Raw genomic sequence first — 109,574 nt, 5'->3', positions numbered from 1 at the left:
GGTGTTGGTGTCCACCTGGAACGGCAGCCGCAACGCCTCGATCAGCGCCATGTCGACCGGGCCGAAGGCGTCCATGATCTGGGTCGGCGTCGCCTTCCCGGTCAGCACGGCCGTGCGCAGGTCGGCCAGCTTGCGTACGGCGTCGAGGGCGGCGGCGACCCGGTCCGGGAGGCGGTCGGCCCGCAGGTCGGCGACCCGGTCGTCGACTGCGGTCGACTTCCGGATCAGCTCGGTGCGGGTCACCCGGCCGAGCAGCAGGCCGACCGAGAGCAGCCGTTCCTGCTGGAGGTCCTGGACGAGGCTGCCGATCCGGCTGGCGACCCGGACGGTGGCGGCGATGTCGCCGGCCCGCTGGGCGGCGGCCACCCGGTCGAGCACCACCGGCACGGCCAGCCCGACCATGCTGAGCAGCGGAATGATCACCAGCAGGGCGAGCTTGCCCCGGATCCGGAGCCTACCGAGCAGCATCGAAGGGCCCCCACCGCTCGGGTTCGCCGGGCCGGCCCGATCCGACCGGTTGGAGTTGACGGGGCTCGGCCGGCGGCTGCCACGCCGGCAGCGCGCCCGAGTCGTCGCGCGCCCGCCGCTCGTCGGCCGCGCGCCAGCGGGCCCGCAGGTACGCGCCGATCAGCACCCCGATCAGGACGACGACCAGCAGGCCGGCGAGCGCGGCGGCGGCGACGGCCAGCAGGCGGTCCCGGTCGAGCCGGTCGATCCGCTCCTTCAGCAGGGCGTCGAGCTGGTCCAGGATGACCGGCTGGAGCTGCTTGGCGGCGGCCTGCGCGTTGAGCCGGGCGGCGGCCACCTGGGCGGGGTCGGTCGGTCCGCTGCCCGCCTTGCCGGTCGGCGCGGAGAGCGCGGCGAGCGCCTCGACGGAGCGCTGGTAGGTGTCGAGCGGGGTGAGCACGTTCGCGCCGAGGTCGGTGCTCTCCGAGTTGTCCACCGCGGCCCGCAGGTCGGCGACCAGGTCGGTCGCCGGTGCGAGGGCGGCCACCCGGAGGGCGGCCAGTTCGGCGAGGGTCTGCGGCCGTTCGGCGGCCGGGCGCTGCGCGGCCAGGGCGGTCAGGTCGGCGAGCCGGCCCGCCGCGACCATCGCCTCGGGCAGGTCGCGGCCGATGCCGTCCTGGAGGAAGAAGGAGTCGGACTGCGGGTCGCGGATCAGCCCGGAGCTGTCCCGGATTTTGCGGTGCAGGTCGAGCAGCAGGTCGGTGACCTCCCCGTACGCGGCGAAGGCGGCGGTGGGGTCGGTGAGCCCCCGGTCGGGCAGCGCCTCCAGCTTGGCGCGCAGCCCGGACCAGCGTTCGTGGCTGCGCAGCTCGTCCCCGACCGCGCTGTCGACGCTGGTCGCCTGCTCGACCGCGGCGGTCAGCGCGTCCCGGGAGACCGGCCGGCCGGTGACCGCGGCGGTCTGGGCGTCCACCAGCGCGTCGGTGACCGGGCCGAGGGCGCGCAGGTACTGCACGCCGAGCCGTTCCCGGGTCGCCAGGTCGCGGTCGTCCCCGGTCAGCCGGTGCGTCTGGGCGAAGAGCAGCCCCACCGGGGCCAGCAGGGCCGCCACGAGCAGCAGGGGCAGGACGCGGCCCGGTACGGAGGGCCGTCGACGGACCCGCGGCGCGGGGACTGTCATGGTCTGTCTCCTCCGGCGACGGCGGGGGACTCCTCCGGTGGCGGGGGTCGCCGACGCAGTCCCGTACACCGGACCGGAAAACTAGTCGACCGGCGCGGGGGTGTGACTGCCATCGTTGAGTCAGCTTGGCGTCACTTCGAGCGATGTCACGGTTCGTTGACCTTGCGGCCACAGAGCGTCCCGCGAGTCATGCATCATGGACGCATCGGAGGCGGTTTATGCGACTACATGTGAATTGACGCGATCCGAATTCATCTCGCTGGGATTCTCTGGACGTTGCGCGGTCGATCGGACTCGCCAGGCCGATCGGACCAACCGGACGGACGTACGGCGGATCTCAGGCAACGCTCAGGATCCGGCCCGTACCGTGTGCCGCATGAGATCACCGCTGTCGGCCGCGCGGGTCCGGCGTGCCCTGGCCACCCGCCGCCGCCGGGTCGTGGCCGCGTCGGTGGTGGTCGTCCTGGCGGCGGCCGCCGTGGTCTGGGCGGCCCGGCCGGAGCGGCCCGCCTTCCGGACCGAGTCGGCGATGGTGACCGTCCGCTCCGGACCGGCCGGCGACCAGCCGGTCGACCTGGACACCACGCTCTACCTGCCGGAGGACGCCTCCGCCGACCGGAAGGTCCCGGCGGTACTGCTCGCGCACGGCTTCGGCGGCACCAAGGACTCCGTCCGCTCGGACGCGGAGGACCTGGTCGAGCGCGGGTACGCGGTGCTCACCTGGACCGCGCGGGGCTTCGGCCGCAGCGGCGGCGAGATCCACCTGGACAGCCCCGACCACGAGGTGCGGGACGCGCAGCGCCTGCTCGACCGGCTCGCGGCCCGGCCCGACATCCGGACCGACGCCGCCGGCGACCCCCGGGTCGGCGTGGTCGGCGGCTCGTACGGCGGTGGCCTGGCGCTGCTGCTCGCCGCCCAGGACCGCCGGGTCGACGCGATTGTCCCGATGATCACCTGGAACGACCTCTCCCGCGCCTTCCTGCCGGAGAGCACCGGCAGGGCGCCCACCGAGGGTGTGTTCAAGAAGGGCTGGGCCGGCATCTTCTTCGGTGGCGGCGGCTCCGCCGGCTCGGGGCCGGCCGGCATCTCCGGCACCACCGCCGCCCAGCCGCAGGGGGCGCCGGCGTCGGCCGGCGCGCCCAGCCCGCAGCCTGGCGCGGGCCCCGGCACCGGTTCCGGGCGCGCCCCGGCCGGCGCCGCCGACCCGTCCTGCGGCCGGTTCGCCGCCGACGTCTGCGCCGCGTACCTGCGGATCGCCACCACCGGCCGGGCCGACGCCGGGGCGGTGGACCTGCTGCGCCGCTCCTCCCCGGCCGGCGTGCTCGACCGGATCAAGGCGCCCACCCTGCTGGTGCAGGGGGAGGCGGACACCCTCTTCCCGCTGGCCGAGGCGGACGCCAACGCGCGGGGTATCGCCGCCGCCGGCACCCCGGTGCGGGTCGCCTGGTTCACCGGCGGCCACGACGGCGGCGCGGGGCCGACCAGCGACTCCGACCGGGTGAAGTTCCTGACCGCGCAGTGGCTCGACCACTACGTCAAGGGAACGGGCGCGACGCCGGGCGACGGCTTCACCTTCTCCCGGATCGCCGGCTTCGACGCGCTGGACCGGGGCCTGGTCGCCACCGGCTACCGCACCGCCGACTACCCGGGCGTGACCGGGGACGCCCGCCGGGAGGTCGAGATCGGCGGCCCGACCCAGCAGGTCGCCAACCCGCCCAACGGCAATCCGGCGGCGATCTCCGCGGTGCCGTTCGCCGGGGCGCTGGGCTCTCTGCTGAACGGGGTGGCCGGCGACATCCCCGGCCAGCACGCCCGGTTCGAGTCCGCGCCGCTCGCCGAGGCGGTGGACGTGGTCGGCTCGCCGACGGTCCGGATCCGGGCCGCGTCGCCGACCGGCGAGGCGGTGCTCTTCGTCAAGCTCTACGACGTCGACCCGAACGGCGCCACCACGCTCCCCGACGGCCTGGTCGCCCCGGTCCGCCTCACCGGCCTGCCCAGGACCGTCGACGCGGCCCAGCCGGTCACGGTCACGCTGCCGGCGATCGTCCGCCGGGTCGAGGCCGGGCACCGGCTGCGGGTCGTCGTGGCCACCTCCGACCAGGCGTACACCACGCCGCCCGAGCCGACCGTCTACACGGTCGCCGCCGGCGGCGGCGCGCTGAGCCTGCCGACCGTCGACGGCGAGCCGATCCCCACCACCGCCGCCGTCTGGCGCTGGGTCCTGGTCGGGCTGCTCGCCGCGATCGCGGTCGGGCTCGTCGTGGTCGTCCTGGTCGCCCGCCGCCGGCACCGCCGCCAGGACAGCTCCGTCCACCCGGAGTACGCGGGCATCCCGCTCGCCGTCCGCCAGCTCCGCAAGGAGTACGCGGACGGTTTCGTCGCCGTCTCCAACGTGGACTTCGAGGTGCACCCCGGCCAGGTGGTCGGCCTGCTCGGCCCGAACGGCGCCGGCAAGACCACCACCCTGCGGGTGCTGATGGGGCTGACCCAGCCGACGGCGGGGGAGATCTACGTCTTCGGGCACCGGCTGGTACCCGGGTCGCCGGTGCTCTCCCGGATCGGCGCGCTGGTCGAGGGGCCGGGCTTCCTGCCGCACCTGTCCGGCCTGGACAACCTGAAGGCGTACTGGCGGGCGACCGGGCGGCCCTGGGACGACGCGCATTTCGACGAGGCGCTGGAGATCGCCGGCCTCGGCTCCTCGGTGCACCGGCGGACGAAGAACTACAGCCACGGCATGCGGCAGCGGCTGGCCATCGCGCAGGCCATGCTCGGCCTGCCGGAGCTGCTGGTGCTCGACGAGCCGACGGACGGGCTCGACCCGCCGCAGATCGCCGAGATGCGCCGGGTGCTCCAGCGGTACGCCACCGACGGCCGGGCGGTGCTGGTCTCCAGCCACCTGCTGGCCGAGGTGGAGCAGACCTGCACCCACGCGGTGGTGGTGAACAAGGGCCGGATCGTGGCGTCGGGCCCGGTCGAGGAGATCGTCGGCGACTCGCCGAGCGTGCTCTTCGAGGTGACCGACCCGGACGCCGCCCGGACGGTGCTGGACCGGCTGCACGGGGTACGGGTGCTGCCCGACGGCGACGGCGGGCTGGTGGTGGACACCAACGGCACCGCGCGCAGCGAGGTGGTGGCCGAGCTGGTCCGGGCCGGCATCGGGGTGGACCGGGTGGTGCCCCGGCGCCGCCTGGAGGACGCGTTCCTCGCCCTGGTCGGCGAGAACTCTCGGGGAAGCGGTGACCGGTGATGGCAGGCTCTTCGGTCGGGTCGCGGGACGCGGCCGGCGCGGTCGGTCCGGGCGGGGCGGCGGTCGGCTACCGGCCGTCGGCGACCCTGCCGTTCGCGGCGGAGTTCCGTCGGCAGGCGTCGCGGCGGCGTACCCAGCTGGCGCTCGGGTTCATGGTGCTGCTGCCGCTGATCATCCTGGTCGCGTTCCAGTTCGACTCCGGTGGCGACGAGGACAACGGGCGCAACGAGTTCGCCAGCCTGGTCGACCTGGCCACCTCGGGCGGGCTCAACTTCACCCTCTTCTCGATCTTCGTGTCGGCGTCGTTCCTGCTGGTCGTGGTGGTGGCGCTGTTCTGCGGGGACACGGTGGCCAGCGAGGCGAGCTGGGGCAGTCTGCGCTACCTGCTGGCCATCCCGGTGCCCCGGGCCCGGCTGCTCACGGTGAAGCTGCTGGTCGCGCTCGCGTACTCCGGTCTGGCCCTGCTGCTGCTCGCGGGCACCGCGCTGCTCGCCGGCACCCTCCGGTACGGCTGGTCGCCGCTGCGCAGCCAGGTCTCCGCCGAGCTGGCGCCCGGCGAGGGGCTGCTGCGGCTGCTGGCGGTGCTGGGCTACCTGGCGGTCGTCCTGCTGGTGGTGGGCGGGCTGGCGTTCCTGCTGTCGGTGACCACGGACGCCGCGCTCGGCGCGGTCGGCGGCGCGGTGCTGCTCTGGATCCTCTCCAGCATCCTGGACCAGATCACCGCGCTCGGCGGCCTGCGCGCCTTCCTGCCGACCCACTACAGCAGCGCCTGGCTGGGGCTGCTCTCCACGCCGGTGCAGACCGACGACGTGGTCCGGGGCGCGATCTCGGCGGTCGGCTACGCCACGCTCTTCTGGGGGCTGGCCTTCTGGCGCTTCACCCGCAAGGACGTCACGAGCTGAGTGTGATCAACGTCAGATAGCCGATGTGGCGATGTCCGGGTCGACCGGACACCGCCACATCGGCGGGATGCCCCAGTTGCTCGCCTCCGGGGGAAGTCAGGAGCGGGTGGGGGTGGTGAGGACCGCGTCGAGCAGGCCGGGGTAGCGGCGGTCCAGCTCGTCGCGGCGCAGCCGGACGTACCGGCTGGTGCCGGCGACCCGGGTCCGGGTCAGGCCGGCCTCGCGCAGCACCTTCAGGTGGTGGCTGCGGGTCGCCTTGGACACGCCGAACTCGAAGGTGCCGCAGGCGTACTCGCCGCCCTCGGCGAGGGCGCGCACGATCTGCAGCCGTACGTCGTCGGCCAGCGCCGCGAGCACGGCGGTGACCGGTACGTCGCGCAGTTCGGGTTCGTGCAGCTCCATGTGACCAGTGTAACCGTTGTTCGACATTCATCGAACAAGCTCCTACAGTCGGTGCCGTTGGTTCGACGATACTCGAACATAGGAGCTCTGATGCGCTCTCGTCACGCCGCCTTCCCGCTCTTCGCGGTGCTCAGCTGGGGTGTCATGTTCCCCGTCCTGGCCAGCGCCCTGACCCGGGTCGACGCGCTGAACCTCACCACCGCCCGGTACGTCCTCGCGACCGCGATCCTGCTCGCCCTGCTGCTGGCCCGGGAGGGCCTGGCCGCCCTGCGTGCCGGCGGCCGGCCCGTCGAGGTGGTGGCGCTCGGCGTGCTCGGCTTCGCCGGGTTCAACGTGCTGACCAACCTGGCGCTCGGGCACGCCGCCCCGCAGCAGATCGCCCTCTTCGCCGCCACCACCCCGCTGGTCACCCAGCTGGTCCGCTGGGTCCGGGACGGCGTCCGCCCCCGTCCGGTGCTGCTCGGGTTCTCGCTGCTCGCCCTCGTCGGCGTCGGTCTGGTGATCACCCGGGGCCGGCTCGACGGGCTGGGCCAGTTCGGTGCCGGCGGGCTGCTGATGATCGGCGCAGTGCTCGGCTGGGCCGTCTACACCCACGGCGCGAGCCGGTTCACCGGCTGGTCCCCGCTGCGCTACACCACGCTCACCGCGGTCGCCGGCACGGCCGCGATGCTCGCCGCCAGCCTCGCCGCCGACCTCGCCGGCTGGCAGCACCTGCCGGCCGCCGCCGACCTCGTCGCGGTCGCCCCGCAACTGGCGTACGCCGTGATCGTCGCCGCCGTCCTCGCGGTGCTCGCCTGGAACACCGGGGTGCAGCGGCTCGGCGCGGCCGACGCCGCTCTCTTCATGAACCTGGTCCCGGTGACCACCTTCGTGGTGCAGACCGTCCGGGGCTACCGGCCCGGCGCGGTGGAGCTGGTCGGCGCGGCCCTGACCATCGCCGCCCTGGTCGCGGCCAACCTGGTCACCCGCTCCCGCGCCGCCACCACCCGCGCCGCGGCGCCCGTCCCGGTGGCGGTCACCGACCGGCCGGCGGTGGTCGACCCGATCGCCGTGGTGGCGCGGTGAGGTGAGCGGAGCTTGGCGCTGGTGAGCGGCGCTGGCTCACAGCGTGGGAACCCCGCTCGGCAGCCGCGCGGTAAGTGCATAGACTCGGCGGCACAACTGCATACCTCATCCAGAGGGGCTGAGGGATACGGCCCGACGACGCCCCGGCAACCACCCGCGTGCTCGACGACGAGCGAGGAGCGGGCAGGTGCCAATTCCGTCCCCGCCGCAGGGTGCGATGCGGGGAAAGATGAGAGGAATTCCTCGACATGACGTCGACGCTTCCCGCCGCCCCCGGCATCGACACCACCCTCAGCCCGGCCCGCGCCCTGGTCTGCCGCGCCTGTTCCGCGCGCTACCCGCTGGCCGCCCAGCACGCCTGCTACGAGTGTTTCGGCCCGCTGGAGGTCGACTACGACGCCGCCGCGCTCGCCACCGTCACGCGGGAGCAGATCGAGGCCGGCCCGAAGAACCTCTGGCGGTACGCAGCCCTGCTCCCCGCCGGCCAGGACCCGGCCACCCGGGTGACCGTGGACCCGGGGCTCACGCCGCTGGTCGCCGCCCCGCACCTCGCCGCCGAGCTGGGCATCACCGCCCCGCTCTGGGTGAAGGACGACAGCGCGAACCCCACCCACTCGTTCAAGGACCGGGTGGTCTCGGTGGCGCTGACGGCCGCCCGGGCGCTCGGCTTCACCCGGTACGCCTGCGCCTCGACCGGCAACCTGGCCAACTCGGTCGCCGCGCACGCGGCCCGGGCCGGCGCGCCGTCGGTGGTCTTCATCCCCAGTGACCTGGAGCAGGGCAAGGTCGTCACCACCGCCGTCTACGGCGGCGACCTGGTCGCCATCGACGGCTCGTACGACGACGTGAACCGGCTCTGCGGGGAGCTGGTGGAGACCGACGAGTTCGAGGACACCGCGTTCGTCAACGTCAACGTCCGGCCGTACTACGCGGAGGGGTCGAAGACCCTCGGGTACGAGGTGGCCGAGCAGCTCGGCTGGCGGATCCCGGCGCAGGTGGTCATCCCGATGGCGAGCGGCGAGCTGCTCACCAAGATCGACAAGGCGTTCTCGGAGCTGGTCGAGATCGGCCTGGTCGAGGCGCCGGCCGGCGGCTGGAAGGTCTTCGGCGCGCAGTCGGCCGGCTGCAACCCGATCGCCACCGCGCTGCACGCCGACAGCGACACCATCACCCCGGTCAAGCCGACCGGCATCGCCAAGTCGCTGAACATCGGCGACCCGGCCGCCGGCCTCTACGCCCTCGAAGCCGTCCGCCGCACCGACGGCTGGATGGAGTACGCCGACGACGACGAGATCCGCGCCGGCATCCGGCTGCTCGCCCGCACCACCGGCGTCTTCGCCGAGACCGCCGGCGGTGTCACCGTCGCCGTGCTCCGCAAGCTGGTGGAGTCCGGCCGGCTCGACCCCACGGCGGAGACGGTCGTCTTCAACACCGGCGAGGGCCTGAAGACCATCGACGCGGTCGCCCCCGAGGTCGGCCCCACCCATCGCATCAAGCCGTCCCTCCGCGCCGCCCGCGACGCCGGCCTCCTCTCCTGACCCACCCGCCGCCCGCCCCGGGCCGGTGGACCTGGGGCTGGCCGGGTGGGGGACGGGCGGATCGCCCGGACGGGGGATCGGGCGGATCCGCCGGGTAACTGGCTTTTCGCTGTGAGTGTGGAAAACCCGCCGCTAAGGACTTGACGGGCAGGATTCGGACGGCGCAAGATGCTCCGTGCGGGAGGGCGTTTCGCCGGAGACTTTTAGTTCTTTCGACCCAGCGCCGATGGCGTTGTGCGATCGTCCCTCCCGACCAACTTCGCGATCGGGGCCAGCGTTAATTCGCTGGCCCCGATCGCTGTTCCTGGCGCACCCTCGCGGGTATGGGCATCACGATCGCGCCGTTCGACGCCGCCGACGAGGCCGCGATCGACGAGGCGTACCGGGTCGGCGCGGCGGCCAACGAGGCCGACCTGCCGGACTTCCCGCCGCTCTGCCGGCAGCGCTTCGACGCCGCCGTCCGGCATCCGATGCCGGGCAACGCGCCACGCTGGGCGCTGGCCCGGCTCGACGGCGTGCCGGCCGGCTACCTGGGGCTGGACCTGCCGCAGCTCGACAACACCGACAACTCGACCGTCGACCTGGTGGTGCATCCGGCGTACCGGCGCCGGGGCGTCGGGCGGGCGCTGCACGAGCACTGCCTGCGGCTGCTGCGCGAGCACGGCCGCAAGCGGGTGATGGGGATGGCGGTCTCGGCGCTGCCCGGGGGAATTGCCCGACCGGAGGCGGGCGGCGCGTTCGCCGCCGCGCTGGGCGCCCGCCCGGTGCTCGCCGAGGTGCGCCGTCGGCTGGCGACCGACCGGCTCGACCATGCCGCGCTCGACGCCCTGGCCGCCGAGGCCCGGGCGCACGCCACCGGCTACCGCACCGTCCGCTGGCAGGGCGACACCCCGGAGGAGTACGCCGCCGACGTGGCCTACCTCGACGGCCGGCTGATGACCGACGCGCCCCTCGGCGATCTGGAGTGGGAGCCGGAGCAGGTCGACGTGGCGCGGCTGCGGGGCACCGAACGGGCGCTGGACGCCCGGGGCCGCCGCCGCTACCACCACGCGGCGGTGCACGAGGCGACCGGCCGGGTGGTCGCCTGGACCCTGATCGACCGCGGTCCGAGCGACGACTGGCACGCGTTCCAGCAGATCACCATCGTCGACCCGGCGCACCGGGGGCACCGGCTGGGCCTGCTCGCCAAGGTGGAGAACCTGCGCTGGGTGCTCGACCACGAGCCGACGCTGCGGGTGATCGACACCTGGAACGCCGCCGAGAACCGGCACATGATCACCATCAACGAGCAGCTCGGCTTCCGCCCGGTCGACGCCTGGACGGACTGGCAGCTGACGATCTGACTTGTGACACGGCCCTACTGATCGCGGGGCTTTCTGTTGCATGATGGCGGGCATGACGGAGACCCCGCACCCCCTGTACGACAGGCACGCCGACACCCTCAACCGCGCGCTGACCGCGATCACGGAGCGCGGGTACTGGTCCGCCTACCCCGAGTCGCCCAGCCCCCGGGTGTACGGCGAGACCGCCGCCGCCGACGGCAAGGCCGCCTTCGACGCGTACCTGAACGGCGACTTCCCCCTCGACCAGCCCGGTGACGGCCAGACCGTCGCCACCGAGGCGAGCCCGTTCGGCCTGGAGCTGAACGTCCGCTACCCGCACGCGGCGGCCGACCAGCTCGTGGGCGCCGCCACGGTCGCGCTGCCGGCCTGGCGCGACGCCGGCCCGCAGGCCCGGGCGGGAGTCTGCCTGGAGATCCTGGACCGGCTGCACAAGCACATCTTCGAGCTGGCCAACGCGGTGCAGTTCACCAGCGGCCAGGCCTTCGTGATGGCCTTCCAGGCCGGCGGCGCGCACGCGCTGGACCGGGCGCTGGAGGCGGTCGCCTACGCGTACGCCGAGATGACCCGCCACCCGGGGACAGCCGGCTGGGAGAAGGCCGCCGGCAAGGGCGACCCGCTGCGGATGACCAAGACCTTCCACGTGGTGCCGCGGGGCGTGGCGCTGGTGATCGGCTGCAACACCTTCCCGACCTGGAACTCGTACCCGGGGCTCTTCGCCTCGCTGGTCACCGGCAACCCGGTGGTCGTGAAGCCGCACCCGCGCGCCGTCCTGCCGCTCGCCGTCACGGTGAAGTACGCCCGCGAGGTGCTCGCCGAGGCCGGCTTCGACCCGAACCTGGTGCTGCTCGCCCCCGAGGCGCCGGGCGAGAAGCTCGCCTCCACGCTCGCCCTGCACCCGGGCGTGAAGATCGTCGACTTCACCGGCTCCACCGAGTACGGCGACTGGCTGGAGGCGAACGCCCGGCAGGCCGCCGTCTACACCGAGAAGGCCGGCCTGAACACGGTGGTGATCGACTCCACCGACGACTTCGCCGGGCTGTGCCGCAACCTGGGCTTCACGCTGACCCTGTACAGCGGCCAGATGTGCACCACCTCGCAGAACCTGCTGATCCCCCGGAACGGCATCGAGACCGACCAGGGGCACAAGAGCTTCGACGAGGTGGCGGCGGGCATCGCCGCGACGGTCGGCAAGCTCACCGCCGACCCGGCCCGCGGCGTCGAGTTGACCGGCGCGATCGTCAACGACGGCGTGCTGGAGCGCCTCGACGAGGTCACCAAGGTCGGCGAGCCGGTGCTGGAGTCGCGTACCGTCGAGCACCCGTCCTTCCCCGGCGCGGTGGTCCGGACGCCGACCATCGTCAAGCTGGCCGCCGACGACACCGCGACCTACTCGCGGGAGTGGTTCGGGCCGATCTCGTTCGCCATCGCCACCGACTCCACCGAGCACAGCCTGGAGATCCTCCGCGGCACGGTGGGGGAGAAGGGCGCGCTGACCGCGGCGGTCTACTCGACCGACGAGGCGGTGCTGGACGCGGCCGAGGCGGCGGCGATCGACGCCGGCGTGCACCTGTCCTGCAACCTGACCGGCGGCGTCTTCGTCAACCAGTCGGCGGCGTTCTCGGACTTCCACGGCAGCGGCGCCAACCCGGCCGCCAACGCCGCGCTGACCGACGGCGCGTACGTGGCGAACCGGTTCCGCATCGTGCAGAGCCGCCGGCACGCCTGACCGGTGGTACGGCCCGTCCCCGGCCGGGGGCGGGCCCGTCCGCTCAGGCGGGGCGGCGCATCTGGAGTTCGCGCAGCGTCGGGATCTTCGGGTGCGGCACCCGCACGCCCGTGTCCACGAAACCCAGCCGCTGGTACGCCCGGTAGGCGCGGTCGTTGCCAACCACCACCTCCAGCATCAGCTCGGGCCGGCCGCACGCCCGCGACCAGTCCGCCACCGCGTCGACCAGTTCGGCGAGCAGCCCGCTGCCCCGCCAGGGCGGGGTGAGGTAGACGGCGTAGATCACGGTGAGGCCGGGCTCCTCCGGGGCGACGGTGCCGCCGGCGTGGCCGACGAACCGGCCACCGGGGTCGGCGACGAACTGGGCCGTCGCGGTGCCGTGCGCCACGGCGGCGACCCGGGCCGCGTAGTCGGCGTGCGGGCGGGCGGCGGCCTCCGCCACGGTCTCCAGGAAGGCCAGCGGCGCGTCGGCGAGCATCTCCAGCCGCAGCGCCCGCATCCGGGCGGCGTCCTCCGGGCGGACCCGGCGGACGGTGGCCGTCCGGGTGGCTGTCGTGGTCGGCGCGCTCGTCATGTCGCATGCATACCGGAGGGACGACCGTCCATGTCGCGCCGGGTCCGATCCTGCCCGGAATATGCCCGATTTGTGGTCGTGCGCGGTCGTCACTCCTCGTGTAGCGTGCGATTTCGGTCACCGATTCAGCGGCCGTCGCCGATCGCCGAAACGGTGGTCCGGGCGCGGCCTCGGCCGGCGTCCGGGCTTGTGGAACGCCGCGCAGAGTGAGGAAGTGCACCGTGGCACAGGGCACCGTGAAGTGGTTCAACTCCGAAAAGGGCTACGGATTCATCGCCGTCGACGGCGGGCAGGACGTCTTCGTCCACTTCTCCGCGATCGAGATGGACGGCTACAAGGCGCTGGACGACGGCCAGCGGGTCGAGTTCGAGATCGCCCAGGGTCAGAAGGGCCCGCAGGCCGAGCGGGTCCGCGTCATCGCCTGACCCGTCGCCGCCCGTCGGGCGGCTTTTCCACTCCGATCAGGGGCAGCGGTGCGGGCGCGCACCGGGGAAGATCATGAGCCGTTCCAGCCATCGCCGCTGAGGAGGGTTCATGTCCGACCAGCCCCCGTCGGGTCCCGTCGAGCCGGTCACCCCGGCGTCGCCCGGTGACCCGGGTTCCGCCGCGCCGGGCGGTCCCGGGCAGCCCGGAATGCCGGACCCGGCAGGCCCGGCCGGGCCGCCCCAGGGGTGGGTCCGGCCGACCCCGGGCGACCCCGTGTCCACCGGCCCGTACGCCCCCGGTCCCTACGGCCCTGGTCCCTACGCGGCCGGCCCGTACGCGGCCGGTCCCTACGCCCCTGGTCCCTACGCGGCCGGCCCGTACGCCGCCGGCCCCTACGCCCCTGGTCCCTACGCCGCCGGGCCGTACCCGGGCGGCCAGCCGTACGGCTGGTATCCCGCGGACCCGGGCTGGGATCCGAACGACCCGCTGGTCACCCCGCCGCATGCCGGCATCGGCGGCTGGTTCTCCCGCTGCGCGGGGGCGGTGCGGCGCGGCTCGCGCCTGCTGCTGCCGATCATGCTGCTCACCCAGGCGCTGCCGGCCGCGGCAACCTCGGTGCTCTCCCTCGCCCTCGCGCCCTCGGGCGAGGTCGGCACCGCCGCCGACGGCGCCCCGGTCCTGCCCGACGGCTACCTCCCGGACGTCCTGACCTTCTACGCCGCGTTGCTGGTCGCCGCCCTGGTTCTCGGCCCGTTGCAGAGCCTCGGCTGGGCCGCGGGGGCCTGGGTGGTCACCCGGCAGGCGGCCGGTGAGCCGGTCGGCCTCGGCACGGCGTTCCGGTTCGGGCTGCGCCGGATGCTCGGCCTCTGGGGCTGGACGCTGCTCTCCTCGCTGCTGATCGGGGTCGGCATGTGCTTCTGCCTGCTGCCGGGGCTCTACCTGGCCTTCGCGTTCGCCCTGATCGGCCCGGTCTACCTCTTCGAGCGGCAGAATCCGATCGGCCGCTCCTTCCGGATCTTCCACCAGCGGTTCGGCATGGTGCTGGGCCGGGTCGCGCTGGTCGCCGCGGTGCTGCTCGTCGGCGCCCTGGTCGGCCTGATGCTGCAGGCGGTCGGCCAGCTGCCGTTCGGCACGCACCCGATGGACGCCCCGGCCACGGCGGCGGGCGCGGTCGGGGTCGCCCTGGTGGCCGCCGTGCTGCTCGTCCCGGTTCAGGTGGCCCAGCTCGTCGGGCTCCTCGCCACGTACGCCGAGCAGCGCGCCCATGAGGGCCCGGTGAACGCCGCCCGACTCGCGGCGGAACTCGGCTGAGCGGGGCCATCGTGCTTGCACTCGGCAAGGGAGAGTGCTAAACAAGTCATTGGCACTCGCATACCGTGAGTGCCAATGGTCGGGGCGGTAGGGCCACGGCCACGCCGGCGTCTCGATGGCGCCGGAGTGGCACATGGCCGGTCGTCGCGGGCTGTCCGGCCCGACCGAGGAGACGTCGTCGTCGCCAGGTGGCGACGTCCCAAGGTGCGTACACCAGGCGGCCCATCCGGGGCACACACTCGGGTGGCCCGTGAGTGTCCAGGAGGACAACGCCGTATGGCCAAGATGATCGCGTTCGACGAAGAGGCGCGCCGCGGCCTCGAGCGGGGCATGAACCAGCTCGCCGACGCCGTGAAGGTGACGCTCGGCCCCAAGGGCCGCAACGTCGTGCTCGAGAAGAAGTGGGGTGCCCCCACCATCACCAACGATGGTGTGAGCATCGCCAAGGAGATCGAGCTCGAGGACCCGTACGAGAAGATCGGCGCCGAGCTGGTCAAGGAGGTCGCCAAGAAGACCGACGACGTGGCCGGTGACGGCACGACGACGGCGACCGTCCTGGCCCAGGCCCTGGTTCGCGAGGGCCTGCGCAACGTGGCCGCCGGTGCCAACCCGATGGCCCTGAAGCGGGGCATCGAGGCCGCCGTGGCCAGCGTCTCGGAGGAGCTGTCCAAGCTCGCCAAGGACGTCGAGACCAAGGAGCAGATCGCCTCCACCGCCTCCATCTCCGCCGGTGACAGCACCGTCGGTGAGATCATCGCCGAGGCGATGGACAAGGTCGGCAAGGAAGGCGTCATCACCGTCGAGGAGAGCAACACCTTCGGCCTGGAGCTTGAGCTCACCGAGGGCATGCGCTTCGACAAGGGCTACATCTCCGCGTACTTCATGACCGACCCGGAGCGTATGGAGGCCGTCTTCGACGACCCGTACCTCCTGATCGTCAACAGCAAGATCTCGTCGGTGAAGGACCTGCTCCCGATCCTGGAGAAGGTCATGCAGTCGGGCAAGCCGCTGCTGATCATCTCCGAGGACATCGAGGGCGAGGCCCTGGCCACCCTGGTGGTCAACAAGGTCCGCGGCACCTTCAAGTCGGTCGCCGTCAAGGCGCCGGGCTTCGGTGACCGCCGCAAGGCCATGCTGGCCGACATCGCCATCCTCACCGGTGGCCAGGTCATCAGCGAGGAGGTCGGCCTCAAGCTGGACGCCGTCGGCCTCGACATGCTGGGCCGCGCCCGCAAGGTCGTGGTGACCAAGGACGAGACCACCATCGTCGACGGCGCCGGTGACGCCGAGCAGATCCAGGGTCGGGTCAACCAGATCCGCGCCGAGATCGAGAAGAGCGACTCCGACTACGACCGGGAGAAGCTGCAGGAGCGCCTGGCCAAGCTGGCCGGCGGTGTTGCGGTGATCAAGGTCGGCGCGGCCACCGAGGTCGAGCTCAAGGAGCGCAAGCACCGCATCGAGGACGCCGTCCGCAACGCGAAGGCCGCCGTCGAGGAGGGCATCGTCCCGGGTGGTGGCGTCGCGCTGGTCCAGGCCGGCAAGACCGCCTTCGACAAGCTGGACCTGACCGGCGACGAGGCGACCGGCGCGCAGATCGTCAAGATCGCGCTGGACGCCCCGCTGCGGCAGATCGCCGTCAACGCCGGCCTCGAGGGTGGCGTGGTCGTCGAGCACGTCCGCAACATCGAGCCGGGTCACGGCCTGAACGCCGCCAACGGCGAGTACGTCGACCTGCTGGCCGCGGGCATCATCGACCCGGCCAAGGTGACCCGCTCGGCGCTGCAGAACGCCGCGTCGATCGCGGCGCTCTTCCTCACCACCGAGGCCGTCGTGGCGGACAAGCCGGAGAAGACCCCGGCCGCCCCGGCTGGTCCGGGTGGCGGGGAGATGGACTTCTGAGTCCAGTTCCACCGAACGCCGAAAGGGGGCGGGCCGCGTCAGCGGTCCGCCCCCTTTCCGTCCGTCACGTCGGCAGTGGTCGCTGGTTGCGTCGTTTGTGCTTCCGGTCGTACGGCGGCCGGATCCGGATCGGTTCGTCGACCGGTTGCCGGGCCTCCTCGGCCGCAGGTGCGTCGGCGCCGGCCATCTCCGCCAGCTGCTCGGCGTCGCCGTAGTCGAGCCGGTCGAACGGCAGTTGCCCGGGAAGTTCACCGACCGGTGGCCAGCTCGCGGGCTGGTCGTCGATCCCTTCGTTATCCGTGGTCATGGCTGCCTCCTCTACGGGCAACCGTAGGGCGCGGTCGATGACCGGGGCGGGCGAATGGCATTATTGGCGTCTATATCCTTTTCGCCCCTTTAATTATCCGACCGGGTGCCCGCCGATCGCCTTCCGGTACAGAAAGAAGACCCGCTCGATCCGGGCGCCGGCGCTGCCCGAATAGAACGGCACCGGCCCCACCCAGCCGATCTGCGCCGCACCGATCCCCGCCACCGCCTGGTCCCGCAGGCAGCGGCGGAGCAGCACCCCGCCGATACCGGAGCCCTCCGCCGCCGGGGCCGTCCCCATCGGCCCGAACCAGCTCGGCCGCGACGAGCCGTACGCGGCGAAGCCGAGGATCTCGCCGTCCCGCTCCGCCAGGTGCGCCCCGGCGTCCGGCCGCCCCACCGAGCCGGCCAGCTCGCCGTCCCACGTCCCGCCGAAGGTGGCGCGGGCGAAGGCGGCCAGCGCGGCCAGGTCCGCCGGCTCGGCCCGGCGTACCGTGACGCCCTGACCGGCCAGCCGGCGTTCGGCGGCCTCCGTCGAGCGCAGCGCCGGTGAGCCGTCCGACAGGTCCGCGGTCATGTTCCACGCCGTCCTGTCCTGCCGGTAACCGAGCCGGAGCGCGGCGCAGACCGCCGGGGTGTAGCGCACGTCGATGCCCGGCCAGGCGTAGTGCGGCGGATTGCCGGCCAGCAGCAGCTCGGCCGCGCCCAGCCCGGCGAGCCGCCGTTCCGCCTCGGCCAGCAGGGCCCGCCCGACACCCCGGCGGCGCTCCCCGGGCGCCACCGCCACCAGGTCGACGTGCCCGAGCCGCGGGTCCCGCTGCGAGGTCGACCCGACCAGCACCCCGACCAGCTCCGGCCCGCGAACCGCGCCGATCAGCAGCACCGGGCGGTCGGCCGCCGCCCGGGTGGTCAGGGTGTCCAGGATGGCCGGCGCCTCGGCGGCGTCCTCGGGCAGGTCGAGCGCCCGCCGGCAGAGGTCGACGACGGCGGGCAGGCGGTCCGGGTCCAGCTCGATGATCTCCGCGTCCATGGTCGCCGACCCTAGGTCATCCGGCGGCCCGGCGGCACCGCCGAATCGGCTCGGGCCCGCCCGGCCGCCCCGCTCACCCGGCGCGGGCCGCCCGGACGGCGGCGTACGCGTCGACCAGGCCGGCGCCGACCAGGTCCGCGTCGCCGCCGCAGCGGTCGGCGGCCGGGGGGACGGTGGCCGGGGTGGCGGTGTCCCGGAGGATCCGCCGGGTCCGGGTCAGGTCGCCGGCCAGCGCCGGGTTCGCCGACCACATCAACGCCACCACCCCGGCCACCTGCGGGGTCGCCATCGAGGTGCCGGCCAGGGTCGCGTAACCCCCACCGGGGTACGCGGAGAGAACGTCCGCGCCGGGAGCGACCAGGTCCGGTTTGGCCGCCCCGCCGGCCGCCGGCCCCCGGCTGGAGAAGCGGGTGAGCTGCCGCGCCCGGTCCACCGCACCGACGGTCAGCACGTCCGGGTACGGCCCCGGCGGGTCGGCCACCGAACCGCAGTACGGGCCGGTGTTGCCGGCCGCCGCGACCACCAGGATGCCCGCCGCGGCCAGCGCGGCGGTGGCCGGCCGGAGCGCCGCCGCGTCGCAGCCCTCGATCGGCGGGCAGCCCCACGAGTTGGTCAGCACGTCCGGCGCCCGGCCCGGCCGCCCGTCGGTGAACGGATCCCCGCCGTACGGGAACGGCGCCAGCATGAACTGGAGGCAGTCCAGGTAACGCGCCGGGCTGCCCAGATTGCGGTCCAGGTTGACGCAGCCCACCCAGGCGGCGCCGGGGGCGACGCCGATCCCGTCCCGCCCCACCGCGCTGCCCGCCGTGTGGGTGCCGTGTCCGGCCTGGTCGTTCGGGGTACGGGTGTGCGCCCACGGGTCGTACCAGGAGTCGTCGCCGCCGCGGAAGCCGGCGGCCAGCGCCGGATGCCGACCGTCGACGCCGGAGTCGGAGGCGCCGACCACGACGCCCGAGCCGGTCACACCCAGCTCGGACCAGACCCGGTCGGCGCCGATCAGCGAGATGTTCCAGGCCGGTCCGGCCGGCGCGGGCAGCCGGCCCCGGGCGGGCCGGGCCGCCGCCGGCAGCGGCCGCAGCCGCTGGCTGACCAGCACCCGGGCCACCTCGGGCCGCCCGGAGAGCCAGGCCCGGACCTCCGGCCCGCCGTCCGTCTCGATGGCGTTGACCAGGTAGTACGGGGTCGGGTGCAGGCGCAGCCGGGTCAGCTCCCGGCGCAGCTCCGCCTGGGTCCGGTCGGCCGTGGCCACCAACCGCCGGTAGACCTCGGCGGCTCGGACGTCCCGGCCGGCCCGGCCGGGCGCCCCGCTCGGGATGCCGCTCAGGTCGGCCTGTTCGCGGAGCACCACCAGCAGCCGGTCGCCGTACAGGCCGGGCTGCCCGGGGACCACGTGGACCACCGCGACCGCGGCGAGCAGGGCCGCGGCGGCCACCCCGGCCACCCGGCCGCGGGGCGTGCCGGCGCGCGGCCGGGCCAGCAGGACGCCGTACCCGACGGCGAGCAGCACCGCGACGGCGAACGCGGCGCCGGTCGCGACCGCGACCCAGAACGGCACGTCGCGGGTGGTCGCGAGGAGCACCGTGAGCTCCTCCGGGTCGGCGAGGGCCAGCGGGCCCAGCACGCCGAGCCCGACCAGCCAACGCACCGGGGCGCGGCCGAGCGGCCGGCCCGCGCGGGCGGCCACCGCGTGCAGCGCGGCCAGCACGAAGCCGAGCGGAGGCAGCAGGAACAGGGTGGGCAACTGCGCGCCGGACTGCCCGGACCCGGCCGCGACCAGCGCCAGGACGACCCCGGCGACCAGGCCGCCGACCAGCACCAGCCGGGCCGGCCGGGGCGGCGCGCCCACCGTGAACCGTGCCCAGAACGCCGCGTCGAGCAGCACCCCGGCGAGGGCGCCGAGCGCGGCGGCGGCGAGCCCGGCGAGCAGCGTCTCCAACAGGCCACCCAGCGCCCCCAGCCACGCCCAGGGCAGCAGCAGCGCCGCCCCGGCCGCCACCGCCAGCGGGGTGACGCCGCCCGCGGACGCGCCCGCGCCGCTGGCCGCCGCCGTGGCCCGGCGATGGTCGGGCAGCCGACCGAGAAGGGCCGCCAGCAGGGCGGCGGTGGCGGCCAGGGCGGCCAGGTACGCCTCCTGGTGCACCGGCGGCAGGGCCCGCAGCAGGGTCAGCGCGCCCAGCGCCAGCGCCCCGGCCAGCCAGACCCGGCCGGTGGCCCGCACCACCGGGGCGCGGGGGAGCAGGGCCAGCGCCAGCGTGGGCGCGCCGGCCAGCAGCACCGTGCCGAGGGCGACCAGGGGCCAGGTCGGCACCGCCCGGTCCAGGCCGGCGACCAGCACCGCCTGGTCGACGGCCCAGCCGGCCACCTGCCCGAGCACCGTCACCAGCGCGATCCAGCCGCCGACCAGCACCGCCGCCACCACCGGCCACGGGCCCGGCCGGTCCGGAGCGGGGGCCGGCGGCGGCACGGGCCGACCGGGGGGCGGCCAGGGACCGATCTCCATGCCGATCACCGTACGGTGCGGCCCGCGCATGCCGCGGGACCGCCGGGACGGTTACCGTGGACGGGTGCGCGACCCCAACGTGTCCCGATCCGCGGCCGGCCAGCTCTCCATCGCCCGCCGCGCCGACGACCTGCGCCGGCTCCGCGCCGAGCGGTTCGACGTGCTGGTCATCGGCGGCGGGGTGACCGGCGCGGGCGCCGCGCTCGACGCCGCCTCCCGCGGCCTCAAGGTGGCCCTGGTGGAGGCCCGCGACTACGCCGCCGGCACCTCCAGCCGGTCCAGCAAGCTCATCCACGGCGGCCTGCGCTACCTGGAGCAGCTCGAGTTCCACCTGGTCCACGAGGCGCTGACCGAGCGGGGGCTGCTCGCCACCCGGCTCGCGCCGCACCTGGTGCGCCCGGTGCCGTTCCTGGTCCCGCTCCCCGCCGGGCGGGGGCTGCGCGACCTGCCCGGGCGGCTCTTCCGGCGTTCCTACTATGGGGCCGGGGTGGCCGCGTACGACGCGTTCGCCGGCGTCTTCGGCGGCGGGCGCGGCATGCCGCTGCACCGGCACCTGACCCGCGAGGGCGCCCGTCGGATCTTCCCCAGCCTCCGCGCCGACGCCCTGGCCGGGGCGATCCGCTACTACGACGGGCAGGTCGACGACGCCCGGCTGGTGGTGACCCTGGCGCGGACCGCGGCCAGCCTCGGCGCGACCGTGGTGACCAGCGCGCGGGCGGTCGGCCTGATCCGCCAGGCCCGCGAGGTCACCGGGGTCCGGGTCCGCGACCTCGAGGCGCCCGCCGGCTCACCGGACGCCGAGTTCGAGGTACGCGCCCGCACGGTCATCGCCGCCACCGGCGTGTGGAGCGACGACATGTCCCGGATGCTCAACGACGTCGGGCTGCGCCCCGGGGTGCGGGTCCGGGCCTCCAAGGGCGTGCACCTGGTGGTGCCCCGCTCGGCGATCACCGGCGAGACCGGGCTGATCCTGCGCACCGCCACCAGCGTGCTCTTCGTCATCCCGTGGGGTGGCCACTGGATCATCGGCACCACGGACACCGACTGGCGGCTGGACCGGTCCCACCCGGCGGCCACCGCCAAGGACATCGACTACCTGCTGGAACAGGTCAACGCGGTGCTCGACCGGCCGTTGACCACCGCCGACATCGAGGGCGTGTACGCCGGGCTGCGCCCGCTGCTGGCCGGCGAGGCGGACTCCACCTCCAAGCTCTCCCGCGAGCACGCGGTGGTGGAGCCGATGCTGGGGCTGCTGCTGGTCGCCGGTGGCAAGTACACGACGTACCGGGTGATGGCCTCGGACGTGGTCGACCGGGCGGTCCACCGGCTGGGCTGGACCCGACCGTCCCGCACCGCCGACCTGCCGCTGCTCGGCGCCGACGGGTACGCGGCGACGTGGCGGGACCGGGCCGACCTGGCCCGCCGGCACGGGGTCCCGGTGGGAGTGGTCGAACACCTGCTGGAGCGGTACGGCACGCTCAGCCGCGACCTGCTCGCCCTGATCGACGCGGACCCGTTGCAGGGCTCCCCGCTCGCCGGCGCCCCGGAGTACCTGGCCGCCGAGGTCACGTACGCGGCCCGGGCCGAGGGGGCGCTGCACCTGGAGGACGTGCTGACCCGGCGTACCCGGATCTCCTTCGAGACCAGCCACCGCGGCCTGGACTCGGCGGAGCACGCCGCGGAGCTGATGGGCGCGGTGCTCGGCTGGGACGAGGCGACCCGGGCCCGCGAGGTGGCGCACTACCGGGCGCGGGTGGAGGCGGAGCGCCAGTCGCAGCTGATGGCGGACGACGTGGCGGCGGACGCGGCCCGGCTCGGCGCTCCCGACGTCCGGGGGTTCGCGGCGGACCGGGGTGTCGACGGCGACGTCGTTGAACTTCCCTCGTCCCCCCGGTAGCCGATCCGCCGGGCACCGGTAGGCGATCAGCGCACGGCCGGTCGGCGGGTACCGGCGCAACCTACGGTGGGGTAGGTTGCCGTGCGTGCTTCGCCCTTCATGGTCGCGTGTCGTCGTATTTTCGGTCGGCTTTCTGCTGGCGGTCGCCCTGACCGGTTGCTCGGTCTTCGACCGGGCCGAGGGGTCCACGACGCCGCAGCGCGGAGGCACACCCGCGGGCGAGGGGGCGTCGGCCCCCACCGGGCCACGCCGGGTCTCGCTGGTGCAGAAGCTCGGCGCGGACGGCCCGGTCCGGTCCCTGGACGTCGAGCCGAACGGCAGGTGGGCCTGTCGGGACTGCGCCGGCGACGGGGTGAACTCGACCGGCGAGCTCGCCCCGGACCAGGTGCAGCGGTTGCAGCAGATGCTGGCCGACCCGGGCCTGGCGAAGGAGACCGACGAGGCCCGCCAGTACAAGGGGGCCTGCATCGACGCGCTGACCTCCACCCTGCTCATCCCGTCGGACCTGACCATCACCTCGCAGGACTGCCCGGGTGAGGAGCGGCCACCGGTCGCCGGCGAGATCCTGCTGCTGCTCACCCAGGCGACGCCGGCCGAGGTCCGCGGCTGACCGCGCCCCGGATCGGTCGAAACCGGGCCGTCCACCCGGTCCGGCGGGGTGGGCCGGGTCAGAGCACCTTGCCGGGGTTGAAGAGGCCCGCCGGGTCCAGCGCGGCCTTGATCGCCTGGTGCACCCGGATCCCGACCGGGCCGATCTCCCGGGCCAGCCAGTCCCGCTTGAGCAGCCCCACGCCGTGCTCCCCGGTGCAGGTGCCGCCGAGCTCCAGGCCCAGCCGCATGATCTCGTCGAAGGCCCGCCGGCCGCGCTCGACGCTGGCCGGGTCGGCCCGGTCGACCACGATGTTCGGGTGCATGTTGCCGTCGCCGGCGTGCCCGACCACGCCGATCGGCACGGCGCACTCGGTGGCGATCCGGGCCACCCCGTCCAGCAGCGCCGCGAGCGCGCCGCGCGGCACCGCCACGTCGTCGATCACCAGCCCGCCGTTGCCGCCGGGGAAGGCGTCCGCGGCGAACTTCTCCATCGCCGGGTGAGCCAGCCGGCGGGCCTGGAGCAGGGCCGCCGCCTCCACCGCGTCGGTGGCCGTCCACACCTCGTCGGCGCCGGCCGCCTCGCACACCTCGGCGATCCGGGCCAGGTCCGCGGCGGCCCGGGACCCGGTGTCCACGGCGGCCAGCAGCAGCGCCTGCGCGTCGGTGCGCAACCCCATCGGTCGGTACGCCTCGATGGCCGTCAGGTGGGTCCGGTCCAGCAGCTCCAGCAGGCTCGGGCTCAGCCCCCGCTCGGCGATCCCGGCGACCGCCGTCCCGGCGGCCGCGGTCGAGCCGAAGACCGCGACCAGGGTCAACGACTCCGCCGGGGCGGGCCGCAGCGAGACGGTGATCTCGGTGATCACCCCGAGGGTGCCCTCGGAGCCGACGAAGAGCCGGGTCAGGTCGTACCCGGCGACCCCCTTGGCGGTACGCCGGCCGGTGCGCAGCACCTCGCCGGAGGCGAGCACCACGGTCAGGCCGAGCACGTACTCGGTGGTCACCCCGTACTTCACGCAGCACATGCCGCCCGCGTTGGTGGCGACGTTGCCGCCGATGGTGGAGGACTCCCAGGAGCCGGGGTCGGGCGGGTACCAGAGGCCGTGCCCGCGTACCGCCCCGGCCAGCGCCGCGTTGACCACGCCGGGCTGCACCACGGCGATCCGGCTCACCGGGTCGATCTCCAGGATCCGGTCCATCGCGACGGTGCTGAGCACCACCGCGCCGTCGACGGCGTTCGCCGCGCCGGCCAGCCCGGTCCGGGCCCCCTGCGGCACCACCGGTACGCCGTGCCGGGCGGCCGCCCGGACCACCGCCACCACCTGCTCGGTGTCCCGTGGCCGGGTGACCACCAGCGGCGTGCCGGCGGCGCAGAGGTCGGCCTCGTCCCGCTCGTGCATCCGGAGCAGGTCCGGGTCGGTCAGGACGGCGGCGTCGCCGAGCGCGGCCCGCAGGTCGTCGAGGAGGGGGGTACCGGCCATGCCGGGAAGGCTAGGTCGGCCGAAGCTGATCATCAACCGGCCCGGCGCGGCGGGCTAGATTTGCCGCCATGCTCTACCTGGACCGGCCGACCGTGCCGTGGCGCGGCCGGCTCTGGTCGCACCTGATCAGCGACGTCTCCTACGCCGAGCTGCACGCCTTCGCCGAGGCGCTCGGCGCGCCCCGCCGCGGCTTCGACCGGGACCACTACGACATCCCCGCCGAGCGCTTCCCCATGGCGGTCTGGCTCGGCGCCCACGTCGTCCCCAGCCGCGACCTGGTCCGCCTCCTCCGCGACGCCGGCCTCCGCCGCCCCAAACACCTCACCCGCCCCCGCCCACCCCACCCCTTGCGCGATCTTGCACTTCGGGCCCCGGATCTGGGCTGATCCGTCCGTTTCGCCCGGGCGCCAACCGCAAGATCGCCGGGGTGGGGGCGGGGTGGGGGTCAGGGGCGGAGGGTGGTCAGTTCGCGGGTGAGGTTGGTGCGGGCGGGGGTCTCCCAACGGGCGCGGGGGGTGGGGAGGCGGTAGAGGGCGGGGAGGGCCAGGAGGGACTCCAGGATCCTCGCGCGGGCGGCGCGGAAGTCCGGGTCGGGGACGTGGGCGTACTCGCGGCGGACGGCGGCGGCATAGCGGTCGTACACCGGTGGTGGGCTGGCCAGGACCGCCAGGTCGGCGTCGCAGAGCAGGGCCCCGTCCGGGTCGTCGCCGGCCACCGCGTGCCCGGCGGTGAGCAGCACCAGCCGGCGGACCTCGGCCACCGCCTCGGCCGGCAGCCCGGCGTCGGCGAGCAGCGCGCCCGCGAGGGCCGCGCTGGCCCGTTCGTTGGCGTCGCCGCCGGCCCGCGGGTCGTAGACCGCGTCGTGGCACCAGGCGGCCAGCCGGACCAGGTCGGGACGACGGGCGGCGGCCGCGTGGCCGTCGACCACGTCGAGCACCGCGGTCAGGTGGTCCAGGGTGTGGTAGTGCCGGTGCGGCTCCCGCCAGCCGGCCAGCAGCCGCTCCCCGGCCTGCTCCACCCCGGCCGGATCGGTCGCCCCGGCGCCCCGGGCGGCGTCCCGCCACCGCTCGATCAGCTCTCCCACCCGGTGCAGTCTGCCCCACAGCGAGGATTCACCGGGTGTGACGCGGGTAGTCCCCGCCATGGCCGTGGCCCGGGACCGACGACCGTCGTTCGTGCGTCGCACCTCCTTTAAGAACGGGATGGTGGACGTCGACGCGGCGCGGATCGCCGAGGCGATGGACCAGCTGCGCCACCGGGGGAAGGCCACCCTGCACGACCGGCTGCACCGGGTCCGGATGGCATTGGGCCTGGCCGTCCAGGCCGGGCTGGCCGCCGCGCTGGCCTGGATCATCTCCCACCAGTTCCTGGGCAACCCGCAGCCGGTCTTCGCGCCGATCTCGGCGGTGGGCACGCTGGCCGCGTCGGTGGGCCAGCGGCTGCGCCGGACCGTGGAGCTGATCATCGGGGTGGCGGTCGGCGTGGCCCTCGGCGACTTCCTGATCTATCTGCTCGGCGCCGGCGGTTGGCAGCTGGGGCTGGTGGTGACGGCCGCGATCCTGCTTACCATCTTCTTCGGCGCGAGCGTGGCCGTCGTGATCCAGGCGGCCGCCACCGCGGTGCTGATCGTGACGCTCAGCCCGTCCACCCAGAACCTGGAGATACCGCGCTTCGTCGACGCGTTCATCGGCGGTGGCATCGCGCTGGTGGTGACCGCGATCCTGCTGCCGCTCAACCCGCTCCGGGTGATCAACCGGGCCGCCCGGCCGGCGCTGGACCTGCTCGCCGGGCAGCTCGACGTCACCGCGGAGGCGTTGCGCAACCGGGATCGGCAGAGCGTCCAGCGCGCCCTGGACCGGCTCCGGGAGAACAAGGATGAGCTGGCGACGTTCACCGAGGCGATCGAGGGGGCGAAGGAGACCGCCACGCTCTCCCCGGTCCGCTGGCACCGGCGCGACGAGCTGACCCACTACGCCGAGGCGGCGGACCCGATCGACCGGGCGATGCGCAACAGCGGCACCCTGATCCGCCGCTCCGTCACCATGATCGAGGACGAGGAGCCGATCCCGGAGCCGATGCCGGACGCCGTCGCCCACCTGGCCGAGTCGGTCCGCATGCTCCGGCACGAGTTCGCCGTCGGCGAGGAGCCGGAGAAGGCCCGCGAGTGCTCGCTGCGCGCGGTGAGCGAGGCCGGCCGGGCGTACACGCAGGGGGTGGGCTTCTCCGGCAGCGTGGTGATCGCCCAGGTGCGTACCACCGCCAGCGACCTGATGGTCGCCTCCGGCATCGAGCAGGACGAGGCGAACCGGCTCGTCCGGCAGTCGTTCGGCGGCGAGAAGGAACAGCCGCCGGCCGGCCAGCCCGAGGAGGGCGCCGCGCCGAAGCCGCCGACGGCGCCCCCGCTCGGGTGATCCCGCTCAGCCCAGCGCGGCCAGGGCGGCGACCAGCCGGTCCACCTCCGCCACGGTGCTGCCGAGGCCGATGCTGGCCCGCAGCGCGGTGGGCGGCAGGTCCCGCCGGCCGCTGCGCGCGGCCGCCTCGGCGAGCAGCCGTCGGGCCAGCGGGTGGGCGCAGAAGAGCCCGTCCCGGACGCCGATCTGGTGCGCGGTGGCCAGGTGGGCGGCGACCTCGGCGGAGTCCCGCCCGGCCACCACGAAGGAGACGATGCCCACCCGGGGCGCGTCGGGTGCGAAGGTGCGCAGCTCCACGACGTGCGGCAGGGCGGCGAGCCCGGTCCGCAGCCGGGCCAGCAGCCGCTGCTCCCGGGCGTGCAGCGCCTCCCGGTCGGCCCCGGCGAGCGCGGCGCAGACCGCGGCGAGGGCGACCGCGCCGAGCAGGTTGGGGGTGCCGGCCTCGTGCCGGGCCGGGCCGGTGGTCCACCGCACGTCGTGGGTGGCCGCGCCGACGTGACCGGTGGCGCCGCCACCGGCCAGGTACGGCGGGGCGGCGTCCAGCCAGTCCGACCGCCCGACGAGCACCCCGGCGCCGAACGGCGCGTACAGCTTGTGGCCGGAGAGCGCCAGGTAGTCCACGTCCAGCGCGGCCAGGTCGACCGGCGCGTGCGGGGCGAGCTGGGCGGCGTCCACCAGGATCCGGGCCGAGTGCCGGTGGGCGACCCGGGCCAGCTCGGCCACCGGCCAACGCTCACCGGTCACGTTGCTCGCTGCGGTCACCGCCACCAACACCGGTGGGCCGGGCCGGGCCGCGCCGGCCACCGTCGCTCCCGACCGGGGGGCCGGCTCGCTCCCCGTGCCCACCCGGCGCAGCTCGCCGAGGGCGGCGTCCAGCGCCCGGACCGCCCCGGCGGGGCTCTCCGGCACCGGCAGCCGGACCGAGCCGCGCGGCCAGGGCAGCAGGTTGGCGTGGTGCTCCCCGGCGAAGGTGACCACGGTGGTGCCGGCGGGCAGCGCCCGGGCCAGCAGGTTGACCGCGTCGGTGGTGTTCCGGGTGAAGATCACGTGGTCGTCGGCGCGGGCGCCGAGGAAGTCGCCGACCGTCTGCCGGGCCCGCTCGTAGGCCAGCGTGCAGCGTCGCGACAGCGCGCCGGCGCCGCGGTGCACGCTCGCGTACCAGGGGAGCAGCTCGGCCACCGCGTCGGCCGCGGCCCGCGCGCACGGGGCGCTGGCCGCGTAATCGAGGTTGATCTGCCCCGGTACGCCGAGCACGCCGAGCGGGTCGGCGGTGGCCGGCCGGTCCGGCAGCGCCGGCAGCGCGGGCAGTGCGGGGACGAGGGTGACGGTCATGCCGGAACCTCCGGGGTCCAGGGACCCCGGGGTGTGGGCACCGGGACGGGGTCCGCGCTTGCCCAGCACGCCGTTCGGGCTGGGCCCGGTCATCACCCGGGGCACCCCACCGCGAACTCGACGAGGGTTGCCGGCCAGCAAGCCGGGGCTTCACGCTGGCGCTCGTGACCTGCCCGGCAGCATAGCGGCCGGAATGCGGCCGGACCAGAGGGGCGCGGGTGACTACGCTGACCGCATGGCCGACACCCCGCCCGGCGGACCCCCGCCGCCGATCGCGCCCGCCGCCCCGCCCTCGGCGACCCCCCGGATGCCGCTGCGGCGGCTCGGCTGGGGGCGGCTCCTGGTCCTCGCCGGGGTCGTTCTGCTGATCGCCGCCGGGGCGGTCTTCATGGTCTTCACCCTCGGCGAGAGCCTGGGCGCCCAGGCGCTGCTGGTCGGCGTGATCGCGGCGGTCCTGCCGGTGCCGGTGCTGGTCTCCTGCTTCCTCTGGCTGGACCGCTACGAACCGGAGCCGCTGAAGTACCTGATCTTCTGCTTCGCCTGGGGCGCGTTCGTCTCCACCGCCATCTCCCTGCTGGTCAACGAGACGTTCGCCGGGCTGTTCAAGCACTGGGGGCTGCCCACGGCGCTCACCGCCGTGCTGGTCGCCCCGTTCATCGAGGAGCTGACCAAGGCGCTCGGACCGATCCTGTTGCTGGTCTTCCGGCGCCGGGAGTGGTCCGGGGTCACCGACGGCCTGGTCTACTGCGGGCTCTCCGCAATCGGCTTCGCCATGGTGGAGAACATCCTCTACCTGGGCGGCTACGGCTACCGCACCGGCGTCGAGGAGTACGGTCCGGCGACCGGCGCCCGCCAGGTGATCGCCATCTTCATCGTCCGGATCCTGATCTTCGGCTTCGCCCACCCGCTCTTCACCTCGATGACCGGGGTGGGGCTGGGCATCGCCGCGCGGACCGCCGACCGGCGGGTCCGGGTGCTCGCCCCGATCGCCGGCCTGCTGCTGGCGATGATGCTGCACGGCACCTGGAACCTGCTGCCCTCGCTGGCCGCGGCGACCGGCCAGCCGCTGATCGCCCTGTACGGCTACATCGGCGTGATGGTGCCGATCTTCTTCGGCATGGTGGGGCTGGCGATCTGGCTGCGGGCCTGGGAGGGGCGGCTCACCGAGCGGACCCTGCCGGACTACGTACGGGCCGGCTGGCTCACCCCGCCCGAGGTGGCGGCGCTGGGCAGCCTGGGTCGGCGGCACGCGGCCCGCACCTGGGCCCGCCGGATCGCCGGCGACGGCGGGGTGAAGGCGATGCGCGGCTACCAGTTCGCGGCGACCCGGCTGGCGCTGCTGCGCGACGGGATGCGCCGGGGGCTGGACCGCAAGCCGGCCGAGCGGGACCGGACGGCCCGGGAGGAACGGGAGCTGCTGGAGGCGATCGCGGCGTACCGGTCGTTCTTCGTGGGGCGGGACCCGCAGGCGCCGGTGGGGGTCTGGGACGGTCAGCGCTACCACCTGCGCTTCCCGGACGGGTCGCAGCGGGCGGTGCCGGCCCCGGACGAGCCGGTGGTGCCGATCCCGGTGGTGCTGGCCCCGCCGCCGCCCCCGGCCTATCCGGCCGCCTACGGCCCGCCCGGCTGGTACGGCCCCCGACCTGCCGCGCCCTGGCCCCCGGGAACCTGATCGGCCGTCCGGCTGGTCCGGCGCCGAGCTGACCTGCCGCGCCCTGGCCCCCGGGAACCTGATCGGCCGTCCGGCTGGTCCGGCGCCGAGCTGACCTGCCGCGCCCTGGCCCCCGGGAACCTGATCGGCCGTCCGGCTGGTCCGGCGCCGAGCTGACCTGCCGCGCCCTGGCCCCCGGGAACCTGATCGGCCGTCCGGCTGGTCCGGCGCCGAGCTGACCTGCCGCGCCCTGGCCCCCGGGAACCTGATCGGCCGTCCGGCTGGTCCGGCGCCGAGCTGACCTGCCGCGCCCTGGCCCCCGGGAACCTGATCGGCCGTCCGGCTGGTCCGGCGCCGAGCTGACCTGCCGCGCCCTGGCCCCCGGGAACCTGATCGGCCGTCCGGCTGGTCCGGCGCCGAGCTGACCTGCCGCGCCCTGGCCCCCGGGAACCTGATCGGCCGTCCGGCTGGTCCGGCGCCGAGCTGACCTGCCGCGCCCTGGCCCCCGGGAACCTGATCGGCCGTCCGGCTGGTCCGGCGCCGAGCTGACCTGCCGCGCCCTGGCCCCCGGGAACCTGATCGGCCGTCCGGCTGGTCCGGCGCCGAGCTGACCTGCCGCGCCCTGGCCCCCGGGAACCTGATCGGCCGTCCGGCTGGTCCGGCGCCGAGCTGACCTGCCGCGCCCTGGCCCCCGGCGCCTGACCCGCTTCCGGCCGCCGGTGGTGGCGGCGCGGGTCAGGTCATCAGGCCGGTCATGAAGTCGCCGAGGCCCTGGAAGATGGCCATCAGCGCCGCCCCGATCCCCTTGAACATCTGTGCCGCGCCGTCCGGCCGGAACGCCATGAAGTAGATCAGGAAGGCGACGAAGCCCCAGAACAGCAGCTTCTTCAGGAATACCGGCATCGTCCCTCCCCAGGGCGCTGGAGGTGCCTGGCTTCCCGTCGGGAAGCAAGGCAAACGACGCCCGGGGTGGGGGAGGGGCTACAGGTAGAGGCCGGTCGAGCCGGTGGGCTCGTGCTCCACCCGTTCGGCGGCGACGGCGTGCACGTCGCGCTCGCGGAGCAGGACGTATCCGCGACCGTGCAGCTCGACCTCGGACCGTTCGTCGGGGTCGAAGAGCACCCGGTCGCCGGCGACGATCGAGCGCACGTGCGGACCCACCCCCACCGCGGTGGCCCAGGCCAGGCGCTTGCCCACGGCGGCGGTGGCCGGGATGACGATGCCGGCGGTGGAGCGGCGCTCGCCCTCGGCGCCCTCCATGCGCACCAGCAGGCGGTCGTGCAGCAGGCGGATCGGCAGGCCGGAGTCGAGGTTCTGGTCGGCGGTCACGCGAAGACGCTACCGCGTGCGCCGTGGCCGGTAGTGCGGTGGTTGAGCGGAGTCGAGCGGGGGCAATGTGTGGCGGAACCGCCCCAAGGTTGGTCGGACGGACGTATCCTGTCCCCCCCTGTGTCGTGGGCGGACCAGCTTTGCGGGAGGTGCGCTTGAGCCGCTTCGAGCGGGTACGTGGACGGCTCCGTCACGCGTACGAGTCGGGACGCGAGTCGGTGCGCTCGGGCCGTACCCAGCCGGCGGACGAGCCCGACGATCCGGGCGTGGCCTCGCCGGCCTCGCCGGGTCCGGTGGCGCCGGCCTCGGCGACGGTGGTGGGCGCGGAACCGCCGGCCGCGCTGCACAACTCCACCTCCAGCCGGGACGACGCCGACGTGCCGCACGCGCTGCGGATCGGGGCCGCCTGGTCGTGGCGCCTGATCGTGATCGGGGTCGTCGCCTGGGCGCTGCTCCGGATCGTCGGCACCATCCGGATCGTGATCATCCCGCTGGCGGTGGCGCTGCTGCTGTCGGCGCTGCTCGCCCCGGCGGTCGGCTGGCTGCTGAAGGCCCGCTTCCCCCGGTCGCTGGCGACCGGGGTGGTGCTCGTCGGCGGGCTGGCCGCGGTGGTCGGCACGCTGACCCTGGTGGTGAACGAGTTCATCCAGGGCGTGCCGGAGCTGAGCGAGAAGTCGTCGGAGGGCGTGCGGCAGATCCAGAACTGGCTCAAGACCGGGCCGCTGCACCTCTCCGACGGCCAGCTCAACCGGTACATCGACGAGGCGCAGGGCTGGGTCAACGGCAACACCTCGAAGGTCACCAGCGGTGCCCTCTCCACCGCCGCCACCCTCGCCGAGGTGCTCACCGGCACCGTCCTGGTGCTCTTCGCCACCTTCTTCTTCCTGCGGGACGGCAGCCGGATCTGGCGGTTCCTGGTCCGGCTGCTGCCGGTCGGCGCGCGCTGGAAGGTCGACGACGCCGGCCGGGCATCCTGGGCGACGCTGGGCGCCTACGTCCGGGCCACGGTGCTGGTCGCCTTCATCGACGCGGTCGGCATCGGCATTTTCCTGGTCGCCTTCGACATCCCGTTCGCCTTCCCGCTGGCCGCGCTGGTCTTCCTGGGGGCGTTCATCCCGATCGTCGGCGCCGCGCTCTCCGGCATCGTGGCGGTGTTGGTGGCGCTGGTCGACAGCGGGCCGATCAAGGCGCTGATCATCCTCGGGGTGGTGATCGGCGTGCAGCAGGTCGAGGGGCACGTGCTCCAGCCCTTGATCATGGGACGCGCGGTGGCCATCCACCCGCTCGCCGTGATCATCGGGATCGCCGCCGGCGTCGTCCTCGCCGGGATCACCGGGGCGCTGGTCGCGGTGCCGCTGATCGCGGTGCTCAACACGGCCGTCCGCCGGCTCGCCGCCCGGACCGTGCCGGACACCCCGCCGGACGCGGTGGTGGTCGCCTCCCAGGCCCCCTGAGTTGTTCGGAACGTTCCGTCAGCTCTTCCCGAGCCGTTCCAGGGCGCCCCGGGCCACGTCCGGCCGCGTGGTGTACCAGAACGGCGGCAGCGAACGCCGCAGGAACGGGCCGTAGCCGCGGGCGGCCTCCAGCCGGGAGTCGAGCACCGCGACGACGCCCCGGTCCCCGGTGGCCCGGATCAGCCGCCCCACGCCCTGGGCCAGCCGGACCGCCGCGATCGGCACGCTGACCGCGGCGAAGCCGGACCCGCCGCTGGCGTCCACCGCCGCGGCCCGGGCCGCCGCGAGCGGCTCGTCCGGGCGCGGGAAGGGCAGCCGGTCGATCACCACGAGCTGGCAGGCGTCGCCTGGCACGTCCACCCCCTGCCAGAGCGACATCACCCCGAACAGGCAGCTCGACCGCTCCTGCCGGAACCGGCGGACCAGCAGCGGCAGCGCCTCCTCGCCCTGGAGCAGCACCGGCAGGTCGGTCCGCGCGCGGAGCAGCTCCGCGGCCTGTTGCGCGGCCCGTCGTGAGGAGAAGAGCCCGAGGGTACGCCCACCGAGCGCCCCGACCAGCGCCAGCAGCTCCTCGCCGGCCGCCTCGGGCAGCCCGGAGACGCTGGGGCGGGGCAGGTGCGCGGCGACGTAGAGGATGCCCTGCCGCGCGTAGTCGAACGGCGAGCCGACGTCGAGCGAGCGCCAGCCCGGCCCCTCGGTGGCCGGCACGGTGCCGGTGGCGGCGCGGCTGCCGGGTGCCGCGGCGACCGGCGCGGGCACGGCGGCGTCCCCGCGCGCCGTGCTGGCGGCGAGGGCGGCGGCGGCCGGGGTCGGCGGGGCGGGCGGCGGCGCGTCGAGCCCGAGCGCCCGGGCCACCGTGTCGAACCGGCCGCCCAGCGCGAGGGTCGCCGAGGTGGCGACCACCGTGCGCTCGTCGTACAGGTGGGTGGCGAGGGTGCCGGCGACCGAGAGCGGGGCGACCACCAGGGCCCGGCGGCTGCCGTTGTCGGGCTTCTCCACCCAGGCCACGTCGTGGTCCGCCTCCTCCAGCAGTCGCTGGGCGGTGGTGGAGAGCTCGTCCAGCACCGCCTTCGCCTGCTGCTTCCGGACCGGGTCCGGGTCATCGGCCTTGACCTCGCCGATCGCCTCCAGCGCCGCCCGGGTCGCCGCGTCGAGCAGCGTGCACGCCTCGCGCAGCGGCCCCGGCAGCCCGGCGGTCAGCCGCCCGGCGGGCACCTCGGCCAGCCCGATGGCGAGGGCGTCACCGGCCTCGGTGAGCCGCTCGGCGACGTCGGGCCGGAGCAGCGGTCGGGCCCGCCGGGCCGACCGGTCGATCAGCTCCGGCACCAGCTCGGCCTGGGCGGCCGAGGAGACCCGGTCGGCCAGCTCGTGCGCCTCGTCGACGATGAGCAGCTTGTGCGGCGGCACGATGTGCCGGCCGGCGAGCATGTCGACGGCGAGCAGGCTGTGGTTGGTGACCACGATGTCCGCCTCCCGGGCCCGGGCCCGGGACGCCTCGGCGAAGCACTCCTGGCCGAACGGGCAGCGGCTAGCGCCGACGCACTCCCGGGCCGGCATCGACACCAGCCGCCAGGCCTGGTCGTCGACGCCCGGGTCCAGCTCGTCCCGGTCGCCGGTCGCGGTCTCCTCGGCCCAGTCGCGCAGCCGCTGGATCTGCTTGCCGAGCCGGCCCGCCTCGCCCAGCCACTTCGTCCCGCCGCCGGGGCGGGCCGCAGGGGCGTCGAAGAGGGTGTCCTCCGGCTCGTCCTCGGTGGAATTGTCCAGCCGGGCCAGGCAGAGGTAGTGGTGCCGCCCCTTGAGCACGGCGAAGGTGGGCCGCCGGCGGAGCAGCGGCTCCACCGCGTCGGCGAGCCGGGGCAGGTCGTGGTCGACCAGCTGGGACTGCAACGCCAGGGTGGCGGTGGAGACCACCACCGGGCCGTCCACGGTCAGCGCCGGGGCGAGGTAGGCCAGCGACTTGCCGGTGCCGGTGCCGGCCTGGACGAGCAGGTGCTCGCCGGAGGTGATGCTCCGCTCGATCGCCTCGGCCATCTGCTGCTGGCCCGGGCGGGTGGCCCCGCCGGGCACCGCGCCGACCGCCGCGGCGAGCAGGTCGTCCCCGCTCGGCCGGGTGCCCCGACCCTTCCGGGACGCGGCGGGACCGGTGGCGGTGCGGGGCGGAGTCACCGTGCGACGGTACCCGCCGCCGCCGACACCGGGCGCGCCCATCCGCCGCGTGGCGTCGTCGCCGTACGCGTTCGCGCGGGTCGCGTCCGGTTACCTGCCGATCGCGTCGCGTGGCCGGAATCGGTTAGGGTGCCACTCATGCCGAGCGACGTGGTCCGCGTGATCTACCGCAAGTACGACGGCAGCGCCCACCGCGACTACCCGGCCCGCCGGCTCGCCGAGGACGACCTCGGTGTCTGGCTCGGCGTGCCGGCCGGCACCGAGTCGGTCTACCACGGTCGGCCCTCGGTCGAGCAGATCCCCTTCGTCCTGCTGGTGCCGCACCACGGCTGGTGGACCGGCATGTTCAACCCGCCGCCGCGGACCAGCGAGGTCTACTGCGACATCGCCACGCCGGCCCGCTGGGAGGGCGACGACACGGTCCACCTGATCGACCTCGACCTGGACGTGGTGCGCCGCCGGGCGACCGGCCTGGTGGAGCTGCGCGACGAGGACGAGTTCGCCGAGCACCGGGAGCGTTTCGGCTACCCCGACGACGTGGTCGCCGAGGCGGAGTCGGCGGCCCGCTGGCTCTTCGGTGCGCTCGCGGACGGCACCGAGCCGTTCGCCACGTCGTACCGGAAGTGGCTGGCCCTGGTGGTCTGAGCCGCGCTCACCAGCGCGGCGGCCAGGCGTCGTCCGGGCCGAACGGCGGCAGCTCCGGGAGCTTCTCCGGGTTGAGCTGGTTGAAGACGCCGGTGATCCGCCCCTCGTGCACCGCGTACGCCATGACCAGGCGCAGCGTGCGGCCGTCCCGGTAGACGGTCTCCATCTGCCAGCCGAGGGCGCCGTCGACCAGCACCGGCCGGGCCAGCAGCGGGCCGGCGAACCGGCCGGCCTGGCCGAAGAGGCCGAGGATGAAGCGGGCCACCGCCTCGGCGCCCACCACCGGCCGGCGGGCCGCCGGGAAGTGCCCGCCGCTGTCGCCGACCATGACCACGTCCGGGGCGAGCACCTCGACCAGCCGGTCCAGCTCGCCGGACTCCACCGCCGTGGCGAACGCGGCGAGCACCCGTTGCTGCTCGGCCAGGTCGGCGGTGTGCCGGGGGACGTCCGGGCCGGTGACCGCGCGGCGGGCCCGGGAGGCGAGCTGCCGGGCGGCGGCGGGAGTGGTGCGGAGCACCTCGGCGATGGTGGCGAACGGCACCGCGAAGACGTCGTGCAGGACGAAGGCCACCCGCTGCTCCGGCGCGAGCCGCTCCAGCACCACCAGCAGCGCGGTGCCGAGCTGGTCGGTGCGGACCGCCCGCTCGGCCGGGTCCGGGGCGAAGCCGTCCGTGGCCGGTACGGCGGTCACCACGGGTTCGGGCAGCCACTGGCCGGGATAGGTCTCCCTGCGGACCCGGGCCGAGCGGAGCACGTCCAGGCAGATCCGCGAGCAGGTGGTGGTCAGCCAGGCCCTCAGCTCCCGGATCTGCGCCCGGGCCGCCGGGTCGGCGAGCGCGCCCGCGTAGCGCAGCCAGGTCTCCTGCACCGCGTCCTCGGCCTCGCTCCGGCTGCCCAGCATCCGGTGGGCCACCGCCGTCAGGTGCCCCCGCTCCGCCTCGAACTCCGCCGCAAGATCTCCCACCACGACATCCCTCCCCACTGACACATTCTCCCCTTCCCCGGCACGTCCCACCGCCCCCAAACGTGACGACCGAGGGCGGTCAGGGAGTTGTGCCTCTCATAGCAGACGCAGAAAGGGTGAAACGGGCATGGTCGGGGGGCGGGAGGGGCGTCGGGAGGCGGGGGTGGGTGGCGTGGGTGAGGATCGGGGGATGAGTGGAGTCGATGGGGTCGGGGCCGTGCCGCCACACGGCGGGACGATGCGGGAGCTGCTGCGGGTGAACCCGGACGGCGGGGCGGTGGACCTGCGGGCGGTCGACCCGCGGTCGACGCCGGGGCTGCCGGGGGCGGCGGGGAGCGGGAAGCGGCGCAAGGAGTGGGCCCGCGAGCAGGTCGAGCTGCTCGGCGTCGACCTGGGCCGGCAGCAGGAGATGCTGTACGCCGCCGCGCAGGCCGCGGCCGGCCCGGAGGCGCCGACCAGTGCTCCGACGGCGGCCGACGCCCAGCTGGACGGCGGTCGGCCGCGCCGCGTGCTGCTGGTGCTCCAGGCGATGGACTGCGGCGGCAAGGACGGCACCATCAAGCGGGTGGCCGGCGCGATGAACCCGCTCGGCCTGCACATCCGCTCGTTCGGGCCGCCCACCGAGGAGGAGCTGCGGCACGACTTCCTGTGGCGGATCCGCCGGGCCCTGCCGCCGCCCGGCTACGTCGGCATCTTCAACCGCTCCCACTACGAGGACGTGCTGATCGCCCGGGTCGGCGAGCTGGTCGACGAGCCCACCTGGCGCGCCCGGTACGACCAGATCAACGCCTTCGAGCGGGAGCTGGTCGACGGCGGGGTGACCCTGGTCAAGGTGATGCTGCACATCTCGTACGCGGAGCAGGGCGAACGGCTGATGGAACGGCTGACCGATCCGCAGAAGTATTGGAAGTACAACCCGAGCGATCTCGACTCGCGGGCCCGCTGGGACGACTACCAGGCCGCGTACGCCGAGGCCCTGGCCCGCTGCGACGCGGACGCCGCGCCGTGGTTCGTGGTGCCGGCGGACCGCAAGTGGTACCGGGACTGGGCGGTCGCCCACCTGCTCCGGGAGACGTTCGAGGGACTTGATCTGGGGTATCCGGCTGCCGGTTTCGACGTGGAGCGGGAACGCCAGCGGTTGCGGAGCGGGGACGAGATGCTGAAGGTGAACGGCGGGTGAACGAACGGTGAATCGGGCCTGACCAGGGGTGGGCCGGCTAATGCCGGGTTCCGCGGGGTACCTAGCATGCCCAGAGCAGACGCCCTCCGGGGCGGCGGCCACCCTTCCACCGACACGACGAGGTCCGTGCTGTGAAGTTTTCCTTCCGTCCCACCGAGGGCGCCTTCTACGAGCTCTTCACCAGGGCCGCGCAGAACCTGGTGCGGGGTACCGAACTGCTGAACGAGCTGGGCCTGCCCGACGTCGACATCCAGTCCGTCAGCGAGCGGCTCACCGAGGTCGAGCACGACAGCGACCAGATCACCCACGAGCTGTACAAGAAGATCAACTCTACCTTCATCACCCCGTTCGACCGGGAGGACATCTACCGTCTGGGCTCGCTGCTCGACGACGTGATGGACCACCTGGAGGCGGTCGGCAACCTGCTCTACCTGTACGGCCTGACCAAGCTTCCCTCGCTGCCGCGCGAGCTGCACGAGCTGGTGAACGTCCTCGACCAGCAGGCCAAGCTGACCGCCGAGGCGATGCCCCGGCTGAAGTCGATGAAGGACCTCGAGGAGTACTGGATCGAGTGCAACCGCCTCGAGAACGACGGCGACCAGGCGTACCGGATGCTGCTGGTCCGGCTCTTCTCCGGCGAGTACGACGCCCTCACCGTGCTGAAGATGAAGGAGGTCGCCGACGAGCTGGAGGCCGCCTGCGACGCCTTCGAGCACGTGGCGAACACCGTCGAGACCATCACGGTCAAGGAGTCCTGATCCTGTGAGTCCCGAACTCATCGCCGTGCTGGCGGTGATCGCGGTGGCCCTGGCGTTCGACTACACCAACGGCTTCCACGACGCCGCCAACGCGATCGCGACCAGCGTCTCCACCCGGGCGCTGACCCCCCGGATCGCCCTGCTGCTGGCCGCGGTCGGCAACTTCGTCGGCGCGCACTTCGGCGCCGGCGTGGCCAAGACCGTCGGCGACGGCCTGGTCACCCTGCCCACCGGGGTGGCCAGCCTGGGGGTGGTCTTCGCCGGGGTGCTCGGCGCCATCGCCTGGAACCTGATCACCTGGTACTTCGGCCTGCCCTCGTCCTCCTCGCACGCCCTCTTCGGCGGCCTGGTCGGGGCGACCCTGCTGGCCACCGGAGGGGTGGTGCAGTGGGCCAACATCGGCGAGAAGGTCCTCCTGCCGATGGTGCTCTCGCCGCTCGTCGGCCTGACCCTGGGCTACCTGCTGATGCTGGCCATCCTCTGGCTGTTCCGGAAGGGGCAGCCGGGCAAGCTGAACCGGGGCTTCCGCTGGGCGCAGACCGTCTCGGCGGCGGCCATGTCGATCGGCCACGGCATGCAGGACGCCGCCAAGACCATGGGCATCGTGGTCCTGGCCCTCTACACCGGTGGCTTCCAGGAGGACAAGACCCACATCCCCGGCTGGGTCTTCTGGACCTCGGCGACCATGCTGGCGCTGGGCACGTACGCCGGTGGTTGGCGGATCATCCGGACCCTGGGCCGCAAGATCATCGACCTGGGTCCCCCGGAGGGCTTTGCCGCCGAGACGGTGGCCAGCGCGGTGCTCTTCTTCAACGCCCTGGTGCTGAAGGCGCCGATCTCCACTACCCACACGATCACCTCGGCGATCATGGGTGTGGGCGCGACCAAGCGCATCTCCGCGGTCCGCTGGAACGTCGCCGGCAACATCGTGATCGCCTGGATCATCACGTTCCCGGCCGCCGCGGCGATCGCCTGCCTCAGCTACCTGGTGGTCCGGCCGCTCTTCTGACACCGACCGTTCGTTCGAGGGGCCTCCTGCCACGGCAGGGGGCCCCTCAGGCGTAGTCGACCCCGATGCGCTCCCGGATCCCGTCCAGCAGCGCCATCATCTCCAGCGTGACGGCGTGCGGGACCAGCGGGCTCTCGATCAGCCCGGCGGCCACGCAGCGCTGCACCTCGCCGGCCTCGTGCTGGTAGCCGCCGCCGGTCAGGTCGGCGGGGACGGTCTCCGGTTCGGCCCCGAGCCGGTGCAGCACCGCCGAGCCGGGCCGGTAGAACGGCTCGGGCAGGTCGATCCGGCCGGCGGTGCCGGTGATCGAGGCGGTGATCGCGGTCGCGCCGACCATCCCGCAGCTCAGCGTGGCGACCGCGCCCGAGTCCCAGCCGAGGACGACGCCGGTGTTCTCGTCCACACCCTCCGGGCTGAGCTTCGCCCAGGCCTGCACGTGCTGCGGCACGCCGAGCAGCAGGTGGGCCAGGCTCAGCGGGTAGACGCCGAGGTCGAGCAGCGCCCCACCGCCCAGCGTCCGGGCCCGCATCCGATGCTCGGGCGGGAACGGCCCGGCCGCCCCGAAGTCCGCCCGCACGCTGGTCACCTCGCCGATCGCCCCGTCCGCGATCAGCTCCAGCACGCGGAGGATGAGGGGGTTGGTCCGCATCCACATGGCCTCCATCAGGAAGACCCCGCGGGCCCGGGCGGTCTCCACCAGCTCGGTGGTGGTGGCCAGGTCGAGGGTGCAGGGCTTCTCCACCAGCACCGCCCGGCCGGCGGCGAGGCAGGTCATGGCCGCCTCGTGGTGGGCGGCGTGCGGCGTGGCCACGTAGATCACGTCCAGGTCCGGGTCCGCGGCCAGCTCCGTCCAGGAGCCGTACGCCCGGGGGGCGCCGTGCCGGGCGGCGAAGAGCTCGGCGCTCGCCGGCGTACGCGAGCCGACCGCGACCAGCTCGGCCCCCGGCACCAGCCGCAGGTCCTCGGCGAAGCGGCCGGCGATGTGTCCGGTGGCCAGGATTCCCCAACGCGTCATGCCGGCACGCTATCCCGGACCACCCGGCCGCCGGGAGGATGATCCACCCGCCGGGAACTAGGCTCGCGGGATGACGATCGACGGCTTCGCCGCACCCCCCGCCCTGGTGGAGCACGCCCGCCGGTTCCATGCCGAGGGCGGCACCCCGGCGGCACCCCGGGTCGCGGCCACCGTGCTGCTGCTCCGCCCCGCCGGCGCCGACTTCGAGGTGTACGTCATCCGCCGGGTCGCCGCGATGACCTTCGGCGGGATGTACGCCTTCCCCGGCGGCGGCGTGGACCGCTCCGACTCGCAGGCCCACCTGGACTGGGCCGGCCCGGAGCCGGCCGAGTGGGCCACCCGCCTCGGCCAGGCGCCGGACGCCGCCCAGGCGGTGGTCTGCGCCGCCGCCCGGGAGGTCTTCGAGGAGGCCGGGGTGCTGCTGGCCGGCCCGGCCGCCGCGACGGTGGTGGGCGACGTCAGCGGGGACGACTGGGAGGCCGCCCGGCAGGACCTGGAGGGGCGCCGGGTGGGCTTCGCCGACCTGCTCGCCGGGCGGCGGCTGACGCTCCGGTCCGACCTGCTGCTGCCGTGGAGCCGGTGGATCACGCCGGAGTTCGAGCCGCGCCGCTTCGACACGTACTTCTTCGTGGCCCTGCTGCCCGAGGGGCAGCGGACCCGGGACGTCTCCGGCGAGGCCGACCACACAATGTGGATCCGGCCCGCGGACGCCCTGGCCCGCGCGGAGGCGGGTGAGCTGACCATGCTGCCCCCCACGCTGGTCAGCCTGGCCCAGGTGGCCGCGGCCGGCGACCTGGCCGGCGTGGCCCGCGCGGCGGCCACCCGCGACGCCGCCACCCCGGTCACCCCCCGCCTCGACCTCCCCGAGCACGGCGAACCCCGCTTCCTCCTCTCCTGATCCCGGCCCCCGGGGACACGCCGAGGGGCGCCGGTCAGTGCGACCGACGCCCCTCGCGGACCGGGAACCAGCGGCTCAGCCGAAGCGGCCGGTGATGTAGTCCTCGGTCTTCTTCACGCTCGGGTTGCTGAAGATCTTCTGGGTGTTGTCGTACTCGATCAGCCGGCCCGGGTCGCCGGTCTTCTCGATCGAGAAGAAGGCGGTCCGATCCGACACCCGGGCGGCCTGCTGCATGTTGTGGGTGACGATGACGATGGTGAACTTGTCCTTGAGCTGGAACATCAGGTCCTCGATGGCCAGCGTCGAGATCGGGTCCAGCGCCGAGCAGGGCTCGTCCATCAGCACCACCTGCGGCTCGACCGCGATGGTGCGGGCGATGCAGAGCCGCTGCTGCTGACCGCCGGAGAGGCCGGCGCCCGGCTTGCCGAGCCGGTCCTTGACCTCGTCCCAGAGGTTCGCCGAGCGGAGCGCCCTCTCGGCCGCCTCCTCCAGGATCGACTTCCGGCGGACGCCGTTGAGCCGCAGGCCGGCCACCACGTTCTCGAAGATGCTCATGGTGGGGAACGGGTTCGGCCGCTGGAAGACCATGCCGATCATCCGGCGGACCGCGGTGACGTCCACGTCCCGGTCGTAGATGTCCTGGTTGTCAATGGTCAGGCTGCCCTCGACCCGGGCACCGGGGAGCACCTCGTGCATCCGGTTGATGGACCGCAGGAAGGTGGACTTGCCGCAGCCGGAGGGGCCGATCAGGGCCGTCACCGTCTTCGGCTCGACGGTCAGGTTGATGTTCTCGATCGCCTTGAAGGCGCCGTAGTACGCGCTGACGTTGTTGGCTTCGATGCGCTTGGCCATGGTGGCGGTACCTCCGGGGTTCATCGGCCGAGCCGGTTGCGACGGGCCAGCAACTTCGCCGCGATGGTCAGGACGAGTACGAGGGCGACCAGGGTCAGCGCCGCGGTCCACGCCCGTGCCGGCGAGTACTTCGAGGCCTCGCCGGCCTGCTGGTAGACGAAGAGAGCCAGCGACGACTGGTTGTTCTCGAACGGGTTGAAGTTGATCGCCGCGCCGCCGCCGGCGACGAGCAGCACCGGGGCGGTCTCACCGGCGGCCCGCGCGATGGCGAGCATGATGCCGGTGACAATGCCCGGCAGCGCGGTCGGCAAAACAACCCGCAGGATGGTCTTCCACTTCGGCACGCCGAGGGCGTACGCGCCCTCCCGCAGCGGCGCCGGGACGAGGCGGAGCATCTCCTCGGTGGAGCGCACCACGGTCGGGAGCATCAGCACGCTCAGGGCCAACGCCGCGGCGAAGCCGGAGAATCCCGGCCGCCCGTCGTTGAACCACGGCGAGACGATCAGCACCCAGAACGCCAGCACGAAGAGGCCGGTGACGATCGACGGGATGCCGGTCATCACGTCGACGAAGAACCGGATGGCGAAGGCGAACCTGCCCCGGCCGTACTCGACGATGTAGATCGCGCAGAGCACCCCGAGCGGGACGGTGATCAGAGTCGCGATCCCGACCTGCTCCAGCGTGCCGATGATGGCGTGGTAGGCGCCGCCGTTCGCGTCCCGGGCCCCGATGTTGTTCATCGAGCTGTTGAAGAAGTTCCCGTCGAGCCGTTCGACGCCCTTGCTGACCAGGGTCCAGACCACCGAGGCCAGCGGCAGCACCGCCAGCACGAAGGCCGAGTGGATCAGCGCGCTCCAGGTGCGGTTGCGGGCCGCCCGGCGCCCCTCGACCGCGTTCGCGGCGGTGAAGAGCCCGGCCAGGTAGCAGAGCGCGCCGAGGACCACCACCAGGACGGGGCCGCCGATGCCGAGGCCGTAGACGACCCCGGCGGCGACCAGCAGGGCCGCGACGGCGATGGCGGGCGCGGCGTACCTCGGCAGCCGCTTGGCCCGCAGCGTGGCCGGCTGCGCCGGCGGCCGCGGGCGGTGGTTCGTGACAGTCGTTGTCATGCGGCCGACTCCGTGAACTCGCGGCGGCGGTAGATGATCGCCCGGGCGGTGATGTTGACGATCAGCGTGATCGCGAAGAGCACCAGGCCGGAGGCGATCAGTGCGCCCCGGCCGGTGTCGTTCGCCTCGGCGAACCGGTTCGCGATGTTCGCGGCGATGGTGTTGCCGCCGCTCTGCAGGACGTTGAACGAGATGGCGTAGGTGGAGCCGAGGGTCAGCGCCAGCGCGATGGTCTCGCCGAGCGCGCGGCCCAGGCCGAGCATCACCGCGGCGATGATGCCCGGACGCCCGTACGGCAGCACGGCGGTGCGCAGCATCTCCCACCGGGTGGCGCCCAGCGCGAGGGCGGCCTCCTCGTTGGCGGTCGGGGTCTGCAGGAACACCTCGCGGGAGAGCGAGGTGATGATCGGCAGCACCATGATTGCCAGCACCAGGGAGCCGAGCAGGATCGAGTTCCCGTACGGGCCGTCGCCGAAGATCGGGATCCAGCCGAAGTACCGGTTCAGCCAGGCCGACAGGTCCGTGACCGGGCCGACGAGGTAGTCCCGGCCCCAGAGGCCGAAGACCACGCTGGGCACGGCGGCCAGCAGGTCGATCACGAAGCCGAGGCCGGTGCCGATCCGCCGCGGGGCGTAGTGCGTGAGGTAGAGGGCGATGCCCAGCGCCACCGGCACCGCGATGAGCAGCGCCAGCAGCGCGGTGAGCACGGTGCCGAAGGCGAGCGCGCCGATGCCGAACTTGGGCGGGTTGTCGTTCGGGAACCAGCCCTCGAAGGTCCAGAAGTCCTCGCTGTTCGCCTGCAGGGCCGGCACGGCCTTGGCGATCAGGAAGACCGCGATCGCCGCGATGATGACCAGCACGGCGGCGCCGGCGGCCAGGGTGAGGCCGCGAAAGGCCCGTTCGGCGCCGAAGGCCCGGGCCTTGGGCAGGCCACCGCCGCCGCCCAGTCCGTTCCCGATCGGGTTACGAGGGTTGCCTGAGGTCTCGGCCACACGCGCCGAGGCACCGGCGGGCCACTCGTGACCGGAGGTCACGCGGGTCCCGCCGGTGCCGGCGTGCGCCGAGCGGTGAGGGGTTTCACCCATCTGCTCGCTCGCTTCGAATTGAGGAGTTGGTGTTGCTATTCGACGGTCAGGAGAGGTTCTTGACCGCGGCCTCGACCTTGGTGCGGACCGAGTCCGGCAGCGGGGCGTAGCCCAGCTCGACCAGGTCGGCCTGGCCCTCGGCGCTGGCGGCGTGGGTCAGCAGGCCCTTGACCAGCGGCAGCTTGTCGGCCGCGAGGCCCTTGCTGCAGACGATCTCGTAGGTCGCCAGGACGATCGGGTACGCCCCGGCCTGCTTGGTGTTGTAGTCGATCGACATCTTCAGGTCGTCGCCCTGGCCCTCGATCTTGGCCCCGGCGATGGTCTTGCCGGCCGACTCGGCGGTGAGCTCGGCCCACTCGCCGGCGCCGTTCTGGACCTTGGCCTTCTTCAGGCCGGCGTTCTCGGCGTACGACCACTCGACGTAGCTGATGGTGCCGTCGGTGCCCTTGACCTTGCTGGCCACGCCGTCGGACTTGGCGGCGCCCACGCCACCCGGGGCCTTCCACGCCTTGGCGTTGCCGAGGGTCCAGTCCGCCTCGGCGGTCTTGGAGAGGTACTTGGTGAAGTTGTCGGTGGTGCCCGACTCGTCGGAGCGGTGCACCGCCTGGATCGCGGTGGCCGGCAGCTTGGCGTCCGGGTTGTCGGCCTTGATGGCCGCGTCGTCCCACTTGGTCACCTTGCCGGCGAAGATCTTCGCCAGGGTGGCCGGCTTGAGCTGGAGGTTGTCCACTCCGCTGACGTTGTAGACCACGGCCACCGGGCCGATGACCATCGGCAGGTTGAGGGCCTGGCCGCCCGCGCACTTGGCGTCGGCCTGCGGCTGCTCCTCCGGCTTGAGGGCCGAGTCGGAGCCGGCGAAGTCGGCGGTGCCGGCGATGAAGGCCTGGATGCCGGCGCCGGAGCCGGTGGGCTCGTAGTTGATCGTGGTGCCGGCGCACTTCTGCTGGTACGCCTTGATCCACTCGGCCATCGCGTTCTTCTGCGCGGAGGAGCCCTGCGCGTTCAGCGTGCCCTTGCCGCAGTCGACCGCGGCGGCGGAGCCGGAGGCGGAGGTGCCGGTCGGCTCGTTGTTGTCCGAGCCGCAAGCGCTGAGACCGAGCACCGCAGTGAGAGCGAGGCAGGCAATGGCGCCGTGCCGCTGGAGCTTCACCTGAGGGGTTTCCCTTCACGTCTTTGGTCAGTCGCCCGGACGAAGCCGGGTGCCGGCGCTGACCGGCTGACCTGAAAGTTAGAAGTGCCAGGTGGACGGTTCGCCGGTCGGAAGTGAACGGAAGATGAACAGGTGCGTCCGACAGGGTGGCCCTGAGCTGAGGAGGGGTTGTCCGTTTCGTGAACTCGCGGCCCGCTATCGCTATTAAGGCGATTTATCAGGACAGCCGTTATCTCGCCGAGTCCACCCCGTGACACCGCCGTGACCGATCTTCGGGGCGCGGAGTCGCCCGACCGGTCCCGCGGGGGTCAGCCGAGCTGGTAGTTGACGTGGCCGGACCAGCGGGCGAAGCCGAGCCGCTCGTAGAGCGCCATCGCCCCCGCGTTCGACTCGTCCACGTAGAGCATCACCTGGTCCAGGCCCCGCTGGTCCCGCAGGTACGCCAGCCCGGCGGTGGTCAGCGCCTTGCCGAGGCCACCGCCGTGCGCGGCCGGGTCGACCCCGAGCACGTAGACCTCGCCGATCCGGGCGGACCCGGGACGCTCGTGCACCTTGGTCCAGTGGAAGCCGAGCAGCTGGCCGGTGGCGGACTGCACGGCGAGCAGGAAGCCGGCCGGGTCGAACCACGGCTCGGCGAGGCGTACCCGCAGGTCGGCCAGGGCCCAGCGACCCTGCTCCGGGTGCGCGGCGAAGGCCAGTTTGTTGAGCGCCAGCCAGGCCTCGTCGTCCCTGCCCGGCTGGAAGGCGCGCAGCTCGACCCCGTCCGGCAGGCGCACCTCGGGCAGCGCGGCGGTGAGCGGCCGGCGCAGCTGCCAGAGCACCCGGGCGCGGGTGAAGCCCAGGTCGACCGCGAGCGCGGCGGCGGACGGGTGGTCGCCGTGCGCCCAGGCGCGCAGCGGCCCGGCCGCCGCGGCCAGCACGCCCCGGGCCAGTGCCCGGCCGGTGCCGCGCCGCCGGTACGTCGGGTGCACCACCAGTTCCACCCCGATGCCGGCGGTGGCGTCGGTGATGTCCAGGTGGGCGTAGCCGGTGAGCGTCGCGTCGGCGGCCCGGGCGGTCAGGTGCACCGCGGGCGCCTCCGGGTCGCGCAGCCGCAGCAGCACGTGCTCGTCGAGCGGGTCCGCGCCGTCGGCGTCCCCGGCCGTGCGGGCCAGCGCCAGCACCTCGGCCACCTCGACCGGCGCCAGCCGGTCGGCGCGGGCGACACGGTCGGCGGTCGGCTCGGTGCTGCTCATCCCGTCACCGTAGCGGCCCGCGCGCGGCCGCTCACGCCGGACGCGGGGACCGGCGGCGCGACTCCCGTCACGTCGTGCCGGTGGGCAGCGCCTCCAACTGGAACCGGGCCATCAGCTCCGGCAGGAGGTACCGCAGGGCCGTGACGGTGCCGGCGCGGTCCCCGCCGGCGTCGTGCATCAGCACGATCGAGCCGGGCCCGGTCTGGGTCATCACCGCGGCGGTGATCCTCCCGGCACCGGGCGCCATCCAGTCGGACGGGTCGACCGCCCAGTGCAGCGGCGCCATGCCCAGCTCCTCGCAGACCGACACCACCGGGTACGTCCAGGCCCCGCCGGGCTGCCGGAAGTACTCGATCCGCGCGCCCGGCGCCGCGGCCCGGATCGCCTCGTTGGTGCTGAGCAGGTCGGCCCGGATCGCGGCCGGCGACCGGGTGCCGAGGGAGATGTCGTGGTTCCAGGAGTGGTTGCAGAGGGTGTGGCCCGCGGCCACGACCTCCCGGATCAGCTCCGGGTGGCTCGCCGCGTTCTCGCCCACCACGCAGAAGGTGGCCTTGACGCCGTACTCCTGCAGGAGCGCGAGAACCTGGGGCGTGTACCGCGGGTCCGGTCCGTCGTCGAAGGTGAGCGCCACCCGGGCGGAGCCGGTGGAGACCAGGCTGCCGAAGGGCCCCTCGCCGCCGTCGGCCTGGTGCGGCCGGACCTCCGGGGTGGGGCTGGTCCCGGTCGGCTCCGGGGAGTCGGTCGGGACCGGCGGCTGGTCGGAGTAGTGCGGCTGGTTGACGCTCGCCGTCACGCCGGTGCCGTGTCGCGGCTGGTCGGGGACGAGGCTGCGGCCCAGCGCGTACGCCGAGCCGAGCAGCGCGGCCGCCACCAGGGTCACGATGCCGGTGGCGCGTAGCGTCCCCGGCATCAGAAGCCCCGACCGTTCTGATCGCGGCACGGACCTGTCGTCGCCCCCGTGGTCACCGCACGCACCGTCGCCCCCCTTGTCCGTTTGACCCGGCAGCCAGAGTAGGGCCGGTGAAGCGGGCAAAAAGGGCGGAAGTGAAACAGACCCCTAAACGGGTGTAATGGTCGAACGGCCGGTCAGACCGATAGCGGAGCGGGCTCCGACTCGGGCAGCGAACGGGACGGCGGCACGACGAACTTGTAGCCGACCTGGCGCACGGTGCCGATCATCGACTCGTACTCCGAGCCGAGCTTGGCCCGTAGCCGCCGGACGTGCACGTCGACCGTGCGGGTGCCGCCGAAGTAGTCGTAGCCCCAGACCTCGCGGAGCAGCTGGTCCCGGGTGAACACCCGGCCCGGGTGCTGGGCCAGGAACTTCAGCAGCTCGAACTCCTTGTACGTGAGGTCGAGCGGGCGGCCCTTGAGCTTCGCCGCGTAGGTGTCGGGGTCGATGGTCAGCTCGCCGGCCCGGATCGAGCCGCCGGCCCCGGCCGTCGCGTTGCTGAGCCGGCCGACCGCGAGCCGCAGCCGGGCCTCCACCTCGGCCGGGCCGGCCCCGGCCAGGATGACGTCGTCCACGCCCCAGTCGGCGTTGAGCGCGATCAGGCCCGCCTCGGTGACCACCGCGACCAGCGGCACGCCGAGCCCGGTGGCGTGCAGCATCCGGCAGGTGGCCCGGGCCTCGCTCAGCTCGGAGCGGGCGTCCACCAGGACCGCGTCCGGGCTGGGGCCGCTGACCAGCGTGCGGACGTCGCGGGGCGCGGTGCGGACCGAGTGCGGCAGCAGGTCGAGTGCCGGCAGCACCGCCGATGGCTCACCTGCGCGCGCGGTCACCAGCAGCAGGAGCTCCACACGATCACCTCCGTCCCGGCGGTCCTTCGACCGCGCGCGACCAGCGGCACGCCCAACCGGGGTGGCGCTGAGAACTTGCGTGGGTCCCGGCGTCGCTGACGGGCGGGTAACGGCTTGAGCGTAACCGATCGCCCGGGCTTCCCCTCCGCGCCCTTTCCTCTTTGTCTGATTTGCCCCTGATCGCAGCTCAGGTTTTAACGTTGCTGAAACCGTGACCTCCGCCGGGGCGGCCTGGTCTGGCACGATCGGGGCGTGTTTCCCTCCACCTCGCCAGAGACCGGCCGCGACCCCTGGTCCGGCAACGCCCGTCCGGGGCCGGCCGACCCCTCCCGTGGCTACCCGCCGGGCCCACGTACCGGCCCGGCCAACGACGGCGGGGAGCGGCGCGAGCGGGGCGGGCCCCGCCGGCTCCGCAAGAGCGGCCCGGCCCGGCGGCCCGACGACGAGCCCGCCGACGACGCCCCCGAGGAGGAGGTGGAGCCGGTCGCGGTGCGCCGATCGCTCGCGCTCACCGTCGCCGGGTTCGCCGCGCTGCTCGGCGTGGGCCTGGTGCTCGGCGCGCAGACCTCCGGGCCCGGGCACCGGCTGCCGTTCGCGTTCATCATCTTCGGCGTCCAACTGCTCTTCGTGCTCGCCTGGACGATGGCCATGCGGCCGCCCGCGCTGCTGCTGGTCGCCCTGGTCAGCGCCGGTGTCGCCGCGGCGGCCGACGCCGCCGCCGTGCAGTCGGAGATCGCCGGCCTGGCCCCCCTCGGGTACGCGGCGGTCGGCGGCTTCGTCCTCGGCGTGCTCGGCCAGCTCGTCCGCCGGGTCGACCGGGTCCGGGTGACCGACTCGCTAGGCAGCACACTGTTCATCGTGGTCGGCGTGGTCGCTTTCGGGACCCTGATCGTGCTGAGCCGGATCCCGGCCGGCACCCAGGCGATCACCATCTGCCTGACGGCGACGGGGGCCGCGCTCACCGTGGCCCGGTTGACCGACGCGGTGGCGCCGTGGCCGCGGCTCGCCCCCCAGGTGCCCCGGGGCGCGGCCGGCGTGGTCGTCGGCGCGATGATCGGCACCCTGGTCAGCGCGGTGCTCGGCAGCTACCTGGTCGGCTTCACCCCGACCAGCGCCGCCCTGATCGGCCTGGTCACCGCGGCCACCGCCGTGCTGGCCGACCTCGCCGTCGGGTACGCCGAGGCGGGCCGGCTGATGGCCGGCGAGCCGCCGACCATGTGGGTGGCCCGGCACATGCAGGGCCCGCTCGGCGGCTTCGCGCTGGCCGCGCCCGCCGCGTACGCCATGTGCGTCCTCTTCCTCTGAGCGGCGGTTGAGGAATCCACCCATCGGGTACTAGCGGTGCGCCGCAGGGCGGCGACCGGCAGCGAGCACAGGAGGCGGCGTGGCAGAGGCCCAGACGGCATACGAGGAACAGCCCCGGCGACGCGGCCGGAAGGCGCTGATCGGGCTCGTCGTCCTGCTGCTGGTCCTGGCCGGGCTGCTGGTCGTCGCCGACCGGGTGGCCGCCGGCGTCGCCGAGCGGGCCATCGCCGACCAGGTGCGGCAGGAGGTCGCCAAGCAGGACGCGCAGTCCGCGGCCCCGCAGGTCCAGGTCGGCGGCTTCCCGTTCCTGACCCAGGTGCTGGCCGGGAAGTACGAGCACATCTCGATCGTGCTGAAGGACGTGCAGGGCCCGGTGCGGGGCGACACGGTCAGTGTGCCGCGACTCGACGTGGACGCCCGCAACGTGCGGGCCTCGCTGGACACCATCCGTTCCGGCCAGGGCGACGTGGTCGCCGAGCGCGTCGACGGCCGGGGCACCATCACCTACGACAGCCTGGCCAAGCTGCTCGACCGGCCCGGCCTCACCCTCGGGGAGCAGGGCGGCAAGCTGGCCGTCACCGCCCCGGTGGACATCCTCGGCGTCAAGCTCACGGTCGTCGGCACCGCCGACGTGACCGTCAAGGGCAACAAGGTGGCGCTGCGCTTCAATGACCTGAACGCCGAAGGGCTGCCGAACCTGCCGCTGGCCCGGACGCTGCTGGCCAACTACGCCAAGGGCATCTCGGTGGACGTGCCCCTGCCCGAGCTGCCGTTCCAGCTCAACGTCCGCACGGTGGAACCGAAGCCGGAGGGGCTGACCGTGACCGCCGACGCGCGGAACGTACCGATCAATTCGGCCGGCTGACCGGCCACCCCGCTCCCTGCTTCCGCCCCCGACACCTCCGGTCGGGGGCGGCGGTGTCTCCCGGCCGGAAGCGGTGTCCCGGATGCTGGTCGGTCCGGTGGCGACCCAAGGGACGACTGGTAGGCTCCGTGCTCATGGGGACGCTCCTCACCAAACGGCGCGCGGTCGACCTGTGCCGCGTGGCCACCTGCCTGTGTCGCCCCGTCATCTGACGGCGGGGCTGTCCTCGGCCGCCTAGCGGCCACCGGCACGCAGGGTCCACGTACCCTCCGGTGCTCCCCTGATCGCCCGGCAGCGGCGCCGTCGCACGAACCCGTGATCCCGTTCCTAGCTCTGGGTCCCGCGCGTGGTGCGACAATCATCGACTTCGATCTCCGCGCGCTGGCTCACCATCCATCCTCACCAGGGAGTGATCTGATGAGTCGCGACACCGCACTCGTCTCGGCCGAATGGGCCGAGAAGAACATCGACGCCCCGGGCGTCGTCTTCGTCGAGGTCGACGAGGACACCTCGGCCTACGACACCGGCCACATCGCCGGCGCGATCAAGCTCGACTGGCGCACCGACCTTCAGGACCCGGTCCGCCGGGACTTCCTCAACAAGACCCAGTTCGAGGCGCTGCTCTCCGAGCGCGGCATCGGCAACGACGAGACCGTGATCCTGTACGGCGGCAACAACAACTGGTTCGCCGCGTACGCGTACTGGTACTTCAAGCTCTACGGCCACCGCGAGGTGAAGCTGCTCGACGGCGGCCGCAAGAAGTGGGAGCTGGACGCCCGCCCGCTGGCCACCGACAAGGTCGAGCGGCCGGCGACGCAGTACGTCGCGCAGGAGCCGGACACCTCGATCCGCGCCTTCCGCGACGAGGTGGTCGACGCCATCGGCACCAAGAACCTGGTCGACGTGCGCAGCCCCGACGAGTACGCCGGCCGGCTGCTCGCCCCCGCCCACCTGCCGCAGGAGCAGGCCCAGCGGGCCGGCCACGTGCCCACCGCGATCAGCGTCCCGTGGTCCAAGGCGGCCAACGAGGACGGCACCTTCAAGTCCGACGACGAGCTGCGCAGGATCTACGCCGCCGCCGGCCTGGACGACAGCAAGGAGACCATCGCGTACTGCCGGATCGGCGAGCGCTCCTCGCACACCTGGTTCGTGCTCCAGGAGCTGCTCGGGCACCGGAACGTGAAGAACTACGACGGCTCCTGGACCGAGTACGGCTCGCTGATCGGCGTGCCGATCGCGCTCGGCGACGAGCCCGGAAAGGCCTGATTCCCATGACTGCTCCCACCGCCGCCGGTTGCGCGGCCCCCGACCAGGCCGCGCCGTTGCCGGCCAGCCTGGACCTGGAGAAGGAAACCGTCATCACCGGCCAGGTGCTGGCCGAGTCCGGCGAGGTTGTGCCGGGCGCGTACGTCCGGCTGCTCGACTCCACCGGTGAGTTCACCGCCGAGGTGGTCACCTCCCCGGCCGGCCAGTTCCGGTTCTTCGCGGCACCGGGCAGCTGGACCCTGCGGGCGCTCTCCCGGCACGGCAACGGCGACACCGCCGTCACCGCCGCCCGCGGGATCAACGAGGTGACCGTCACGGTCGCCGCCTGACCCACGCTCTGATCGGCCCACGGGGCCGGTCGCCCCACCCGGGGTGACCGGCCCCGTTGCCGTCGGCTGTCCCGCCGGAGCCCTACGGGCCGGCGCCGGGGGCGGGCCGCCGCGTGACACGATGGCCCGGTGAACGGTGCTGTCCAGGCGGGGTACGCCCCGCCGACCGGTCCCGACCGGCCGGCTCCCGGCCGGCGGTGGCTGCGCTGGCTGCTGGCCGCGACCGTGGCGTGGGCGGTGCTGCTCGCCGTGCTGACCTGGGTCTCCGTCCGCGACGACCCGCCGACCGTCCGCGAGCAGCGCAACCTGGCCGAGGCCGGGCCGGTGGTCGACCGGGCGGTGGGTGAGCTGCTGGCGGCGGCCGGCGACGGCGGCGCGGCCCGGCTCGTGCCGGACGCGCTCCGGCGGGGCTGCCGGATCACCCCGTTCGCGGACGGCGCCACGCTGACCCGCGGGGTGGAGGTGCTCCTCGCCGACGACGACGTACGGGGGCTGCTCCAGCGGGTGGCCGACCGGCTGCCGGCCGAGTGGCGGGCCGGGGTCCGGGTGACCGGCGAGGGGCCGGTGCTGCGCGCCGATGCCGGTGAGTTCGTCGCCGTGCAGGGCCGCTCCGCCGGGCCGGGCCGGGTCCGGCTCACCGCCGACACCGGCTGCCGGCCGATCGGCGCCGGCTACCGCGCCCCGACCGCCGGTGGCGGCTCGGAGGCGGAGACGGCCACCGAGCTGCTGCGTCGCTTCGGCGGTGCGGAGGGCCCGGTGCAGGTCTCCGCCGCCCCCTGCCCGGACGGCACGACCGCCCGGACGGCCACGGCCGTCTCGGCGCCGAGCCGGCCCGACCGGCCGAGCCTGCCGGGCACGCTGTCGCAGTTCAGCGACGGCGCCCTGCACGTCAGTGCCACCGATGAGCTGTACGCCTACCGGTCCAGCAGCACCGTGGTGGCCGAACGCGCCGACGGGCGGGTCCGGCTCACCGTCTCCACGGTCTGCCGCCGCTGACCCGCGGCCGATCCCCGTCAGTGGCCCCGGTTGTGGTCGTGCGGGGAACGGCTGCGGCCGAGGGCGTCCACCCGGCCCCAGCGACCCGGGATGTCGAGCAGCTCCACCCGGCCCATCCCCTCGGGGACGGCGGGGTCGATGATCAGGTGCTCGCCCTGTGGTTCGAGGCCGAGCATCACCCGGAGCAGGAGCAGCGGAGTCCCCGCCGACCAGGCCTGCGGACTGCACGCGGTCGGATACTGCACCGGGTAGTCGGTGAGGTCCCGCTCGTACCCGGCGAACGCCTCCGGCAGCCGGCCGTCGAAGAACCGGGACGCGCCCAGCATCGACTGGCAGATCCGGCCGGCCTCCTCGCGGAACCCGTACTTCCACAGCCCCCAGGCGATGATCGAGTTGTCGAACGGCCAGACCGTGCCGACGTGGTAGCCGATCGGGTTGTACCGACCCTCGTCGTCGGCGAGGGTCCGCACCCCCCACCCGGAGAAGAGCCGGGGTCCGAGCAGGTGCTCGGCGACCCTCGCGGCCCGGGACTCGTCGACGATCCCGCTCCACAGCAGGTGCCCGATGTTGGAGGAGAGGGCGTCCACGTGCCGCCCCTCCGGGTCCAGGGCGAGCGCGTAGTACTCCCGCTCCGGAATCCAGAAGTCGCGGTTGAACCGCTCCTTCAGCGCCGCGGCTTCCCGCTCCAACCGGTCGGCGTACGCCGGGTCGTTCCAGAACGTCCGGGCCAGCCGGGCGCCGCGCAGCTTGGCGTCGTAGGCGTACCCCTGGAGTTCGCAGGTGGCGCGGGGGAACGCGGGCAGCCGCCCGTCGCGGTAGGAGATCGAGTCCCAGGAGTCCTTCCAGCACTGGTTCTGCAGGCCGGTCTCCGGGTTGCGGGTCACGTACCAGACGTACCCGGTGCCGAGCAGGTCGCCGTAGGTGTCGATCCAGTCCAGTGCCGCCCGGGCCTGGGGCTCCAGCTGCCGGACCAGGCTGGCGTCCCCGGTCCACCGCTCGTACTCGTCGAGCAGGATCACGAAGAGTGCGGTGGAGTCGGCCGAGCCGTAGTAGGGGGAGTGCGGCTGCTCCTCGAAGCCGGCCGTCTCGCCGTAGCGGAGCTCGTGCAGGATCTTGCCCGGTTCCTCGTCCCGGAAGTCGTCCAGCCGGCTGCCCTGGAGCCCGGCCAGCATCAGGATGGTGGCCGGGACCATCTTCGGCAGGAACGGCAGGACCTGCAACGAGGTGAAGATGCTGTCCCGGCCGAAGAGGGTCATGAACCAGGGCAGGCCGGCGGCGAGCAGGCGTACGCCCAGCGTGATCGACTCGTACCGGAGCGCGGCGAGGTCGTTCAGGCTGCGCCGGTACGCCCCCGCGAGCGGCTGGCAGTCGCAGCCGAGCTTCGGCGCCCGGTCGATCAGCTCGTCCTGCTCGGCGTGGATGGCCGCCGCCACCCGGTGTCCGCCGAGCGGCAGGGTGGCCCGGATGTCCTCGCCGCGGGCGCCGTAGATGACGGCGGCGACGTGCAGCCGGGTGGTCCACTCGCCGTGCGGGCCGACCCGGATCCGGAAGGTCATGCCCCGGTCGTCGATCTCGCCGCGGGTGGAGGTGCTGATCACCACCTCCCGGCAGAAGGCCTCCCGGCGGTAGCTGAGGCGGAGCTTGTCGTGGCCGACCGTCGGGGTGGTGCGCCCCTGCTTCCGCCGCTCGTGCTTGATCTCGAAGAGGTCGGCGAAGTCGGCGCCCATGTCGACCCGCAGGGTGAACTCGACCTCCTGCTCCGAGTGGTTGAGCACGGTCAGCTCCTCGGCGAAGCTCCCGCCGATCGAGCGGCTGCGGATCACCGAGGCCTTGGCGTCGAGGTAGTGCGTCGGCTCGCCCGGGGCCAGGAAGAACCGGGTCCGGTACGACTGGGCGTCGTCGATGGACAGGGCGTGCAGCCGCTGCCCGTCGAGGGTGAGCAGCCAGGTGGAGAGGAACCGGGTGTCGAAGGAGAAGAGCCCGGTGGGGAAGTCGAAGGACGGCTCGATGTCGCCGCGCCGGTCGCAGACCAGGAAGGTGTTGCCGTCGAGAATGCTGACCCGTTCCTTCATGCCGGCCGTCCGGCCTGCTCGCGGGCGGTCTCCCGGGGGTCGCGGGTGCCGGGCGGGTCGGGAAAGAAGCGCCGGAAGGCGAGGAAGAGCACCACCTGGCCGGTGAAGCTGCTCTCGTTGCGGAGCATGGCCGCCATGCCGTTGTCCCGGCCGGCGATCAGCCGCTCGAAGAGGTCGTGACTGCCGTACCAGGTGGCGTCGGAGGGCCCCAGCCCGCGATTGACCCGGGCTGAGCCCGGTCCCAGCTCGACCAGCCAGTGGTCGGTGCAGTTGGCGGTGGTCAGGTCGAGTTGGAGGGTCCCGCTGACCGGCCCGCGCAGCACCAGCGGGGCACGTGCCGGCAGCGCCGCGAAGAACTGCTCGATCGCCTCGCCCACATCCGAATCGTAGGCAGTGCCCCGACATGTCGGGTCAGTATCGGCACTCCGCCCGAAAAGGACATGACGGGCCCGGCTTGTCGGGCGGGCGTCAGTAGACCAGGGCCTGCGCGCCCTCGGCCATCGCCTCCTCGACGAAGACCGCCGCGCCGGCGATCCGGACGCCGGGGATCACGTCGCCCGGCCCGATGTCGCGCCGGGCGGCGCACTGCGTGCACGCGGTCACCCGGCCGGTGGCCAGGATCACGTGCAGCAGCTCGGCCAGCGGTGCCGAGTGCGGCAGCTCGAACTCCTGCGCCTTCCCGGGCAGCGCGAACCAGGTCGACTCGCCGGTCAGCCAGAGTGACACGTCGACCCCGGCGGCGGCCGCCGTGGCGGCGACCGTGAAGGCCTGGGCACACCGCTCCGGGGCGTCCGCGCCGGCGGTGGCCTTGACGACAAGAGTGCGGGCCATGGCGCCAGCATAGGATGGCCGGGATGGTTACCGAGATCGGGTTCGTCAGCCTGCTGGTCGCCGGCCTGGGCGCGCTCGCCGGTGGCCTGGTCTACGTCGCTGTACGCATTTCGAGAGGTAGATGGTGAGCGCGAACCCGTCGGATGAGAATCCCTTCCAGCCGCCGTGGCTGAACGCGCCGCCGGTCGACCCGTACCCGTACGAGGAGAGCCACGACCTGCGCATCGGCCCCAAGCTGCACCCGAGCCTGGACGGCCTGCTGCCGTACATCGGGGTGTGGCGCGGTCGTGGGCGCGGCGGCTTCCCCACCATCGAGGACTTCGACTTCGCGCAGGAGATCCGGATCAGCCACGACAGCCGCCCGTTCCTGTTCTACGAGTCGCGGGCGTGGATCCTCGACGAGCAGAGCCGCCCGGTGCGCCCGGCCGGCCGTGAGGTCGGCTGGTGGCGTCCGGTGCTGGACGGCGAGCGGGTCACCGACGAGCTGGAAGCGCTGATGACCACGCCGACCGGCGTGATGGAGCTGCACATCGGCAAGCGCAAGGGCACCCAGATCGAGTTCGCCACCGACGCGGTGGTTCGCACGGCGACGGCCAAGGAGGTCACGGCCGGCGCCCGTCTCTTCGGCATCGTCGAGGGCGCCCTGCTCTACGCCCAGGAGATGGCCGCCATGGGCCACGCCCTCAGCCCACACCTCTCCGCCCGCCTCATCCGCGTAGCCGGCTGACCCCTGCCCCTGGCCCGCCCACCGTGCGCTGGTTGGGCGGGTCAGGGGAGGGGGTGGGCCAGGAGGGCGTGGAGGGCCTGGGTGTGGGGGCTGTGGGGTAGCGGGGTGTCGTCGAGGGTGCGGATCTCGGCGAGCCCGCGGAGGGACGAGGTGAGCCAGGCGCCGTCCGAGCTGCGCAGCTCGGCCGGGGTGGTCAGCCTTTCCTCGGTGGCGAGGCCGAGGTCGGCGGCGTGGTCGAGGAGCCAGCGGGCGGTCACGCCGGGCAGGATGCCGGTGGTCGCGGCGGGCACCGTGCAGAGCGTCGAGCCGGCCAGCCAGACCACGTTCGCGCTCGGCCCCTCCAGCACGCACCCCTCGGTGGAGAGCCAGAGCACGTCGTCCACCCCGTTGCGGGCGGCCCAGCGGCGGGCCGCGGTGCTCACCCCGTACGAGGTGGACTTGATCCCGGCCGGCAGCCAGCCCAGCGTGGGTCGGGCCCCGGCCGGCACCCCGAGGGGGAGGGTGGCCACCGTCACCCCGTCCCGCCGGGCCCGCTTCGCCGCCGCCGGCACCTCGCCGAGGGTGGCCCAGACGGTCGGCGGTCCGCCGCCCTCCGGACCCCGGGTGCAGATCAGCCGCAGCGCCCCTTCCACCTCGACCGGCCAGCCCGCGCGGACCGCGTCCAGCAGGTCGACCAGGGCGCCGTCGGGCGGCAGCGGCAGCTCCACGGCCGCCGCGCCGGCCCGCAGCCGGGCCAGGTGGGCGTCGAGCAGCCAGGGTCGCCCGCCGCGCAGGTGCATCGTCTCGAAGAGCCCGTCGCCGTGCAGCGCACCCCGGTCGTCGCCGCGCAGCACCGGTTCCCCGGCCGGTACGACGCCCCGCCCGAGCAGGGCCACCCGCGATGCCACCACGACCGCCGAGCCTAGTGGCGTACGACATCGGCGACCGGTCCGGCGCGGCGGCCGAACTATGATCGGACGGTGTCCGAATCCTCCCTCGCGGAACTGCTCCGCTCCCGCGGGCTGCGACTGACGGCGCAGCGGCAGCTGGTCCTCCAGGCGGTGCTCGAGTTGGGGCACGCCACGCCGGAGCAGGTGCACACGGCGGTCCGGGAGGTCGCCGCCGGGGTCAACATCACCACCATCTACCGCACGCTCGAGCTGCTGGAGCGGCTCGGGCTGGTGACCCACACCCACCTCTCGCACGGTTCGCCGACGTACCACGCGGCCGGCGAGCACCAGCACGTCCACCTGGTCTGCCGGGAGTGCGGCGCGATCGACGAGATCGATCCCGAGCTGCTCCGCCCGCTCGCCGACCAGCTGGCCGCCCAGCGGAGATTCCAGGTCGACATCGGGCACGTGGCGCTCTTCGGCGTCTGCGGCCACTGCGAGGACGGGGAACAGAAATGATCGACATCGCGGGAGCGGTGACCGCCGAGGCGATCGACGAGGAGACCCGGGACCAGCCCGAGCCCGCCCACCGGGCGGCCGGCGTGCGGGGCGTCGCCGCCCACTACGGCGACCCGATGCGCGAGCAGCGCACCCTGGCCACGGCCGTCGGCCTGGTCGACCGGTCGCACCGGGGCGTCGTCGCGGTGCCCGGCGCGGAGCGGACCAGCTGGCTGCACACCCTGACCAGCCAGCACCTGGCCACGCTGAGCGCCGGCCAGGGCACCGAGCTGCTGGTGCTCTCCCCGCACGGCCACGTCGAGCAGCACGCCATGGTCGCCGAGGACGGCGAGACCACCTGGCTGGACACCGAGCCGGGCGCCACCGAGGGCCTGCTGTCGTACCTGGAGCGGATGCGGTTCTTCAGCAAGGTCGAGCCGCGCGACGCCACCGCCGACCACGCGCTGCTCTCCCTGGTCGGGCCGGAGGCCGTCGGCGCGCTCGACACCCTCGGCGTCGCCGGGCTCGCCGAGCCCGACCTGGTCGCGGTGCCGGGCCCGAAGTTCCGCGCCGGCGAGCTGCCGCCGCGGCCCACCGTCGTGTACGACGTGAAGCCGCTGCCGATCGGCGGTTGGGTCCGGCGGGTGGCGCTCGGCGTGGACCTGCTGGTGCCCCGGGACGCGATGACCCAGGTGGTGGACGAGCTGCACGGCGCCGGGGTGCCGGTGGTGGGGTTGTGGGCGTACGAGGCGGTCCGGGTGGCCGCCCGGCGGGCCCGGGTCGGGGTGGACACCGACCACCGGACCATCCCGGCCGAGGTCGGGCTGATCGGTCCGGCCGTCCACCTGGAGAAGGGCTGCTACCGGGGGCAGGAGACGGTGGCCCGGGTGCACAACATGGGGAAGCCGCCGCGTCGCCTCGTACTGCTGCACCTGGACGGGGTGACCACCGACCAGCCGCCGGCCGCCGGTACGCCGGTGACCCTGGACGGCCGGGCGGTCGGTTTCATCGGCACCGCCGTGCACCACTACGAGCTGGGCCAGGTCGCCCTCGCGGTGGTCAAGCGGAACGTGCCCGACGACGCCCGCCTGATGGTCGGCGAGACCGCCGCCGCGATCGACCCGGCGTAAGGGTGCCGTGCAGACGCCCGTGAAGCGGGAGTTCTTCCGCTCCTGCTGGCGGACACGGATGATTCTTCCGTCGTGACACGCTCCGGCCGTCGACCGCGGCTGGGCTGGCGTCTAGGATCGCCGGCATGACGACATGGACGTTGATCACGGTTGCCCCCACCGGCGCGGAGTCGGCCAAGGCGGAGGTGCCGGCGCTGCCGGTGACCCTCGACGAGCTGCTGTTGACCGCCAAGGAGTGCGAGGCGCTCGGCGCCGCCGTGATCCACGTCCATATTCGGGACGACGAGGCGAAGCCCACCCTGGACCAGGGGCGGCTCCGGGCGACGGTGGCCGCGCTGCGCGAGAGCACTGACCTCATCGTGCAGCTCTCCTCCGGCGGCGCGGTGACCGACCCGGAGGCGGCGCGGCTCGCCGTGCTGGACGCCGGGCCGGACATGGCCTCCTGCACCATGGGCACGGTCAACTTCGGCGACGACGTCTTCCTCAACCGCTGGGAGTTCATCGTCGACCTGCACACCCGGATGCAGGAGAAGGGCGTGGTGCCGGAGTACGAGATCTTCGAGCTCGGCCACCTGACCGCCCTCCAGCGCCTGCTCGGCAAGTACGGCCTGCCGCACGGCGGGCACGTGCACGTCGACTTCGTGATGGGCGTGCCGGGCGGGATGCCGGGCACCACCGCGACGCTGGTCGCCGCCCAGCAGATGCTCCGTGACCTGCCGGAGGGCACCACCTTCTCGGCGACCGGCATCGGACGCAGCACCATCCCGGTCATGCTCGCCTCGCTGTCGACCGGCGGGCACCTGCGGGTCGGCATGGAGGACACCGTCACGTACGCCAAGGGCCGGCCGGTGGAGTCCAACATGCAGCTGGTCGCCCGGGCCGTCGGCTTCGCCCAGCTCGCCCAGCGCCCGCCGCTGACCACCGCCGAGGCCCGGCAGCTGCTCGGCCTGTAAGCCCGCCCCGGCCCGGCACCCCTGTACGTCGGCGGTCGACGCCGCTGGTCACCCCGGTGTTGGGCCCGCCGGGCCCGTCGGTACCGTCCACCTCGTGGGAAAGACGTACGAGGGCGGCGCGCCGCTCGCCGAGGTGGTCCGGTCCGGCTTCGTGGAGGGGCTGCACCGCGGCTCGGTGGTGGTGCTGGACGCGACCGGCGCGACGGTGGCCGGCGTCGGGGACGTGCTCTCCCCGATCTTCCCGCGCTCGTCCAGCAAGCCGATGCAGGCGATCGGGATGCTCCGCGCCGGCCTGCCGCTGACCGACCCGGCCGACGTGGCGCTGGTCTCGGCCAGCCACGCCGGCGAGGAGTTCCACCTGGAACGGGTCGCCGCCCTGCTCCGCCGCGCCGGGCTCGACGAGTCCGTGCTGCACTGCCCGCCCGACCTCCCGGTCGGCGACGCGGCCCGGGAGGCCGTGCTGCGGGCTGGCGGCGGGCCGACGCGGATCCAGATGAACTGCTCCGGCAAGCACACCGGCATGCTGTTGACCTGCCTCGCGGCCGGCTGGCCGCTGGCCGGCTACTGGCGGCCCGACCACCCGCTGCAGCGCCGGCTGACCGCCGCGATCGAGGAGTTCACCGGCGAGGAGGCGGCGGCGGTCGGGGTCGATGGCTGCGGCGCGCCGGTGCTCGCCGTCTCGCTGACCGGGCTGGCCCGGGCGTACCTGCGGCTGGTCGCGGCGGAGCCGGGCACGGTCGAGCGGACCGTGGCCGACGCGATGCGGGCGTACCCGGAGCTGGTGGGCGGCACCCAGGCCGACGACACCCGGTTGATGCGGGGCGTACCCGGCCTCCTGACCAAGGTAGGCGCCGAGGGCGTCATCGTGGCGGCCGTCCCCGGGGTCGGCGCGGTCGCCCTCAAGATCGACGATGGCGCCGCCCGCGCCCGGATGCCCGTGCTGGTCTCCGCGCTGCGCCGACTCGGCGTCGACGCTCCGGTCCTGACGGAGTACGAGGACGTGCCGCTGTTCGGCGGCGGCCTCCCGGTCGGGGCGGTCCGCGCCGTCTGGTGAGCCGCGCGACCCGCGCTCGGCCGCCGCGGCTCGTGCTCGTACCGCGCGGCCCGCGCTTGTACTGCTCGGCCCGCGCTCGTCCCGACTCGGCCCGCGCTCGTACCGCTCGTCCGCCCGTCCGGCGCCCGGCGGCAAGTCGCGGTGTCCCGCCTGTGCGGGGGGACCGTCCGCGGGCGGCATCCCGCCCGTCCCGCGGCGACCACCGTGGTGAGCCTCATGACTGTCAGGCAAAAATCAGTCATGACGCTGCCCGGGGATGTGGCGCTCAGGGCGCGACACGCCGGTCGGGCGTCCCGCCCGGCCGCGGCGGAACCGACCGGGCGGGGCGGGTCAGGGCAGGAAGTCGAGCAGGGCGGCGTTGACCGGTTCGGGGCGTTCCAGCGGCAGCAGGTGGCCGGCGTCCGGGACGTCGGGCAGGCGTACCGCGTCGGCTGCCTCGGCGGCGATGCGATCGGCGAGCCGGCTGATGTCCGGTACGTCCGCCGCCCCGGCCCCGACCAGCACCGGCATCCGCAGCTCGCCCAGCCGGTCGATCGCCGGCGGATCGAGCTCGCCGACCTCGACGGCGCTCAACGCCAGCTCGGCGGCGAGCGCCCGCTGGTCCATCTCCCGGGCGAACCGGATCAGCTCCGGGTCCACGTCCTCGGGCCGGCGGGCCGGGCCGACCACCCAGAACCGCACCTCGCCGGCGGCGGACGCTGCGAAGTCCTCCGGGTCCACCTCGCCGACCAGGGTCTCCCAGAGTTGCTCGGTCTCCTCCGACCACTCGTTGCCGGAGACCGGGGCGCCGAAGAGGGCCAGCGCCGAGACCCGCTCCGGGTGGGCCAGCGCGGTGTCCACCGCGACCTTGCCGCCGAACGAGCACCCGACCAGGGCGGCCCGGTCGAGGCCGAGCGCGTCCAGCAGGCCGACCACGTCCTCGTGGTGGGCGAAGGGCGCCGGCGGCAGCGCGGAGTCGCCGTAGCCGCGCAGGTCGGGGGCGATGACCCGGTGCCGGGCGGCGAGCGCGGGGAGCTGCTCCCGCCACATCCGCCGGTCGGCGATGCCCGCGTGCAGCAGCAGCACCGGCGTTCCGGTCCCGACCTCGTCGTACGCGAGCAGGGCGCCGTTCACTTCGATCTTGGTCACGCCAGGACGGTACGTACCGGACACCGGGAGCGCAACAGTCGATCTGAGACCTTGCTAACTCCGGCTAGCGTTTTGCTTGCAGTTGCTAGCACTGCCCGATAGCGTCGAAGTATGGCCACCAGCAAGGACCTTCCCGACGTCGGCGGGTTCATTCGCGATCTGCGCCGCAACGCGAAGATCTCGCTGCGGCAGCTCGCCGAGCAGGCCGGCGTCAGCAACCCGTACCTCAGCCAGATCGAGCGCGGCCTGCGCAAGCCGAGCGCCGAAGTGCTGCAGCAACTGGCCAGCGCCCTGCGCGTCTCCACCCCGGCGATGTACCTGCGGGCCGGGCTGCTCGACGACAAGGAGGGTCAGGGGGTGCTCGCCGCGATCGCCGTCGACCCCGAGCTGACCATGGCGCAGAAGCAGTCGCTCACCCAGATCTACGAGACGTTCCGCCGGGAGAACGCGCGGCTCGCCGAGGCGACCGCCGCCGCGACCGCGGGCGCCGAGCCGGCGGTGCCGGCCGCCACCGGGCCCGCCGAGGCCCCGGAGGCACCGGCCACCGTCACGCCGGCCGCCACCGTCCCCACGACGCCGGACGGCACCCCGACCGAGGCGGTCCTCGAGTCGGTCGCCGTCACCGAGGCGGGCCCCGCTCCCGCCCCGACCACCACCGCACCCCAGAAGAAGACCGCGCCGAAGGCCGCCGGTGCGGCCGAGGAGGAGAAGTCATGACCCAGCCGAAGACCAACCGCATCCCCGCGCCGCTCTACGCCGCCGCCGGCGCCGGCGAGCTGGCCCTGCAGCAGCTGCGCAAGCTCCCGACCGTGGTCAGCGACCTCGGCACCAAGGTCGTCGCCGACCTCGGCGGCAAGGCCGTCGTCACCGGCTTCGAGCTGCGCCAGAAGGCCACCGAGACGCTGAAGACCGCGAACCTCACCGCGACCGGGCTGCGGGAGAAGGCCGTCCCGGCCGACCTCGACCTGGACAAGCTCCGCGAGGCCGCCACCCGGAACGCCGCCGCCGTGCTGGGCGCCGCCGAGGCCGCCCAGGAGCGTGCCCTGGCCGGCGCCCAGGCCGCGCAGGTGCGGGCCCTGGCCGCGTACGCCGAGCTGGTCGCCCGCGGTGAGCGGGTCGTCGGCGCCGGCGTGCTGGAGGCCGCCGACACGGTGAACGCGGACATCGAGGCGACGGAGGCCGACGTGACGGCGCCGGCCGCCGCGACCCCGACCGCCGCCCCGGTCGACGTCCCGACCCCGGCCGACGTGGCCGAGGTCGTCGAGGCCAAGCCGGCCGCCGCCAAGACCGCGCGGACCCGGGCCACCAAGGCCACCGCGGCCAAGGCCGCGACCGCCACCCCGTCGGCGAAGCTGCCGAAGACCACCAAGCGGACCCGCCCGGCCGCCGAGTAGTCGATTCCGGATCGACGGCCCCGGAAGCGTCCTGCGGGACGTTTCCGGGGCCGTCGGCATAAGCTTGCCGACATGGCATACGCCGCGCCGATCTTCGCGTACGAAGTCCGCTATGTGATCGAGCTGATCCTGCTCGTCTTCGCCCTGGTCATCGAGGGCGTGGCGCTGGTGCACGCCATCACCCAGCGCTCCGACGCCTTCCCCGCGATCGGCACCCTGCCCAAGGGCGGCTGGATCGCCATCCTCGCGGTCTGTCTGCTGCTGACCCTGCCGTTCTTCGGCTTCGGTGGGGTGCTGAGCATCTTCGGCCTGGTCGGCATCGCGGCGGCGCTCATCTACCTGCTGGACGTCCGGGTCGGGCTGCGCGACCTGCACGACGGCAAAGGCTTCTGGTGAGGGGTTTCCGCTGGCCCCCGCCGCCGGACGGCGGCCCGCGCACCTGGGGCCCCGGCCCCGGCGGGCCGCGCACCGGCCGTCCGGCGCTGCCGGAGCCGGAGACCGAGCTGGTCACCACCCCGCACGGGGTACGGCTGGAGCGGCTGGTCACCGGCGTCGGTGACCCGGTCACGGTCTTCGCGCACGGGCTGGGCAACGGCATCGCCACCACCCGCCCGTTCGGCAGCGCGGTCACCGGCCGCAGGGTCTTCTTCCAGTTCCGCGGGCACGGCCGTTCCGACTCGCCGCCCGGCCCGTGGAGCTATCTGGACCTGGCCCGGGACCTGCGGGCCATCGCCGACCTCGGCCGCGCGACCCGGGCCTTCGGCGCCAGCCTGGGCGCTGGCGCGCTCTGCCGGCTGCTGGTGGAGAGCCCGTCGCGCTTCGAGAAGCTGGTCTTCTTCCTGCCCGCCGTGCTGGACCAGCCGCGCGGCGAGGCGGCCCGGGCCCGCCTGACCGACCTGCTCGACGCGGTGGAGAGCGGCGACGCCTCCGCCCTCGCCGACGTCGTGTCGATGGAGCTGCCGCCCGCCGTGCGGAACACCCCGGCCGGCTGGGCGTACCTGCGGCAGCGGCTGGACCAGCTGCTGCGGGACGGGCTCGCCCCCGGGCTGGCCAGCCTGCCCGAGCAGACGCCGCTGCGGGACGCGGGCGTGCTCGCCCAGGTCACCGCCCCGGCGTTGGTGATCGGCTGCGCCGGCGACGACCTGCATCCGGTGCCGGTCGCCGAGCAGCTGGCCGCCGCCCTGCCGAACGCCACCCTGCACGTCTACGACCGCCCGAGCGTGCTCTGGTCGGAACGCGCCGACCTGCGGGAGCGGATCTCCGGGTTCCTCAACGGGTAACGTCGCCTGTCATGGGCGTCACACACCACGGCCGTACCCACCGCCTCGACCTCGCCGACCCCACCCTGCGCGAGTGGGAGTGCACGGTGCTGACGGCCGACCCCGAGCAGGGCATCGTGCTGGACCGGTCGGCCTACTACCCGGGCGGCGGCGGGCAGCCACCGGACCACGGGGTGCTGCTCTGGCAGGGCGTGCAGACCCGGATCGTCGGCACCCGCAAGGGCGACGACCTCTGGCTGATCCCGGCCGAGGGTGATCCGGTGCCGCCGGTCGGCACCGCGGTCACCGGCGCGGTCGAGGACGACCGCCGGACGATGCTGATGCGTACCCATTCGGGGCTGCATGTGCTCTGCGGGGTGGTGTTCCGCGACTTCGGCGCGCTGGTCACCGGCGGCAACATGGAGCCGGGCGAGGCCCGGATGGACTTCAACCTCCCCGAGGTGCCGCCGGACTTCAAGAGCCGGATCGAGGAGCTGGTCAACGCCGAGGTGGCCGCCGACCGGTCGGTCGCCGTCCGGGTGCTGCCCCGGGCCGAGGCCCTCGCCCTGCCGGACATCATCCGTACCCAGTCCAACCTGATCCCGCCGGACGAGCAGGAGGTCCGGATCGTCGACATCGTCGGGCTGGACGTGCAGGCCGACGGCGGCACCCACGTCGCCTCGACCGCCCTCATCGGCAAGGTCCAGGTGGTCAAGGTGGAGAGCAAGGGCCGGGCCAACCGCCGGGTCCGGGTCAGGTTGGCCGACTGAGGCGTACAGCCGCGCAGGTGTGCGCCCGAGGTGTCCCCGGCACCGGTGGGCCGGTGCCGGGGACGAGGGGTCAGACGAGGTCGACGCGTTCCCGCTCGACCGGGTAACCCGCCCGGGCGAAGACGGCGGCCATCGGGTGGTTGGTCTGGTCCGTGGCGGCCACGATCTCCGTCGCGCCGCCCTCGACCAGCAGGTGCGTGCCTTCGACCAGCAGGTCGTACGCGTAGCCGTGGCCGCGCTGCTCGGGAACCACGCCGACGAAGGCGACGATCGGATCGCTGTGGTTGCGGGCCGGCACGATGATGCCGACCAGCGTGCCACTCGCGGTCCGGGCCAGTCGCCACCAGTCACGGGGACCCGGCAGCCAGCGCAACAGGTCCAGTTCCTCCTGGGCCGCCGCCGCCGGCCCGGAGGTGGCGATGGTGTGGCGGGTGTGGGCGTCCAGGCTGCCCTCGCCGATGCGGCGGAGGACGTCGAGGATGACGGCGTCGTCGGGTTCGGGGTGGAACTCCAGCCGGCCCGGTCGGGCCGGCAGTCCGCAGTCTGCCGTCCAGCGGTACCGGTACCGCTCGACCAGCACCGACATGCCGGCCTTCGTCGCAGCGTCGATCCGGGCCTCGCCCTGCGCCCGGACGGCCGGGTCGTCGCGCCAGCCGGGTGGCAGTGAGATGGAGTACTCCGCCCGCAGCGGCGCGGTCCGCAGCAGCTCGACCGCCGCGTCGGCATCGGTGAAGTCGAACCAGTCGAGCGCCAGCGGCGCGGTGTCGCCGGGGCCGCCCCACCAGGCGGCGCGGGCCACGACGGTGTCGTCGCGGAGGGCGACCCAGGTCCATTCGGGGCGGTACTGGCCGGCGGCGGCCATGTCGAGGTAGCTCTCGCCGAAGGCGGCGCGGCCGACGAGAGCGGGGTCGGGCAGGGAGTCGAAGAGGTGTTCCTCGCCCGCGATGATCGGGCGAATGACCAGGTCGGTCATGGGGTCCTTCCGGGTGGTGACGTGCTCCCGGTTCAGGACCTCGGCGTCCTCGCCGTCGGGTGGGAGCACATGACTGTCGTGGTGGACATCGCGCTCACCTCCCTTTCGCTGATCGAGGACGCGGCCGCAGCCTAACGGCAGGGTCGGTGCCGGGCCAACTGGGTTTTCGGCCGTGAGCCGGAGGGCCGGGTGCTCCTCCCTCCGACCCTGGTCGTGAGGCCCGAGGGCTACGGCCGGGCCAGCTCCGGCGGCAGGTGGGCGGCCCGGACGTCGAGGAGCCACCGCTCGACGGTCTCCTCGTCCGGCCGCTCCGGCAGCGGGGTGCGGATCCGGTCGAAGTCCCGTTCCGCCTCGGCGACCAGCGCCTCCGCCTCGTCCAGCGCCCCGCCGGCGACCCGTTCGCCGAACGCCCGGAACCACTCCGGGTCGGCCAGCCGGATCTCCAGCACGCCGGTCGCGTAGAGCACCCGTCCCTGGTGCAGCAGCCGGGCCAGGTGCCGGGCGTGCTTCGCGGAGCGCCGCCGGCCACCCGCCGACGAGTCCCGGGCGGTCAGCTTCCGGAACTGCTGGCTGGCGTAGCCGAGGTAGGCGGCGCGGACCCGGGGCGCGCTGAGGAACGCCGACCGGATGCCGATCAGCCGCTCGCCGAGCTCGGTGCGGGTCTCGTAGCAGTCGTCCGGCAGCCACATCAGCTCGGTCGCCGTCGGGTTGCCGCTCAGCGCGAGGCGGCAGTACTTCCCCGCCTCGTGCAGCGTGACGTCCGGTTCGGTGGTGACCACCGACTCACGCGGCGGGTGCAGGCCGTGGAAGGCCACCGTCGGCGCGGCGAAGACGCCGATCCGGTCCACGTCCGATCCGGTGCCGGCCAGCCCGTAGGCCACCGAGCCGACGATCCCGGAGAGCAGCAGGTGCATGCCGGCCATCATGGCGGATCGGGAGGACCCGGAAAACCGGACTTCGGTTGTCAGGTATCGGTGACACCGTGGCGGGCATGACGAAACCGCTGACAGGAAAGATCGCGCTCGTCGCCGGGGCGACGCGGGCGCCGGCCGGCAGATCGCGGTCCAGCTCGGCGCGGCCGGGGCCACCGTCTACGCCACCGGCCGCACCACCCGCGAGCGCCGGTCCGAGATGGACCGGCCGGAGACCATCGAGGAGACCGCCGAGCTGGTCACCGCCGCCGGCGGCACCGGTGTGGCGGTCGCCGTCGACCACCTCGACCCCGACCAGGTACGCCGCCTGGTCGAGCGGATCGACGCCGAGCACGGCCGCCTCGACGTGCTGGTCAACGACATCTGGGGCGCCGACCCGCTGATCACCTGGGAGAAGCCGGTCTGGGAGCAGCCCCTCGACGCCGGCTTCCGCACCCTGCGGCTGGCCGTGGACACCCACATCATCACCAGCCACTTCGCCCTGCCGCTGCTGATCCGCAACCGGGGCGGCCTGGTCATCGAGATCGGCGACGGCACCAAGGAGTACAACGACGCCACCTACCGGCTCTCCGTCTTCTACGACCTGGCCAAGGTCTCGGTCAACCGGCTCGCCTTCACCCAGGCGCACGAGCTGGAGCCGCACGGCGGCACCGCGGTGGCGCTCACCCCCGGCTGGCTGCGCTCCGAGGCGATGCTGGAGCACTTCGGGGTCACCGAGGCCAACTGGCGGGACGGCGCGGCGAAGGACCCGCACTTCGTCATGTCGGAGACGCCGGCCTTCGTCGGGCGCGCGGTGGCCGCCCTGGCCGCCGACCCGGACCGGGCCCGCTGGACCGGGAAGTCCGTCGACAGCGGCGGGTTGGCCCAGGTGTACGGCTTCACCGACCTCGACGGCACGAGGCCGCACTGGCAGCGCTATCACGACGAGGTGCTCAAGCCGGGCAGGCCGGCGGACGACACCGACTACCGCTGACCGGTGTCCGGCCCGTCCGGGGCGTCGGAGTAGAGCGCCGCCGACCGGCGGGCCGCCTCGGCGAAGCGCGCCCGCAGCTCCGGCGGGTCGAGCACCTCCACCTCCGGACCGAGCCGGAGCAGCACGTCGTACGCCACCGGCACGGACTCGACGGGCAGCCGGGTCGCCACCCACCCCTGCCCGTCGGGTTCGCCCGCCCCGGCCACCGCCTCGTCGTACGCGAAGGGGGCCTCCGCGACGTGCCGCAGCGCCCGCAGGCCGGCGGGGCTCAGCCGGACGCGGACCTCGGCCCGCAGCATGCCCCGCAGGAACGCCTCGGCCTGCTCCCGCCAGTACGCCCCCAGGTCGAAGCCCTCGTCCCGGGCGAAGGCCTCCTCGCCCACCTCGACGCCGACCACCCGGTCCACCCGGTACGTCCGGTGCCCGTCGCCGACCCGGCCCACCAGGTACCAGACCCCGCTCTTCAACACCAGCCCGTAGGGCTGCACGGTGCGGCTGACCTCCCGGTCGCCGCGCCGGTAGCGCAGCTCGACCACCCGGTCCCGCCACACCGCCCGGGCCAGCTCGGCCAGCCACGGCGGCGGTGCCGCCTCCCGGAACCAGCCCGGCACGTCGAGGTGGAACCGCTGGCCGGTCCGGGCGGGCGCGTCCCGCAGGCTCGGCGGCAGCGCGGCGAGCACCTTCAGCTCGGCGGCGGCCACCGCGTCGGCGAGCCCCATCTCGCCGGCCGGACCGGGCAGCCCGGCCAGGAAGAGCGCCTCCGCCTCGTCCCGGGTCAGCCCGGTCAGCCGGGTCCGGTAGCCGCCGAGCAGCCGGTAGCCGCCGGTTCGACCCCGGTCGGCATAGACCGGCACCCCGGCGGCGGAGAGCGCCAGCACGTCCCGGTAGACCGTCCGCTCGGAGACCTCCAGCTCCCGGGCCAGCTCGGTCGCGGTCATCGTCTCCCGCGACTGGAGCAGCAGGACCAGCGAGATCAGCCGGGAGGCGCGCACCGGTCCATCCTGCCCGCGTCGCTTTCCCCGGCGCGGGGGCGGGGGACCGTTAGGCTCTGCGGTCGTGAACGCACCCCGCCTCGCCGCCCCGGTCACCGGCGCCGTCGGCCGGTTCCTCGCCGGCGCCGGGCTGCTCCTGCGCGGCCTCGGCCTCTACGTCCGCAGCCCCGGGTTGATGCTGCTCGGTATCATCCCGGCGCTGATCTCCGGCGCGCTCTTCCTCGCCGCCTTCGCCACCCTGGTGTACTTCGTGGACGACCTCGCCGCGCTGGTCACCCCGTTCGCGGACGACTGGTCGGCGACGCCGCGCGGTCTGGTTCGGGTGATCGCCGGGCTGGCCTTCCTGGGGCTGGGCGGGCTGCTCGCGGTGGTCACCTTCACCGCGGTCACCCTGGTCATCGGCGACCCGTTCTACGAGAAGATCTCCGAGCGGGTCGAGGAGCGGTACGGCGGCACCCCGGGCGCGGTCGACGTGCCGATCTGGGCTTCGCTGCGCCGCAGCGCCGTCGACTCGCTGCGCCTGGTGGCGATTTCCGCGCTGGTCGGCATCCCGCTCTTCGCGGCCGGCTTCATCCCGGTGGTGGGGCAGACCGTCGTACCGGTGATCGGGGCGGCGGTGGGCGGCTGGTTCCTCGCCCTGGAACTGGTCGGCGCGCCCTTCTACCGGCGCGGCATGCGGCTGCCGGACCGCCGCTCCCGGCTGAAGGCGGACCGGCCCACGGCGCTGGGCTTCGGCGTGGCGGTCTTCGTCTGCTTCCTGATCCCGCTCGGCGCGGTGCTGGTCATGCCGGCCGCCGTGGCCGGGGCCACCCTGCTGGCCCGCCGGTCGCTCGGCCAGCCCATCGAGGAGCGCTGACATGGAGATCACCCTGGTCGAGGGGGACATCACCGCCCAGCGGGTCGACGCGATCGTCAACGCGGCCAACTCCTCGCTGCTCGGTGGCGGGGGAGTGGACGGGGCGATCCACCGCAAGGGCGGGCCGGCGATCCTGGCGGAGTGCCGGGCGCTGCGCGCCTCCCGGTACGGCCGGGGCCTGCCCACCGGACAGGCGGTTGCCACCACCGCCGGCAACCTGCCCGCCCGCTGGGTGGTCCACACCGTCGGCCCGGTCTTCTCGCCCGGCGAGGACCGGTCGGCGCTGCTGCGGGACTGCTACGCCAACAGCCTGGCGGTCGCCGACGAGATGGGCGCCGCGACGGTGGCCTTCCCGCTGATCTCCGCCGGCATCTACGGCTGGCCGGTCGACGACGCGGTACGCCAGGCGCTGACCGTGCTCCGCGCGGCGGCCCCGGCGCACGTCAGCGAGGCCCGGCTGGTCCTCTTCAGCGCCGACACGTACGCCACCGCCGAGCGGGTGGCCGCCGCCGGCTGAGCCGGCGGCGCGACTCCGGCGGGTCACGCCACCCGCGACGCGGGCGGCCGTCCCGTCAGCTCAGCTCAGCGAGGCAGGACCACTGGGCGGCCGCCGGCCGGTAGCCGAGCCGCTCGTTGATCGCGAGCATCGGGGCGTTCGCCTCGTCGTTCGAGGTGTAGGCGACGGCGACCCCGGCGGCGCGGGCACGGTGCAGCGCGGCGAGCTTGGCCAGCCGGGCCAGCCCTCGGCCGCGGAACGCCGGCAGGGTGGCCGTCATGTCCGACCACATCCGGTCGCCGTCCCGCTTGACCAGGCTGAAGGCGACCAGCTCCCCGTCGACCTCGACGGCCGAGCTGGCCTCCCGATCCAGCCCGAGGTTGTCCCAGACCTCGTAGCGCCAGTTCGCGTAGCTGAGCGCGTCGGTGGGCGCGTCCCCCGGCTCGTCGGCGGAGGCCGCGACGTGCACGGTGTGCAGCCGGCGCGGATCGAGCCCGGCCAGCGGCGGCAGCCGCAGCCCGTCCGGGCCGTCCGGCAGCGGCGGCGTCGCCCGCAGGTCCAGCGCCGAGTAGCGCAGCTCCCGGCTCGGCGTGAAGCCGTGCCGGCGGGCGAACGGCAGCGACTCCGTCAGCGCCCAGGTCCGCACCCGGCGGATCCCCAGCGGACGGAGGTGGCCGAGCGCCTCGGCCAGTAGCGCGGCGCCGATGCCCCGACCGCGCTGCTCCGGATGGACGTGCAGCAGGGAGACCTCCCCGAAGTCCGCCTCCGACGTGCGGCCGTTGCGGTAGGCCGACACCCAGCCGACCACCCGGCCGTCGACCTCGGCCACGAACGCGGTCCACTCCTCGCCCGGCGGCGGTTCGGCGATCATCCGGCGGGTCGACTCGACCCCGCGCACCAGGTACGGGTAGACCAGCGCGCGCAGCGCCACGACGGCGGGCGCGTCGTCGGGGTGGGCGGCACGGATCAGCATCTCAAGCCACCTCGCGGACGGCGGCGACCGCCTCGACCTCGACGAGCTGGTCCGGGTAGCCCAGCACGGTCACCCCGAGCAGCGTGCTCGGCGGGTCGTGGTCGCCGAAGGCGTCCCGGACCACCTGCCAGACGGCCACCAGGTCGGCCCGGTCGGTCGTGGCGACGTACACGGTGGTCCTGACGACGTCGGGGAGCGCCGCCCCGGCGGCGGCCAGCGCGGTCTCCAGGTTGGCCATCACCTGCCGCGCCTGGGCGGCGGGATCACCGGGAGCGACGGTGCGGCCCACGGCGTCCAGCGGGCAGGCCCCGGCGGTGAAGACCAGCCGGGCCGGCGGGGTGACCCCGGCCGCGTAGGCGTACTCGGCGACGTCGGAGAGTTCGGGGGCGCGGATGAGGGTCACGGTGCCGGTCACCGGGCGACGGTAGCGCCGGCGGTACCGCACCGCGACGGGTTATCGGAGGGCCCTGGACCGGGGCCCCTCCGCCCGCGTCAGGCCGAGTCGCGGACGATGAGGTCGGTCGGCAGGATCAGCTCCTGCTCGACGTCCTCGCCGGCCGTCATCCGCAGCAGCTGCCGGGTCATCGCCCGGCCCAGCTCGACGATGTCCCAGCGCACCGTGGTCAGCGGCGGCTCGGTGTACGCCGCGGTCTCGATGTCGTCGAAACCGATCACCGCCACGTCGTCCGGCACCCGCCGCCCCGCCTCGCGCAGGGTGCGCAGGGCCGCGTGCGCCATCAGGTCGGAGGCGGCGCAGACCGCGTCCAGGTCGGGGTACGCGGCGAGCAGGTCCCGCATCGCCGCCGCCCCGGACTCCCGGGTGAAGTCCCCGAACGCCTCCCGGGCGGGCAGCCCGGCCGCGGCCATCGCCTCCCGGTAGCCGGTGAGCCGCTCGATCCCGGCGACCATGTCCTGCGGCCCGGCGATGGTGGCGATCCGCCGCCGACCGTTCCCGATCAGGTGCCGCACCGCCCGGGTGACCCCGCCGACGTTGTCCACGTCCACGTACGGCACCCGGGCGCCGTCGAGCGGCCGGCCGGCGCACACCACCGGGATGCCCAGCCGGGTCAGCACGCCCGGCAGCGGGTCCTCGCCGTGCAGGGAGGCGAAGAGCACCCCGTCCACGTGCCGCCCGGTGGTGTAGCGCTCGACCCGCTGGTGCCCGGCCGGCGAGCCGGCCAGCATCAGCACGAGCTGCTTGTCGGCCGCCTCCAGCTCCTGGCTGACGCCCCGGATGATGCCCGGGAAGACCTGGTCGTCGGAGAAGACCCGGGTGGCCTCCTCGGGCATGACCAGGGCCACCGAGTCGGTCCGCTGGGTGACCAGGCTGCGGGCGGCCAGGTTCGGCACGTACCCCAGCTCCTCGACCGCCCGGTGGACCGCCTCCCGGATCGACTCGGCCACCGTGGTGGAGCCGTTGACCACCCGGGAGACCGTGGCCCGGGACACCCCGGCCCGGCGGGCCACCGCCTCCAGGGTCGGTCGTTGTGCCGTCGTCATCCCCACCACCTCGTCACAGCCCGTTCCGGGAGATCACCTCCCGGTACCAGCGGGCACTCTCCTTCGGTGTGCGCCGCTGGGTCAGGTAGTCGACGTGGACGATCCCGAACCGCTTCCGGTAGCCCTCGGCCCATTCGAAGTTGTCCAGCAACGACCATACGAGATAACCGCGCACGTCCACGCCTCGGGCGATGGCCCGGTGCACGGCGCGCAGGTGTCCGTCGAGGTACGCCACCCGGTCGGTGTCGGCCACCCGGCCGGTCCCGTCCGGGTCCTCGGCGCCGGCCTTGTCCGGGAACGCCCCACCATTCTCGGTGATCATCAGCGGCAGCCCCGGGTAGTCGGCGCCGATCCGCTCCAGCAGCCGGGTCAGCCCGGCCGGCTCGATCATCCAGCCCATCTCGGTGAGCGGCCCGACCGGCGGCAGGAACTCCACCACGCCCTCCGTCCCCGGGTAGGCGCTGCCGCCCGCCCCGCCCGAACGTCCGGCGACGTAGGCGGGCGAGTAGTAGTTGACGCCGAGCAGGTCGATCGGGGCCGCGATGATCTTCTCGTCCCCGTCCCGGAGGAAGGTCGGCTCGACGTGCCGGGCGACGTGCTCCAGCACGTCCTCCGGATAGCCGGCGCCGGTCAGCGGGTCCAGGAAGATCCGGTTGTGCAGGCCGTCGACCAGGCGCACCGCGGCGGCGTCCGCCTCGCTGTCCGCGTCGGCCGGCTGCACGTCCGCCGGGTTGAGGGTGAGCCCGAGGGTCGCCACCCCGGCAGCGCGCAACGCCCGGGTCGCCAGGCCGTGGCCGAGCAGCAGATGGTGTACGGCGCGGAAGGCCGCCCCGGCGTCCCGCTCGCCGGGGGCGTGCACCCCGTTGCCGTAGCCGAGGTAGGCCGAGCACCACGGCTCGTTCAGCGTGGTCCAGGTCCGGACCCGGTCACCGAGCCGGCCGAGCACGGCGACCGCATAGTCGGCGAAGTGCTCGGCGGTCTCCCGGCTGGTCCAGCCGCCCCGGTCCTGGAGGGTCTGCGGCAGGTCCCAGTGGTAGAGCGTGACGAACGGGTCGATGCCCCGGCCCAGCAGCGTGTCCACCAGCCGGTCGTAGAAGTCCAGGCCGCGCGGGTTGACCGGGCCGGTGCCGTCCGGCTGGATCCGCGGCCAGGCGACCGAGAAGCGGTACGTCCGGAGTCCCAGCTCCGCCATCATGGCCACGTCGTCGGCGTACCGGTGGTAGTGGTCGCAGGCCACGTCGCCGGTGTGCCCCTGGAACACCTTTCCGGGCGTACGGCTGAAGGTGTCCCAGATCGACGGGCCGCGACCGTCCTCCTGGGTCGCGCCCTCGATCTGGTACGCGGCGGTGGCCGCCCCCCAGACGAAGTTCTCGGGGAATCGGAGCTCGCTCACGCGGTGCCCTCTTTCGTTCGCGACTGCGGGGCTCGCAGGCCCGGCTCACTCCTCGCGCTCACGCGGTGCCTTCTTTCGTTCGCGACTGCGGGGCTCGCAGGCCCGGCTCACTCCTCGCGCTCACGCCTTGACCGCACCTTCCATGATGCCGCCGATGATCTGGCGGCCGAACACGATGAAGACCAGCAACAGGGGAAGGGTGGCGATCGCCGTCCCGGTGAACACCTGTGACATGTCCTGGTAGTAGCCGTCGGAGAGGGCCCGCAGGGAGAGCTGCACGGTGGGGTTCTCCGGGTCGTTGAGGACGGCGTACGGCCAGAGGAAGTCGTTCCAGGTGGTCATGAAGGTGAGCAGGCCGAGCACGGCGGCGGCCGGGCGCAGCGCGGGCAGCACCACGTGGAAGTAGATCCGCGCCGTGTTGCAGCCGTCCATTCGGGCGGCCTCGATCAGCTCGGTGCTGACCGCCTGGCCCGCGTACTGGCGCATCATGAACACCCCGAACCCGGTGACCAGGGCCGGCACGATCACCGCCGGCAGCCGGTCGTTCCAGTTCAGCTTCGTCATCAGCATGTACAGCGGGATGACGCCGAGCTGGGTGGGCACCATCATGGTGGCGACGATGACCAGCAGCAGGGCGTTTCGTCCGCGGAAGCGCAGCTTCGCGAAGGCGAACCCGGCGAGCGTGGAGAAGAAGACCACCGAGACGGTGACCGTGCCGGCCACGATCGCCGAGTTGATCAGACCGGTGAGGAAGTACGCGTCGGTGTTCTCGAACAGCCGGGCGATGTTGGCGCCGAGGCTGCCGCCCGGGGTGACCGGCGGCGGCACCTGCCCCATCGCGTCGCTGGTCCGGCTGGCCACCACGAACATCCAGTAGATCGGGAAGATCGACAGGAAGGCCGTGAGGGTCAGCGCCAGGTACGTGAGCCGGCCGGCCGACCAGATCCGGGACATCAGTCGCCCTCCTTCCGGACGCCGCCGCCGAGCCGGCGCAGGAGCAGTACGTTGCCGGCCGCGACCACCGCGATCAGCGCGAAGAGCAGCCAGGCGATCGCCGAGCCGTAGCCGAAGTTGTAGTGCGGCGCGAAGGCGTTCTCGAACATGTACATGGTCACCGTCTGCGACTCGCGCAGCGGGCCGCCGCGGATCGCGTTGGTGCCGGAGTTGAAGAGGCGGGGCTCGGTGAAGAGCTGGAGGCCGCCGATGGTGGAGATGATCACCGCGAAGACGATCGTCGGCTTGAGCAGCGGCACGGTGATCGACCAGAACTGCCGGGACCGGCCGGCGCCGTCGATCGAGGCCGACTCGTACAGGTCGCGCGGGATGGCCTGCATGGCGGCCAGGAAGATCAGCGCGTTGTAGCCGGTCCACCGCCAGTCGACCATCGCCGAGATCGCGGTCCACGCCGCGAACCGGTTCGCCTTCCAGTCGATCGCGTCGACGCCGACAAGGTCGAGCAGCCAGTTGATCATGCCGAACTCGCGGCCGAAGAGCACGGCGAAGACGATCGCCACGGCGGCCGTCGAGGTGACGTTCGGGATCAGCACCGCCATCCGCCAGGTGGTTCGGGCCCGGAGCTGGCGGTTGAGCAGGTTGGCCAGCCAGAGCGCGAGGAGCAGCTGCGGGACGGTGGAGATGACGAAGATGCCGAGGGTGTTGACCACCGAGTGCCAGAAGTCCGGGTCGGCCAGCAGCTGGGTGTAGTTGTCGAATCCGATGAACGTGTGCTCGGCGCCGAGCAGGTCCCAGTCGTGCAGCGAGACCCAGAAGGTGTAGATCAGCGGGTAGCTCCCGAACACCCCGAAGAGCAGGAAGAACGGGGCGATGTAGAGGTAGGGCGAGTACCGGGTGTCGAACCGGCTGAGCCGGGCGGCCCGGGAGGGGCGGGGGGGCGCCGGTGCGACCGGCGGCCGGGCGTCGAGCTGGACGGCCATGGCCCGTGACTCCTTTCCGCCGTGCGGGCGGTACCCCGTCGCCGGGGCCCGCCCGCACGCCTGGCTGCTCGGGCTACTTGGCGGCGGCCTTCTTGGCGTTGTTCACCGCGTCGGTCCAGCCCTGCTCGGGGCTGCGCTGCCCCAGCTCCACGGTGCGGACCGCGTTCTCCACCTCGGTCCGGACGGCCTGGTTCTTCGGGCCCATGTAGACCGGCTTCAGGCTCTTGGCCCCGGTGGCGAAGATCTTGCCGACCGGCGCGTCCGAGAAGTACGCGTTCTTGGAGTCGACGATCGCCGGGTCCTCGAGCGCCTGCGGCGAGGACGGCAGCGGGCCCTTGGCCCTGAAGGCGCCGATCTGGCCCTTGGCGCTGGTCAGGAACTTTGCCAGCTCGATCGCCTCGGCCTGGTGCTTGCTCTGCTTCGGCACGGCGAGGAAGGAGCCGCCCCAGTTGCCGCCGTTGCCGGGCACCTGCGCGATGTCCCACTTGCCCTTGGCGCCGGGGCCGGCGTTGCCCTCGATGACCCCGGTCATCCAGGCCGGGCAGGCGATGGTGGCGAACTTCGACTGCTTGAACGCCGACACCCACTCCTCGGACCAGGAGCCGTACTTGCCGGAGAGGCCGGAGTCGACGATGTCCATCGTGGTGTCGTACGCCTGCTTGACGGCCGGGTTGCTGTCGACCACCAGGTTGTTGCTGGTGTCGTAGTAGCTGTAGCCCTGCGCGTTGCCGGCGGACTGGAGCAGGATGGTGTTGAAGGTGTTGGTCGCCGCGTCCAGGAACGACGCGCCGGTGTTCTTCGCCTTGAACTGCTCGCCGACCTTGATGTAGTCCTGCCAGGTCGGCCAGAGCTTGGAGACCGCGTCCCGGTCGGTGGGCAGCCCGGCCTTGGCGAAGAGGTCCTTGCGGTAGCACATCGCCATGCCGCCGACGTCGGTGCCGAGGCCGATCAGCTGCTTGCCGTCGGCGGTCAGGCCCTGGTTCCACTTCCACTCGAGGAAGTTGCCCTTGAGGTCGGCGGCGCCGTGGTCCAGCAGGTTGACGAAGTTCTGCGGGTTGGCCTTGTACTCGACCAGCAGGCCCTCCTCGATGGCGACGATGTCGCCGGCGCCCTTCCCCGCGGCCAGCCACTGGGTGAGCTTCGGCGAGTACTCGTCGAGGTTGCTGCCGGTGCCCCGCTCAACGATCTTCACGTCGGGGTGGCTGGCCATGTACTCCTTGTACAGCTCGTCGTAGCCGAACTGGCCGAAGACGTCGACCGTGAGCGTGATCGGCCCGTCGGCGGCGGACTTGTCGTCCCCGCCGCCGCAGGCGGTGGTGCCGAGCAGCGCGGTGGTGGCGGCGAGGGCCACCGCCGCCAGGCGGCGGCGCGTGAAGGTAGCCATCTCTTATCTGACCCCTCTAGGTCGTCCGGGTGGTGGAGAGTGGTTCGTTGACTCAGAGAGCGCTCTCACGAAAGAGTGGTGCCTGCCTCAATTTCTGTCAAGAGAGCGCTCTCAGACCCTTGTCAAGAGGGGTCGGAGTTCCCGGGGCGCGCCCGGAAACGGCGAAGAGTGGCCTTCCGGCGGGGGAAGGCCACTCTTTTCGCGAGGCGTCGCGCGTGCCCCGGCCGGGCGCCGGGGCCGTCGGCTCACCCGACCCGCAGGCCGTCGAGCAGGCTGCGGTCGCCGGTCACCCCGAGGGTGTCGAAGCTGACCCGGCCCCAGAGCGCGAGCAGCAGGTCGCTGGCGGTCGCGGTGACCTGGGCGCGGGCGTGGTGGTCCTCGTGGCCGAAGACGGTGGCGGTGTCCAGCAGCGCCACCCCCTCACCGCGCAGCCGCAGGTACCAGTCCTGGGCGGCGTCGGCGGCGGTCAGCTGCACCACCCCGTGCCAATGGCCGGGCGTCCGCCGCCGGCCCGCCGGCAGCCAGGTGTCCAGCACCTCGCTCACCCCGTCGGCGGCGAGCTTCGCCTCGATCGGCCCGCCCGCGGCTATGGCGAGCTGGGCGTCCCACCGGTGCACCGCCGTCTCGTGCGCCAACCGGCGCGGCCAGAAGCCCGCCTTCTTCGGCTGCGGCGCCCAGTTCCACGCCGGCGCCTCCGGGTCCAGGCCCTCGAAGATGGTCATCAGCTGGTCGTAGCCGTGCTGCCAGAGCTGGAGCGGGGTGACCCCGGCGGGCGGCTCGCCGGTCGGCCGGGCGGGCGGGTTGGTCGAGCCGGCGGCGACGAAGGAGGAAACCCAGTGGTAGACGCCGGCGAGGTGGAGAGTGAGGTCGGAGACCGTCCAGCCAGGACAGGAGAGCACCGGTGTCTCCGGCGGCGCCTCGGCGACGGCGGCGGCGAAGGCGGGACCCTCGGTCCGCAGCGCGCCGATCCAGAAGTCCTTGGTGCCGTGCAGTCTGCTCATCGCAATCCTCCCGGGGGTGACCGGGCCACCGGTGGGTGCCGCGGCTACCCCTCAGCCTAGGGTGAAAGGCGTGTCAGACGTCTACGCCGAACCGACGACCGGAGCCGACCCGACCGACCCGACCGACCCGGCCAACCTGGCGAGATACACCACGCTCCGACTCGGTGGCGCCGCCCGACGGTTGGAGACCGCTACCAGCGCCGAGGAAATCGTACATAAGGTGCAGGAGGCGGAGCGGCGGGACCAGCCGGTCCTGATCCTCGCTGGCGGCAGCAACGTGGTCATCGGCGACCAGGGCTTCCCCGGCACGGTGGTCCTGGTCCGTTCCCGGGGGCTCCGGGTGGTCGCCGAGGACGCCGAGACGGTCACCGTACGCGTCGAGGCCGGCGAGCCCTGGGACGAACTGGTCGCCGCCACCGTGGCCAACGGCTGGTCGGGGCTGGAATGCCTCTCCGGCATCCCGGGCTCGGCCGGCGCGACCCCGATCCAGAACGTCGGGGCGTACGGCCAGGAGGTCGCGGAGACCATCACCGGTGTCCAGGTGTACGACCGCACCGACGGCAGCGTCGGCCGGATCGACGCGGCGGACTGCGGGTTCGCGTACCGGGGCAGCATCTTCAAGTACAGCGACCGCTGGGTGGTGCTCTCCGTCGACTTCCGGCTGACCCGCTCGCCGCTCTCCGGCCCGGTGCGCTACGCCGAGCTGGCCCGGGCGCTCGGCGTCGAGGTGGGTGACCAGGTGCCGCTGGCCGACGCCCGCGCGACCGTGCTGCGGCTGCGCGCCGGCAAGGGCATGGTGCTCGACGCCGCCGACCCGGACACCTGGTCGGTCGGCTCCTTCTTCACCAACCCGGTGCTGGAACGCGAGGCGTACGAGCTGCTCCGGGAGCGCGCCGCCGACCTCGGCGAGCCGCCCTCCTGGCCGGGGGCCGGCGACGTGGTCAAGGTCAGCGCCGCCTGGCTGATCGAGAAGGCCGGCTTCGCCAGGGGCCACTCCGGCCCGGAGGGCGTCGCCATCTCCAGCAAGCACACCCTCGCCCTCACCAACCGCGGCGGCACCGCCAGCACTGCGGCCCTGGTCGCCCTGGCCCGCGAGATCCGCGACGCCGTCCACGACCGCTTCGGCGTCACCCTCCACCCCGAACCCGTCCTCATCAGCTGCACCATCTGACCCCCACTGACCCCCACCCTCCCGCGATCTTGCACTTGGTGTCCGGGAAAAGCGGACACAGGGGGCAAATTGAGGGCCCCGAGTGCAAGATCCCCGGGGTGGGGGCGGGGGGTCAGGTGGGGGAGATGGCGGGCCAGGGGAGGGTGAGTTCGCCCCGGCGCCAGCGGCGGGGGTGGTTGAGGATGGGCCAGCCTGAGGCGCGGACGGCGCGGACCGTCTGCAGCCAGCGGTGGCGGGGGCCGAAGGTGGCGTAGCCGGCGGCGGCCTGCCAGGCGTCGTCGAGGGCCCGGATCAGGTCGTGGATGCGTTCGCCGGGGACGTTGCGGTGGATCAGCGCCTTGGGCAGCCGCTCGGCGAGCTGGGCGGGGCTCTCCAGCGTCGCCAGGCGAGCCGCCAGGGTCAGCGTGCGGGGGCCGGCCGCGTCGAGCAGCACCCAGCTGCCGAGCCGGCCCAGCTCGTCGCAGGTTCCCTCGACCAGCAGCCCGCCCGGGGCGAGCCGGGCGGTGACCGTACGCCAGGCGTCGGCGACCTCGCCCTCGTCGTACTGGCGCAGCACGTTGAACGCGCGGACCAGGGCGGGGCGCAGGCCGGCCAGCTCGAAGCCGCCCCGGGCGAAGGTCAGGCCGGGCGGGTCGGCGGCCGGCTGGGCGGCGGCGACGCGTACCGGCTCGATCTCCAGCCCGACCACCCGGACGTCGGCGCGGACCCCGGCCGCCAGCCGGGCCCGCAGCTCGACGGCGGTGACGGGGGTGGCGCCGTAGCCCAGGTCGACCACCAGCGGGTCGGCCGCCGACCGCAGCGCGTTCCCGCAGGTCTCGACGATCCAGTTGTCCACCCGCCGCAGCCGGTTCGGATTCGTCGTCCCCCGGGTGACCACGCCCACCGGCTTCATCAGCGCGCCCTCGGTTCGCGACTGCGGGGCTCGCAAACCCGGCTCACTCCTCGCGCTTCACTGACCCACCCGGTGCACCTTGTGCTGGGCGGCCTGGGCCAGCGGGCGCACCACCAGCCGGTCCACGTTGACGTGGTGCGGGCGGGTGGCGCACCAGGCGATGCAGTCCGCGACGTCGTCGGCGACCAGCGGCTCGGCCACCCCGGCGTAGACCGCGGCGGCCTGGTCCGCGTCGCCGCCGAAGCGGACCAGGCCGAACTCGTCGGTCTTCACCATCCCGGGGTCGATCTCGATGACCCGGACCGGCCGCCCGCTGAGCTCCAGCCGCAGCGTGCCGGCGATCGCGGTCTGGGCGTGCTTCGCGGCGGCGTAGCCGCCCCCGCCCTCGTAGACGGTGAAGCCGGCGGTGGAGCTGACGATCACGATGGTGCCGGCGCCGGAGGCCTCCAGGGCCGGCAGCAGCGCCTGGGTGACCCGGAGCGTGCCGAGCACGTTCACGTCGTACATCCACTGCCAGTCGCCCACCGCGCCGGACTCCACCGGGTCCAGGCCGCGGGCCCCGCCGGCGTTGTTGACCAGCAGGGTGACCGGCCCGGGCGCGGCGGCGGCCGCCGCGGCCAGCCCGGCCACCGACTCGTCGGAGGTGACGTCGCAGGCCACCGCGGTCGCCGCCCCGCCCGCCGCCTCGATCTCGGCGACCAGGCCGGCGAGCCGGTCGGTACGCCGCGCGGCGGCGAGCACGTGGAAGCCCTCGGCGGCCAGCCGGCGGGCGGTGGCCGCCCCGATCCCGCTGGACGCCCCGGTGACGATCGCGACTGAGGTCATCCGGTCATTCTCCCCCCGGTCGTGGTTCCCGGCGGTGATGAGGTCCGTCACGCCGGGGCCCCGGGGCCACGCATTTCCAAAGCCCGATGGGGAAGATGACATCCGGCGTGGAGGTTGACCGAGAAGCGCCGGTCGTGCGGGACGGCATCAACCGTGGCAGAGGGAGCGGACGTGGCGGAATTGCACACCGGTGTCGGTCGTCAGCGAGGCACCCTGCCGTGGCCCCGGCCCCGCCGCATCGCCACCCTCTCCGTGCACACCTCCCCCCTGGACCAGCCCGGCACGGGCGACGCGGGGGGCATGAACGTGTACATCCTGGAGGTCGCCCGCCGGCTGGCCGAGGCCGACGTCGAGGTGGAGATCTTCACCCGGGCCACCTCCGGTGACCTGCCCCCGGTGGTCGAGATGGCGCCCGGCGTGCACGTCCGGCACATCACCTCCGGCCCGCTCGAAGGGCTCACCAAGGAGGAGTTGCCCGGGCAGCTCTGCGCGTTCACCGCCGGGGTGCTCCGCGCCGAGGCGTCCCGCCCACCCGGCCACTACGACCTGATCCACTCGCACTACTGGCTCTCCGGGCAGGTCGGCTGGCTGGCCAAGGAGCGCTGGGGCGTGCCGCTGGTGCACACCGCGCACACCCTGGCGAAGGTCAAGAACGCCCAGCTCGCCGCCGGGGACCGGCCCGAGCCGAAGGCCCGGGTCATCGGCGAGGAGCAGGTGGTCGCGGAGGCCGACCGGCTGATCGCCAACACTCGGGTCGAGGCCCGCGACCTGCTCGACCGGTACGACGCCGACCCGGACCGGGTCGCCGTGGTCGAGCCCGGCGTCGACCTGGACCGGTTCCGCCCGGCCGTCGGGGACCGGGACGCCGCCCGGCTCGCCGCCCGCCGCCGGCTGGGGCTGCCCACCCACGGGTACGTGGTGGCCTTCGTCGGCCGGATCCAGCCGCTCAAGGCGCCCGACGTGCTGATCCGGGCCGTGGCCGCGCTGCGCGACCGGGATCCCGCGATCGCCGCCGAGCTGACCGTGGTGATCTGCGGCGGCCCCAGCGGCAGCGGCCTGGACCGGCCGACCGCCCTGATCGAGCTGGCCGCCTCGCTCGACGTCGCCGACCGGGTGCGCTTCCTGCCGCCGCGGACCGGCGAGGACCTGCCCGCCCTCTACCGGGCCGCCGACCTGGTCGCGGTGCCGTCGTACAACGAGTCGTTCGGGCTGGTCGCGCTGGAGGCCCAGGCCTGCGGTACGCCGGTGCTGGCCGCCGCGGTGGGCGGTCTGGTCACCGCCGTCGGGGACGGGGTGAGCGGGGTGCTGATCGAGGGCCACGACCCGGTCGACTGGGCCCGGACGCTCGCCAGGCTGCTGCCGGACCGGCTCCGCCGGGCGGCCCTGGGCCGGGGCGCCGAGCGGCACGCCCGCAACTTCTCCTGGCACCGGACGGTCTCCGGCCTGCTGGCGGTCTACGGCGAGGCGATGACCGAGCACCGCAGCCGGCTCGCCGCCCGGTTGGCCGCCGACCCCGCGCTCTCCTGCTCCTGGTGAGGCCGGTGGGCGCGACGGTGCGGCCGTAAAGTGGGTCCGATGAGCCGTAGGAGCGACGTCGCCGCCCTCATCGAGTCCGTCTGCGCCGAGCGTGAGCTGGACTGGGAGTCGACCGGCGAGGGGTCGTACGCGGTGACCCTGCCGGGCACGCACAAGCTCAAGACGATCTGCAACCTGATCGTCGGCGAGCACGCGTTGCGGGTCGAGGCGTTCGTGATGCGCCAGCCGGACGAGCGCCGCGAGGAGCTGTGGGCCTGGCTGCTGCAGCGCAACGCCCGGATGTACGGGGTCTCCTTCTCCATCGACACGGTCGGCGACGTCTACCTCACGGGCCGGGTCAACCTGGCCGGCATCGACGAGGACGAGCTGGATCGGCTGCTGGGCGCCGTGCTGACCTACGCCGACGAGTCGTTCGACAGCATGCTGGAGATCGGCTTCGGCACGGCGATCCGCCGCGAGTGGGAGTGGCGGGTCAAGCGGGGCGAGTCCACCGCCAATCTGGCCGCCTTCGCCCACCTTTTTGAACCCTCCGCCGGTGCTCGGGCGTCCGCCGACAGCGCCACCTCGGTCACCGGAGGTTCGGACCCGTCCTGACGGGTATGCCGCACTGCGCGGTGCGGCACTGGGACCCACCGCGGGCCGAGGACGGAACTGTCGAGGAGCGTGTGTCCCATGGCTCAGCGAAGCAGCTCAGGTCGCGGCACGACTGCGACGAGGACCAAGCGGCAACCCGGCAACCAGACGCCGGGGACGCCAAACATCTCCGAGTCTGAGATCTCCCGGATGAAGGTCGACGACATTCGCGGCCAACTCCGCCGGCGCGGGGTCGCCGGGATCTCCGCCCTGCGCAAGCCGGAACTGGTGAAGACGCTGGCGAAGACCCTTCGGGCGGAGAGCCGAGGTGGTGGCGCCGCGCGCAAGCCGACCGGACCGGCGGGCCGCGCCGCCCCCACGAAGAAGGCGGCCGCGGCGAAGAAGGTCTCGGCGGCCCGGGCGAAGGCGGCACCCGCCGCGAAGGCCACCGGCGCGAGGGCGAAGGCCGCCCCGGCCCGGAAGAAGGCGGCCCCGGCGCAGAAGGCGCAGCCGTCCCGGGCGCGCGCGAAGGCGGCGGGTGGTGCGAGGGCGGCGCCACCATCGCGGGCCGGGGTTACGGCGGCGGCGAAGGCGACCCCGGTCCGGACCGGTCGATCCTCGGCCCGTTCGGTGCGGTCGTCCCAACAGGTCACCTCGCTGGAGGATCGTCCGGAGCGTCCCGGTCGGAGCCTGGTGACCGCCAACCACGAGGTGATCCGGCGCTGGGCGCGGGCCCGGAACGCCAAGCCGGCCACCATCGCCGGCACCGAACGGGAGGGCCGGCCGGGGGTGCTGACGTTCAACATTCCGGGCTACCGGGAGAGCAGCCGGATCCGGGAGATCACCTGGGACGACTGGTTCCGGACATTCGACCTCCGCGGGCTGAATCTCATCTACCAGGAGCAGCTGCGGGACGGCCGGCAGAGCAACTTCTTCCGTACGGAGAACCCGGATCGGGAGGACGCCTGAGGTTTACGGGAATGGCCGGCGGGAACCCGCTGTTGTCACATCCAAGGCCCGGAGCACGGACAGCCGGATTGCCGCCACGAGTGTTGTGACGGGCGAGACAGTGATCTGAGTTGAATCCGGAATCCGGGCGAACTAACTTTATTGCACCGCGCCACGCTTGGAATCGTTCGGGGGAGCGGCGGATCGATCAGATCCGCGCAAGCGAGGCGCGAGGGAACAGGTGGATCACGCCGTTGGGGGACGGTGCCGCCTGTGGAACCGGCGGCGTGAGCGGGCGACGCTTACGGGGGTGAGTGTCGCCCGCCGCCGCCGGGCGTACGGTGCGGGCGTCCATCACGACGGGGGTCGTGGTGGGCGCCCAGCGCCGTTTCTGGACCCGGCTCAGCGGCTGGCGGCCACGGCCTCCACCCTTCGTTCCCGGTCGCGCAGGGCGGCCACCCGGCGTTCCCGGGGCGGACCGGCGAGCAGATGGCCGACCGCCGCCACCAGGCCCAGCCCGCCGACGATGAGCCAGTGCCGGTCGCCCAGGTGCTGCAGGCTCAGCCCGCCCAGCGCGGGCGCCACGAACGCCGCCGCCGGGAAGGTCAGGTAGAAGACCGACTGGTACCGGGCGCGCAGCTCCGGCGGCGCCAGGTCGGCGTTGATCTGCGCGTTCGGCGGCGCGGCGAGCATCGAGCCGATCGTCCAGACCACCGCCGCGCCGAGGTAGAACGGCAGATGGTCGGCGACGGCCAGGGCGCCGAAGCCGAGCGCCATCAGCCCGGTGGAGACGGACAGCACGGTCGCCTTCCGGTACGGCTCGATCAGCCGGGGCACGAAGAGCTGCCCGAGCACGATCAGCGCGCCGCCGAGCGCCACCACCACGCCGTACGCCGACGGGCCCAGGCCGTCCGCGCGCATCGCCAGCGGCATGATCGTCGAGGTCTGCATGGTGAGTACGGCCAGCACGAAGGTCAGCCCGACGAAGGCCAGGAAGGTCCGGTCGGTCAGCGCGCTGACCAGCCCCGGCCGCCGCACGCCCGGGGCTGCCGCGCGTGCCGGGCCCTCGCGCAGGGGGCCGCGACCGCGGGCCCGGGCGAGCGTCTCGGGAACCTTCCAGGCGATGATCGCGGCGGCGGCCAGGGTGGCGGCGGCGTCCACCAGGAAGAGGGCGACGAAGCTCGCCTCGGCGAGCACACCGGCCAGCAGCGAGGCGACCGCCATGCCCAGGTTGAACGCCCAGAACTGCAGGTTGAACGCGCGCGAGCGGCGGGCCTCCGGCACCACGTCGACGATCGCCGCCACGAACGCCGGGCTGGGCATCGAGTGCGCCACCCCGACCAGCGCGGCGAGCACCGCGATGACCGCCAGGTGCCGGCTGAACGCCAGCCCCGCCATCAGGCCGGCGGCGCCGAGGTGCGCGGCGAGCAGGGTGGCCCGCCGGCCCCAGCGGTCGGCCAGCACCCCGCCGAGCAGCACGCCGACCGCCCCGCCGGCCCCGTACGCCCCGACCACCGCGCCGGCCAGCGACTCGGAGGCGCCGCGCGCCGCCGTGAGGTAGAGCGAGAGGAAGAGCACCGCGAACGCGCCAGCCCGGTTGATCAGCAAGCCGGACCAGAGGTACCAGAAGGTGGCGGGGAGTCCACCGGCCGTCCCGTCCCACCAGCGCCGCAGCCCCCGCACCCGTCCTCCATGAGGTTTGTCAACCGACCCAGGGGTCGACGCTAGGCAGTGCCCCGGCGGCGCGCCAGCGTGTCCCCGGTCACCGTGCCGCGCAGCGTACTCAGGAGGCGGCGCGGGCCGGCATCGGCTCGGTGGGCGCGGTCGCGGCGGCCTCGGCCGCCGCGGGGGCCGGCGGCTGGACGACGGTGACCGGCCGGACCGGCACCGCGGCCGCCCGGAGCTGGGCGGCCCGCCGCTCCCGGGCCGGACCCGAGACCAGGTGGGCCACCGCCGTCACCGCGCCGATCGCGGCGCAGCCGAGCCAGAGCGCGCCGTTGCCGACGTGCTCCCGGACCAGGCCGCCGAGGATCGGGGCGGCCGCCCCGGCGATCTGCCAGGAGAGCGAGAAGACGCCCTGGTAGCGCCCGCGCAGCGCGGCCGGCGAGAGCTCGGCGATGAGGGTGGAGTTGGACGGCGAGTTGAGCATCTCGCCGAGCGTCCAGATCAGCACCGTGACCCCGTAGAACCAGGCCGTGCCGGCGAACGCGGTCAGGCCGAAGCCGACGCCCATCACCAGCGAGGCGAGCGCGAGCACGTGGGACCGGCTCCGCCCCTTGATCAGCCGGGGTACGAAGAGCTGCCCGACCACGATCAGCACCCCGTTGAGCGCGATCACCGAGCCGTACGTGGCCGGGGTGAGGTCGGAGTCGCCCATCGCGATCGGCAGCATCGAGATGTGCTGGAGGAAGACCAGCGCGGCGAACAGGTTCAGCGTCACGAAGCCCAGGTAGACCCGGTCGGTGAGGATGGTCCGCAGCGCGCCGGGGGGCGCCGTCCCGCCCTTCGCGACGGGGGCGGCCGAGGCGGTGCGGGTCTCCTTCACCCGGGTGAAGATGATCAGCGCGGTGATCAGTGTGGTGGCCGCGTCGACCACGAAGAGCAACAGGTAGCCGGCCTGGGCGGCGAGGCCGGCGAGCACGGCGGCGCAGGCGAACCCGAGGTTGATCGCCCAGTAGTTCAGCGAGAAGGCGCGCAGCCGGTCCTTCTCCGGCACCACGTCGATCATCATGGCGCCGAACGCCGGCCGGGCGGCCTCGGCGAACGTGCCCAGCAGCAGCGCGCCCAGGGCCACCGCCCAGAGCGGCCGGGCCAGACCGAGCGCGAGCATCATGGTGGCCGCGCCCAGGTGCGCGGTGAGCAGGGTGGGTCGCCGTCCCCACCGGTCGGCCAGGGTGCCGCCGACGGTGGTGCCGACCGCGCCGCCGACGCCCCAGAGGCCGAGCACCAGGCCGGCCTGCGACGCCGAGAAGCCGCGCTCCTGGGTGAGGTAGATGGCGAGGAAGACCAGGACGAACGAGCCGAGCCGGCTGATCAGCGTGCCGGTCCACAGGTACCAGAAGGCCCTCGGCAGGCCGCCTGTCGTGTCCCGGAACCAACTCCGTACCGTCCGCAGCACGCCGCCCCCGTTTGGTAATGACCGATGTATCCCAAGCGCCTTACAACCTAGTCCCGCCCCGGAACGCCGGTCACCAGCTTTTCCACGTGGTGGTCGTCACGACCCGTCCCCGCGTGTTCACCGGCGACGTACGGCAGGATGATCGGCATGACTGCGAGCGAGGGGCCCACCGTCGGGACGCTGGTCCTGCTGCGGCACGGCGAGAGCGACTGGAACGCGAAGAACCTCTTCACCGGCTGGGTCGACGTCGACCTGACCGCCAAGGGCGAGGCGGAGGCGCGGCGCGGCGGCGAGCTGATGCGCGAGCACAGCCTGCTGCCGGACGTGGTGCACACCAGCGTGATGCGGCGCGCGACCCGCACCGCCGAGCTGGCGCTCAACGCCGCCGACCGGCACTGGATCGCGGTGCGCCGGTCGTGGCGGCTCAACGAGCGGCACTACGGCGCCCTGCAGGGCAAGAACAAGAAGCAGACCCTGGACGAGTACGGCGAGGAGCAGTTCATGCTCTGGCGCCGGTCGTACGACACGCCGCCGCCGCCGATCGACGACAACGACGAGTGGTCCCAGGTCGGCGACCCCCGCTACGCGCTGCTGCCGACCGAGCTGATGCCGCGCACCGAGTGCCTCAAGGACGTCGTCGAGCGGATGCTGCCCTACTGGTACGACTCGATCGTGCCGGACGTCCTGGCCGGCCGGACGGTGCTGGTCGCCGCGCACGGCAACTCGCTGCGCGCCCTGGTCAAGCACCTCGACCAGATCTCCGACGAGGCGATCGCCAAGCTGAACATCCCGACCGGCATCCCGCTGCGCTACGACCTCGACCCGCTGCTGCGCCCGCAGACGCTGGGTGGGACGTACCTCGACCCGGACGCCGCCAAGGAGGCCGCCGCCGCGGTGGCCAACCAGGGCCGCTGACGTACGCGAAGGAAGGCCCCGGTCCGTCGCGGACCGGGGCCTCCGTCGTCTCCGCTCAGCTGGCCGTGGGGCTGTTCTCCCCGGTGATCAGGTAGACCACGTGCTCGCCGGCGTTCACCGCGTGGTCGGCGAAGCGCTCGTAGAAGCGGCCGAGCAGGGTGGCGTCGATCGCCGTCTCCACCCCGTACGGCCAGTCGTCGCCGAGCAGCACGCCGAAGAGGCTCTTGTGCAGGTCGTCCATGGCGTCGTCGTCGCCGTCCAGTTCGGCGGCGAGGGCGGCGTCGGGCTTGGCCAGCACGGAGCCGATCTTCTCGGCCATCCGGTCGGCGATCGCGGCCATGTCGGTGAAGACCGGCCGCAGCTCGGCCGGCACCGCCGGGGACGGGTGCCGGCGCAGCGCGGTCTTGGCGACGTGGTCGGCCAGATCGCCCATCCGCTCCAGGTCGGCGGCGACGTGCAGGGCGGTGATCATGGCTCGCAGGTCGGAGGCGACTGGCGCCTGCCGGGCGAGCAGGTCGCAGACCCGCTCCTCGACGTGCCGGTACAGGTCGTCGATCTCGGCGTCCCGTGCGATGACGGCCTCCGACGCCTCGCGGTCGGCGGTGAGCAGGCCACGGGTGGCCTGGCGCATCGCCGCGCGCACCCCCTCCGCCATGTCCACCAGCAGTTGGCTGACAATCTGCAGGTCGGCCCGGAATTCGTCGCGCATCGTCACTTCCTGGGTTCGGTGGCCGTGGGTCGGCCCGGGGATCCGGTGCCGGTACGGCTTGAGCAGGTGCGCGACCCACGGTAGGCCGGGGGAGCGGACCCGAGGTGAACGAGGATGAACGACGCGGGGCCTGCGGGTGAACTTTCCCGGAAGTGAGAGTGATTCGTCCCGTTCTGGACGGTCCCCAGGTTAACAATGACCCTACGATCGCCGGGTGGAGTGGGCGGTGGCGGTCGTGGTGGCCCTGGCTCTGGTGACCGGACTGGTCGCCGGGCTGCTGCTGTCCCGACCCGTCCGGAACTGGTGGCACCGCTCACGGCTGTCCGGGGACGAGGGCTTCCGCCCGAGCGCAGGGAGGCCGGCGATGCCCGACGACCAGCGCGGCGGGCTCTCCGGGCTCGGCCGCAAGACGGTCGATTCGCTCCGGGCCGGCGTCGTGGTGCTGGACCCGGACGACGTACCGGTGCTGGTGAACCCGGCGGCGCGGGCGCTGGGCCTGCTCCGTACCGGCCCCACGCCCGGCTCCATCGCCGCGCACCCGTTGATCCGTACCCTCGCCGGGCAGGTCCGCCGCACCGGCGTCCGGCGGGAGATCGAGCTGGACCTGCCGCGCGGCCGGGACACCGCGGGGGACAACCCGCTCGGCGTGCACCTGCGCGCGATGGGGCTCGGCGCCGGGTACATCTCGGTGGAGGCGGCCGACGTCACCGAGTCGCACCGGCTGGCCCGGGTCCGGCGGGACTTCGTGGCCAACGTCAGCCACGAGCTGAAGACCCCGATCGGCGCGCTGCAACTGCTCGCCGAGGCGTTGATCGACGCTACCGAGCCGGCCGGCGACGGTGCGCCCGACCTCTACGCGGACCTGGTCGCCGCCCGGCGGTTCGCCGAGCGGATCCAGCACGAGTCGACCCGGCTCGGCCGGCTGGTGCAGGAGCTGCTGGAGCTGACCCGGCTCCAGGGCGCCGAGCCGCAGCCCCCGCCGGAGCCGGTCTCGGTGGACTGGGTGATCGCCGAGGTGATCGACCGGACCCGCACCGCGGCCACCGCCCGCCGGGTGGACGTGGTGGTCGACGGCGCGCGCGGCCTGACCGTTTACGGCAGCGACACCCAGATCGCCACTGCGGTGGCCAACCTGGTCGAGAACGCCATCAACTACTCGGGCGAGGACACCACGGTGCGGGTGACCGCCCGCACCACCGACGAGTACGTCGAGATCGCCGTCGCCGACCAGGGCATCGGCATCGCCCCGAACGAGGTCGACCGGATCTTCGAGCGGTTCTACCGGGCGGACCAGGCTCGGTCGCGCTCCACCGGTGGCACCGGCCTCGGCCTGGCCATCGTCAAACACATCGCCAGCAACCATGGCGGTCGGGTGGAGGTGTCGAGCACTCTTGGTGGGGGGTCGACGTTCACCCTCCGGCTGCCCGTCAGCCCCCCGGACGACCTGGAGGCGACACTCTCCTCCGCTGGGATCGAGGCCGGCCCGGCCGGGCTCCGGCAGGTCTGACCACAGGAAAGGAAACACCCGTTGAGCCGCGTACTGGTGGTCGAGGACGAGGAATCGTTCTCCGACGCCCTGTCCTACATGCTCCGCAAGGAGGGCTTCGAGGTCTCCGTCGCCGCGACGGGTCCCGCCGCCCTCACCGAGTTCGACCGGACCGGCGCTGACATCGTGCTGCTCGACCTGATGTTGCCGGAGATGTCGGGCACCGAGGTCTGCCGGCAGCTCCGGCAACGCTCGCACGTGCCGATCATCATGGTCACCGCCCGGGACAGCGAGATCGACAAGGTGGTGGGCCTGGAGATCGGGGCCGACGACTACGTGACCAAGCCTTACTCGCCGCGCGAGCTGGTGGCCCGCATCCGGGCGGTGCTGCGCCGGCAGAGCGCGGAGGTGGCCGACTCGGGCGCCCCGACGCTCGCCGCGGGCCCGGTCCGGATGGACATCGAGCGGCACGTGGTGACCGTCGAGGGAGCCGGCGTCCAGCTGCCGCTGAAGGAGTTCGAGCTGCTGGAGCTGCTGCTGCGCAACGCCGGCCGGGTGCTGACCCGGGGGCAGTTGATCGACCGGGTCTGGGGCGCCGACTACGTGGGCGACACGAAGACCCTGGACGTGCACGTCAAGCGGCTGCGCTCCAAGGTCGAGCCGGAGCCGTCCGCGCCGCGCTACATCGTCACCGTCCGGGGCCTGGGCTACAAGTTCGAGCCGTGACCGGCCGCGGCGGGGCCAGGTAGGTGCGATCGCCGCTGCCCGCCGTCGGGTGCCCGCCGTCCGGCGTCGCGACCCGCGGCAGGGGCGGCGGTCCGGCGCGGGAGAGTAAATGCCGGAGAGGCGATATACCTGAGCGGCATATTTATGCCTCTCAGGTATATCGCTTGTCGGGTGTTGTTGCCCTCCCAGGGTCGGGGTAGGCGGGGCCGGCTTGCCGCTTGTCGCGTTTCGGGAGGTCGCCGCCGGGCGGGACCGGCGTCAGCGGACGATCTTGACGTTGAAGATGCCGGTGCCGAGCTTGCCGTAGAGGCGCAGCCAGATCGGCAGCAGCATCTCGGTGCCCCGGGCCGTGGTGATGTCGCCCAGGTCGATCACGTCGGTGTGGCCGAAGCTGGTGAGCAGCTCGATGACGACCCGCTTCGCCTCCGCGTCGTCGCCGGAGACGAAGACGCTGTGGTCGCCGTCGGCGAGCTGCCGGGGGTGGATCATCAGGTCGGCGGTTAGCGTGTTGAGCGCCTTCACCACCCGGGTACGCGGGAAGGCCCGTTGGATCCGCTCGCCCAGCGAGTCGTCGTTGGCCACCGACAGGGTGGGCGGGAAGCCCTTGCTGAAGTCCAGCGGGTTGGCGATGTCGAGCAGGACCTTTCCGGCCAGCCGGTCCTCGCCCGCGGCGGTCAGGGCGGGCAGCGAACCGTCGCCGCTGGTCGCGTTGACCACCAGCTCCGCGTCGGCGGTCGCCTCGGCGTAGCCGGCCAGGCCGACCTCCGGGCGGGCGGTCGCCCACCCCGCCCAGTCGCCGGCCCGGGTCGTCGCGACGTCACGGGTGCCGACCGTGACCTGGTGGCCCAGCTCGGCCGTCCGGCCGGCGATCGCCCGGCCGACCATGCCGGTGCCCAGTACTGCGATGCGCATGTGTGTCCGTCCTCCGGTGATCGCGCGGCGCCGATGCCCGCGCTCGTTGGCACCGACCCTAACAGACAGGTCTGTCTACTGCGTCGCCGCAACCCTCCGTGACGGCTATCACCGTGCCCGGGGGCTTCCAGACGGACGGGTCTGTAGACTCCACCGGGCACCCGCAGGAAAGGAACGCCGATGCCCACGCCGCGTACCCCCGCCGGCTCCGCCCGGGAGCGCATCCTGGACACCGCGTTCCGGCTCTTCTACGCGCACGGGCCGCGCGGGGTGGGGGTGGACACGGTGATCGCCGAGTCGGGCGTCGCCAAGGCCACCCTCTACAAGCACTTTCCGAGGAAGGACGACCTCGTCCTGGCGTATCTGGACAAGGTCGACCAGGTCTGGTTCGGGGCGCTGCGGGCCGCCGCCCGGGAGGCCGGCGACGACCCGCGCGAGCAACTCGTCGGGATGTTCGACGCGCTCGTCGGCGCCTGCCGCCGGGACGGCTACCACGGCTGCGCATTCATCAACACCGCCGCCGAGTCGCCCGCCGGCAGCCCGGTGCACGCCCGTACCGTCGAGCACAAGAACGTCGTCCGGGCCTGGGTGACCGACCTCGCCCGGCGGGCCGGGGCGGAGCAGCCGGAACTGCTCGCCCGGCAGCTCACCCTGCTGCTCGACGGCGGGCTGGCCGGCGGGGTGCTCGACGGGGACCCGGCCATCGCCGAGGCGGCCAAGCGCAGCGCCCGCGCCCTCGTCGACGCCGCCCTGGGTCAGCCCACCCAGCAGTAGCGGCGCTCCGGCCGGCCGGCCGCGCCGTAGCGCAGGCTCACCGCGGCCCGACCGGTACCGGAGAAGTGCTCCAGGTAGCGGCGGGCGCTGACCCGGGAGATGCCCACCCGGTTGGCGCACTCGGCGGCCGAGAGGGTGCCGGTGTGTTCGCGGAGCGCGCGTTCGACCAGCTCGGCGGTCTCCGTGCTGAGCCCGCGGGGCAGCGCCGGGGTGGCCACCGAGCCGCTCCGGGAGAGCACCCGGTCGACGTCGGCCTGGTCGCTGACCACCGTGGCGCGCGGCGCGTTGCGCCGGGCCGCGTACTGCTCCAGCCGGGTCCGCAGCTCGTCGAAGCCGAACGGCTTGAGCAGGTAGTTGACCGCGCCGTAGCGGACCGCCCGGCGGACCGCCTCCGCCTCCCGGGCGGCGCTGATCACCAGGACGTCGCAGTCGTGCCGGGCGGCCCGCAGCCGGGTCACCACGTCCAGGCCGAACATGTCCGGCAGGTAGAGGTCGAGCAGGACCAGGTCGGGGCGGAGTTCGTCGACCGCGGCGACAGCCTGCTCGCCGGTGCTCGCGGTGCCGACGACCCGGAAGCCGTCGATCCGCTCGACGAAGCCGCAGTGGATCCGGGCCACCATGAAGTCGTCGTCGACGACCAGCACGTCGATCATCGCGCCTCCTCCATCGCGCGGGACACCGACATCCGGGCGGTGAACATCGCCCCCTCCTCGGTGTTCGTCACCGCGATCTCGCCGCCGCGACGGTTGCAGACCAGTCGGGTGAGCGCCAATCCGATGCCCCGCTCGCCGCCCTCGGCCGCCTTGGTGGTGAAGCCGTGCGTGAAGACCTCCTGAGCCAGCTCCGGCGCCACCCCGGGACCGGAGTCCCGGACGACGATCTCCACCGACGAGGCGTCCTGCCGCAGCTCGACCTCGACCCAGGCGGGCCGCTCCGGCGGGTCGCCCACGCCCGTCTCCCGGCCACCGGCGACCGCCTCGACCGCGTTGTCGACCAGGTTGCCGAGGACCGTCGCCACGTCGGCGGAAACCTCCGGCGCCAGCCGGTCGAGCCCGGTCCGCTCGGAGATCCGCAGCTCCACCCGACGCTCCGCGGCCACCGCCGACTTCGCCATCAGCAGCGCCGCCACCGCCGTGTCGTGGACCCGGCTGGTGACCGTCAGGTCCAGCGAGGCCCGGTGCCGGCTGAGCGCGTCGACGTACCGGACCACCTCGTCGTGCTCGCCGATCTGGATCAGCCCGGAGATGGTGTGCAGCTGGTTGGCGAACTCGTGGGTCTGCGCCCGGAGCAGTTCGGTCGTGCTCCGGAACGAGCCGATCTCGCGCTCCAGCCGGGCCAGCTCGGTGCGGTCCCGCAGCGTGGTCACCGAGCCGAGCCGGCGGCCGTCCTTGCGGACCGTCATCCGGTTCATCACCAGCACCCGGCCGCCCCGGACCACGACCTGGTCGCGCGCCTCCGGACCGCCGCCAGCGCCGGCCAGCACGTCCCGCAGCCGGCCGGAGATCCGCAGCTCGGCGAGGCTGCGGCCGAGACAGTGCTCGGGCAGGTCGAGCAGCCGCCGGCCGACCGCGTTGACCAGGGTGACCCGGTGCTGCGGGTCCAGCGCGATCACCCCCTCGGCGATGCCGTGCAGCAGCGCCTCCCGGTGCTCGGCCAGCCCGGCGATCTCCCGCGGCTCCAGACCCAGGGTCTGCCGCTTGATCCGGCGGGCCAGCAGCCACGACCCGACCACCCCGAGCGCGCAGGCGATGCCCAGGTAGGTGAAGAGGTACGACGACGCCCCCACCAGCCGCTCCGACCAGGTCGGCGACTTCACGCCGACCACCACCACGCCGAGGTACCGGCCGAGGTTCGCCTTCCTGGCGCCGAGCACCGGCACCTGGGCGACCAGCTCCCGCGAGCCGTCGACCGCCAGCTCGCCGAACCAGCTCCGGCCCTGCGCCACCCGGGGGTCGCCGAGCACCACCGGGCTGCCGACCAGCGTCGGGTTCGTCGAGGCGACCACCCGGCCCCGATCGTCCGCCACGGTCACCGAGGTCACCTGGTACTGGGTCGGTGTGTTCTGCACCAGCGGGGCGATCGCTTCGGCGGGTGCCGGCTGGTTGAGCTGGTCGCGCAGCAGCGGGCTGCCGGCGAGCTGCTCGCCGAGGTCGGCGACCCGGCGCCCCTCGACCCGGTTGAAGGTGGCCGCCGACTGGGCCAGCGACACGGCGGCCACGGCCACCAGCACCACGACGATGATCGCGAGCTGGAGGACCAGCAGCTGCCCGGCCAGGGTTCGGCGGCGGGACGTGATCGCGACCACAAAGACCTCAACTTCCGCTGGTGACACAACGCAGACTCGGGGACCGCCCGGAGGCCATCATCTTGCCGCTGGACTCATTCGAAACGGAAGAGAAACAAGATGGCAACTAGGAGAAACGTACTGGTCATGGGCGTCGCCGCGGCCACGGCGCTCGCCCTGGGTGCCTGTGGCGCCACCGCCGACAAGGGCGAGGGCGGCTCCGGTGGCGACGGCAAGCCGGTCACCGGACTGCGGATCATGGTGCCGAACACCCCCGGCGGTGGATACGACACCACCGCCCGGACCGCCGCCAAGGTGATGGAGGACGCCAAGATCGCCACCGGCGTGCAGGTCTTCAACCTGCCCGGCGCCGGCGGCACGGTCGGCCTTCAGCGGACCGTGAACGAGAAGGGCAACGGCAAGCTCGCCATGCAGATGGGGCTGGGCGTGGTCGGTGCCTCGTACACCTCCAAGTCCGCGGCGACGCTGACCCAGACCACCCCGCTGGCCAAGATGATCGAGGAGGCCGGCGCCATCGTGGTGCCGAAGGACTCGCCGTACAAGACGATCGGTGACCTGGTCGCGGCCTGGAAGGCCAACCCGAAGGGCCTCGCGGTCGGCGGCGGCTCCTCGCCCGGCGGCCCGGACCACCTGCTGCCGATGCAGCTCGCGAAGACCGTCGGCATCGACCCCCGCCAGGTCAACTTCGTCTCCTACGACGGCGGCGGCGAGCTGCTGCCGGCCGTGCTCGGCGGCAAGGTGGCCTTCGGGGCCAGCGGCTTCGGTGAGTTCCTCGACCAGGTGGAGGCCGGCCAGATCCGGGTTCTCGCGGTGACCAGCGAGGCGCCGATCGAGGCGCTCAAGGAGGTGCCGACCCTCAAGTCCGCCGGCATCGACCTGGTCTTCACCAACTGGCGGGGCATCGTGGCGCCGCCCGGCATCAGCGAGGCCGACAAGAAGGTCTGGATCGACGTGCTGACGAAGATGCACGAGTCGGCCGAGTGGAAGGCCGAGCTGACCAAGCGCGGCTGGACCGACGCGTTCGTCACCGGCGACGAGTTCGCCACCTTCCTCACCGAGCAGGACAAGTCGGTGGCCGACCTGCTCAAGCAGCTCGGGCTGGCATGACCGGCAGGACGACCCGACCGGACCGGGGCGGCGACCCGCCGTCCCGGCCCCCGGCCGTGCAGAGCTCCGTACCGCCGGTCCCCGACCAGGCGGGCGCGGAGACCGCCGTACCGCCGATCCCGGCGCAGGCGGGCGCGGAGCGTACGCCGGATCAGCCGGAGGTGGCGCGGCCCGCGACGGCCGACGTCCCGCCGACGGTCGCGGACGCGGCGGTGGAGGACGGCCCGGCGCCGAGGCCCGACCGGGCCCAGTACGGCGTCTGCGCGTTCCTCGCCCTGGTCGGCGGCCTGGTCATCGTCGACGCGCTGCGCATCGGGCACGCGGTGAGCAGCGCCGACCCGATCGGCCCGAAGCCGGTGCCGATCCTGCTCGGCGTGCTGCTGCTGATCGTCGCCGCGGTCTACGCGGTGGACGTGGCCCGCGGCGGCGCCGGCGAGCCGGAGGCCGGCGAGGACGTCGACCTGAGCAGCCCGATCGACTGGCGGACCGTGCTGCTGCTGATCGGCGCGTTCCTGGTCAACGCCGTCCTGATCGACCGGCTCGGCTGGGTGATCAGCGGGACGTTGCTCTTCTGGGGTTCGGCGTTCGCGCTGGGCAACCGGCACTACGTGCGCAACCTGCTGATCGCCGTCGCGCTGTCGTTGATCACCTTCTACACCTTCGCCATCGGGCTCGGCGTCAACCTGCCCGCCGGCGTGCTGCAAGGGATCCTGTGATGGACAACCTGGGCAATCTGCTCGACGGGTTCGCCAACGTGGTGACCCCGATGAACCTGCTGATCGCGCTGCTCGGCGTCACCATCGGCACCGCCGTCGGGGTGCTGCCGGGCATCGGCCCGGCGATGACGGTGGCACTGCTGCTGCCGGTCACCTACGGGATGGAGCCCACCCAGGCGTTCATCATGTTCGCCGGCATCTTCTACGGCGGCATGTACGGCGGCTCCACCACCTCGATCCTGTTGAACACCCCCGGCGAGTCCTCGTCGGTGGTGACCGCGATCGAGGGCAACAAGATGGCCAAGGCCGGCCGGGCCGCGCAGGCACTGGCCACCGCAGCGATCGGCTCGTTCGTCGCCGGCACCATCGCCACCCTGCTGCTGGTGGTGGTCACCCCGCCGGTGGTGCAGTTCGCGATCAGCCTCGGCGCGCCGGACTACTTCGCGCTGATGCTGCTCTCCTTCGTGGCGGTCACCGCGGTGCTCGGCGCGTCCCGGGTCCGCGGCTTCGCCTCGCTCCTGCTCGGCCTGGTCATCGGCCTGGTCGGCATCGACAAGGTGACCGGCCAGCAGCGGCTCACCCTGGGCGTCCCGCAGCTTGCCGACGGCATCGACGTGGTCGTGGTGGCGGTCGGCATCTTCGCCGTGGGCGAGGCGCTCTGGATCGCCGCGCACCTGCGGCGGCGGGCCGCCGAGGTGATCCCGGTCGGTCGACCGTGGATGGGGAAGCAGGACTGGAAGCGGTCCTGGAAGCCCTGGCTGCGCGGCACCGCGTACGGCTTCCCGTTCGGCGCGCTGCCGGCGGGCGGGGCGGAGATCCCGACCTTCCTGTCGTACGCGACGGAGAAGAAGCTGACGAAGCACCCGGAGGAGTTCGGCCGGGGCGCGATCGAGGGGGTCGCCGGGCCGGAGGCGGCCAACAACGCCTCGGCCGCCGGCACGCTGGTGCCGATGCTGGCGATCGGCCTGCCCACCAACGCCACCGCCGCGGTGATGCTGGCCGCCTTCGAGCAGTACGGCATCCAGCCCGGCCCGCTGCTCTTCGAGCGGGAGTCCGGCCTGGTCTGGACGTTGATCGCCAGCCTCTTCATCGGCAACCTGCTGCTGCTGGTGCTCAACCTGCCGCTCGCCCCCGCGTGGGCGCGGCTGCTGCGGGTGCCGCGCCCGTACCTCTACGCCGGCATCCTGTTCTTCGCCTCGATGGGGGCGTACGCGGTCAACGCCCAGCCGTTCGACCTCTTCCTGCTCCTGGCGCTCGGCCTGCTCGGGTTCGGCATGCGGCGGTTCGGGCTGCCGATCCTGCCGCTGATCGTCGGGGTGATCCTCGCCCCGCGCGCCGAACTCCAGGGCCGGCGGGCGCTGCAGCTCTCCGGCGGCGAGCTGCACGGGCTGATCGGCGGCTGGATGTCCTGGCTGATCTACGCCGCGATCCTGGTGGTGCTGCTCTGGCCGCTGATCGGCCGGTTCGTGGTCCGTCCACTGCGAGGAAGGTTGGTGACCGGATGACCGTGCTGGTGGGGTACGTGCCCTCGCCGCTGGGCGAGGCGGCCCTGGCGGCCGCCGTCGAGCAGGCCCGGTTCCGCGACGAGCCGGTGCTGGTGGTGAACACCTCGCGCGGCGACGCGTACGTCGACCCGCGGTTCGCCCAGGAGCCCGACCTGGACCGGGTGGTCCGGGAGCTGACCGCCGCCGGGGTGCCGCACACGGTCCGGCAGCTCGTCCGGGGCCGGGACGCGGCCGAGGAGATCGCCGAGATCGCCGAGGCGGAGGACGTGTCGCTGGTGGTGATCGGCATCCGGCACCGCACTCCGGTGGGCAAGCTGATCATGGGCTCGACGGCGCAGGAGGTCCTGCTCCGGGTGCCCTGCCCGGTCCTCGCGGTGAAGGCCGACTGAGTGCCGCCCGGGGGCCCGGCAGCCCCCGGGCGCGCCCAGGCGGGCCTGCTGCGGTGGTGGCGCAGCGGGCCCTGGTCGCCAACCGCACCCCGGCGGATCGGTACGACGCGGCCTTCGGCTACTACACCTTCGCCGCCTCGCTCGGTCAGGCGCTCGGCCCCGGCCTGATCGTGGTTGGGGTTGCGCGCGGTGGCGTCGATGGCCTCGCGGCTGCTGCTCGGTCGGCTGGTCGCCACCGTGGGTCGGCGCGCGCTGCTGATCGGCACCGTCGCCGTCTCCGCCGCCGGTCTCGGGCTGCTGCTGCCGCCCATGCCGTTCTGGGCGATGGCCGTCGTCGTCACGGTCGCCGGGCTGGGGTTGGGTGCGGGCCAGCCGCTGACGATGTCCTTCCTGGCCGAGGTCGCCCCGGCCGGGCTGCGCGGCCGGGCGATGTCCCTGCGGCTGACCGGCAACCGGCTCGGGCAGGTCCTCATCCCCAGCGCCGCCGGCGTGCTGGCGGCCGGCGCCGGGGCGGCCGGGGTGCTCGCCTGCACCGCGGCGGGGCTGGCCGGCGCGGCCGTCGCCGCCACCGGCCTGCACCGCCCACCCGTTCCCGAAACCGAGTGAGAGAGAGCAGAACCATGCAGATCCCGGAACCGGCCGCGACCGCCGACCGCTACGACCGCTACGGCGACGTCCTCGGCTCGTGCGACACCCAGCTGCGCCAGTTCGGCGGTCTCCGCGCCTTCGGCGGGCCGGCCGTCACCGTGCGCTGCTTCGAGGACAACGCCCTGGTGAAGTCGGTCGTCGCCGAGCCGGGGGAGGGCCGGGTGCTGGTGGTGGACGGCGGCGGATCGCTGCACACCGCCCTGATGGGCGACCTCATCGCCGGCACGGCGGCGGCGAACGGCTGGGCGGGCGTGGTGATCAACGGCGCCGTCCGCGACGTCGCCGCCCTGCGCACCCTCCCGATCGGCATCAAGGCGCTCGGCACGAACCCCCGCAAGAGCGCCAAGACGGGCGCCGGGGAGCGGGACGTGCCGGTGTCGTTCGGCAATTGCATCTTCGAGCCGGGCGCCGAGGTGCACAGCGACGACGACGGCGTCGTGGTCCTGCCGCCCGGGGAACGGCCGTAGCGTCCGCCGCGCCCGGTCAGCCCTCGCTGGCCGGGTGCGGGGCGACCTGACCCTGCCGCAGCCGGGCCGCGCACAGCTCGGCCAGCTTCGCGTACGCGGGGGCGCCGATCAGCGCGGTCAGCTCCGGGCCGTACGAGACGTACATCGGCTCGGCGCCGACGTGCGCGTCGGTGGAGGAGGTGCACCACCAGTCCAGGTCGTGGCCGCCCGCGCCCCAGCCCCGCCGGTCGAACTCCGACAGCGTCGACACCAGCACCTTGGTGTTGTCCGTCCGCTTGCTCCACTCCTGGTCGCGGCGGATCGGCAGCTGCCAGCAGACGTCCGGCTTGTACTCCAGCGGGTGCACCCCGTCGCGCAGCGCCTGGGCGTGCAGCGCGCAGCCGCCCCCGCCGGGGAAGTCGGCGTCGTTGAGGAAGACGCACGGCGCGTCGACGTCCCGGGTGGCGGTGCGCCGGGCCGGGTTCTTGCCGTCGATGGTGTCGTTCGCGGTCCAGTTCTTGAAGCCGCGGCGGAAGTGCTGCCAGGTCGACGGGGCGAGCCGCTTGACCGCAATGCGGACCCGCTTCTCGTCGTCCGAGTCGGTGAAGAACGCGCCGTGCGAGCAGCAGCCGTCGGCGGCCCGGCCCGCGATGATGCCGTGGCACCCCTTGCCGAAGATGCACGTCCAGCGGGACAGCAGCCAGGTCAGATCGGCCCGGACCAGGTGCTTCTCGTCCGCCGGGTCGACGAACTCGATCCACTCTCGGGGGAAGTCGAGCCCCACTTCCCGGCTGCGCGGGTCGTCGGGGTCGTCCACGAGTACCTGCAGCTCGATCTGGCCTGTCACCCGGACCAGCGTACGCGCGGTGCCTCCAACCGGCTGGCGAGCCGGGAAAACGTCTGAGGCCTAGGGTCATCAGCATGCGACTTGGTGTCCTCGACGTCGGTTCCAACACGGTGCACCTCCTGGTGGTCGACGCCCACCACGGGGCGCACCCCTGGCCGGCGCACTCGGAGAAGGTGGTGCTCCGGCTGGCCGAGCAGATCGGCCCAGACGGCGCGCTCACCGAAGCGGGCGCGGACGGGCTGGTCAAGGCGGTCGGCATGGCCCGGGCGGCGGCGGCCGGGCTGGCGGCCGACGACCTGCTCGCGTTCGCCACCTCCGCCGTCCGGGACGCCACCAACGCCGCCGAGGTGCTGGCCAGGGTCCGGGACGAGACCGGCGTACGGCTGGAGGTGCTCTCCGGCGCGGACGAGGCGCGGATGACCTTCCTCGCGGTCCGGCGGTGGTTCGGCTGGTCGGCGGGCCGGCTGCTGGTCCTCGACATCGGCGGCGGCTCGCTGGAGCTGGCGGCCGGGATCGACGAGGAACCGGACGTCGCGGTCTCGCTGCCGCTCGGCGCCGGGCGGTTGAGCCGGGAGCGCCTGCGGGTCGACGCGTCGGGCACCCTGTCGCCGCCCGCGGAGGCCGTGGAGGAGCTGCGGGAGCACGTCGACGAGCTGCTCGACCCGGTGGTGGAGAAGCTGGTGGCGGTGGGCTGGGAACGCCCGGTCGCCACCTCGAAGACGTTCCGGACGCTGGCCCGGCTGGCCGGCGCCGCGCCCTCCGGCGCCGGGCTCTGGGCCCGGCGCAGCCTGACCCGCACCGGACTGCGGCAGGTGCTGGGCTTCGTCCGGCACATCCCGCCGGCGCAGCTGCCCGGGCTGGAGGGGGTGAGCGCCGGCCGGGCCCACCAGCTGCTGGCCGGCGCGGTGGTCGCCGAGGCGGTGATGCGCCGGCTCGACGTCGACGCGCTCGACCTCTGCCCCTGGGCGCTGCGCGAGGGGGTCATCCTCCGGCGGCTGGATCAGCTCGCGCCGATGTGATCCTGGTCGGTCGTTCTGGGCGCTTTGCGGATGCTCGTCCTGATGCCGGGCGACGGGCCGGGCTACCCTGAGGGGCGTGACTTCCCGCGTCCCGGTGCTCCTCTCCAGTTCCTCGGTCTTCCCTGAGCGGACCGCGGCGGCGTTCCAGCTCGCCGCGGCGGTCGGCTACGACGGCGTCGAGGTGATGGTCTGGACCGACGTCGTCAGCCAGGACCCGGGCGCGCTGCGCGGCCTCGCCGACCACTACGGCGTGCCGGTGCTCTCGGTGCACGCGCCCTGCCTGCTGGTCACCCAGCGGGTGTGGAGCCCCGACCCGTGGGAGCGGCTGCGCAAGGCCGCCGAGCTGGCGGAGACGCTGGAGGCGCCGACCGTCGTGGTGCACCCGCCGTTCACCTGGCAGCGGGACTACGCCAAGAACTTCGCCGACGGGCTCGACAAGATCGCCGGGCAGTTCGGCGGGCTGCGCTTCGCGGTGGAGAACATGTACCCGGTCCGGATGGCCGGCCGGCAGTTCGTCCCGTACGTCCCGGGGTGGGATCCGACCGACACCGGCTACGCCTCGTACACCCTGGACCTGTCGCACTGTGCCGCCTCGCACACGGACGCGCTGGAGATGGCGGACCGGATGGGTGCCGGCCTGGCGCACGTCCACCTCGGCGACGGCACCGGCGAGGGGCGCGACGAGCACCTGGTGCCCGGGCGGGGCAGCCAGCCCTGCGCCGAGCTGCTCCGCTCGCTCGCCGGGCGCGGCTTCACCGGCTCGGTCGCGGTCGAGGTGACCACCCGGGGCGCGAAGAGCCGCGCCGTGCGCGAGGCCGACCTGCGCGAGTCGCTGGAGTTCGCCCGCGCCAACCTCACCGCCCCCTCCCCGGTCGACGCCTGAGCGGGGAGGGCGCCCCCGGTCAGCTGACCGGGGTGAGGGTCTCCGCCTGGGCCGGCACGGTGAGCTGGTCGCCGACGGCCGCCCGCTTGCGGGCCCGGTGGGCCGCCACATGCGAGCGGGTGGCGCAGCGCTCCGAGCAGAACCGCCGGCAGCAGTTCGACGAGGTGTCCAGGTAGACGTTGCCGCAGCGCTCGTCGGCGCAGACACCGAACCGGGCGCTGCCGTACTCGCAGAGCCAGACCGACAGGCCCCACACCGCGCCGGCCAGGTACTCCTGGCTGACCGAGGCGCCCCGGCTGGTGACGTGCATGTGCCAGTCGCTGGAGTCGTGGCCGGAGATGCGCGGCTGCACCGGGAAGGCCTCCAGCAGCGCGTTCAGCTCGGCCACCGCCTGGCCGTCCCGGCCCGAGGTGCCGTACTCGAAGACGTCGCGCAGGCGCTTCTGCGCCCGCCGGAAGATCGCCAGGTCCCGCTCCGCGACCTCGTCGCGCATCCACGCGTTGTCGTCCGGGAAGAGGGCCCGCAGGTCGTCGAGGTCGTCCAGACGGGCGTTGACGAGGTCAACGCCGGTCCGGGCGTACGCGTCGAAGTTCACGACACCAACGGTAGACGACTCACGGGGTACGTGGCGCGTCGATGTAGTGCGGCGGAAATCGCGCATAACCGTCCGTGATGAGGCTCTCGCTCTCGCGTACGCCCGCGCCGGCCGACTCGCCGTCGACGATCCAGCTCCCCAGCACCATCCGGCTGCCGGCGAACTCGGGCAGCGCGCGGAACTGCTGGTAGCAGAACCCCTCCTCGCCGTAGATGCCCGGATTGGTGATCTCGGCGCCGCCGGTGACGATCCGTACCGAGCCGCCCTCCCGGCCGAGCAGCGGCTTCGCCACGTACTCCGACATGCCGCGCGGCGAGTCCAGGTATGCCGGGAGCAGGTACTCGTGGTCCGGGTAGAGCTCCCAGAGCACGGCGAGCAGCGCCTTGTTCGACAGCAGCAGCTTCCAGGCCGGCTCGATCCAGGTGGTCGGGGTGCCCGGGTCCAGCGCCAGCGGCCCGTACGGCTCGGCGAGCATCCACTCCCACGGGTAGAGCTTGAAGCAGGTGGTGACCGGGCGGTCGGCGGCGTCGACGAAGCGCCGGCCGTCCCAGCCGACGTGCTGGATGGGCAGCAGCTCGACGTCCAGGCCGGCCTGGCGGGCGGTCTCCGCGAGGTAGCCGGCGGTGATCTGGTCCTCGCCGGACTCCTCCTCGTTCGACCAGACCACGTGCACCCGCCGGTCGTGCAGGCCGGCGCCGATCTTCGCCCACGCGCCGACCAGCCGCTCGTGCAGGCTGTTCCACTGGTCGGACCCGGGCCGGGTGTGCTCCAGCCAGTGCCACTGGACGATGCTCGCCTCGACCAGCGAGGTTGGGGTGTCGGCGTTGTACTCCAGCAGCTTCGGCGGCCAGGAGCCGTCGTACCAGAGGTCGAAGCGGCCGTAGAGGGTCGGCGGCGCCTCGCGCAGGGAGCGGGCGACCGCCTCGGCGGCCCAGGCCGGGATGCCGAACTCGGCGTACCGGTTGCGGGTCACCACGTGCTCGGCCGCGGCCACCGACATCCGGTGCAGCTCCTCGGTCGCCTCCTCCAGCCGGAGCACCTCGTCCAGCTCGAAGGCGTACGCCGCGGTCTCGTCCCAGTACGACATGATCCCGCCGTCGGGCAGCTCGGTGTCGACGTACACCAGGCCCTGGGAGCGGATGGTGGCGTCCCAGTCGGGGCGGGGGGTGCTGGCCTCGCGGCGCATCTCAGCCGCCGCAGGAGGCGAGGTGGGTGCCGAAGCCGCCGCGCTCGGGCACCGCCGCGGCGACCGGCTCCGGGGCGGTCCGGGCGGCGGCCGGCGCGGGGACCCGGAGCGCCAGCGCGACCGTGTCGCCACCACCGCCGGCCGGGCCCAGCGCGCAGTCGTCATCGTCGTCGTCGGTCAGGTTGCAGCCGGAGAGGGCGAGCGCCAGGGCGGTCAGCGCGCCGAGCTGCACGGTGGCCGACCGGAGCCGGCGTCGGGGGCGTGGTTCCACGTGAACGTTGTAGCCGATCCCCGCCACGTCGTCCGCCCGGCGGGCCCCTCGGAACGATGCGTGACGTACGCCCCCGCCCCCCGGCGCGGGTGGGTCGACGGGCGTTACTCTCGGCTCATGCTCCGTTCCGTCATCCTCGCCGCCTCCCGGTCATCCCAGGTCGAGCGGCTCGTCGCGACGGCCCCGTTCACCCGGGACGTCGTCCGCCGGTTCGTCGCCGGCGCCGGCACCGACGACGCGTTGCGCGCGACCCGCGGACTCGTCGCCGACGGTCTCGCGGTCACCCTCGACAACCTCGGCGAGGACACCGTCACCCCCGAGCAGGCGAACGCCACCCGGGACGAATACCTCAAGCTGCTGCGGCTGCTCTCCGCCGCCGGCCTCACCCCCGCCGCCGAGGTGAGCGTGAAGCTCTCCGCGCTCGGCCAGATGTTCGACGAGCAGCTCGCGTACGACAACGCCCGGGCGATCTGCGCGGCGGCCGACGCCGCCGGCACCACGGTCACCCTGGACATGGAGGACCACACCACCACCGACTCGACCCTGGACGTCCTGGCCAAGCTGCGCAAGGACTACCCGTCGACCGGTGCGGTGCTCCAGGCGTACCTGCGGCGGACCGAGTCGGACTGCCGGGAGCTGTCCGGCGCGGGGTCGCGGGTGCGGCTCTGCAAGGGCGCGTACAAGGAGCCGGAGTCGGTGGCCTACCAGTCCGCCCGGGAGGTGGACAAGTCGTACGTCCGCTGCCTGAACGTGCTGATGGCCGGCGACGGATACCCGATGCTGGCCACCCACGACCCGCGCCTGATCGCCATCGGCGAGGACCGGGCCCGCTGGTTCGACCGCGGCCCAAACCGCTTCGAGTTCCAGATGCTGTACGGCATCCGCCCGGAGGAGCAGGCCCGCCTGGTCGGCGAGGGCTACACCGTCCGCACCTACCTGCCGTACGGCGAGGACTGGTACGGCTACCTGATGCGCCGCCTCGCAGAGCGCCCGGCCAACCTGATGTTCTTCGGCCGGGCCCTGATCTCCAAGAAGTGACTCACCCGTTCGACCAGGCCCGGGTGCTCAGCACCAGGCGGTAGCCGTCCGGGTCGGCGAACGTCACCCCCCAGCGGTCCCAGTACGGGCCGGCGGAGACCCGCGTCCCGCCGGCCCGTTCCAGTCGGTCGGCCAGCTCGTCGTCGACGGGTCCGTCCAGGTAGAGGACGAACAGGTCCTCGGCGGTCGGGCTCGGCTCGACGGCGAGCTGGTCGCCGCCGACCAGTTCCAGGTGCCAGCCCGCGTCCGGCCAGCCCACCATCACCAGGTCGTGCTCGCCCGGCCCGCCGGCCGCGCCCCGGTGGAGCACGCGCAGACCCAGGCCCTCCACCCAGAAGCGTTCGGCCGCGGCCAGGTCGCGGCTGGGGCGGGCGATGCGGACGTGCGGGCTTCCCGAGGTCGTCATGCCTCCGATCATGAAACCTCCAGCGCGGTTCAGGTCAAGATCGTCGGTTCCGGGGAATCCGGTCGGGCGACCTCTCTTGACGACCGAAGCTAATGCCATTAGCCTGATGGCTATGCTGATTAGCCAGGTGGCGCGGGACGGCGGAACCATCACGTACGAGGTGCACGGGGAGGGGCCGCTGGTCGTCCTCTCGCACGGCATGGGAGAGAACCGGCGGTCCTTCCGCCACCTGATCCCCCTCCTGGTCCGGGCCGGCTACCGGGTGGCCTCGGCCGACGTCCGGGGCCACGGCGACTCCAGCCCGCACTGGTCGACGTACGCCCCGGCCGAGGTCGGCGCGGACCTGCTCGCCGTGGTCCGGGCCCTCGGCGGCGGCCCGGCCACCCTGGTCGGCAGCTCGTCCAGTGGGTCCGCCGTGGTCTTCGCCGCCGCCGACGCGCCCGAGCTGGTCAACGGCATCGTGCAGGTCAGCCCGTTCGTCGCCGAGCCGAAGCCCAACCCGTTCATGCGGGTCGCCCAGGCGGCGGTGCTGCGCAGCCCCCGGCTCTTCGGCATGTTCCACAAGACGCTCTTCCCGGCCGGGCGGCCGGCCGACGACGCCGCGTACCGCAGGGAGATGGTCGCCGGGCTGCGCGGCCGGATGGACGCCGTGCGCGGGGTGATCGCGCCGGTCGCGCCGCACTGGACCGCCCGGGCCGCCGAGGTGCGGCAGCCGGTCCTGGTGCTGATGGGTACGAAGGACCCGGACTTCAAGGACCCGGGTGCCGAGGCCCGGGCGGCCCGGCGGCTCTTCGCCACCGCCGAGGCGCGCATGATCGACGACTCCGGGCACTACCCGCACGCCGACCAGCCCGAGGCCACCGCCGCCCAGCTGGTCGAGTTCCTGGCGGTGACCACCCGTGCCTAGGGCCGGCCTCACCCCGCAGACCGTCGTCCAGGCGGCCGCCCGGCTCGCCGACGAGGTCGGCTACGACCGGCTCACCCTGGCCGCCCTCGCCAACCGGCTCGGCGTCGCGCTGCCCAGCCTCTACAAGCACGTCAAGGGCGCCGACGCGCTGAACCAGAAGCTGGCCGCGCTCGCCACCGCCGAGCTGGCCGACGGGATGATCGCCGCCGCGGCGGGCCGGGCGGGCGTGGACGCGCTGCGCGGGGTCGCCACCGCCTGGCGGGACTACGCCCACCGGCACCCCGGCCGCTACCCGGCGGCCCAGCAGGTGCCCGACGCCGCCGACCCCGACCACGTCGCGGCCGGCCGGCGTGCCCTCGACGCGATCTACGCGATTCTCCGCGGGTACGGCCTCACCGGCGACGACGCCGTCGACGCCGCCAGGATCTTCCGCAGCGCGGTGCACGGCTTCGTCACCCTGGAGGCGGCCGGCGGATTCGGCCTGCCCCGCGGCGTCGACCGCTCCTTCGACCAGCTGGTGGCCGCGTTGGACACCGCGTTCCGGGACTGGAGGTCGCGATGAAGGCCCCGTTGTTGGCACTCATCTTCCTGCTGGAGCTGGCGATGCTCGCCGCCGCCGCGTGGTGGGGCTTCACCCTCGACGCCGGGTGGTCCGTCCGCCTCCTCGCCGGGCTCGGCGCGCCACTGCTGATCGCGGTCGTCTGGGGCACCTTCTGCTCGCCGAGGGCCACCGTGTCGCTGCCCGCGCCCGCCAAGATGGCCGTCCAGGCCGCCTGCTTCGTCACCGGCGGCGTGCTCCTCGCGCTGGCCGGCCACCCGGTGCCGGCGGTCCTGCTGGTCGCGCTCTGGGCGGTGGACAAGACGCTGCTCCGCCTGGCCGGCGACCCGGCCTGACCCGCCCCCGCCGGCGCGCCTTTCTCGCGGTCGCGCGCTCGGGAGCTTCGCCCAACGTCCCGACCGCGACATCGGTGATTCGGATCCGACATCAGCTCCACAGGCGACCAGCACCATCACCCGCACCCGGAGGGGAGCGTCGCGGCCGATGCCGCCGGCGCGTGGCTCTGGCCGGATCGCCCGATCGGTCGTACCCTTCGCCGGTGACCGACGGCGACCAGCAGCCCGGTGAGGCAGCCGCGGACCGCGAGCCGGCCGTGAGCGGTGAGCCGATCGTGGTCGGTGCGCCGGTCGTCGGTGGCGGCAAGGCCGCGGACCCCCAGCCGGTCGTCGCCCTCGAGCCGGTCACCGCCTCCGAGCCGGTCACCGCCTCCGAGCCGGTCGCCGCCTCCGAGCCGGTCGTGGCGCCCGAACCGGCCGTGGTCGACGGGCCGGCCATCGGCCGGGCGCAGGTCGGGAGCCGGGGGCAGGAAGCGGATCACGGGCAGATCGCGGAGCGCGAGCAGCCGCAGCCAGCGTCGGCAGCGGCGCCGGCGCGCCGGCGGCGGTGGTCGCTCTGGGCGGCGATCGCGGTGGTGGTCATGGTGCTGACCTGCGCGCTGCCCTCGGTGCTCCTGGTCGGGCTGGTCGGCGACGCCGGGCGGACGGCCACGGGCGACGACGCGGCCACCGCCGCCGCCCGCCGCCTCGGCGTGCGGATGACCGGCCAACTCGACCGTCAGGCCGCCGCGTTGCTCGGCGGTGACCGCGACGGCTTCCTCGCCATCGCCGAGCCGGGGGCCCGCGCCGACCTCACCCGCCGGTACGCCGCGCTGCGGGCGCTCCGGGTGACCGTGTGGCGGCCGGCGGCGGACGGCGTGCCCCGGGCGGTCGCCGGCCGGCCGGGGGAGTGGCAGCTCGCGGTCAAGGTCAGGTACTGCTTCGTCGTCCCGGGCTGCACGCCCGCCTCCGTGGTGATCGGGACCCGCTGGCGGGACGCCGGGGAGCAGCCCCGGCTGCTCGCGGTCGAGGAGTCCGGTTCCACCCCGGCCGGCGCCCGGCCCTGGGAGGTCAGCGACCTGGCGGTGGC

Annotated in this window: 110 protein-coding genes, 3 pseudogenes and 2 riboswitches (2 of these 115 running past the window's edge); of the genes and pseudogenes, 61 read left to right on the top strand and 52 right to left on the bottom strand. The window is 73.7% G+C overall.

The window, feature by feature from the left end:
- Both EV384_RS01405 and EV384_RS01400 read right to left on the bottom strand, forming a co-directional pair.
- A protein-coding gene (locus EV384_RS01405) for a sensor histidine kinase (RefSeq protein WP_130329365.1) crosses the window boundary here: on the bottom strand, nucleotides 1–468 show its 5' portion. 2,136 nt of this gene lie to the left of the window's left edge; only the first 468 of its 2,604 coding nucleotides appear in the window; its start codon is at nucleotides 466–468; its stop codon lies off the left edge, out of view.
- Nucleotides 455–1,627, bottom strand: coding sequence for a hypothetical protein (locus tag EV384_RS01400; RefSeq protein WP_130329363.1), 1,173 nt, complete (start codon nucleotides 1,625–1,627; stop codon nucleotides 455–457). The genes EV384_RS01405 and EV384_RS01400 overlap by 14 nt, the downstream gene beginning before the upstream one ends.
- 376 nt (nucleotides 1,628–2,003) lie before the next feature.
- Here EV384_RS01400 and EV384_RS01395 point away from each other — a divergent pair, with 376 nt between their 5' ends.
- Together EV384_RS01395 and EV384_RS01390 are read left to right on the top strand one after the other, a co-directional pair.
- Nucleotides 2,004–4,874: an alpha/beta fold hydrolase gene (locus EV384_RS01395; protein WP_130329361.1), complete on the top strand. Its 2,871-nt coding sequence runs from the start codon at nucleotides 2,004–2,006 to the stop codon at nucleotides 4,872–4,874.
- The gene (locus tag EV384_RS01390) at nucleotides 4,874–5,776 is read left to right on the top strand and encodes an ABC transporter permease (protein WP_130329359.1); all 903 of its coding nucleotides are present in this window, start codon (nucleotides 4,874–4,876) and stop codon (nucleotides 5,774–5,776) included. Before EV384_RS01395 ends, EV384_RS01390 begins: the two co-directional genes overlap by 1 nt.
- Before the next feature lie 96 nt (nucleotides 5,777–5,872).
- Here the strand turns inward: EV384_RS01390 and EV384_RS01385 are convergent, their stop codons facing one another.
- Nucleotides 5,873–6,178 (bottom strand): ArsR/SmtB family transcription factor, encoded by a 306-nt coding sequence (locus EV384_RS01385; protein WP_130329357.1) that lies wholly within the window; start codon nucleotides 6,176–6,178, stop codon nucleotides 5,873–5,875.
- Nucleotides 6,179–6,268: 90 nt separating this feature from the next.
- Between EV384_RS01385 and EV384_RS01380 the strand changes: the two genes are divergently transcribed.
- The 4 genes from EV384_RS01380 (at nucleotide 6,269) to paaN (ending at nucleotide 11,850) form a co-directional block, all read left to right on the top strand.
- The gene (locus EV384_RS01380) at nucleotides 6,269–7,243 is read left to right on the top strand and encodes a DMT family transporter (RefSeq protein ID WP_130329355.1); all 975 of its coding nucleotides are present in this window, start codon (nucleotides 6,269–6,271) and stop codon (nucleotides 7,241–7,243) included.
- Nucleotides 7,244–7,345: 102 nt separating this feature from the next.
- Nucleotides 7,346–7,479, top strand: a riboswitch (SAM riboswitch).
- Nucleotides 7,480–7,491: 12 nt separating this feature from the next.
- Complete coding sequence (gene thrC / locus EV384_RS01375) at nucleotides 7,492–8,781, top strand: threonine synthase (protein ID WP_130329353.1); 1,290 nt, start codon at nucleotides 7,492–7,494, stop codon at nucleotides 8,779–8,781.
- 323 nt (nucleotides 8,782–9,104) lie between these two features.
- Complete coding sequence (locus EV384_RS01370; RefSeq protein WP_130329351.1) at nucleotides 9,105–10,124, top strand: GNAT family N-acetyltransferase; 1,020 nt, start codon at nucleotides 9,105–9,107, stop codon at nucleotides 10,122–10,124.
- Nucleotides 10,125–10,176: 52 nt separating this feature from the next.
- Nucleotides 10,177–11,850, top strand: a complete 1,674-nt coding sequence (gene paaN / locus EV384_RS01365; protein ID WP_207232210.1) for a phenylacetic acid degradation protein PaaN — start codon at nucleotides 10,177–10,179, stop codon at nucleotides 11,848–11,850.
- A 43-nt stretch (nucleotides 11,851–11,893) separates the two neighbouring features.
- Here the strand turns inward: paaN and EV384_RS01360 are convergent, their stop codons facing one another.
- Entirely contained in the window at nucleotides 11,894–12,424 is a 531-nt protein-coding gene (locus EV384_RS01360; protein WP_130329347.1) for a GNAT family N-acetyltransferase, read from the bottom strand.
- Nucleotides 12,425–12,645: 221 nt separating this feature from the next.
- On the opposite strand from EV384_RS01360, the gene EV384_RS01355 reads away from it, so the two are divergent.
- The 3 genes from EV384_RS01355 to groL all read left to right on the top strand — a co-directional run bounded on the left by EV384_RS01355 (nucleotide 12,646) and on the right by groL (nucleotide 16,060).
- On the top strand, nucleotides 12,646–12,849 hold the full coding sequence (locus tag EV384_RS01355) for a cold-shock protein (RefSeq protein ID WP_067305333.1): 204 nt from the start codon (nucleotides 12,646–12,648) through the stop codon (nucleotides 12,847–12,849).
- Between the two features lie 109 nt (nucleotides 12,850–12,958).
- Nucleotides 12,959–14,161: a hypothetical protein gene (locus tag EV384_RS36655; protein ID WP_130329345.1), complete on the top strand. Its 1,203-nt coding sequence runs from the start codon at nucleotides 12,959–12,961 to the stop codon at nucleotides 14,159–14,161.
- Between the two features lie 276 nt (nucleotides 14,162–14,437).
- Nucleotides 14,438–16,060, top strand: coding sequence for a chaperonin GroEL (groL, locus tag EV384_RS01345; RefSeq protein WP_130329343.1), 1,623 nt, complete (start codon nucleotides 14,438–14,440; stop codon nucleotides 16,058–16,060).
- 64 nt (nucleotides 16,061–16,124) lie between these two features.
- On the opposite strand, the gene EV384_RS01340 is transcribed toward groL, so the two are convergent.
- The 3 genes from EV384_RS01340 to EV384_RS01330 all read right to left on the bottom strand — a co-directional run bounded on the left by EV384_RS01340 (nucleotide 16,125) and on the right by EV384_RS01330 (nucleotide 19,896).
- Nucleotides 16,125–16,367: a hypothetical protein gene (locus tag EV384_RS01340; RefSeq protein WP_130329341.1), complete on the bottom strand. Its 243-nt coding sequence runs from the start codon at nucleotides 16,365–16,367 to the stop codon at nucleotides 16,125–16,127.
- 93 nt (nucleotides 16,368–16,460) lie between these two features.
- Nucleotides 16,461–17,396 (bottom strand): GNAT family N-acetyltransferase, encoded by a 936-nt coding sequence (locus EV384_RS01335; RefSeq protein WP_130329339.1) that lies wholly within the window; start codon nucleotides 17,394–17,396, stop codon nucleotides 16,461–16,463.
- A 73-nt stretch (nucleotides 17,397–17,469) separates the two neighbouring features.
- Entirely contained in the window at nucleotides 17,470–19,896 is a 2,427-nt protein-coding gene (locus EV384_RS01330) for a S8 family serine peptidase (protein WP_130329337.1), read from the bottom strand.
- A 79-nt stretch (nucleotides 19,897–19,975) separates the two neighbouring features.
- Between EV384_RS01330 and EV384_RS01325 the strand changes: the two genes are divergently transcribed.
- On the top strand, nucleotides 19,976–21,793 hold the full coding sequence (locus EV384_RS01325; protein WP_130340137.1) for a glycerol-3-phosphate dehydrogenase/oxidase: 1,818 nt from the start codon (nucleotides 19,976–19,978) through the stop codon (nucleotides 21,791–21,793).
- A gap of 85 nt (nucleotides 21,794–21,878) precedes the next feature.
- A complete protein-coding gene (locus EV384_RS01320; RefSeq protein ID WP_130329334.1) occupies nucleotides 21,879–22,403 on the top strand; it encodes a hypothetical protein in 525 nt (174 codons plus the stop codon).
- A 58-nt stretch (nucleotides 22,404–22,461) separates the two neighbouring features.
- On the opposite strand, the gene EV384_RS01315 is transcribed toward EV384_RS01320, so the two are convergent.
- Nucleotides 22,462–23,862, bottom strand: coding sequence for an FAD-binding oxidoreductase (locus tag EV384_RS01315; RefSeq protein ID WP_130329332.1), 1,401 nt, complete (start codon nucleotides 23,860–23,862; stop codon nucleotides 22,462–22,464).
- A gap of 68 nt (nucleotides 23,863–23,930) precedes the next feature.
- On the opposite strand from EV384_RS01315, the gene EV384_RS01310 reads away from it, so the two are divergent.
- Nucleotides 23,931–24,248, top strand: a complete 318-nt coding sequence (locus EV384_RS01310; RefSeq protein WP_130329330.1) for a DUF4031 domain-containing protein — start codon at nucleotides 23,931–23,933, stop codon at nucleotides 24,246–24,248.
- 59 nt (nucleotides 24,249–24,307) lie between these two features.
- Here the strand turns inward: EV384_RS01310 and EV384_RS01305 are convergent, their stop codons facing one another.
- On the bottom strand, nucleotides 24,308–24,946 hold the full coding sequence (locus tag EV384_RS01305; RefSeq protein WP_130329328.1) for an HD domain-containing protein: 639 nt from the start codon (nucleotides 24,944–24,946) through the stop codon (nucleotides 24,308–24,310).
- Between the two features lie 118 nt (nucleotides 24,947–25,064).
- Here EV384_RS01305 and EV384_RS01300 point away from each other — a divergent pair, with 118 nt between their 5' ends.
- The gene (locus EV384_RS01300; protein WP_242623897.1) at nucleotides 25,065–26,273 is read left to right on the top strand and encodes an FUSC family protein; all 1,209 of its coding nucleotides are present in this window, start codon (nucleotides 25,065–25,067) and stop codon (nucleotides 26,271–26,273) included.
- 6 nt (nucleotides 26,274–26,279) lie between these two features.
- Here EV384_RS01300 and EV384_RS01295 read toward each other — a convergent pair whose 3' ends face one another.
- The gene (locus EV384_RS01295; protein WP_130329326.1) at nucleotides 26,280–27,605 is read right to left on the bottom strand and encodes an aminotransferase class V-fold PLP-dependent enzyme; all 1,326 of its coding nucleotides are present in this window, start codon (nucleotides 27,603–27,605) and stop codon (nucleotides 26,280–26,282) included.
- A 49-nt stretch (nucleotides 27,606–27,654) separates the two neighbouring features.
- Nucleotides 27,655–27,775, bottom strand: a riboswitch (SAM riboswitch).
- 23 nt (nucleotides 27,776–27,798) lie between these two features.
- Between EV384_RS01295 and EV384_RS01290 the strand changes: the two genes are divergently transcribed.
- On the top strand, nucleotides 27,799–29,277 hold the full coding sequence (locus EV384_RS01290; protein WP_130329323.1) for a PrsW family intramembrane metalloprotease: 1,479 nt from the start codon (nucleotides 27,799–27,801) through the stop codon (nucleotides 29,275–29,277).
- A gap of 714 nt (nucleotides 29,278–29,991) precedes the next feature.
- Here EV384_RS01290 and EV384_RS34585 read toward each other — a convergent pair.
- Nucleotides 29,992–30,159, bottom strand: a complete 168-nt coding sequence (locus EV384_RS34585; RefSeq protein ID WP_165439845.1) for a hypothetical protein — start codon at nucleotides 30,157–30,159, stop codon at nucleotides 29,992–29,994.
- 78 nt (nucleotides 30,160–30,237) lie between these two features.
- The gene (locus EV384_RS01285; protein ID WP_130329321.1) at nucleotides 30,238–30,585 is read right to left on the bottom strand and encodes a GroES family chaperonin; all 348 of its coding nucleotides are present in this window, start codon (nucleotides 30,583–30,585) and stop codon (nucleotides 30,238–30,240) included.
- Between the two features lie 155 nt (nucleotides 30,586–30,740).
- On the opposite strand from EV384_RS01285, the gene EV384_RS01280 reads away from it, so the two are divergent.
- On the top strand, nucleotides 30,741–32,039 hold the full coding sequence (locus EV384_RS01280; RefSeq protein WP_423202876.1) for an AI-2E family transporter: 1,299 nt from the start codon (nucleotides 30,741–30,743) through the stop codon (nucleotides 32,037–32,039).
- A gap of 18 nt (nucleotides 32,040–32,057) precedes the next feature.
- Here EV384_RS01280 and EV384_RS37145 read toward each other — a convergent pair.
- Together EV384_RS37145 and EV384_RS37140 are read right to left on the bottom strand one after the other, a co-directional pair.
- Nucleotides 32,058–32,744: pseudogene (locus EV384_RS37145) on the bottom strand (ATP-dependent DNA helicase); the annotation flags it as partial.
- Nucleotides 32,745–32,855: 111 nt separating this feature from the next.
- Nucleotides 32,856–34,247: pseudogene (locus tag EV384_RS37140) on the bottom strand (ATP-dependent DNA helicase); the annotation flags it as partial.
- 96 nt (nucleotides 34,248–34,343) lie between these two features.
- Here EV384_RS37140 and EV384_RS01270 point away from each other — a divergent pair.
- Entirely contained in the window at nucleotides 34,344–34,850 is a 507-nt protein-coding gene (locus EV384_RS01270; protein WP_130329316.1) for a DUF402 domain-containing protein, read from the top strand.
- A 7-nt stretch (nucleotides 34,851–34,857) separates the two neighbouring features.
- Here EV384_RS01270 and sigJ read toward each other — a convergent pair whose 3' ends face one another.
- Nucleotides 34,858–35,814, bottom strand: coding sequence for an RNA polymerase sigma factor SigJ (sigJ, locus tag EV384_RS01265; protein ID WP_130329314.1), 957 nt, complete (start codon nucleotides 35,812–35,814; stop codon nucleotides 34,858–34,860).
- A gap of 190 nt (nucleotides 35,815–36,004) precedes the next feature.
- Between sigJ and EV384_RS01260 the strand changes: the two genes are divergently transcribed.
- The 3 genes from EV384_RS01260 to EV384_RS01250 all read left to right on the top strand — a co-directional run bounded on the left by EV384_RS01260 (nucleotide 36,005) and on the right by EV384_RS01250 (nucleotide 38,761).
- Nucleotides 36,005–36,994, top strand: a complete 990-nt coding sequence (locus tag EV384_RS01260; RefSeq protein ID WP_130329312.1) for a PPK2 family polyphosphate kinase — start codon at nucleotides 36,005–36,007, stop codon at nucleotides 36,992–36,994.
- Between the two features lie 131 nt (nucleotides 36,995–37,125).
- Nucleotides 37,126–37,752 carry a DUF47 domain-containing protein gene (locus EV384_RS01255; protein ID WP_130329310.1) on the top strand — a complete coding sequence of 209 codons (627 nt, stop codon included), beginning with the start codon at nucleotides 37,126–37,128 and terminating at the stop codon, nucleotides 37,750–37,752.
- 4 nt (nucleotides 37,753–37,756) lie between these two features.
- Entirely contained in the window at nucleotides 37,757–38,761 is a 1,005-nt protein-coding gene (locus EV384_RS01250; protein ID WP_130329308.1) for an inorganic phosphate transporter, read from the top strand.
- A 46-nt stretch (nucleotides 38,762–38,807) separates the two neighbouring features.
- Here the strand turns inward: EV384_RS01250 and EV384_RS01245 are convergent, their stop codons facing one another.
- Nucleotides 38,808–39,776: a Gfo/Idh/MocA family protein gene (locus EV384_RS01245; RefSeq protein ID WP_130329306.1), complete on the bottom strand. Its 969-nt coding sequence runs from the start codon at nucleotides 39,774–39,776 to the stop codon at nucleotides 38,808–38,810.
- 70 nt (nucleotides 39,777–39,846) lie between these two features.
- On the opposite strand from EV384_RS01245, the gene EV384_RS01240 reads away from it, so the two are divergent.
- Nucleotides 39,847–40,674 (top strand): NUDIX hydrolase, encoded by an 828-nt coding sequence (locus tag EV384_RS01240; protein ID WP_130329304.1) that lies wholly within the window; start codon nucleotides 39,847–39,849, stop codon nucleotides 40,672–40,674.
- A 75-nt stretch (nucleotides 40,675–40,749) separates the two neighbouring features.
- On the opposite strand, the gene pstB is transcribed toward EV384_RS01240, so the two are convergent.
- From pstB to EV384_RS01205, 7 genes are all read right to left on the bottom strand, one after another.
- On the bottom strand, nucleotides 40,750–41,526 hold the full coding sequence (gene pstB, locus EV384_RS01235) for a phosphate ABC transporter ATP-binding protein PstB (protein WP_130329302.1): 777 nt from the start codon (nucleotides 41,524–41,526) through the stop codon (nucleotides 40,750–40,752).
- Between the two features lie 20 nt (nucleotides 41,527–41,546).
- Nucleotides 41,547–42,635, bottom strand: coding sequence for a phosphate ABC transporter permease PstA (gene pstA, locus EV384_RS01230; protein ID WP_130329300.1), 1,089 nt, complete (start codon nucleotides 42,633–42,635; stop codon nucleotides 41,547–41,549).
- On the bottom strand, nucleotides 42,632–43,720 hold the full coding sequence (gene pstC, locus EV384_RS01225) for a phosphate ABC transporter permease subunit PstC (RefSeq protein ID WP_130329298.1): 1,089 nt from the start codon (nucleotides 43,718–43,720) through the stop codon (nucleotides 42,632–42,634). Before pstC ends, pstA begins: the two co-directional genes overlap by 4 nt.
- Before the next feature lie 46 nt (nucleotides 43,721–43,766).
- Nucleotides 43,767–44,870, bottom strand: coding sequence for a phosphate ABC transporter substrate-binding protein PstS (gene pstS / locus EV384_RS01220; RefSeq protein ID WP_130329296.1), 1,104 nt, complete (start codon nucleotides 44,868–44,870; stop codon nucleotides 43,767–43,769).
- Between the two features lie 308 nt (nucleotides 44,871–45,178).
- On the bottom strand, nucleotides 45,179–46,105 hold the full coding sequence (gene mshD / locus EV384_RS01215) for a mycothiol synthase (RefSeq protein WP_130329294.1): 927 nt from the start codon (nucleotides 46,103–46,105) through the stop codon (nucleotides 45,179–45,181).
- Between the two features lie 67 nt (nucleotides 46,106–46,172).
- The gene (locus EV384_RS01210) at nucleotides 46,173–47,015 is read right to left on the bottom strand and encodes a polysaccharide deacetylase family protein (RefSeq protein ID WP_207232208.1); all 843 of its coding nucleotides are present in this window, start codon (nucleotides 47,013–47,015) and stop codon (nucleotides 46,173–46,175) included.
- 176 nt (nucleotides 47,016–47,191) lie between these two features.
- A complete protein-coding gene (locus EV384_RS01205; protein WP_130329292.1) occupies nucleotides 47,192–47,905 on the bottom strand; it encodes a winged helix-turn-helix transcriptional regulator in 714 nt (237 codons plus the stop codon).
- 252 nt (nucleotides 47,906–48,157) lie between these two features.
- Between EV384_RS01205 and EV384_RS01200 the strand changes: the two genes are divergently transcribed.
- From EV384_RS01200 to EV384_RS01180, 6 genes are all read left to right on the top strand, one after another.
- Nucleotides 48,158–49,210 (top strand): hypothetical protein, encoded by a 1,053-nt coding sequence (locus tag EV384_RS01200; RefSeq protein ID WP_130329290.1) that lies wholly within the window; start codon nucleotides 48,158–48,160, stop codon nucleotides 49,208–49,210.
- A gap of 79 nt (nucleotides 49,211–49,289) precedes the next feature.
- Nucleotides 49,290–50,075 (top strand): LmeA family phospholipid-binding protein, encoded by a 786-nt coding sequence (locus EV384_RS01195; RefSeq protein WP_130329288.1) that lies wholly within the window; start codon nucleotides 49,290–49,292, stop codon nucleotides 50,073–50,075.
- A gap of 134 nt (nucleotides 50,076–50,209) precedes the next feature.
- Nucleotides 50,210–50,287 carry an Ms5788A family Cys-rich leader peptide gene (locus EV384_RS36985; protein WP_311202345.1) on the top strand — a complete coding sequence of 26 codons (78 nt, stop codon included), beginning with the start codon at nucleotides 50,210–50,212 and terminating at the stop codon, nucleotides 50,285–50,287.
- A 205-nt stretch (nucleotides 50,288–50,492) separates the two neighbouring features.
- Complete coding sequence (locus tag EV384_RS01190; protein WP_130329286.1) at nucleotides 50,493–51,341, top strand: sulfurtransferase; 849 nt, start codon at nucleotides 50,493–50,495, stop codon at nucleotides 51,339–51,341.
- 5 nt (nucleotides 51,342–51,346) lie between these two features.
- Nucleotides 51,347–51,670, top strand: coding sequence for a DUF1416 domain-containing protein (locus EV384_RS01185; protein WP_130329284.1), 324 nt, complete (start codon nucleotides 51,347–51,349; stop codon nucleotides 51,668–51,670).
- A 129-nt stretch (nucleotides 51,671–51,799) separates the two neighbouring features.
- Entirely contained in the window at nucleotides 51,800–52,666 is an 867-nt protein-coding gene (locus EV384_RS01180) for a hypothetical protein (protein WP_130329282.1), read from the top strand.
- Nucleotides 52,667–52,683: 17 nt separating this feature from the next.
- On the opposite strand, the gene EV384_RS01175 is transcribed toward EV384_RS01180, so the two are convergent.
- From EV384_RS01175 to EV384_RS01165, 3 genes are all read right to left on the bottom strand, one after another.
- Nucleotides 52,684–54,738 carry an amylo-alpha-1,6-glucosidase gene (locus EV384_RS01175; protein WP_130329280.1) on the bottom strand — a complete coding sequence of 685 codons (2,055 nt, stop codon included), beginning with the start codon at nucleotides 54,736–54,738 and terminating at the stop codon, nucleotides 52,684–52,686.
- A complete protein-coding gene (locus EV384_RS01170; RefSeq protein ID WP_130329278.1) occupies nucleotides 54,735–55,115 on the bottom strand; it encodes an SCP2 sterol-binding domain-containing protein in 381 nt (126 codons plus the stop codon). Before EV384_RS01170 ends, EV384_RS01175 begins: the two co-directional genes overlap by 4 nt.
- A 91-nt stretch (nucleotides 55,116–55,206) precedes the next feature.
- Nucleotides 55,207–55,569, bottom strand: coding sequence for a DsrE family protein (locus EV384_RS01165; protein ID WP_130329276.1), 363 nt, complete (start codon nucleotides 55,567–55,569; stop codon nucleotides 55,207–55,209).
- 23 nt (nucleotides 55,570–55,592) lie between these two features.
- Here EV384_RS01165 and mtfM point away from each other — a divergent pair, with 23 nt between their 5' ends.
- Entirely contained in the window at nucleotides 55,593–55,697 is a 105-nt protein-coding gene (gene mtfM, locus EV384_RS36650; protein WP_043966460.1) for a small membrane protein MtfM, read from the top strand.
- On the top strand, nucleotides 55,694–56,296 hold the full coding sequence (locus EV384_RS01160; RefSeq protein WP_242623895.1) for a heme-binding beta-barrel domain-containing protein: 603 nt from the start codon (nucleotides 55,694–55,696) through the stop codon (nucleotides 56,294–56,296). The genes mtfM and EV384_RS01160 overlap by 4 nt, the downstream gene beginning before the upstream one ends.
- Nucleotides 56,297–56,337: 41 nt before the next feature.
- On the opposite strand, the gene EV384_RS01155 is transcribed toward EV384_RS01160, so the two are convergent.
- The gene (locus tag EV384_RS01155) at nucleotides 56,338–57,186 is read right to left on the bottom strand and encodes an aminotransferase class IV (RefSeq protein WP_130329272.1); all 849 of its coding nucleotides are present in this window, start codon (nucleotides 57,184–57,186) and stop codon (nucleotides 56,338–56,340) included.
- A gap of 69 nt (nucleotides 57,187–57,255) precedes the next feature.
- Here EV384_RS01155 and EV384_RS01150 point away from each other — a divergent pair, with 69 nt between their 5' ends.
- From EV384_RS01150 to EV384_RS01135, 4 genes are all read left to right on the top strand, one after another.
- Nucleotides 57,256–57,684, top strand: a complete 429-nt coding sequence (locus EV384_RS01150) for a Fur family transcriptional regulator (protein ID WP_130329270.1) — start codon at nucleotides 57,256–57,258, stop codon at nucleotides 57,682–57,684.
- A complete protein-coding gene (ygfZ, locus tag EV384_RS01145; protein WP_130329268.1) occupies nucleotides 57,681–58,793 on the top strand; it encodes a CAF17-like 4Fe-4S cluster assembly/insertion protein YgfZ in 1,113 nt (370 codons plus the stop codon). Before EV384_RS01150 ends, ygfZ begins: the two co-directional genes overlap by 4 nt.
- A 125-nt stretch (nucleotides 58,794–58,918) precedes the next feature.
- Complete coding sequence (locus EV384_RS01140; protein ID WP_130329266.1) at nucleotides 58,919–59,746, top strand: beta-keto acid cleavage family enzyme; 828 nt, start codon at nucleotides 58,919–58,921, stop codon at nucleotides 59,744–59,746.
- A 94-nt stretch (nucleotides 59,747–59,840) separates the two neighbouring features.
- Nucleotides 59,841–60,800, top strand: a complete 960-nt coding sequence (locus EV384_RS01135; RefSeq protein WP_130329264.1) for an asparaginase — start codon at nucleotides 59,841–59,843, stop codon at nucleotides 60,798–60,800.
- Nucleotides 60,801–61,130: 330 nt separating this feature from the next.
- Here EV384_RS01135 and EV384_RS01130 read toward each other — a convergent pair whose 3' ends face one another.
- Nucleotides 61,131–61,928 carry an alpha/beta fold hydrolase gene (locus EV384_RS01130; RefSeq protein ID WP_165439844.1) on the bottom strand — a complete coding sequence of 266 codons (798 nt, stop codon included), beginning with the start codon at nucleotides 61,926–61,928 and terminating at the stop codon, nucleotides 61,131–61,133.
- A gap of 111 nt (nucleotides 61,929–62,039) precedes the next feature.
- On the opposite strand from EV384_RS01130, the gene EV384_RS01125 reads away from it, so the two are divergent.
- The 5 genes from EV384_RS01125 (at nucleotide 62,040) to EV384_RS01105 (ending at nucleotide 65,351) form a co-directional block, all read left to right on the top strand.
- Nucleotides 62,040–62,645, top strand: coding sequence for a helix-turn-helix domain-containing protein (locus EV384_RS01125; protein ID WP_130329260.1), 606 nt, complete (start codon nucleotides 62,040–62,042; stop codon nucleotides 62,643–62,645).
- Complete coding sequence (locus tag EV384_RS01120) at nucleotides 62,642–63,322, top strand: hypothetical protein (protein ID WP_130329258.1); 681 nt, start codon at nucleotides 62,642–62,644, stop codon at nucleotides 63,320–63,322. The genes EV384_RS01125 and EV384_RS01120 overlap by 4 nt, the downstream gene beginning before the upstream one ends.
- 72 nt (nucleotides 63,323–63,394) lie before the next feature.
- Nucleotides 63,395–63,718, top strand: a complete 324-nt coding sequence (locus tag EV384_RS01115; protein ID WP_130329256.1) for a DUF2516 family protein — start codon at nucleotides 63,395–63,397, stop codon at nucleotides 63,716–63,718.
- Nucleotides 63,715–64,602: an alpha/beta fold hydrolase gene (locus EV384_RS01110; protein ID WP_130329254.1), complete on the top strand. Its 888-nt coding sequence runs from the start codon at nucleotides 63,715–63,717 to the stop codon at nucleotides 64,600–64,602. Before EV384_RS01115 ends, EV384_RS01110 begins: the two co-directional genes overlap by 4 nt.
- A gap of 11 nt (nucleotides 64,603–64,613) precedes the next feature.
- The gene (locus tag EV384_RS01105) at nucleotides 64,614–65,351 is read left to right on the top strand and encodes an alanyl-tRNA editing protein (RefSeq protein ID WP_130329252.1); all 738 of its coding nucleotides are present in this window, start codon (nucleotides 64,614–64,616) and stop codon (nucleotides 65,349–65,351) included.
- A 70-nt stretch (nucleotides 65,352–65,421) separates the two neighbouring features.
- Here the strand turns inward: EV384_RS01105 and EV384_RS01100 are convergent, their stop codons facing one another.
- Nucleotides 65,422–66,324, bottom strand: a complete 903-nt coding sequence (locus EV384_RS01100; RefSeq protein ID WP_130329250.1) for a GNAT family N-acetyltransferase — start codon at nucleotides 66,322–66,324, stop codon at nucleotides 65,422–65,424.
- A 227-nt stretch (nucleotides 66,325–66,551) separates the two neighbouring features.
- Nucleotides 66,552–67,238: a nucleotidyltransferase domain-containing protein gene (locus EV384_RS01095; RefSeq protein ID WP_130329247.1), complete on the bottom strand. Its 687-nt coding sequence runs from the start codon at nucleotides 67,236–67,238 to the stop codon at nucleotides 66,552–66,554.
- 77 nt (nucleotides 67,239–67,315) lie between these two features.
- Between EV384_RS01095 and EV384_RS01090 the strand changes: the two are divergent.
- A pseudogene (locus EV384_RS01090) lies at nucleotides 67,316–68,229 on the top strand (SDR family oxidoreductase).
- On the opposite strand, the gene EV384_RS01085 reads toward EV384_RS01090, so the two are convergent.
- Nucleotides 68,220–69,221: a helix-turn-helix transcriptional regulator gene (locus EV384_RS01085; protein ID WP_130329245.1), complete on the bottom strand. Its 1,002-nt coding sequence runs from the start codon at nucleotides 69,219–69,221 to the stop codon at nucleotides 68,220–68,222. The pseudogene EV384_RS01090 and the gene EV384_RS01085 overlap by 10 nt on opposite strands.
- Before the next feature lie 64 nt (nucleotides 69,222–69,285).
- Here EV384_RS01085 and EV384_RS01080 point away from each other — a divergent pair, with 64 nt between their 5' ends.
- Both EV384_RS01080 and EV384_RS01075 read left to right on the top strand, forming a co-directional pair.
- Nucleotides 69,286–70,077 carry an EI24 domain-containing protein gene (locus EV384_RS01080; RefSeq protein ID WP_130329243.1) on the top strand — a complete coding sequence of 264 codons (792 nt, stop codon included), beginning with the start codon at nucleotides 69,286–69,288 and terminating at the stop codon, nucleotides 70,075–70,077.
- Nucleotide 70,078: 1 nt separating this feature from the next.
- On the top strand, nucleotides 70,079–70,594 hold the full coding sequence (locus EV384_RS01075; RefSeq protein ID WP_130329241.1) for an O-acetyl-ADP-ribose deacetylase: 516 nt from the start codon (nucleotides 70,079–70,081) through the stop codon (nucleotides 70,592–70,594).
- 55 nt (nucleotides 70,595–70,649) lie between these two features.
- Here EV384_RS01075 and EV384_RS01070 read toward each other — a convergent pair whose 3' ends face one another.
- The 8 genes from EV384_RS01070 to EV384_RS01035 form a co-directional block, all read right to left on the bottom strand.
- The gene (locus tag EV384_RS01070) at nucleotides 70,650–71,546 is read right to left on the bottom strand and encodes a GNAT family N-acetyltransferase (RefSeq protein WP_130329239.1); all 897 of its coding nucleotides are present in this window, start codon (nucleotides 71,544–71,546) and stop codon (nucleotides 70,650–70,652) included.
- A gap of 1 nt (nucleotide 71,547) precedes the next feature.
- Complete coding sequence (locus EV384_RS01065) at nucleotides 71,548–71,949, bottom strand: RidA family protein (RefSeq protein ID WP_207232542.1); 402 nt, start codon at nucleotides 71,947–71,949, stop codon at nucleotides 71,548–71,550.
- Between the two features lie 89 nt (nucleotides 71,950–72,038).
- A complete protein-coding gene (locus tag EV384_RS01060; RefSeq protein ID WP_130329235.1) occupies nucleotides 72,039–73,046 on the bottom strand; it encodes a LacI family DNA-binding transcriptional regulator in 1,008 nt (335 codons plus the stop codon).
- 13 nt (nucleotides 73,047–73,059) lie between these two features.
- Nucleotides 73,060–74,439, bottom strand: coding sequence for a GH1 family beta-glucosidase (locus EV384_RS01055; RefSeq protein ID WP_130329233.1), 1,380 nt, complete (start codon nucleotides 74,437–74,439; stop codon nucleotides 73,060–73,062).
- Between the two features lie 120 nt (nucleotides 74,440–74,559).
- Nucleotides 74,560–75,393, bottom strand: a complete 834-nt coding sequence (locus EV384_RS01050; RefSeq protein WP_130329231.1) for a carbohydrate ABC transporter permease — start codon at nucleotides 75,391–75,393, stop codon at nucleotides 74,560–74,562.
- A complete protein-coding gene (locus EV384_RS01045) occupies nucleotides 75,393–76,373 on the bottom strand; it encodes a carbohydrate ABC transporter permease (RefSeq protein ID WP_130329229.1) in 981 nt (326 codons plus the stop codon). Before EV384_RS01045 ends, EV384_RS01050 begins: the two co-directional genes overlap by 1 nt.
- Before the next feature lie 73 nt (nucleotides 76,374–76,446).
- Nucleotides 76,447–77,757 carry an ABC transporter substrate-binding protein gene (locus EV384_RS01040; RefSeq protein ID WP_130329227.1) on the bottom strand — a complete coding sequence of 437 codons (1,311 nt, stop codon included), beginning with the start codon at nucleotides 77,755–77,757 and terminating at the stop codon, nucleotides 76,447–76,449.
- Nucleotides 77,758–78,002: 245 nt separating this feature from the next.
- On the bottom strand, nucleotides 78,003–78,758 hold the full coding sequence (locus EV384_RS01035; protein ID WP_130329225.1) for a maleylpyruvate isomerase family mycothiol-dependent enzyme: 756 nt from the start codon (nucleotides 78,756–78,758) through the stop codon (nucleotides 78,003–78,005).
- 70 nt (nucleotides 78,759–78,828) lie between these two features.
- Here EV384_RS01035 and EV384_RS01030 point away from each other — a divergent pair, with 70 nt between their 5' ends.
- On the top strand, nucleotides 78,829–79,929 hold the full coding sequence (locus EV384_RS01030; protein ID WP_130329223.1) for a UDP-N-acetylmuramate dehydrogenase: 1,101 nt from the start codon (nucleotides 78,829–78,831) through the stop codon (nucleotides 79,927–79,929).
- Between the two features lie 112 nt (nucleotides 79,930–80,041).
- On the opposite strand, the gene EV384_RS01025 is transcribed toward EV384_RS01030, so the two are convergent.
- Nucleotides 80,042–80,821, bottom strand: a complete 780-nt coding sequence (locus tag EV384_RS01025; RefSeq protein ID WP_207232207.1) for a class I SAM-dependent methyltransferase — start codon at nucleotides 80,819–80,821, stop codon at nucleotides 80,042–80,044.
- 57 nt (nucleotides 80,822–80,878) lie between these two features.
- A complete protein-coding gene (locus EV384_RS01020) occupies nucleotides 80,879–81,646 on the bottom strand; it encodes an SDR family NAD(P)-dependent oxidoreductase (RefSeq protein ID WP_130329221.1) in 768 nt (255 codons plus the stop codon).
- A gap of 171 nt (nucleotides 81,647–81,817) precedes the next feature.
- On the opposite strand from EV384_RS01020, the gene mshA reads away from it, so the two are divergent.
- The 3 genes from mshA (at nucleotide 81,818) to EV384_RS01005 (ending at nucleotide 84,724) form a co-directional block, all read left to right on the top strand.
- Complete coding sequence (gene mshA, locus EV384_RS01015; RefSeq protein ID WP_130329219.1) at nucleotides 81,818–83,182, top strand: D-inositol-3-phosphate glycosyltransferase; 1,365 nt, start codon at nucleotides 81,818–81,820, stop codon at nucleotides 83,180–83,182.
- 39 nt (nucleotides 83,183–83,221) lie between these two features.
- A complete protein-coding gene (locus EV384_RS01010; protein ID WP_130329217.1) occupies nucleotides 83,222–83,776 on the top strand; it encodes a type III secretion system chaperone family protein in 555 nt (184 codons plus the stop codon).
- Nucleotides 83,777–83,854: 78 nt separating this feature from the next.
- Complete coding sequence (locus EV384_RS01005) at nucleotides 83,855–84,724, top strand: hypothetical protein (RefSeq protein WP_130329215.1); 870 nt, start codon at nucleotides 83,855–83,857, stop codon at nucleotides 84,722–84,724.
- A 381-nt stretch (nucleotides 84,725–85,105) separates the two neighbouring features.
- Here EV384_RS01005 and EV384_RS01000 read toward each other — a convergent pair whose 3' ends face one another.
- Together EV384_RS01000 and EV384_RS00995 are read right to left on the bottom strand one after the other, a co-directional pair.
- The gene (locus EV384_RS01000; RefSeq protein ID WP_130329213.1) at nucleotides 85,106–86,386 is read right to left on the bottom strand and encodes an MFS transporter; all 1,281 of its coding nucleotides are present in this window, start codon (nucleotides 86,384–86,386) and stop codon (nucleotides 85,106–85,108) included.
- A 100-nt stretch (nucleotides 86,387–86,486) separates the two neighbouring features.
- On the bottom strand, nucleotides 86,487–87,818 hold the full coding sequence (locus EV384_RS00995; RefSeq protein WP_130340129.1) for an MDR family MFS transporter: 1,332 nt from the start codon (nucleotides 87,816–87,818) through the stop codon (nucleotides 86,487–86,489).
- A 150-nt stretch (nucleotides 87,819–87,968) separates the two neighbouring features.
- On the opposite strand from EV384_RS00995, the gene EV384_RS00990 reads away from it, so the two are divergent.
- Nucleotides 87,969–88,736: a phosphoglyceromutase gene (locus EV384_RS00990; RefSeq protein WP_130329211.1), complete on the top strand. Its 768-nt coding sequence runs from the start codon at nucleotides 87,969–87,971 to the stop codon at nucleotides 88,734–88,736.
- A 55-nt stretch (nucleotides 88,737–88,791) separates the two neighbouring features.
- Here EV384_RS00990 and phoU read toward each other — a convergent pair whose 3' ends face one another.
- Nucleotides 88,792–89,445 carry a phosphate signaling complex protein PhoU gene (gene phoU / locus EV384_RS00985; RefSeq protein WP_130329209.1) on the bottom strand — a complete coding sequence of 218 codons (654 nt, stop codon included), beginning with the start codon at nucleotides 89,443–89,445 and terminating at the stop codon, nucleotides 88,792–88,794.
- 214 nt (nucleotides 89,446–89,659) lie between these two features.
- Here phoU and EV384_RS00980 point away from each other — a divergent pair, with 214 nt between their 5' ends.
- On the top strand, nucleotides 89,660–90,952 hold the full coding sequence (locus EV384_RS00980; protein WP_207232206.1) for a sensor histidine kinase: 1,293 nt from the start codon (nucleotides 89,660–89,662) through the stop codon (nucleotides 90,950–90,952).
- A 21-nt stretch (nucleotides 90,953–90,973) separates the two neighbouring features.
- Nucleotides 90,974–91,657, top strand: coding sequence for a response regulator transcription factor (locus EV384_RS00975; RefSeq protein ID WP_130329207.1), 684 nt, complete (start codon nucleotides 90,974–90,976; stop codon nucleotides 91,655–91,657).
- A gap of 258 nt (nucleotides 91,658–91,915) precedes the next feature.
- Here the strand turns inward: EV384_RS00975 and EV384_RS00970 are convergent, their stop codons facing one another.
- Nucleotides 91,916–92,569, bottom strand: coding sequence for an NADPH-dependent F420 reductase (locus EV384_RS00970; protein WP_130329205.1), 654 nt, complete (start codon nucleotides 92,567–92,569; stop codon nucleotides 91,916–91,918).
- Between the two features lie 180 nt (nucleotides 92,570–92,749).
- Between EV384_RS00970 and EV384_RS00965 the strand changes: the two genes are divergently transcribed.
- Nucleotides 92,750–93,343: a TetR/AcrR family transcriptional regulator gene (locus EV384_RS00965; protein ID WP_130329203.1), complete on the top strand. Its 594-nt coding sequence runs from the start codon at nucleotides 92,750–92,752 to the stop codon at nucleotides 93,341–93,343.
- Here EV384_RS00965 and EV384_RS36645 read toward each other — a convergent pair.
- On the bottom strand, nucleotides 93,325–93,996 hold the full coding sequence (locus EV384_RS36645; protein WP_130329201.1) for a response regulator: 672 nt from the start codon (nucleotides 93,994–93,996) through the stop codon (nucleotides 93,325–93,327). The genes EV384_RS00965 and EV384_RS36645 overlap by 19 nt on opposite strands.
- On the bottom strand, nucleotides 93,993–95,648 hold the full coding sequence (locus EV384_RS00955) for a sensor histidine kinase (protein ID WP_130329199.1): 1,656 nt from the start codon (nucleotides 95,646–95,648) through the stop codon (nucleotides 93,993–93,995). Before EV384_RS00955 ends, EV384_RS36645 begins: the two co-directional genes overlap by 4 nt.
- Before the next feature lie 99 nt (nucleotides 95,649–95,747).
- Between EV384_RS00955 and EV384_RS00950 the strand changes: the two genes are divergently transcribed.
- The 6 genes from EV384_RS00950 (at nucleotide 95,748) to rraA (ending at nucleotide 100,480) form a co-directional block, all read left to right on the top strand.
- Complete coding sequence (locus tag EV384_RS00950; protein ID WP_130329197.1) at nucleotides 95,748–96,755, top strand: Bug family tripartite tricarboxylate transporter substrate binding protein; 1,008 nt, start codon at nucleotides 95,748–95,750, stop codon at nucleotides 96,753–96,755.
- Nucleotides 96,752–97,471 carry a tripartite tricarboxylate transporter TctB family protein gene (locus EV384_RS00945; protein WP_207232205.1) on the top strand — a complete coding sequence of 240 codons (720 nt, stop codon included), beginning with the start codon at nucleotides 96,752–96,754 and terminating at the stop codon, nucleotides 97,469–97,471. Before EV384_RS00950 ends, EV384_RS00945 begins: the two co-directional genes overlap by 4 nt.
- On the top strand, nucleotides 97,471–98,976 hold the full coding sequence (locus EV384_RS00940; RefSeq protein WP_130329195.1) for a tripartite tricarboxylate transporter permease: 1,506 nt from the start codon (nucleotides 97,471–97,473) through the stop codon (nucleotides 98,974–98,976). The genes EV384_RS00945 and EV384_RS00940 overlap by 1 nt, the downstream gene beginning before the upstream one ends.
- Nucleotides 98,973–99,365 (top strand): universal stress protein, encoded by a 393-nt coding sequence (locus tag EV384_RS00935; RefSeq protein WP_130329193.1) that lies wholly within the window; start codon nucleotides 98,973–98,975, stop codon nucleotides 99,363–99,365. The genes EV384_RS00940 and EV384_RS00935 overlap by 4 nt, the downstream gene beginning before the upstream one ends.
- A 174-nt stretch (nucleotides 99,366–99,539) precedes the next feature.
- Nucleotides 99,540–99,971: an MFS transporter gene (locus tag EV384_RS35255; RefSeq protein ID WP_341273615.1), complete on the top strand. Its 432-nt coding sequence runs from the start codon at nucleotides 99,540–99,542 to the stop codon at nucleotides 99,969–99,971.
- 14 nt (nucleotides 99,972–99,985) lie between these two features.
- Nucleotides 99,986–100,480, top strand: coding sequence for a ribonuclease E activity regulator RraA (rraA, locus tag EV384_RS00925; RefSeq protein WP_130329191.1), 495 nt, complete (start codon nucleotides 99,986–99,988; stop codon nucleotides 100,478–100,480).
- A 16-nt stretch (nucleotides 100,481–100,496) separates the two neighbouring features.
- Here the strand turns inward: rraA and EV384_RS00920 are convergent, their stop codons facing one another.
- Nucleotides 100,497–101,306 (bottom strand): DUF3109 family protein, encoded by an 810-nt coding sequence (locus EV384_RS00920; RefSeq protein WP_130329189.1) that lies wholly within the window; start codon nucleotides 101,304–101,306, stop codon nucleotides 100,497–100,499.
- 74 nt (nucleotides 101,307–101,380) lie between these two features.
- Here EV384_RS00920 and EV384_RS00915 point away from each other — a divergent pair, with 74 nt between their 5' ends.
- Entirely contained in the window at nucleotides 101,381–102,325 is a 945-nt protein-coding gene (locus EV384_RS00915; protein ID WP_130329186.1) for a Ppx/GppA phosphatase family protein, read from the top strand.
- 76 nt (nucleotides 102,326–102,401) lie between these two features.
- A complete protein-coding gene (locus tag EV384_RS00910; RefSeq protein WP_207232203.1) occupies nucleotides 102,402–103,208 on the top strand; it encodes a sugar phosphate isomerase/epimerase family protein in 807 nt (268 codons plus the stop codon).
- 19 nt (nucleotides 103,209–103,227) lie between these two features.
- Here the strand turns inward: EV384_RS00910 and EV384_RS00905 are convergent, their stop codons facing one another.
- Genes EV384_RS00905 through EV384_RS00895 form a run of 3 tightly spaced genes read right to left on the bottom strand, consistent with a single transcriptional unit; the run spans nucleotide 103,228 to nucleotide 105,260 of the window.
- Entirely contained in the window at nucleotides 103,228–103,803 is a 576-nt protein-coding gene (locus EV384_RS00905) for a CGNR zinc finger domain-containing protein (protein WP_109803588.1), read from the bottom strand.
- Between the two features lie 19 nt (nucleotides 103,804–103,822).
- On the bottom strand, nucleotides 103,823–104,989 hold the full coding sequence (locus EV384_RS00900; protein WP_130329184.1) for a glutathionylspermidine synthase family protein: 1,167 nt from the start codon (nucleotides 104,987–104,989) through the stop codon (nucleotides 103,823–103,825).
- 1 nt (nucleotide 104,990) lies between these two features.
- Nucleotides 104,991–105,260 (bottom strand): hypothetical protein, encoded by a 270-nt coding sequence (locus tag EV384_RS00895; protein WP_242623894.1) that lies wholly within the window; start codon nucleotides 105,258–105,260, stop codon nucleotides 104,991–104,993.
- Nucleotides 105,261–105,377: 117 nt separating this feature from the next.
- On the opposite strand from EV384_RS00895, the gene EV384_RS00890 reads away from it, so the two are divergent.
- Nucleotides 105,378–106,298, top strand: coding sequence for a proline dehydrogenase family protein (locus EV384_RS00890; RefSeq protein ID WP_130329182.1), 921 nt, complete (start codon nucleotides 105,378–105,380; stop codon nucleotides 106,296–106,298).
- Between the two features lies 1 nt (nucleotide 106,299).
- Here EV384_RS00890 and EV384_RS00885 read toward each other — a convergent pair whose 3' ends face one another.
- Nucleotides 106,300–106,704 carry a VOC family protein gene (locus tag EV384_RS00885; RefSeq protein ID WP_130329179.1) on the bottom strand — a complete coding sequence of 135 codons (405 nt, stop codon included), beginning with the start codon at nucleotides 106,702–106,704 and terminating at the stop codon, nucleotides 106,300–106,302.
- Nucleotides 106,705–106,810: 106 nt separating this feature from the next.
- Here EV384_RS00885 and EV384_RS00880 point away from each other — a divergent pair, with 106 nt between their 5' ends.
- From EV384_RS00880 to EV384_RS00865, 4 genes are all read left to right on the top strand, one after another.
- On the top strand, nucleotides 106,811–107,611 hold the full coding sequence (locus EV384_RS00880) for an alpha/beta fold hydrolase (protein ID WP_242623893.1): 801 nt from the start codon (nucleotides 106,811–106,813) through the stop codon (nucleotides 107,609–107,611).
- Nucleotides 107,604–108,173, top strand: a complete 570-nt coding sequence (locus tag EV384_RS00875) for a TetR/AcrR family transcriptional regulator (protein ID WP_130329177.1) — start codon at nucleotides 107,604–107,606, stop codon at nucleotides 108,171–108,173. The genes EV384_RS00880 and EV384_RS00875 overlap by 8 nt, the downstream gene beginning before the upstream one ends.
- Nucleotides 108,170–108,505 (top strand): YrdB family protein, encoded by a 336-nt coding sequence (locus EV384_RS00870; protein ID WP_130329175.1) that lies wholly within the window; start codon nucleotides 108,170–108,172, stop codon nucleotides 108,503–108,505. The genes EV384_RS00875 and EV384_RS00870 overlap by 4 nt, the downstream gene beginning before the upstream one ends.
- A 203-nt stretch (nucleotides 108,506–108,708) precedes the next feature.
- Nucleotides 108,709–109,574: the 5' portion of a hypothetical protein gene (locus EV384_RS00865; protein ID WP_242623892.1), read on the top strand. It continues 706 nt past the right edge of the window; 866 of the gene's 1,572 nt are visible here — the first part of the coding sequence; its start codon is at nucleotides 108,709–108,711; the stop codon falls past the right edge of the window.

Source organism: Micromonospora kangleipakensis, assembly GCF_004217615.1.
Lineage (GTDB): Bacteria > Actinomycetota > Actinomycetes > Mycobacteriales > Micromonosporaceae > Micromonospora > Micromonospora kangleipakensis.
The sequence above is the reverse complement of the archived record's forward strand: the minus strand, read 5'-3'. Positions and strand labels throughout refer to the sequence as shown.

What these genes read in the sequence shown, in the direction of transcription:
- phoU (WP_130329209.1), bottom strand. Translation starts at nt 89,445, where the DNA reads ATGCGCGACGAATTCCGGGCCGACCTGCAGATTGTCAGCCAACTGCTG.
- EV384_RS01310 (WP_130329330.1), top strand. Translation starts at nt 23,931, where the DNA reads ATGCTCTACCTGGACCGGCCGACCGTGCCGTGGCGCGGCCGGCTCTGG.
- EV384_RS36985 (WP_311202345.1), top strand. Translation starts at nt 50,210, where the DNA reads ATGGGGACGCTCCTCACCAAACGGCGCGCGGTCGACCTGTGCCGCGTG.
- EV384_RS34585 (WP_165439845.1), bottom strand. Translation starts at nt 30,159, where the DNA reads ATGCCGGTATTCCTGAAGAAGCTGCTGTTCTGGGGCTTCGTCGCCTTC.
- EV384_RS01245 (WP_130329306.1), bottom strand. Translation starts at nt 39,776, where the DNA reads ATGACGCGTTGGGGAATCCTGGCCACCGGACACATCGCCGGCCGCTTC.
- EV384_RS36645 (WP_130329201.1), bottom strand. Translation starts at nt 93,996, where the DNA reads ATGATCGACGTGCTGGTCGTCGACGACGACTTCATGGTGGCCCGGATC.
- EV384_RS00965 (WP_130329203.1), top strand. Translation starts at nt 92,750, where the DNA reads ATGCCCACGCCGCGTACCCCCGCCGGCTCCGCCCGGGAGCGCATCCTG.
- EV384_RS01185 (WP_130329284.1), top strand. Translation starts at nt 51,347, where the DNA reads ATGACTGCTCCCACCGCCGCCGGTTGCGCGGCCCCCGACCAGGCCGCG.
- groL (WP_130329343.1), top strand. Translation starts at nt 14,438, where the DNA reads ATGGCCAAGATGATCGCGTTCGACGAAGAGGCGCGCCGCGGCCTCGAG.
- EV384_RS00880 (WP_242623893.1), top strand. Translation starts at nt 106,811, where the DNA reads ATGGCTATGCTGATTAGCCAGGTGGCGCGGGACGGCGGAACCATCACG.
- EV384_RS00970 (WP_130329205.1), bottom strand. Translation starts at nt 92,569, where the DNA reads ATGCGCATCGCAGTACTGGGCACCGGCATGGTCGGCCGGGCGATCGCC.
- EV384_RS00945 (WP_207232205.1), top strand. Translation starts at nt 96,752, where the DNA reads ATGACCGGCAGGACGACCCGACCGGACCGGGGCGGCGACCCGCCGTCC.
- EV384_RS00890 (WP_130329182.1), top strand. Translation starts at nt 105,378, where the DNA reads ATGCTCCGTTCCGTCATCCTCGCCGCCTCCCGGTCATCCCAGGTCGAG.
- EV384_RS01040 (WP_130329227.1), bottom strand. Translation starts at nt 77,757, where the DNA reads ATGGCTACCTTCACGCGCCGCCGCCTGGCGGCGGTGGCCCTCGCCGCC.
- EV384_RS00990 (WP_130329211.1), top strand. Translation starts at nt 87,969, where the DNA reads ATGACTGCGAGCGAGGGGCCCACCGTCGGGACGCTGGTCCTGCTGCGG.
- EV384_RS01260 (WP_130329312.1), top strand. Translation starts at nt 36,005, where the DNA reads ATGAGTGGAGTCGATGGGGTCGGGGCCGTGCCGCCACACGGCGGGACG.
- EV384_RS01095 (WP_130329247.1), bottom strand. Translation starts at nt 67,238, where the DNA reads ATGCACCTGCTGCTCTCCGGGATCGTCGGCTCGGTGGCCTACGGGCTG.
- EV384_RS00940 (WP_130329195.1), top strand. Translation starts at nt 97,471, where the DNA reads ATGGACAACCTGGGCAATCTGCTCGACGGGTTCGCCAACGTGGTGACC.
- EV384_RS00915 (WP_130329186.1), top strand. Translation starts at nt 101,381, where the DNA reads ATGCGACTTGGTGTCCTCGACGTCGGTTCCAACACGGTGCACCTCCTG.
- paaN (WP_207232210.1), top strand. Translation starts at nt 10,177, where the DNA reads ATGACGGAGACCCCGCACCCCCTGTACGACAGGCACGCCGACACCCTC.
- EV384_RS01210 (WP_207232208.1), bottom strand. Translation starts at nt 47,015, where the DNA reads ATGCCGGGGACGCTACGCGCCACCGGCATCGTGACCCTGGTGGCGGCC.
- EV384_RS01385 (WP_130329357.1), bottom strand. Translation starts at nt 6,178, where the DNA reads ATGGAGCTGCACGAACCCGAACTGCGCGACGTACCGGTCACCGCCGTG.
- EV384_RS00870 (WP_130329175.1), top strand. Translation starts at nt 108,170, where the DNA reads ATGAAGGCCCCGTTGTTGGCACTCATCTTCCTGCTGGAGCTGGCGATG.
- EV384_RS01300 (WP_242623897.1), top strand. Translation starts at nt 25,065, where the DNA reads ATGGTGGACGTCGACGCGGCGCGGATCGCCGAGGCGATGGACCAGCTG.
- EV384_RS01295 (WP_130329326.1), bottom strand. Translation starts at nt 27,605, where the DNA reads ATGACCGTCACCCTCGTCCCCGCACTGCCCGCGCTGCCGGCGCTGCCG.
- EV384_RS01020 (WP_130329221.1), bottom strand. Translation starts at nt 81,646, where the DNA reads ATGACCTCAGTCGCGATCGTCACCGGGGCGTCCAGCGGGATCGGGGCG.
- EV384_RS01070 (WP_130329239.1), bottom strand. Translation starts at nt 71,546, where the DNA reads ATGCTGATCCGTGCCGCCCACCCCGACGACGCGCCCGCCGTCGTGGCG.
- EV384_RS01335 (WP_130329339.1), bottom strand. Translation starts at nt 17,396, where the DNA reads ATGGACGCGGAGATCATCGAGCTGGACCCGGACCGCCTGCCCGCCGTC.
- pstC (WP_130329298.1), bottom strand. Translation starts at nt 43,720, where the DNA reads ATGGGTGAAACCCCTCACCGCTCGGCGCACGCCGGCACCGGCGGGACC.
- EV384_RS36655 (WP_130329345.1), top strand. Translation starts at nt 12,959, where the DNA reads ATGTCCGACCAGCCCCCGTCGGGTCCCGTCGAGCCGGTCACCCCGGCG.
- EV384_RS01035 (WP_130329225.1), bottom strand. Translation starts at nt 78,758, where the DNA reads ATGAGCAGACTGCACGGCACCAAGGACTTCTGGATCGGCGCGCTGCGG.
- mtfM (WP_043966460.1), top strand. Translation starts at nt 55,593, where the DNA reads ATGGTTACCGAGATCGGGTTCGTCAGCCTGCTGGTCGCCGGCCTGGGC.
- EV384_RS01190 (WP_130329286.1), top strand. Translation starts at nt 50,493, where the DNA reads ATGAGTCGCGACACCGCACTCGTCTCGGCCGAATGGGCCGAGAAGAAC.
- EV384_RS01370 (WP_130329351.1), top strand. Translation starts at nt 9,105, where the DNA reads ATGGGCATCACGATCGCGCCGTTCGACGCCGCCGACGAGGCCGCGATC.
- EV384_RS01045 (WP_130329229.1), bottom strand. Translation starts at nt 76,373, where the DNA reads ATGGCCGTCCAGCTCGACGCCCGGCCGCCGGTCGCACCGGCGCCCCCC.
- ygfZ (WP_130329268.1), top strand. Translation starts at nt 57,681, where the DNA reads ATGATCGACATCGCGGGAGCGGTGACCGCCGAGGCGATCGACGAGGAG.
- EV384_RS01050 (WP_130329231.1), bottom strand. Translation starts at nt 75,393, where the DNA reads ATGTCCCGGATCTGGTCGGCCGGCCGGCTCACGTACCTGGCGCTGACC.
- EV384_RS01290 (WP_130329323.1), top strand. Translation starts at nt 27,799, where the DNA reads ATGCGGCCGGACCAGAGGGGCGCGGGTGACTACGCTGACCGCATGGCC.
- EV384_RS01400 (WP_130329363.1), bottom strand. Translation starts at nt 1,627, where the DNA reads ATGACAGTCCCCGCGCCGCGGGTCCGTCGACGGCCCTCCGTACCGGGC.
- EV384_RS01005 (WP_130329215.1), top strand. Translation starts at nt 83,855, where the DNA reads ATGGCTCAGCGAAGCAGCTCAGGTCGCGGCACGACTGCGACGAGGACC.
- EV384_RS00950 (WP_130329197.1), top strand. Translation starts at nt 95,748, where the DNA reads ATGGCAACTAGGAGAAACGTACTGGTCATGGGCGTCGCCGCGGCCACG.
- EV384_RS01315 (WP_130329332.1), bottom strand. Translation starts at nt 23,862, where the DNA reads ATGGCCGGTACCCCCCTCCTCGACGACCTGCGGGCCGCGCTCGGCGAC.
- EV384_RS01380 (WP_130329355.1), top strand. Translation starts at nt 6,269, where the DNA reads ATGCGCTCTCGTCACGCCGCCTTCCCGCTCTTCGCGGTGCTCAGCTGG.
- EV384_RS01340 (WP_130329341.1), bottom strand. Translation starts at nt 16,367, where the DNA reads ATGACCACGGATAACGAAGGGATCGACGACCAGCCCGCGAGCTGGCCA.
- EV384_RS01360 (WP_130329347.1), bottom strand. Translation starts at nt 12,424, where the DNA reads ATGACGAGCGCGCCGACCACGACAGCCACCCGGACGGCCACCGTCCGC.
- EV384_RS01105 (WP_130329252.1), top strand. Translation starts at nt 64,614, where the DNA reads ATGGGCGTCACACACCACGGCCGTACCCACCGCCTCGACCTCGCCGAC.
- EV384_RS01390 (WP_130329359.1), top strand. Translation starts at nt 4,874, where the DNA reads ATGGCAGGCTCTTCGGTCGGGTCGCGGGACGCGGCCGGCGCGGTCGGT.
- EV384_RS01010 (WP_130329217.1), top strand. Translation starts at nt 83,222, where the DNA reads ATGAGCCGTAGGAGCGACGTCGCCGCCCTCATCGAGTCCGTCTGCGCC.
- EV384_RS00935 (WP_130329193.1), top strand. Translation starts at nt 98,973, where the DNA reads ATGACCGTGCTGGTGGGGTACGTGCCCTCGCCGCTGGGCGAGGCGGCC.
- rraA (WP_130329191.1), top strand. Translation starts at nt 99,986, where the DNA reads ATGCAGATCCCGGAACCGGCCGCGACCGCCGACCGCTACGACCGCTAC.
- EV384_RS01060 (WP_130329235.1), bottom strand. Translation starts at nt 73,046, where the DNA reads ATGACGACGGCACAACGACCGACCCTGGAGGCGGTGGCCCGCCGGGCC.
- EV384_RS01140 (WP_130329266.1), top strand. Translation starts at nt 58,919, where the DNA reads ATGACGACATGGACGTTGATCACGGTTGCCCCCACCGGCGCGGAGTCG.
- EV384_RS00885 (WP_130329179.1), bottom strand. Translation starts at nt 106,704, where the DNA reads ATGACGACCTCGGGAAGCCCGCACGTCCGCATCGCCCGCCCCAGCCGC.
- EV384_RS01165 (WP_130329276.1), bottom strand. Translation starts at nt 55,569, where the DNA reads ATGGCCCGCACTCTTGTCGTCAAGGCCACCGCCGGCGCGGACGCCCCG.
- pstB (WP_130329302.1), bottom strand. Translation starts at nt 41,526, where the DNA reads ATGGCCAAGCGCATCGAAGCCAACAACGTCAGCGCGTACTACGGCGCC.
- EV384_RS01115 (WP_130329256.1), top strand. Translation starts at nt 63,395, where the DNA reads ATGGCATACGCCGCGCCGATCTTCGCGTACGAAGTCCGCTATGTGATC.
- pstA (WP_130329300.1), bottom strand. Translation starts at nt 42,635, where the DNA reads ATGACAACGACTGTCACGAACCACCGCCCGCGGCCGCCGGCGCAGCCG.
- EV384_RS01120 (WP_130329258.1), top strand. Translation starts at nt 62,642, where the DNA reads ATGACCCAGCCGAAGACCAACCGCATCCCCGCGCCGCTCTACGCCGCC.
- mshD (WP_130329294.1), bottom strand. Translation starts at nt 46,105, where the DNA reads ATGAGCAGCACCGAGCCGACCGCCGACCGTGTCGCCCGCGCCGACCGG.
- EV384_RS01100 (WP_130329250.1), bottom strand. Translation starts at nt 66,324, where the DNA reads ATGACCGACCTGGTCATTCGCCCGATCATCGCGGGCGAGGAACACCTC.
- EV384_RS00900 (WP_130329184.1), bottom strand. Translation starts at nt 104,989, where the DNA reads ATGCGCCGCGAGGCCAGCACCCCCCGCCCCGACTGGGACGCCACCATC.
- thrC (WP_130329353.1), top strand. Translation starts at nt 7,492, where the DNA reads ATGACGTCGACGCTTCCCGCCGCCCCCGGCATCGACACCACCCTCAGC.
- EV384_RS01330 (WP_130329337.1), bottom strand. Translation starts at nt 19,896, where the DNA reads ATGGAGATCGGTCCCTGGCCGCCCCCCGGTCGGCCCGTGCCGCCGCCG.
- EV384_RS01240 (WP_130329304.1), top strand. Translation starts at nt 39,847, where the DNA reads ATGACGATCGACGGCTTCGCCGCACCCCCCGCCCTGGTGGAGCACGCC.
- EV384_RS01075 (WP_130329241.1), top strand. Translation starts at nt 70,079, where the DNA reads ATGGAGATCACCCTGGTCGAGGGGGACATCACCGCCCAGCGGGTCGAC.
- EV384_RS01395 (WP_130329361.1), top strand. Translation starts at nt 2,004, where the DNA reads ATGAGATCACCGCTGTCGGCCGCGCGGGTCCGGCGTGCCCTGGCCACC.
- EV384_RS01175 (WP_130329280.1), bottom strand. Translation starts at nt 54,738, where the DNA reads ATGAAGGAACGGGTCAGCATTCTCGACGGCAACACCTTCCTGGTCTGC.
- EV384_RS01270 (WP_130329316.1), top strand. Translation starts at nt 34,344, where the DNA reads ATGCCGAGCGACGTGGTCCGCGTGATCTACCGCAAGTACGACGGCAGC.
- EV384_RS01125 (WP_130329260.1), top strand. Translation starts at nt 62,040, where the DNA reads ATGGCCACCAGCAAGGACCTTCCCGACGTCGGCGGGTTCATTCGCGAT.
- EV384_RS01025 (WP_207232207.1), bottom strand. Translation starts at nt 80,821, where the DNA reads ATGAAGCCGGTGGGCGTGGTCACCCGGGGGACGACGAATCCGAACCGG.